This is a genomic window from Streptomyces sp. CB00316 (assembly GCF_001905595.1).
GTDB lineage: Bacteria > Actinomycetota > Actinomycetes > Streptomycetales > Streptomycetaceae > Streptomyces.
In genome coordinates this window covers 795,155-908,968 of record NZ_LIXI01000001.1, presented here as the reverse complement: position 1 = coordinate 908,968, position 113,814 = coordinate 795,155, and the positions used below count along the sequence as shown (strand labels likewise).

Annotated in this window: 93 protein-coding genes and 10 pseudogenes (2 of these 103 only partly in view); 61 read left to right on the top strand and 42 right to left on the bottom strand. The window is 72.0% G+C overall.

What is annotated here, in order from left to right; genetic code table 11:
* Positions 1-579, bottom strand: the 5' portion of a protein-coding gene (locus tag AMK21_RS04075) for a PspA/IM30 family protein (protein WP_018511919.1). 204 nt of this gene lie to the left of the window's left edge; the window shows 579 of its 783 coding nt (coding positions 1-579); it begins with the start codon at positions 577-579; the stop codon falls past the left edge of the window.
* Positions 580-878: 299 nt separating this feature from the next.
* Here AMK21_RS04075 and AMK21_RS04070 point away from each other — a divergent pair, with 299 nt between their 5' ends.
* The 3 genes and pseudogenes from AMK21_RS04070 to AMK21_RS04060 all read left to right on the top strand — a co-directional run.
* Positions 879-1,478, top strand: a complete 600-nt coding sequence (locus AMK21_RS04070; protein WP_018511918.1) for a DUF3043 domain-containing protein — start codon at positions 879-881, stop codon at positions 1,476-1,478.
* 170 nt (positions 1,479-1,648) lie between these two features.
* Positions 1,649-2,278 (top strand): class I SAM-dependent methyltransferase, encoded by a 630-nt coding sequence (locus tag AMK21_RS04065; protein WP_374194609.1) that lies wholly within the window; start codon positions 1,649-1,651, stop codon positions 2,276-2,278.
* A 55-nt stretch (positions 2,279-2,333) separates the two neighbouring features.
* A pseudogene (locus AMK21_RS04060) lies at positions 2,334-2,549 on the top strand (PDZ domain-containing protein); the annotation flags it as partial.
* Between the two features lie 57 nt (positions 2,550-2,606).
* Here AMK21_RS04060 and AMK21_RS04055 read toward each other — a convergent pair.
* Entirely contained in the window at positions 2,607-2,816 is a 210-nt protein-coding gene (locus AMK21_RS04055; RefSeq protein ID WP_003969611.1) for a hypothetical protein, read from the bottom strand.
* Between the two features lie 100 nt (positions 2,817-2,916).
* On the opposite strand from AMK21_RS04055, the gene AMK21_RS04050 reads away from it, so the two are divergent.
* The 4 genes and pseudogenes from AMK21_RS04050 (at position 2,917) to AMK21_RS35005 (ending at position 6,525) form a co-directional block, all read left to right on the top strand.
* Positions 2,917-4,119, top strand: a complete 1,203-nt coding sequence (locus tag AMK21_RS04050) for a bifunctional adenosylcobinamide kinase/adenosylcobinamide-phosphate guanylyltransferase (RefSeq protein ID WP_073874151.1) — start codon at positions 2,917-2,919, stop codon at positions 4,117-4,119.
* Between the two features lie 154 nt (positions 4,120-4,273).
* Positions 4,274-5,392, top strand: coding sequence for a nicotinate-nucleotide--dimethylbenzimidazole phosphoribosyltransferase (cobT, locus tag AMK21_RS04045; RefSeq protein ID WP_073874149.1), 1,119 nt, complete (start codon positions 4,274-4,276; stop codon positions 5,390-5,392).
* 32 nt (positions 5,393-5,424) lie between these two features.
* Positions 5,425-5,797: pseudogene (locus tag AMK21_RS04040) on the top strand (phosphatidylglycerol lysyltransferase domain-containing protein); the annotation flags it as partial.
* On the top strand, positions 5,794-6,525 hold the full coding sequence (locus AMK21_RS35005; protein WP_158070698.1) for a hypothetical protein: 732 nt from the start codon (positions 5,794-5,796) through the stop codon (positions 6,523-6,525). The pseudogene AMK21_RS04040 and the gene AMK21_RS35005, both read left to right, overlap by 4 nt.
* On the opposite strand, the gene AMK21_RS04030 is transcribed toward AMK21_RS35005, so the two are convergent.
* The gene (locus AMK21_RS04030; protein WP_073874147.1) at positions 6,465-7,229 is read right to left on the bottom strand and encodes a hypothetical protein; all 765 of its coding nucleotides are present in this window, start codon (positions 7,227-7,229) and stop codon (positions 6,465-6,467) included. The two genes, AMK21_RS35005 and AMK21_RS04030, sit on opposite strands and share 61 nt — an antisense overlap.
* A gap of 110 nt (positions 7,230-7,339) precedes the next feature.
* On the opposite strand from AMK21_RS04030, the gene AMK21_RS04025 reads away from it, so the two are divergent.
* The 8 genes from AMK21_RS04025 to AMK21_RS03990 all read left to right on the top strand — a co-directional run bounded on the left by AMK21_RS04025 (position 7,340) and on the right by AMK21_RS03990 (position 18,916).
* On the top strand, positions 7,340-8,122 hold the full coding sequence (locus AMK21_RS04025) for an adenosylcobinamide-GDP ribazoletransferase (RefSeq protein ID WP_073874145.1): 783 nt from the start codon (positions 7,340-7,342) through the stop codon (positions 8,120-8,122).
* A 206-nt stretch (positions 8,123-8,328) separates the two neighbouring features.
* Complete coding sequence (locus AMK21_RS04020; RefSeq protein ID WP_073874143.1) at positions 8,329-9,888, top strand: leucyl aminopeptidase; 1,560 nt, start codon at positions 8,329-8,331, stop codon at positions 9,886-9,888.
* 353 nt (positions 9,889-10,241) lie between these two features.
* Positions 10,242-11,630: a dihydrolipoyl dehydrogenase gene (gene lpdA, locus AMK21_RS04015; RefSeq protein ID WP_073874141.1), complete on the top strand. Its 1,389-nt coding sequence runs from the start codon at positions 10,242-10,244 to the stop codon at positions 11,628-11,630.
* Between the two features lie 62 nt (positions 11,631-11,692).
* Positions 11,693-13,531 carry a 2-oxoglutarate dehydrogenase, E2 component, dihydrolipoamide succinyltransferase gene (gene sucB, locus AMK21_RS04010; RefSeq protein ID WP_073874139.1) on the top strand — a complete coding sequence of 613 codons (1,839 nt, stop codon included), beginning with the start codon at positions 11,693-11,695 and terminating at the stop codon, positions 13,529-13,531.
* A 149-nt stretch (positions 13,532-13,680) separates the two neighbouring features.
* A complete protein-coding gene (locus tag AMK21_RS04005; RefSeq protein WP_073874137.1) occupies positions 13,681-14,304 on the top strand; it encodes a GntR family transcriptional regulator in 624 nt (207 codons plus the stop codon).
* Positions 14,305-14,570: 266 nt separating this feature from the next.
* Entirely contained in the window at positions 14,571-17,243 is a 2,673-nt protein-coding gene (gene aceE, locus AMK21_RS04000) for a pyruvate dehydrogenase (acetyl-transferring), homodimeric type (RefSeq protein WP_073874135.1), read from the top strand.
* A gap of 99 nt (positions 17,244-17,342) precedes the next feature.
* Positions 17,343-18,332, top strand: a complete 990-nt coding sequence (locus AMK21_RS03995) for a helix-turn-helix transcriptional regulator (protein WP_073874133.1) — start codon at positions 17,343-17,345, stop codon at positions 18,330-18,332.
* Between the two features lie 62 nt (positions 18,333-18,394).
* Positions 18,395-18,916, top strand: coding sequence for a DUF4240 domain-containing protein (locus AMK21_RS03990; RefSeq protein WP_073874131.1), 522 nt, complete (start codon positions 18,395-18,397; stop codon positions 18,914-18,916).
* Positions 18,917-18,927: 11 nt separating this feature from the next.
* Here the strand turns inward: AMK21_RS03990 and AMK21_RS03985 are convergent, their stop codons facing one another.
* Complete coding sequence (locus AMK21_RS03985; protein ID WP_073874294.1) at positions 18,928-19,479, bottom strand: GNAT family N-acetyltransferase; 552 nt, start codon at positions 19,477-19,479, stop codon at positions 18,928-18,930.
* A 96-nt stretch (positions 19,480-19,575) separates the two neighbouring features.
* Here AMK21_RS03985 and AMK21_RS03980 point away from each other — a divergent pair, with 96 nt between their 5' ends.
* Positions 19,576-20,475, top strand: coding sequence for a TIGR01777 family oxidoreductase (locus tag AMK21_RS03980; RefSeq protein ID WP_073874129.1), 900 nt, complete (start codon positions 19,576-19,578; stop codon positions 20,473-20,475).
* 172 nt (positions 20,476-20,647) lie between these two features.
* Positions 20,648-22,039 (top strand): FAD-dependent oxidoreductase, encoded by a 1,392-nt coding sequence (locus AMK21_RS03975; RefSeq protein ID WP_073874127.1) that lies wholly within the window; start codon positions 20,648-20,650, stop codon positions 22,037-22,039.
* Positions 22,040-22,076: 37 nt separating this feature from the next.
* On the opposite strand, the gene AMK21_RS03970 is transcribed toward AMK21_RS03975, so the two are convergent.
* A complete protein-coding gene (locus tag AMK21_RS03970; RefSeq protein ID WP_073874125.1) occupies positions 22,077-23,792 on the bottom strand; it encodes a regulator in 1,716 nt (571 codons plus the stop codon).
* A 302-nt stretch (positions 23,793-24,094) separates the two neighbouring features.
* Between AMK21_RS03970 and lipB the strand changes: the two genes are divergently transcribed.
* The 4 genes from lipB (at position 24,095) to AMK21_RS03950 (ending at position 27,269) form a co-directional block, all read left to right on the top strand.
* Positions 24,095-24,904, top strand: coding sequence for a lipoyl(octanoyl) transferase LipB (lipB, locus tag AMK21_RS03965; protein WP_073874123.1), 810 nt, complete (start codon positions 24,095-24,097; stop codon positions 24,902-24,904).
* Between the two features lie 182 nt (positions 24,905-25,086).
* Positions 25,087-26,064: a lipoyl synthase gene (gene lipA / locus AMK21_RS03960; RefSeq protein ID WP_073874121.1), complete on the top strand. Its 978-nt coding sequence runs from the start codon at positions 25,087-25,089 to the stop codon at positions 26,062-26,064.
* Between the two features lie 266 nt (positions 26,065-26,330).
* Positions 26,331-26,531, top strand: a complete 201-nt coding sequence (locus AMK21_RS03955; RefSeq protein WP_030564323.1) for a hypothetical protein — start codon at positions 26,331-26,333, stop codon at positions 26,529-26,531.
* Between the two features lie 30 nt (positions 26,532-26,561).
* Positions 26,562-27,269 carry a DUF4191 domain-containing protein gene (locus tag AMK21_RS03950; protein ID WP_030564325.1) on the top strand — a complete coding sequence of 236 codons (708 nt, stop codon included), beginning with the start codon at positions 26,562-26,564 and terminating at the stop codon, positions 27,267-27,269.
* A 121-nt stretch (positions 27,270-27,390) separates the two neighbouring features.
* On the opposite strand, the gene AMK21_RS03945 is transcribed toward AMK21_RS03950, so the two are convergent.
* Entirely contained in the window at positions 27,391-27,798 is a 408-nt protein-coding gene (locus AMK21_RS03945) for an RDD family protein (RefSeq protein ID WP_030564327.1), read from the bottom strand.
* A gap of 294 nt (positions 27,799-28,092) precedes the next feature.
* Between AMK21_RS03945 and glnA (AMK21_RS03940) the strand changes: the two genes are divergently transcribed.
* The gene (gene glnA / locus AMK21_RS03940) at positions 28,093-29,502 is read left to right on the top strand and encodes a type I glutamate--ammonia ligase (RefSeq protein WP_015608102.1); all 1,410 of its coding nucleotides are present in this window, start codon (positions 28,093-28,095) and stop codon (positions 29,500-29,502) included.
* 297 nt (positions 29,503-29,799) lie between these two features.
* Here glnA (AMK21_RS03940) and AMK21_RS03935 read toward each other — a convergent pair.
* Both AMK21_RS03935 and AMK21_RS03930 read right to left on the bottom strand, forming a co-directional pair.
* Positions 29,800-30,189, bottom strand: a pseudogene (locus tag AMK21_RS03935) (GNAT family N-acetyltransferase); the annotation flags it as partial.
* 54 nt (positions 30,190-30,243) lie between these two features.
* The gene (locus AMK21_RS03930) at positions 30,244-30,549 is read right to left on the bottom strand and encodes a hypothetical protein (RefSeq protein ID WP_073874292.1); all 306 of its coding nucleotides are present in this window, start codon (positions 30,547-30,549) and stop codon (positions 30,244-30,246) included.
* A gap of 119 nt (positions 30,550-30,668) precedes the next feature.
* Between AMK21_RS03930 and AMK21_RS03925 the strand changes: the two genes are divergently transcribed.
* On the top strand, positions 30,669-31,031 hold the full coding sequence (locus tag AMK21_RS03925) for an arsenate reductase family protein (protein ID WP_073874117.1): 363 nt from the start codon (positions 30,669-30,671) through the stop codon (positions 31,029-31,031).
* Between the two features lie 13 nt (positions 31,032-31,044).
* Here the strand turns inward: AMK21_RS03925 and AMK21_RS03920 are convergent.
* A pseudogene (locus tag AMK21_RS03920) lies at positions 31,045-31,543 on the bottom strand (carboxymuconolactone decarboxylase family protein).
* A gap of 47 nt (positions 31,544-31,590) precedes the next feature.
* On the opposite strand from AMK21_RS03920, the gene AMK21_RS03915 reads away from it, so the two are divergent.
* Positions 31,591-33,003, top strand: a complete 1,413-nt coding sequence (locus tag AMK21_RS03915; RefSeq protein ID WP_073874115.1) for a PLP-dependent aminotransferase family protein — start codon at positions 31,591-31,593, stop codon at positions 33,001-33,003.
* Positions 33,004-33,012: 9 nt separating this feature from the next.
* Here AMK21_RS03915 and AMK21_RS03910 read toward each other — a convergent pair whose 3' ends face one another.
* Positions 33,013-33,957, bottom strand: a complete 945-nt coding sequence (locus AMK21_RS03910) for a Gfo/Idh/MocA family protein (protein WP_073874114.1) — start codon at positions 33,955-33,957, stop codon at positions 33,013-33,015.
* A 252-nt stretch (positions 33,958-34,209) separates the two neighbouring features.
* Here AMK21_RS03910 and AMK21_RS03905 point away from each other — a divergent pair.
* The 7 genes and pseudogenes from AMK21_RS03905 to AMK21_RS03880 form a co-directional block, all read left to right on the top strand.
* Positions 34,210-34,901, top strand: a pseudogene (locus AMK21_RS03905) (hypothetical protein); the annotation flags it as partial.
* A pseudogene (locus AMK21_RS37025) lies at positions 34,893-34,946 on the top strand (hypothetical protein); the annotation flags it as partial. The pseudogenes AMK21_RS03905 and AMK21_RS37025, both read left to right, overlap by 9 nt.
* Before the next feature lie 231 nt (positions 34,947-35,177).
* The gene (gene glnII / locus AMK21_RS03900; RefSeq protein ID WP_073874286.1) at positions 35,178-36,212 is read left to right on the top strand and encodes a glutamine synthetase; all 1,035 of its coding nucleotides are present in this window, start codon (positions 35,178-35,180) and stop codon (positions 36,210-36,212) included.
* A gap of 397 nt (positions 36,213-36,609) precedes the next feature.
* Positions 36,610-37,194 (top strand): winged helix-turn-helix domain-containing protein, encoded by a 585-nt coding sequence (locus AMK21_RS03895; protein WP_073874112.1) that lies wholly within the window; start codon positions 36,610-36,612, stop codon positions 37,192-37,194.
* Between the two features lie 324 nt (positions 37,195-37,518).
* Positions 37,519-38,787 (top strand): sensor histidine kinase, encoded by a 1,269-nt coding sequence (locus tag AMK21_RS03890; protein WP_073874110.1) that lies wholly within the window; start codon positions 37,519-37,521, stop codon positions 38,785-38,787.
* Positions 38,772-39,419, top strand: a complete 648-nt coding sequence (locus AMK21_RS03885; protein ID WP_073874108.1) for a LuxR C-terminal-related transcriptional regulator — start codon at positions 38,772-38,774, stop codon at positions 39,417-39,419. The genes AMK21_RS03890 and AMK21_RS03885 overlap by 16 nt, the downstream gene beginning before the upstream one ends.
* Positions 39,420-39,576: 157 nt before the next feature.
* Entirely contained in the window at positions 39,577-41,169 is a 1,593-nt protein-coding gene (locus tag AMK21_RS03880) for a DUF1996 domain-containing protein (protein WP_073874106.1), read from the top strand.
* An 80-nt stretch (positions 41,170-41,249) separates the two neighbouring features.
* On the opposite strand, the gene AMK21_RS03875 is transcribed toward AMK21_RS03880, so the two are convergent.
* Positions 41,250-41,747, bottom strand: coding sequence for a hypothetical protein (locus AMK21_RS03875; RefSeq protein ID WP_079181056.1), 498 nt, complete (start codon positions 41,745-41,747; stop codon positions 41,250-41,252).
* Positions 41,748-41,774: 27 nt separating this feature from the next.
* Positions 41,775-42,542: a class I SAM-dependent methyltransferase gene (locus tag AMK21_RS03870; protein WP_073874104.1), complete on the bottom strand. Its 768-nt coding sequence runs from the start codon at positions 42,540-42,542 to the stop codon at positions 41,775-41,777.
* Positions 42,543-42,637: 95 nt separating this feature from the next.
* On the opposite strand from AMK21_RS03870, the pseudogene AMK21_RS03865 reads away from it, so the two are divergent.
* The 3 genes and pseudogenes from AMK21_RS03865 (at position 42,638) to AMK21_RS03855 (ending at position 45,394) form a co-directional block, all read left to right on the top strand.
* A pseudogene (locus tag AMK21_RS03865) lies at positions 42,638-43,544 on the top strand (metal-dependent hydrolase).
* 3 nt (positions 43,545-43,547) lie between these two features.
* Complete coding sequence (locus tag AMK21_RS03860; RefSeq protein ID WP_073874102.1) at positions 43,548-44,624, top strand: PDR/VanB family oxidoreductase; 1,077 nt, start codon at positions 43,548-43,550, stop codon at positions 44,622-44,624.
* Between the two features lie 35 nt (positions 44,625-44,659).
* Positions 44,660-45,394, top strand: coding sequence for a TetR/AcrR family transcriptional regulator (locus AMK21_RS03855; RefSeq protein WP_073874100.1), 735 nt, complete (start codon positions 44,660-44,662; stop codon positions 45,392-45,394).
* Here AMK21_RS03855 and AMK21_RS03850 read toward each other — a convergent pair.
* The 9 genes and pseudogenes from AMK21_RS03850 to AMK21_RS03810 all read right to left on the bottom strand — a co-directional run.
* Positions 45,391-45,747, bottom strand: a pseudogene (locus AMK21_RS03850) (DUF2470 domain-containing protein); the annotation flags it as partial. The gene AMK21_RS03855 and the pseudogene AMK21_RS03850 overlap by 4 nt on opposite strands.
* Before the next feature lie 31 nt (positions 45,748-45,778).
* A complete protein-coding gene (locus AMK21_RS03845) occupies positions 45,779-47,941 on the bottom strand; it encodes an ATP-binding protein (RefSeq protein WP_073874096.1) in 2,163 nt (720 codons plus the stop codon).
* 185 nt (positions 47,942-48,126) lie between these two features.
* Complete coding sequence (gene pulA, locus AMK21_RS03840; protein ID WP_073874094.1) at positions 48,127-53,454, bottom strand: pullulanase-type alpha-1,6-glucosidase; 5,328 nt, start codon at positions 53,452-53,454, stop codon at positions 48,127-48,129.
* A gap of 82 nt (positions 53,455-53,536) precedes the next feature.
* A complete protein-coding gene (locus AMK21_RS03835; RefSeq protein ID WP_073874092.1) occupies positions 53,537-55,273 on the bottom strand; it encodes a carbohydrate-binding module family 20 domain-containing protein in 1,737 nt (578 codons plus the stop codon).
* 435 nt (positions 55,274-55,708) lie between these two features.
* On the bottom strand, positions 55,709-56,770 hold the full coding sequence (locus tag AMK21_RS03830) for a LacI family DNA-binding transcriptional regulator (RefSeq protein ID WP_199863095.1): 1,062 nt from the start codon (positions 56,768-56,770) through the stop codon (positions 55,709-55,711).
* Complete coding sequence (locus tag AMK21_RS03825) at positions 56,755-58,431, bottom strand: glycoside hydrolase family 13 protein (protein ID WP_073874090.1); 1,677 nt, start codon at positions 58,429-58,431, stop codon at positions 56,755-56,757. The genes AMK21_RS03830 and AMK21_RS03825 overlap by 16 nt, the downstream gene beginning before the upstream one ends.
* Before the next feature lie 113 nt (positions 58,432-58,544).
* Positions 58,545-59,432 (bottom strand): sugar ABC transporter permease, encoded by an 888-nt coding sequence (locus tag AMK21_RS03820; RefSeq protein WP_073874088.1) that lies wholly within the window; start codon positions 59,430-59,432, stop codon positions 58,545-58,547.
* Complete coding sequence (locus AMK21_RS03815; protein ID WP_073874086.1) at positions 59,429-60,448, bottom strand: carbohydrate ABC transporter permease; 1,020 nt, start codon at positions 60,446-60,448, stop codon at positions 59,429-59,431. Before AMK21_RS03815 ends, AMK21_RS03820 begins: the two co-directional genes overlap by 4 nt.
* Before the next feature lie 19 nt (positions 60,449-60,467).
* Positions 60,468-61,739 (bottom strand): extracellular solute-binding protein, encoded by a 1,272-nt coding sequence (locus AMK21_RS03810; RefSeq protein ID WP_073874084.1) that lies wholly within the window; start codon positions 61,737-61,739, stop codon positions 60,468-60,470.
* 361 nt (positions 61,740-62,100) lie between these two features.
* Between AMK21_RS03810 and AMK21_RS03805 the strand changes: the two genes are divergently transcribed.
* Positions 62,101-63,156 carry a LacI family DNA-binding transcriptional regulator gene (locus AMK21_RS03805; protein WP_073874082.1) on the top strand — a complete coding sequence of 352 codons (1,056 nt, stop codon included), beginning with the start codon at positions 62,101-62,103 and terminating at the stop codon, positions 63,154-63,156.
* 76 nt (positions 63,157-63,232) lie between these two features.
* Positions 63,233-64,132 carry a phosphatase PAP2 family protein gene (locus tag AMK21_RS03800; RefSeq protein WP_234421816.1) on the top strand — a complete coding sequence of 300 codons (900 nt, stop codon included), beginning with the start codon at positions 63,233-63,235 and terminating at the stop codon, positions 64,130-64,132.
* Between the two features lie 162 nt (positions 64,133-64,294).
* Here the strand turns inward: AMK21_RS03800 and AMK21_RS03795 are convergent, their stop codons facing one another.
* A complete protein-coding gene (locus AMK21_RS03795; protein WP_073874078.1) occupies positions 64,295-67,291 on the bottom strand; it encodes a bifunctional [glutamine synthetase] adenylyltransferase/[glutamine synthetase]-adenylyl-L-tyrosine phosphorylase in 2,997 nt (998 codons plus the stop codon).
* 166 nt (positions 67,292-67,457) lie between these two features.
* Between AMK21_RS03795 and AMK21_RS03790 the strand changes: the two genes are divergently transcribed.
* Positions 67,458-67,979 (top strand): pyridoxamine 5'-phosphate oxidase family protein, encoded by a 522-nt coding sequence (locus AMK21_RS03790; protein WP_073874077.1) that lies wholly within the window; start codon positions 67,458-67,460, stop codon positions 67,977-67,979.
* Here AMK21_RS03790 and AMK21_RS03785 read toward each other — a convergent pair.
* Both AMK21_RS03785 and glnA (AMK21_RS03780) read right to left on the bottom strand, forming a co-directional pair.
* Positions 67,972-68,784 carry a putative protein N(5)-glutamine methyltransferase gene (locus tag AMK21_RS03785; RefSeq protein WP_073874075.1) on the bottom strand — a complete coding sequence of 271 codons (813 nt, stop codon included), beginning with the start codon at positions 68,782-68,784 and terminating at the stop codon, positions 67,972-67,974. The two genes, AMK21_RS03790 and AMK21_RS03785, sit on opposite strands and share 8 nt — an antisense overlap.
* A 502-nt stretch (positions 68,785-69,286) precedes the next feature.
* Positions 69,287-70,648 carry a type I glutamate--ammonia ligase gene (gene glnA / locus AMK21_RS03780; RefSeq protein ID WP_003969536.1) on the bottom strand — a complete coding sequence of 454 codons (1,362 nt, stop codon included), beginning with the start codon at positions 70,646-70,648 and terminating at the stop codon, positions 69,287-69,289.
* A gap of 243 nt (positions 70,649-70,891) precedes the next feature.
* Here glnA (AMK21_RS03780) and AMK21_RS03775 point away from each other — a divergent pair, with 243 nt between their 5' ends.
* The 6 genes from AMK21_RS03775 to AMK21_RS03750 all read left to right on the top strand — a co-directional run bounded on the left by AMK21_RS03775 (position 70,892) and on the right by AMK21_RS03750 (position 76,949).
* The gene (locus tag AMK21_RS03775) at positions 70,892-71,584 is read left to right on the top strand and encodes a DUF3105 domain-containing protein (protein WP_073874073.1); all 693 of its coding nucleotides are present in this window, start codon (positions 70,892-70,894) and stop codon (positions 71,582-71,584) included.
* 5 nt (positions 71,585-71,589) lie between these two features.
* A complete protein-coding gene (locus AMK21_RS03770; protein ID WP_073874280.1) occupies positions 71,590-72,294 on the top strand; it encodes a DUF305 domain-containing protein in 705 nt (234 codons plus the stop codon).
* A 170-nt stretch (positions 72,295-72,464) separates the two neighbouring features.
* Entirely contained in the window at positions 72,465-72,890 is a 426-nt protein-coding gene (locus tag AMK21_RS03765) for a CBS domain-containing protein (protein WP_073874071.1), read from the top strand.
* A gap of 86 nt (positions 72,891-72,976) precedes the next feature.
* On the top strand, positions 72,977-73,420 hold the full coding sequence (locus AMK21_RS03760) for a DUF6153 family protein (protein ID WP_073874069.1): 444 nt from the start codon (positions 72,977-72,979) through the stop codon (positions 73,418-73,420).
* An 85-nt stretch (positions 73,421-73,505) separates the two neighbouring features.
* Positions 73,506-75,080 carry a multicopper oxidase family protein gene (locus AMK21_RS03755; protein ID WP_073874068.1) on the top strand — a complete coding sequence of 525 codons (1,575 nt, stop codon included), beginning with the start codon at positions 73,506-73,508 and terminating at the stop codon, positions 75,078-75,080.
* A 114-nt stretch (positions 75,081-75,194) separates the two neighbouring features.
* Positions 75,195-76,949, top strand: a complete 1,755-nt coding sequence (locus AMK21_RS03750; RefSeq protein WP_073874066.1) for an NAD+ synthase — start codon at positions 75,195-75,197, stop codon at positions 76,947-76,949.
* A 44-nt stretch (positions 76,950-76,993) separates the two neighbouring features.
* Here the strand turns inward: AMK21_RS03750 and AMK21_RS03745 are convergent, their stop codons facing one another.
* The 3 genes and pseudogenes from AMK21_RS03745 to AMK21_RS03735 all read right to left on the bottom strand — a co-directional run.
* Positions 76,994-78,289, bottom strand: a complete 1,296-nt coding sequence (locus AMK21_RS03745) for an MFS transporter (protein WP_073874064.1) — start codon at positions 78,287-78,289, stop codon at positions 76,994-76,996.
* 176 nt (positions 78,290-78,465) lie between these two features.
* Entirely contained in the window at positions 78,466-79,491 is a 1,026-nt protein-coding gene (locus tag AMK21_RS03740) for an endonuclease/exonuclease/phosphatase family protein (protein ID WP_079181055.1), read from the bottom strand.
* 190 nt (positions 79,492-79,681) lie between these two features.
* Positions 79,682-80,046 (bottom strand): annotated as a pseudogene (locus AMK21_RS03735) (MFS transporter); the annotation flags it as partial.
* Positions 80,047-80,233: 187 nt separating this feature from the next.
* On the opposite strand from AMK21_RS03735, the gene panB reads away from it, so the two are divergent.
* From panB to AMK21_RS03720, 3 genes are all read left to right on the top strand, one after another.
* Entirely contained in the window at positions 80,234-81,115 is an 882-nt protein-coding gene (gene panB, locus AMK21_RS03730; RefSeq protein ID WP_073874063.1) for a 3-methyl-2-oxobutanoate hydroxymethyltransferase, read from the top strand.
* Between the two features lie 131 nt (positions 81,116-81,246).
* Positions 81,247-82,269 carry an ATP-binding cassette domain-containing protein gene (locus tag AMK21_RS03725; RefSeq protein ID WP_073874061.1) on the top strand — a complete coding sequence of 341 codons (1,023 nt, stop codon included), beginning with the start codon at positions 81,247-81,249 and terminating at the stop codon, positions 82,267-82,269.
* Positions 82,266-83,120 carry an ABC transporter permease gene (locus tag AMK21_RS03720; RefSeq protein ID WP_073874059.1) on the top strand — a complete coding sequence of 285 codons (855 nt, stop codon included), beginning with the start codon at positions 82,266-82,268 and terminating at the stop codon, positions 83,118-83,120. The genes AMK21_RS03725 and AMK21_RS03720 overlap by 4 nt, the downstream gene beginning before the upstream one ends.
* Before the next feature lie 44 nt (positions 83,121-83,164).
* On the opposite strand, the gene AMK21_RS03715 is transcribed toward AMK21_RS03720, so the two are convergent.
* A complete protein-coding gene (locus AMK21_RS03715) occupies positions 83,165-86,545 on the bottom strand; it encodes an AfsR/SARP family transcriptional regulator (protein ID WP_073874276.1) in 3,381 nt (1,126 codons plus the stop codon).
* 148 nt (positions 86,546-86,693) lie between these two features.
* Here AMK21_RS03715 and AMK21_RS03710 point away from each other — a divergent pair, with 148 nt between their 5' ends.
* Entirely contained in the window at positions 86,694-87,500 is an 807-nt protein-coding gene (locus AMK21_RS03710) for a site-2 protease family protein (protein WP_073874058.1), read from the top strand.
* Positions 87,501-87,514: 14 nt separating this feature from the next.
* Here the strand turns inward: AMK21_RS03710 and AMK21_RS03705 are convergent, their stop codons facing one another.
* The 3 genes from AMK21_RS03705 to npdG form a co-directional block, all read right to left on the bottom strand.
* Positions 87,515-88,612, bottom strand: coding sequence for an ABC transporter permease (locus AMK21_RS03705; protein ID WP_234421815.1), 1,098 nt, complete (start codon positions 88,610-88,612; stop codon positions 87,515-87,517).
* A gap of 160 nt (positions 88,613-88,772) precedes the next feature.
* A complete protein-coding gene (locus AMK21_RS03700) occupies positions 88,773-88,955 on the bottom strand; it encodes a hypothetical protein (protein ID WP_073874056.1) in 183 nt (60 codons plus the stop codon).
* Positions 88,956-89,060: 105 nt separating this feature from the next.
* Positions 89,061-89,771, bottom strand: coding sequence for an NADPH-dependent F420 reductase (gene npdG / locus AMK21_RS03695; protein WP_073874054.1), 711 nt, complete (start codon positions 89,769-89,771; stop codon positions 89,061-89,063).
* A 122-nt stretch (positions 89,772-89,893) separates the two neighbouring features.
* On the opposite strand from npdG, the gene AMK21_RS03690 reads away from it, so the two are divergent.
* Entirely contained in the window at positions 89,894-91,189 is a 1,296-nt protein-coding gene (locus tag AMK21_RS03690; RefSeq protein WP_073874053.1) for an MFS transporter, read from the top strand.
* Positions 91,190-91,336: 147 nt separating this feature from the next.
* Here the strand turns inward: AMK21_RS03690 and AMK21_RS03685 are convergent, their stop codons facing one another.
* A complete protein-coding gene (locus AMK21_RS03685; RefSeq protein ID WP_073874051.1) occupies positions 91,337-91,567 on the bottom strand; it encodes a hypothetical protein in 231 nt (76 codons plus the stop codon).
* Positions 91,568-91,625: 58 nt separating this feature from the next.
* Between AMK21_RS03685 and map the strand changes: the two genes are divergently transcribed.
* Together map and AMK21_RS03675 are read left to right on the top strand one after the other, a co-directional pair.
* Positions 91,626-92,483: a type I methionyl aminopeptidase gene (map, locus tag AMK21_RS03680; protein WP_073874049.1), complete on the top strand. Its 858-nt coding sequence runs from the start codon at positions 91,626-91,628 to the stop codon at positions 92,481-92,483.
* Positions 92,484-92,677: 194 nt separating this feature from the next.
* On the top strand, positions 92,678-93,343 hold the full coding sequence (locus AMK21_RS03675; protein ID WP_073874047.1) for a heme oxygenase (biliverdin-producing): 666 nt from the start codon (positions 92,678-92,680) through the stop codon (positions 93,341-93,343).
* Between the two features lie 32 nt (positions 93,344-93,375).
* Here AMK21_RS03675 and AMK21_RS03670 read toward each other — a convergent pair whose 3' ends face one another.
* Both AMK21_RS03670 and AMK21_RS03665 read right to left on the bottom strand, forming a co-directional pair.
* Positions 93,376-94,047, bottom strand: coding sequence for a PhzF family phenazine biosynthesis protein (locus tag AMK21_RS03670; protein WP_073874045.1), 672 nt, complete (start codon positions 94,045-94,047; stop codon positions 93,376-93,378).
* Positions 94,048-94,126: 79 nt separating this feature from the next.
* Positions 94,127-94,495: pseudogene (locus AMK21_RS03665) on the bottom strand (LPXTG cell wall anchor domain-containing protein); the annotation flags it as partial.
* A gap of 249 nt (positions 94,496-94,744) precedes the next feature.
* Between AMK21_RS03665 and AMK21_RS03660 the strand changes: the two are divergent.
* Complete coding sequence (locus AMK21_RS03660; protein ID WP_073874043.1) at positions 94,745-95,749, top strand: hypothetical protein; 1,005 nt, start codon at positions 94,745-94,747, stop codon at positions 95,747-95,749.
* Between the two features lie 69 nt (positions 95,750-95,818).
* On the opposite strand, the gene AMK21_RS03655 is transcribed toward AMK21_RS03660, so the two are convergent.
* Together AMK21_RS03655 and AMK21_RS03650 are read right to left on the bottom strand one after the other, a co-directional pair.
* Entirely contained in the window at positions 95,819-96,565 is a 747-nt protein-coding gene (locus AMK21_RS03655) for a bifunctional DNA primase/polymerase (RefSeq protein WP_073874041.1), read from the bottom strand.
* Positions 96,566-96,717: 152 nt separating this feature from the next.
* Positions 96,718-97,347: a TetR/AcrR family transcriptional regulator gene (locus tag AMK21_RS03650; protein WP_073874039.1), complete on the bottom strand. Its 630-nt coding sequence runs from the start codon at positions 97,345-97,347 to the stop codon at positions 96,718-96,720.
* A 157-nt stretch (positions 97,348-97,504) separates the two neighbouring features.
* Here AMK21_RS03650 and ddaH point away from each other — a divergent pair, with 157 nt between their 5' ends.
* The gene (ddaH, locus tag AMK21_RS03645; protein ID WP_374194606.1) at positions 97,505-98,371 is read left to right on the top strand and encodes a dimethylargininase; all 867 of its coding nucleotides are present in this window, start codon (positions 97,505-97,507) and stop codon (positions 98,369-98,371) included.
* 176 nt (positions 98,372-98,547) lie between these two features.
* Here ddaH and AMK21_RS03640 read toward each other — a convergent pair whose 3' ends face one another.
* A complete protein-coding gene (locus tag AMK21_RS03640) occupies positions 98,548-99,555 on the bottom strand; it encodes a small ribosomal subunit Rsm22 family protein (RefSeq protein WP_073874272.1) in 1,008 nt (335 codons plus the stop codon).
* Positions 99,556-99,801: 246 nt separating this feature from the next.
* Here AMK21_RS03640 and AMK21_RS03635 point away from each other — a divergent pair, with 246 nt between their 5' ends.
* Positions 99,802-101,121 (top strand): hypothetical protein, encoded by a 1,320-nt coding sequence (locus AMK21_RS03635; RefSeq protein ID WP_073874035.1) that lies wholly within the window; start codon positions 99,802-99,804, stop codon positions 101,119-101,121.
* A 38-nt stretch (positions 101,122-101,159) separates the two neighbouring features.
* On the opposite strand, the gene AMK21_RS03630 is transcribed toward AMK21_RS03635, so the two are convergent.
* Positions 101,160-102,575, bottom strand: coding sequence for a multidrug effflux MFS transporter (locus AMK21_RS03630; protein ID WP_073874033.1), 1,416 nt, complete (start codon positions 102,573-102,575; stop codon positions 101,160-101,162).
* Between the two features lie 89 nt (positions 102,576-102,664).
* On the opposite strand from AMK21_RS03630, the gene AMK21_RS03625 reads away from it, so the two are divergent.
* Positions 102,665-103,663, top strand: coding sequence for a Gfo/Idh/MocA family protein (locus AMK21_RS03625; RefSeq protein ID WP_073874270.1), 999 nt, complete (start codon positions 102,665-102,667; stop codon positions 103,661-103,663).
* Here the strand turns inward: AMK21_RS03625 and AMK21_RS03620 are convergent.
* The gene (locus AMK21_RS03620; protein ID WP_073874031.1) at positions 103,660-105,369 is read right to left on the bottom strand and encodes an alkaline phosphatase D family protein; all 1,710 of its coding nucleotides are present in this window, start codon (positions 105,367-105,369) and stop codon (positions 103,660-103,662) included. The two genes, AMK21_RS03625 and AMK21_RS03620, sit on opposite strands and share 4 nt — an antisense overlap.
* A 153-nt stretch (positions 105,370-105,522) precedes the next feature.
* Here AMK21_RS03620 and AMK21_RS03615 point away from each other — a divergent pair, with 153 nt between their 5' ends.
* From AMK21_RS03615 to AMK21_RS03605, 3 genes are all read left to right on the top strand, one after another.
* Positions 105,523-106,278: an SDR family oxidoreductase gene (locus AMK21_RS03615; protein ID WP_073874029.1), complete on the top strand. Its 756-nt coding sequence runs from the start codon at positions 105,523-105,525 to the stop codon at positions 106,276-106,278.
* A 163-nt stretch (positions 106,279-106,441) separates the two neighbouring features.
* Positions 106,442-106,921 carry a lamin tail domain-containing protein gene (locus tag AMK21_RS03610; protein WP_073874026.1) on the top strand — a complete coding sequence of 160 codons (480 nt, stop codon included), beginning with the start codon at positions 106,442-106,444 and terminating at the stop codon, positions 106,919-106,921.
* A 120-nt stretch (positions 106,922-107,041) separates the two neighbouring features.
* On the top strand, positions 107,042-107,902 hold the full coding sequence (locus AMK21_RS03605) for a PhzF family phenazine biosynthesis protein (protein WP_073874024.1): 861 nt from the start codon (positions 107,042-107,044) through the stop codon (positions 107,900-107,902).
* A 51-nt stretch (positions 107,903-107,953) separates the two neighbouring features.
* On the opposite strand, the gene AMK21_RS03600 is transcribed toward AMK21_RS03605, so the two are convergent.
* Positions 107,954-108,979, bottom strand: coding sequence for a hypothetical protein (locus AMK21_RS03600; RefSeq protein ID WP_073874022.1), 1,026 nt, complete (start codon positions 108,977-108,979; stop codon positions 107,954-107,956).
* Between the two features lie 67 nt (positions 108,980-109,046).
* Positions 109,047-109,685, bottom strand: coding sequence for a TetR/AcrR family transcriptional regulator (locus AMK21_RS03595; protein ID WP_199863094.1), 639 nt, complete (start codon positions 109,683-109,685; stop codon positions 109,047-109,049).
* A gap of 118 nt (positions 109,686-109,803) precedes the next feature.
* Here AMK21_RS03595 and AMK21_RS03590 point away from each other — a divergent pair, with 118 nt between their 5' ends.
* The 3 genes from AMK21_RS03590 to AMK21_RS03580 all read left to right on the top strand — a co-directional run bounded on the left by AMK21_RS03590 (position 109,804) and on the right by AMK21_RS03580 (position 113,041).
* On the top strand, positions 109,804-111,276 hold the full coding sequence (locus tag AMK21_RS03590) for an MFS transporter (RefSeq protein ID WP_073874020.1): 1,473 nt from the start codon (positions 109,804-109,806) through the stop codon (positions 111,274-111,276).
* An 84-nt stretch (positions 111,277-111,360) separates the two neighbouring features.
* On the top strand, positions 111,361-112,062 hold the full coding sequence (locus AMK21_RS03585; RefSeq protein ID WP_267893894.1) for a GNAT family N-acetyltransferase: 702 nt from the start codon (positions 111,361-111,363) through the stop codon (positions 112,060-112,062).
* Positions 112,063-112,138: 76 nt separating this feature from the next.
* Complete coding sequence (locus AMK21_RS03580) at positions 112,139-113,041, top strand: glycosyltransferase family 2 protein (protein WP_073874018.1); 903 nt, start codon at positions 112,139-112,141, stop codon at positions 113,039-113,041.
* An 18-nt stretch (positions 113,042-113,059) separates the two neighbouring features.
* Here AMK21_RS03580 and AMK21_RS03575 read toward each other — a convergent pair whose 3' ends face one another.
* Positions 113,060-113,536, bottom strand: coding sequence for a GNAT family N-acetyltransferase (locus AMK21_RS03575; RefSeq protein ID WP_073874016.1), 477 nt, complete (start codon positions 113,534-113,536; stop codon positions 113,060-113,062).
* Between the two features lie 143 nt (positions 113,537-113,679).
* Here AMK21_RS03575 and AMK21_RS03570 point away from each other — a divergent pair, with 143 nt between their 5' ends.
* Positions 113,680-113,814: the beginning of a hypothetical protein gene (locus AMK21_RS03570; protein ID WP_073874014.1), read on the top strand. Its footprint extends 273 nt past the window's final position; only the first 135 of its 408 coding nucleotides appear in the window; it begins with the start codon at positions 113,680-113,682; the stop codon falls past the right edge of the window.

Below are 113,814 nucleotides of genomic sequence, written 5' to 3'. Positions count from 1 at the left end.
CAGGGCGCCGGAGGCGAGCAGCTCGTCGATGGCGCCGGCCCGCGCCTGGAGCTGCTGCGTCTTGTCCTCGGCCCGCTGGATCGCCAGGCCGACATCGCCCATCTCCTCGGAGATGCCGGAGAAGGCCTCGCCGATCCGGGTCTGCGCCTGGGCCGCCGTGTAGGTCGCCTTGATGGTCTCCTTCTTGGTGCGGAAGGCATCGACCTTGGCCTGCAGCCGCTGGGCCGCCAGGGTGAGCTTCTCCTCCTCGCCCTGCAGCGTCGTGTGCTGCGTCTCCAGGTCGGTGACCTGCTGTTGGAGGGCGGCGCGCCGGGACAACGCCTCGCGCGCCAGGTCCTCACGGCCGAGCGCCAGCGCCTTGCGGCCCTGGTCCTCCAGCTTGGACGACTGGCCCTGCAGCTGGTTCAGCTGCAACTCCAGCCGCTTGCGGGACGTCGCGACGTCGGCGACGCCGCGGCGCACCTTCTGAAGCAGCTCCAGCTGCTTCTGGTACGAGTAATCCAGGGTCTCGCGCGGATCCTCGGCCCGGTCAAGGGCCTTGTTTGCCTTCGCGCGGAAAAGCATCCCCATACGCTTCATGACACCGCTCATGGGCTTCGCGCGCCCCCTTCTGACGGACTGAGCTCCAGCACTCCCGATAGAACCCACAGTACGGGCCCTGTCTCCATTACCGCACTGTTCGAGTCCCGATGTGCTCCTCCCCAAGGACGACTGAGCCCGGCCGATGCTCCCGCCCAGGGTGTAGGTGACGGTCAGGGAAACCGGCGGCAAACGCCCTTTCTGCCCCTGTCGGGGTGCTTACCAGGACGCCGTCCGTTGCCGGATCGTTCCCGCCCGCGTCGACGAGCCCGTATCCCGACCCCGTACCCTTGGGTTTTGTGTTCCGTAGCCGTGCGAAGACAGAGAAGGCCCCCACCGACAAGGTGACGGCGGACCTCTCCCAGCAGCCCCGCGACCCGCAGGCCCCCAAGGGCCGCCCCACCCCCAAGCGCAGCGAGGCCCAGACGCAGCGCCGCCGTGCCGCGTCCAGCGCGCCGACCGACCGCAAGGCGGCAGTGAAGCGCCAGCGCGAAGCGCGCCGGGCCGATCTGGCCCGGCAGCGTGAGGCGCTCGCGTCGGGCGACGAGCGCTACCTCCCCGTCCGCGACAAGGGCCCGGTGCGGCGCTTCGTCCGCGACTTCGTGGACTCGCGCTTCTGCATCGCCGAGTGGTTCCTGCCGCTCGCCGTGGTCATCCTGATCCTCAGCGTGATCCAGGTGCAGAACATCCAGAGCATCTCGCTGCTGCTCTGGATGGGTGTGATCATCCTGATCGTGATCGACTCGATCGGTCTGTCGATCCGCCTGAAGAAGCAGCTGCGGGAGCGTTTCCCGGACACCCCCAAGCGCGGAGCCGTCGCCTACGGTCTGATGCGCACGCTCCAGATGCGTCGTCTGCGGCTCCCGAAGCCGCAGGTCAAGCGCGGAGAGCGGCCCTGAGCACGGAGACCTCCGGCTCCACCGGTGTCTGTCCGGCCGGCCCGGACGGTGTGGCCGCTCCCGTGGGCGTACGTGACACCGTCCGCCAGGAGCTCGTCGCCAGGCAGCTGGACGAGCAGATAGCCGGGCGGTTCCCGGTCGGTCAGCGACTGCGCATCCTGGACGTCGGCATGGGCCGGGGCGTCCAGGCGCTGCGTCTCGCGCGGGCCGGTCACTCGGTGACCGGTCTGGAGTCGGACGCCGAGCTGCTGCGGGCGGCCCGCGAGGCCCTGGCGACCGAGCCCGAGGGCATCCGGGAGCGGGCCAAGCTGATCGAGGGGGACGGCCGGGAGACCGGTGTGCACTTCCTGCCCGGCAGCTTCGACGTGGTGCTCTGCCACGGCGTCCTGATGTACGTCGAGGAGCCCGACCCGATGCTGGCCGGGCTGGCCCGGATGCTGGCGCCGGGGGGCCTGCTCTCGCTGCTCGTACGGAACGCGGACGCCCTCGCGATGCGCCCAGGCCTCACCGGCGACTTCGGTGCGGCCCTGGAGGCCTTCGACTCGGCCACGTACACGAATGACCTCGGCCTCACCGTGCGTGCCGACCGGCTCGACGCGCTGCGGGCCACCCTGGCCGGGATCGCCGCCCCCCTGCACGCCTGGTACGGGATCCGGGTCTTCACCGACAACGTGGCCGACGGGACCGAGCTGCCCGCCGGGGAGCTGGAGCGGGTGCTGACCCTGGAGGACCGGGCCGGGCGGACCGACCCGTACCGGGGTATCGCGGCGCTGCTGCATCTGTGCGGAGTGCGCGGCTAGCGGGCGGTACGGGGTCGGGGGCCTCGTTCGGCCCATCAGTACAGGCACCCGAAAGGGGGTGGCCCTGGTGAGTGTGGAGCGGGGCGGGGCCGCGGACGAGGCAGGGCTGCGGGCCGGGGACATCATCACGAAGATCAGCGACACGGCCGTCACCACCATCACCTCGCTCTCCGAGGCCCTGGCGGGCGACAAGCCGGGCGACAAGGTGACCGTGACGTACACGCGGGACGGCGACAGCAGGACGGCCGAGGTCACGCTCGGGGAGATCTGAGACCCGCAGGGGGAAGGGGCGGTACGGGAGTTCCCGTACCGCCCCTTCCCGCAGCCCTCAAGCGCCGTCGGCCTGGAGGCTCATCGGGCCGTAGATCTTGGTCGAGTCCTCGAAGAGCGTCACCTGGGCGGCACCGCCCTCCAGGAGTTCCTTCCAGAACTCACCGATCCAGGACTCAGCGTCGCCCTGGGTGGTGAACTCCTCCGGCTGCAGCGCCGGCTCCGTCTCCGTACCGTCGGACTTCTCGAACCGCCACGTCCACGCCATGTCCGCCTCCTGGGTCGCGTTGCGCCCGACTCCCGGGTCAGTTGCTGCCCGAAGCCTAGCCGGGCGCGCACGTCGCGGGGGGACACGGGAGGATCAAGGTGTGGAACTGACTCTGCTCGGCACCGGAGCCCCCGACGGGCTGCCGCGCCCCTCCTGCCCCTGTGCGGCCTGTGCGACGGCCCGTGGCCCGTGGGCGCGCGCCGCGACCGCCCTGCTGATCGACGACGCGCTGCTGCTGGACCTGACCCCGGGAGCGGTGTTCGCCGCAGCCCGCGCGGGGCATTCGCTGGGCGCGGTGCGCCAGGTGCTGCTGACCCATCCGCACGACGGTCCCGCCGTGGAGCTGCCGCCCACCCTGCCGCCTGCCGGACGGGTGCCGGACGGCCAGGTACTGACGCTGATCAGCGGGCACCGGGTGCGGGCGGTGCCGACGGACGCGCCGGGGACCGGTTACGAGGTGAACTCCCCGGACGGCGAACGGCTGCTGTACCTGCCACCGGGGGCCGCGCCCGCCGGTCTCGACGGGCGGGCCGAGCGGCCGTACGACCTGGTCGTCTGCGATGTGATCGGGCGGCCCGACGCGGTGGCGCGGCTGCGGGCGGTCGGCGCGGTCGGCCCTGCCACCGAGGTGATCGCGGTCCACCTGGACCACGACGCCCCGCCGGCTGCGGCGCTGGAGCGGCTCCTCGCGGCGGCCGGGGCGCGGGCGGTGCCGGACGGGACGACGCTGGAGGTGGGCGAGTACCCGGTGGTGCCGGACGTGCCGCGCCGGGTGCTGGTGACGGGCGGCGCCCGGTCGGGGAAGTCGCTGGAGGCGGAGCGGCGGCTGGAGACGTTCCCCGAGGTGGTGTACGTGGCGACCGGCGGGCGGCGCGAAGGGGACCCGGAGTGGGCGGCCCGGGTGGGGCTGCACCGGGAGCGCAGGCCGGGCGCGTGGCGGACCGAGGAGACCTGTGAGGTCGCGCGTCTCCTGGGCGAGGACGGGCCGCCGCTGCTGGTGGACTGCCTGTCGCTGTGGCTGACCGACGCGATGGACCGGGTGGACGCCTGGGAGGACGTGCGGTGGCGGCACGGCGCGCAGGAGGCGTTGCGGGCGCGGGTCGCGGAGCTGGTGGCGGCGGTGCGCGGGACCCGGCGTCAGGTGGTGCTGGTGACCAACGAGGTGGGTGCGGGGGTGGTCCCGGCGACTGCGGCGGGGCGGCGGTTCCGGGACGAGCTGGGGCGGCTGAACGCGGCGGTGGCGGCCGAGTGCGAGGAGGTGCTGCTGGTGGTGGCGGGGCAGGCGGTGGTGTTGCGGGGGTGAGGGGGGCGGTCGGGGCGGTGGTGTCGCGGGGGTGAGGGAGCGTCAGTACGCGGGGCCCCGGCCCCCGCGGGCCGACCGGTACTGTTCCCGGCAGGGGCCCGCCGCCGGGTGCCCGGACCGGAATCCGACGTGACGACCCGCGAGGCAGACCTCCGTGAACCTGGACGACTTCTCCGACCTGATCGAACGCCCCGACGGGGGCGTACGGCGCGACGCCGAGGAACGGCGGGAGCGGCTGATCGTCCCGCCGGGGGCCCTGGGCCGGCTCGACGAGCTGGGCGAGTGGCTCAGCGCCGCGCAGCAGTCCGTACCGGTCAAGGCCGTCGCGCAGCCGCGCGTGGTGCTCTTCGCCGGTGACCACGGGGTGGCGGAGCTGGGCGTCTCGGGGCGTGCGGGGGGCACCACCCATGAGCTGGTGCGGGCTGCCCTCGACGGGGCGAGCCCGGTGGCGGTGCTGGCCCGGCGTTTCTCGGTGCCGGTGCGGATCGTGGACGCCGGGGTCGACTGCGACCCGGAGCTGCTGCCCGAGTCCGTCGTACGCCACCGGGTGCGGCGGGGATCGGGGCGCATCGACATCGAGGACGCGCTGAGTGCCGAGGAGGCCGAGCGGGCCGTCCGCCTGGGCATGGCCATCGCCGACGAGGAGGCGGACTCCGGCACCGATCTGGTGGTGCTCGGCGACCTGAGCGTCGGCGGGACCACGGCCGCGGCCACCCTCATCGCGGCGCTGTGCGGTACGGACGCGTCGGTGGTGACCGGGCGCGGCGGTGCGGGCATCGACGACCTGGCCTGGATGCGCAAGTGCGCCGCGATCCGGGACGCGCTGCGCCGGGCCCGGCCGGTGCTCGGTGACCAGCTGGAGCTGCTGGCCGCGGTGGGCGGGGCGGACCTGGCCGCGATGACGGGGTTCCTGCTCCAGTCGGCGGTCCGCCGGATGCCGGTGATCCTGGACGGGGTCGTCTCGGCGGCCTGTGCGCTGGTGGCGCAGCGGGCGGCGTTCCGGGCACCGGACTGGTGGCTGGCCGGGCAGGTCAGCGGGGAGCCCGCGCAGTCCAAGGCGCTGGACCGGATGGCGCTGACCCCGCTGCTGGACCACGGGGTCACGGTGGGCGAGGGCACGGGCGCGCTGCTGGCCCTGCCGCTGGTGCAGGCGGCGGCCGCGTTCGCCGCGGAGCTGCCGGAGCGTACGCCGGTGGCGGAGGAGGAGACCGCCTCCGAGGACGAGAACGAGGCTGGGGCCGATGCTGACGTGAAGGCACTCGACGCGACCTGAGCGGCCGGGGGGGCCGTGACCGGGAGGCGTAGAACGGCCTCATGGAGTTCATGGTCATCCGGCTCCTCCAGCGCTCCGGCGAGATCGGGATCACTCAGGTCTCGCTCAACTTCGCCATGTTCCGGTCCGTCTTCGAGAGGGGATCGCGGCTCGGCGCGGGACCGGTGCTGAGGCTGTGGCGTGCGCTGCTGAGCTTCTTCTCGCGCTGGTGGCAGATCGAGTCGCTGTACCGGGCCTCCGCCGAGTACCGACCGACCGATCTGGGAGCCACGTTTCATGTTGTTCGAGAAGAGCGCCGACCTCCTGGCGCGCATCTCCCTCGCGGCAGGCCGCGCCGAAGGGTTCCTGGAAGCGCCGGAGCTGCCGAAGTGGCTGCACCGCGCGCGTCTCGGCGCCCCTGGATGAGCCGCTTTCCGGCGCTGCGCCGGGCCGCTCGGCGGGAGTGGGGCCCGCTCTTCACCACCGTACGGGCGGGGCTCCACGACCGCGGCGTACGGGCGCTCGCGCTGACCCTGACGGCGGTGACGCTGACCGCGACCGTCCAACTGGTCCAGAACCAGGCGTGGGGCTACGGCCCCGTGCAGAACCTGGGGGCGGTGCGGGCCGAGGACCCGGTGTGGCTCGCTCTGCTGCGTACCCCGCTGTCCCTCTTCGTCCCCGCCCTCGACCTGCCGGTGTGGGGTGCGCTGGCGCAGATCCTGCTGGTGTTCGGCATCGCGGAGGTGTGCCTCGGGCGGTGGCGCACACTCGCGATCGCGTACGTCGCCACGCTGGCGGGGACCCTGTACGCCCGGGTCGGCATCGCGCTCGGCCCGGACGCGTTCCTGGGGCTGCCGGCCTCGGACGCGCAGGTGGTGGACACCGGGCCCTCGGCGGCGGTGGTGGGGCTCGCGGTGTACGTCTGCCACGCCTACCGGGCCTGGTTCACCGGGTCGCTGGTGGTCGTCGCGATGGTGGTGGAGGTCCTGGTCAAGGACAACCTGGCGGGCCGGGAGCATCTGGCCTCCATCGCCGCCGTCCTGGTGGTCTGTGCCGTACGGGAGTGGCTCGGGCGGCGGCCGGCGGACGGCGGTCAGGGCTTGCGGGCGGGTGGCAGGGGCACCCGGTCGGGGGCGCCGCCGATGAGGTCCTGAAACCTCCGGCGCGGCCCCGCCCACCGCACATCGTGGTGGTAGGCGCGCAGCACCGCCTTGGAGCGGGCCCGATGGCGGTTGCGGTAGAACCGCTTGGCCCACGGCGAGGTGGGGCGCGCCAGCCGGAGCGCGCCGATCAACGCGACGAACGGGACGAGGGTGCCGAGCACCGCCATCCGGGTCTTGCCCTTGAACAGCGCGATCAGGACGAAGCAGAAGTTGACCGCGTACGAGGTGATGACGCCGAACCTGCTCTGCTGCTCCTCGTCGGAGACGTCGTCCACCCCGAGCGGCGAGAAGCCTGCCAGGACCAGCACCACCAGCGAGGCCGTCAGCACGACCACCTCGACGCTCCGGCGGCCCTCCTCGGTCCAGTACACGTCGTCCAGATGCAGGATCAGCGCGAACTCGTCCAGCACCAGGCCGGCCCCGATCCCGAAGATCACCGCGAACAGGCCGGCGGCCACCCCGTGCCTGCCCACAGCCACCGCGCCGAAGCCTCCGACCACCGTCAGCACGACCCCGGGCACCACGTGGTGGATGTGGATCCCGCCCGGGGTGATGTCGCGGAACGGGCCCTTCCCCGCGCGGATCATCCGCGTGATCGTGCGGGTCACGGCGAAGGTCAGCACGAAGGCGGCCAGGGCCAGGAGCAGGGGGAGCTTGCCCGGCTCGGCGATGTTGGTGTGCCACCAGTTGCCCATGCCACCCGCTCCCGATGTGCTCAACCCGGCGGCTCCATCTGCTCCGCTCTGCGGCTTTTCTGACGTTTCCGCCAATCTATCCGTGCGCGGGAGCGGCTAACCTGCCCGCGGTGACCTCCCTGAACAGCCACGGCCTGCGTTTCGCCTTCGGCACCCTCACCGTGCTGCCCGTCCGCGTGACCCGCTGGGACCGCACGACCGCCAGGGCCGGGATGCTCTGCGCCCCGCTCGCCGGGCTCGTCGTAGGCCTGCTCGCCGCCGGGCTCGGCACGCTGTCGCTGCTGGCCGGCTCGGGGCCGCTGCTCGCGGCGGTCGCCTCCGTCGCGGTGCCCGCCGCCCTCACCCGGGGGCTGCATCTGGACGGCCTCGCCGACACGGCGGACGGCCTCGGCAGCGGGAAACCGGCCGGGGACGCGCTGCGGATCATGAAGCAGTCGGACATTGGGCCGTTCGGTGTCATCACCCTGCTCCTGGTCCTGCTGGCCCAGGTCGCCGTCCTCTTCGAGCTGTTCGGGGAGGGCTGGGCGCACGGCGCGCTCGGGGCCGTCGTCGCGGCCGTCGCCGCCCGGCTCGCGCTCACCCTGGCGTCCCGGCAGGGCGTCCCGGCGGCCCGGCCGGAGGGGCTCGGCGCGGTGGTGGCGGCCACGGTCCCGGTGGGGCGGGTGGCCGTCGTGGCGGCGGTGACGGTGGCGCTGTGCGCGGCGGCGGGCGCGGCCTTCGGCCCGTACGGGGCACTGCACCACGCCCTCGCGGTGCTGGGCGCCCTGGCCGCCGCCGAGCTCCTGCTGCGCCGCTGCGTGCGGCGGTTCGGCGGGGTGACCGGGGACGTGTTCGGCGGGGTGGCGGAGACGGCGGCTGCGGCCGCTCTGGTGGTGCTGGCGCTCGGCCCCTGAGCGCCGCACGCCCGGTCGGGAACCGGACCGCGTACGGCCAGAACCGACCGCCTTACCGGTCGGGAACGGCCCGCCGCCGTAACCCCCGGCGAACGGCGCGCGTAGGCTCGATCCCGGCACATCGCGGAGGCGTCTACGATGCGCCGGGCACGGTCGGCCCACCCCTCGACCGAACTCGAACTCAACGGAAGCGAGATTTCACCACCGTGACTGCTCTCACTCTCAGCACTGCCGGTGCGGCGACGCTGCGCGCCGACGCACTCGTCGTCGGCGTCGCGAAGGGCGCTGGATCCAAGTCGGGGAACCTGGTCCTCGCACCGGGCGCCGAGGCCGTGGACAAGGCGTTCGACGGAAAGCTCGCCACCGTTCTCGCGACCCTGGGGGCCGTGGGTGCCGAGGGCGAACTGACCAAGCTGCCCGCGCCGTCCGGCCTCAAGGTCCCGGTCGTCATCGCGGTCGGCCTCGGTCCGGTCCCGGACAAGGAGGACGCGTACGACGCGGAGGCGCTGCGGCGCGCCGCGGGTACCGCCGCCCGTGCGCTGTCCGGCTTCAAGAAGGCCGGCTTCGCGCTGCCCGCCGGCTCCGTCGAGGACGCCGCGGCCGTCGCCGAGGGCGCCCTGCTCGGCGCCTACGCCTTCACCGCCTACCAGGGCGGCGAGAACAAGCTCGCCCCCAAGGACGCCAAGTCCAATGACAACGGCCCGAAGCTCCCGCTCGCCGAGGTCGTCCTGGTCGGCGCCAAGCCGCGCGACAAGGCCTACAAGGCGGCCGTGGAGCGCGCGTCGGCCCTGGTCGAGGAGATCAACCGCGCCCGCGACCTGATCAACACCCCGCCCAACGACCTCTACCCCGAGTCCTTCGCCGCCGTGGCCACCGCCGCGGGCAAGGAGCACGGCATCAAGGTCCAGGTCCTGGACGAGAAGGCCCTGGTCAAGGGCGGCTTCGGCGGCATCCTCGGCGTCGGCCAGGGCTCCGCGAACGGCCCGCGCCTGGTGAAGCTCGCCTACACCCACCCGAAGGCGGCGAAGACCCTGGCCCTCGTCGGCAAGGGCATCACCTACGACTCGGGCGGCATCTCGCTCAAGCCGGCCGGCCACAACGAGACGATGAAGTGCGACATGAGCGGCGCCGCCGCCGTGTTCGCCGCCGTCGTCACGGCCGCCCGCCTCGGCCTGAAGGTCAACGTGACCGGCTGGCTGGCGCTCGCCGAGAACATGCCCTCCGGCAACGCCACCCGTCCCGGTGACGTGCTGCGCATGTACAGCGGCAAGACCGTCGAGGTCCTCAACACCGACGCCGAGGGCCGGCTCGTCCTGGGCGACGCGCTCACCCGCGCCTCGGAGGAGAAGCCCGACGCGATCGTCGACGTGGCGACCCTGACCGGCGCGATGGTGCTGGCGCTCGGCAACCGCACCTTCGGGATCATGGCCAACGACGACGCCTTCCGTACGTCGATCCACGAGATCGCCGAGGAGGTCGGCGAGGCATCCTGGCCGATGCCGCTCCCCGCCGACCTGCGCAAGGGCATGGACTCCCCCACCGCCGACATCGCCAACATGGGCGAGCGCATGGGCGGTGGCCTGGTGGCCGGTCTGTTCCTCAAGGAGTTCGTGGGCGAGGGCATCGCCTGGGCGCACCTTGACATCGCGGGCCCGGCCTTCCACGAGGGCGCCCCCTACGGCTACACGCCCAAGGGCGGCACCGGCTCCGCGGTCCGCACCCTGGTGCGCCTCGCCGAGCGCACCGCCGACGGCGACCTGGGCTGAGTGCCCGACGTGTACGGCCCCGGGCATAGGTCCGGGGCCGTACGTGTTGTCGCAGCGAAAGCGGCAAGACTCGTTTCAAAAGCGGCAAGGCTAGAGACGGGATTTCGCTCTCGACGAACATCGACGGAATCCGTAGGTATCTACGCAGCAGTAACCCTCCGGGACGGACGATCATCCGTCCCGGACCAGGGCCCCGCGTCCCGCCCACCGTCGACAAGTGCGAAGATGGGTTCTCGGCAGGACAGGGCCCCCACCACAGGGCCGAAGACAAAGCGGCCGAACACCAGCCGACCGGCCGGTCACACCCCAGCGACGGGGCCCGGCGTACGGCGCACATGCATGGAGGACGTGACGTGGCGAACGACGCCAGCACCGTTTTCGACCTAGTGATCCTCGGCGGTGGCAGTGGCGGTTACGCCGCGGCCCTGCGCGGAGCGCAGCTGGGCCTGGACGTCGCCCTGATCGAGAAGGGCAAGGTCGGCGGCACCTGCCTGCACAACGGCTGCATCCCCACGAAGGCGCTGCTGCACGCGGGCGAGGTCGCGGACCAGGCCCGCGAGTCGGCCCAGTTCGGCGTGAAGGCGACCTTCGAGGGCATCGACATGGAGGCCGTCAACAAGTACAAGGACGAGGTGATCTCGGGCCTGTACAAGGGTCTCCAGGGTCTCATCGCCTCGCGCAAGGTCCACTACATCGAGGGTGAGGGCAAGCTCTCCTCCCCCACCTCCGTGGACGTGAACGGCCAGCGCGTCCAGGGCCGCCACGTGCTGCTGGCGACCGGCTCCGTGCCGAAGTCGCTGCCGGGCCTGGAGATCGACGGCAACCGGATCATCTCCTCGGACCACGCGCTGAAGATGGACCGCGTCCCGAAGTCGGCGATCGTGCTGGGCGGCGGCGTCATCGGCGTCGAGTTCGCCTCGGCGTGGAAGTCCTTCGGCACCGAGATCACCATCGTCGAGGGCCTGAAGCACCTCGTCCCGGTCGAGGACGAGAACAGCTCGAAGCTTCTTGAGCGCGCGTTCCGCAAGCGCGGCATCAAGTTCAACCTCGGTACGTTCTTCGAGAAGGCCGAGTACACGCAGGACGGCGTCCGCGTCACCCTCGCCGACGGCAAGACCTTCGAGGCGGAGCTGCTGCTCGTCGCGATCGGCCGCGGCCCGGTCTCGCAGGGCCTCGGCTACGAGGAGCAGGGCGTCGCGATGGACCGCGGCTACGTCCTGGTCGACGAGTACATGCAGACCAACGTTCCGACGATCTCGGCCGTGGGCGACCTCGTGCCCACGCTCCAGCTCGCCCACGTCGGCTTCGCCGAGGGCATCCTGGTGGCGGAGCGTCTCGCCGGTCTCAAGACCGTGCCGATCGACTACGACGGCGTGCCGAAGGTGACGTACTGCCACCCCGAGGTCGCCTCCGTGGGTATCACCGAGGCCAAGGCCAAGGAGATCTACGGCGCGGACAAGGTCGTCGCCCTCAAGTACAACCTCGCGGGCAACGGCAAGAGCAAGATCCTGAAGACCGCGGGCGAGATCAAGCTCGTCCAGGTCAAGGACGGTGCCGTGGTCGGCGTCCACATGGTGGGCGACCGCATGGGCGAGCAGGTCGGCGAAGCCCAGCTGATCTACAACTGGGAGGCGCTGCCGTCCGAGGTCGCCCAGCTCATCCACGCCCACCCGACGCAGAACGAGGCGATGGGCGAGGCGCACCTGGCGCTGGCCGGCAAGCCCCTCCACTCGCACGACTGATCCCCCGGTCCCGGGCGCGACGACCGACCACTTCCGCATTTTCGTAAGGAGCAACTGAAACCATGTCGGTTTCCGTAACCCTTCCGGCGCTCGGCGAGAGCGTCACCGAGGGCACTGTCACCCGTTGGCTGAAGGCCGAGGGCGAGCGCGTCGAGGCCGACGAGCCGTTGCTCGAGGTCTCGACCGACAAGGTCGACACCGAGATCCCGGCCCCCGCGTCCGGTGTTCTGACCTCCATCAAGGTCGCCGAGGACGAGACCGTCGAGGTCGGCGCCGAGCTGGCCGTCATCGACGACGGCTCAGGCGCCCCGGCCGAGGCTCCGGCCCAGGCCGAGTCCACCGAGCCGGCCGCCACCCCGGCCCCGGCCGCCGAGGAGGCGCCCACCGCCCCGTCGACCGAGACCGAGGCTCCGGCCGAGGCCCCGACCGCCGAGGCGACCACCGGCGGTTCGTCCGCCGAGGGCACCGACGTCACCCTGCCGGCGCTCGGCGAGAGCGTCACCGAGGGCACCGTCACCCGCTGGCTGAAGGAGGTCGGCGAGGAGGTCGCGGAGGACGAGCCGCTGCTCGAGGTCTCCACGGACAAGGTCGACACCGAGATCCCCGCCCCGGTCGCCGGTGTGCTGCTGGAGATCGTGGTCGGCGAGGACGAGACCGCCGAGGTCGGCGCCAAGCTCGCCGTCATCGGTGCTCCGGGCGCCGCCCCGAAGCAGGAGGCCCCGAAGACCGAGGCGCCGAAGCAGGAGGAGGCTCCGAAGGCCGAGGCGCCGAAGCAGGAGGCCCCCGCGGCTCCCGTCCCGGCACCGGCAGCTCCGGCACCGGCAGCTGCTCCGGCACCGGCAGCTCCGGCTCCGGCCGCCCCGGCACCGGCCGCCCCGGCAGCCCCTGCGGCTCCGGCTCCCGCCGCCGCCCAGCCCGCCCCCGCCACCCCGGCACCGGCCGCCGCGCCCACCGGTGACGACGGCGCGTACGTCACGCCGCTGGTCCGCAAGCTCGCGTCCGAGAACAACGTGGACCTGAGCTCGGTCAAGGGCACCGGCGTCGGTGGCCGTATCCGCAAGCAGGACGTCGTCGCCGCCGCGGAGGCCGCCAAGGCCGCCGCCCCCGCTCCGGCACCCGCTGGGACTGCAGGAGGCCATGCCGCCGCCAAGGCCGCGCCGAAGCTGGAGGCCTCCCCGCTGCGCGGTCAGACGGTCAAGATGACCCGCATGCGCAAGGTCATCGGCGACAACATGATGAAGGCGCTGCACTCGCAGGCCCAGCTGACCTCGGTCGTCGAGGTCGACATCACCAAGCTGATGAAGCTGCGCAACCAGGCGAAGGCCTCCTTCGCCGCCCGTGAGGGCGTCAAGCTGTCCCCGATGCCGTTCTTCGTGAAGGCGGCGGCCCAGGCGCTGAAGGCCCACCCGGTCGTCAACGCCCGGATCAACGAGGGCGAAGGCACCATCACGTACTTCGACGCGGAGAACATCGGCATCGCCGTGGACGCGGAGAAGGGCCTGATGACCCCGGTCATCAAGGGTGCGGGCGACCTGAACATCGCCGGTATCTCGAAGAAGACCGCCGAGCTGGCCGGCAAGGCCCGCGGTGGCGGCCTGACGCCGGACGACATGTCCGGTGCCACCTTCACCATCAGCAACACCGGTTCGCGCGGTGCGCTGTTCGACACCGTCATCGTGCCGCCGAACCAGGCAGCCATCCTGGGCATCGGCGCCACGGTCCGCCGCCCGGTGGTCATCGACCACCCGGACCTCGGCGAGACCATCGCGGTGCGCGACATGACGTACCTCGCGCTCTCCTACGACCACCGCCTGGTGGACGGCGCGGACGCCGCCCGTTACCTGACGTCGGTCAAGGCGATCCTGGAGGCCGGTGAGTTCGAGGTCGAGCTCGGCCTCTGAACGCTCCGGCTGTAACCAGCCTCACCAGCGGCGCCCCCGTCCGGAACCCTTCCGGGCGGGGGCGCCGCCGTATTGTCTAAACAGCCCGGGAGGCCTACCGCCACCATGATGATGTAGGCAGCACCGGTCTGCCCCCGAAGGAGCACCCCATGACCCCGCCCGTCGTCCACTCGCTGCGCGAACAGATCCGCGAGCACATCGTGGAGGGGATCGTCAGCGGGCGCTGGAAGCCGGGTGAGCGGATCGTGGAGCGCCGCATCGCCACCGAGCTGGAGGTCAGCCAGACACCCGTACGCGAGGCGCTGCGCGAGCTGGAGACGCTCCGGCTGATCGAGTCGGCCCCCAACAAGGGCGTGAGGGTCCGCAACCTCACCGCGGCCGACCTGGAGGAGAGCTACCCGGTACGGGCCGGCCTGGAGCAGATCGCGGCGGAGCTGGCCGCCCCGCTGCTCGGCCAGGACTGCTCGGCGCTGGAGCCGCATGTGGCGGCCCTGTACGAGGCGGACCGGCTGGCCGACGGCGAGGCGCAGGTGCGGCACACGGTGGGCTTCCACCGGGAGATGGTCCGGGCCGCCGGGAACGCGGTCCTGCTGCACACCTGGGAGGGGCTCGGCATCGAGGTGTTCACGGCCCTCTCCATCCGCTGGCTGGGCACGGTGCAGAAGTCGTACGCGGAGGAGCACCAGGCGCTCATCGACGCGTTCCTCGCCGGGGACCCGCGGATCGGGGCCTTGGTGAAGGCCCATGTGCTGGGGTGTGCGCCGCGCGCGTAAGCCTTTGCGGCCGTCCGATCATCTGGCGCGTGACCTGCTCGTCCGTGCAGGTCAGCGCCCTTTTTGCGCGCTTTTTCGCGTCACTCCGTGCCCTGTTTCGAGGCACCCCATGCCACTTTTCTTCGTATCGAGAAGTTTTGCCTTCAATCCTTTGATCGATCATCGATCAGCGACTTACAGTTCACTCCGCGGGCCCACCGGCCCCATCGCCCTGTCCTGCCAGCCAGGGACTTCTCCACCCCCCTCCTCTCCGGAAGGCGGCGATCATGACCGACCCCGTAGGAAAGCTTCCGAGCGAGCTCGACCAGCTCCCGGACCGCGACCCCGAGGAGACCGCCGAATGGGCGGCCTCCCTGGACGCCGTCACCCAGGCCGCCGGCCCGCACCGCGCCGCGTACCTGATGCGCCGCTCGCTGCAGCACGCCGAGGGCGCCGGCCTCGCGCTGCCCAAGCTGCTGGAGACCGATTACGTCAACTCCATCCCGACCGCCGCCGAGCCCGCGTTCGACGGCGACCTGGAGATGGAGTCGAAGATCACGGCGTGGAACCGCTGGAACGCGGCCGCGATGGTGACCCGGGGCGCCCGGTACGGGGTCGGCGGCCACATCGCCACCTTCGCCTCGGCGGCCTGGCTCTACGAGACCGGCTTCAACCACTTCTTCCGCGGCAAGGAGGGGGACGGCTCCGGCGACCAGCTGTACATCCAGGGCCACGCCTCCCCCGGCATCTACGCCCGCGCCTTCCTCGACGGCCGGATCAGCGAGCAGCAGCTCGACAACTTCCGCCAGGAGTCCGGTGGCGAGGGCCTGCCCTCCTACCCGCACCCGCGGCGGCTGCCCTGGCTGTGGGAGTTCCCCACCGTGTCGATGGGCCTCGGCCCGCTCTCGGCCATCTACCAGGCGCGCTTCAACCGTTATCTGACCAACCGCTCCATCAAGGACACCTCCAACTCGCACGTCTGGGCCTTCCTGGGCGACGGCGAGATGGACGAGCCCGAGTCGACCGCCGCCCTCGCCCTCGCGGCCCGCGAGCAGCTCGACAACCTGACCTTCGTCATCAACTGCAACCTCCAACGCCTCGACGGCCCGGTCCGCGCCAACTTCCGCGTGGTCCAGGAGCTGGAGGCGCAGTTCCGCGGGGCCGGCTGGAACGTCGTCAAGACGCTCTGGGGCAACGCCTGGGACGAGCTGTTCCAGCTGGACACCACGGGCGCGCTGCTGCGCCGCCTGCGGGAGGTCCCGGACGCGCAGTTCCAGACGTACGCGACGCGCGACGTGGCCTACATCCGCGACCACTTCTTCGGCGCCGAGCCCGCCCTCGCCGAGCTGGCGAAGCTGCTCAGCGACGCGAAGATCGCCGAGTGTTTCTACACCTCGCGCGGCGGCCACGAAGCACGCAAGGTGTACGCGGCGTACAAGGCGGCCGTGGAGCACAAGGGCGCGCCGACCGTGATCCTGGCCCAGACGGTCAAGGGCTACACGCTCGGCAAGGGCTTCGAGTCCAAGAACGCCAACCACCAGATGAAGAAGCTGTCGATCGACGAGTTCAAGGGCATGCGCGAGCTGCTCGGCCTCCCGATCCCCGACAGCGCCTTCGCGGAAGGTCTCGTCCCCTACGGCCACCCGGGCGCCGACTCCCCCGAGGTCCGCTACCTCCAGGAGCGCCGCGCCGCCCTAGGGGGCCCCGCTCCCGCCCGCCGGATGCACGCCTCCGCTCCTCTGCCGCAGCCCGAGGAGCGCGCGTTCAAGGCCCTGTACAAGGGGTCCGGCAAGCAGGAGATGGCCACCACCATGGCGTTCGTCCGCCTGGTGAAGGACCTGATGCGGGACAAGGAGACCGGCAGACGCTGGGTGCCGATCGTCCCGGACGAGGCCCGTACCTTCGGTATGGAGTCCCTGTTCCCGTCCGCCGGCATCTACTCGCCCCTGGGCCAGACGTACGAGCCGGTCGACCGTGACCAGCTGATGTACTACAAGGAGGCCAAGGACGGCCAGATCCTCAACGAGGGGATCACCGAGGCCGGCGCCATGGCCGACTTCATCGCCGCCGCCACGTCGTACGCGACGCACGGCGAGACGATGATCCCGTTCTACATCTTCTACTCGATGTTCGGCTGGCAGCGGACCGGCGACCAGATGTGGCAGCTCGCCGACCAGCTCGGCAAGGGTTTCATCGTCGGCGCCACGGCGGGCCGTACGACCCTGACGGGTGAGGGCCTCCAGCACGCGGACGGCCACTCGCACCTGATCGCGGCCACCAACCCGGCCTCGCTCAACTACGACCCGGCGTTCGCCTACGAGGTCGCGGTGATCGTCAAGGACGGTCTGCGGCGGATGTACGGCCCCGATGCCGAGGACGTCTTCTACTACCTGACGGTCTACAACGAGCCGAAGCCCCAGCCCGCGATGCCCGAGGGCGTCGAGGAGGGCATCGTCAAGGGCCTGTACCGCTTCAAGGAGGGCGCGCCCGCGAAGGCGGACGCCCCGCGGCTTCAGCTGCTGGCCTCCGGTACGGCGATCCACTGGGCCCTGGAGGCCCAGGAGCTGCTGGCCGCCGACTGGGGTGTCACGGCCGACGTCTGGTCCGCCACCTCGTGGGGCGAGCTGCGCCGCGACGCGCTGGAGGCCGACGAGGCGCTGCTCCGCGGTGAGGTGCGGGTCCCGTACGTGACGCAGGCGCTCTCCGGTGCGCCGGGCCCGGTGCTCGCGGTCAGCGACTGGATGCGCCAGGTCCCGGACCAGATCAGCCAGTGGGTGGAGCAGGACTGGTCCTCGCTCGGCACGGACGGCTTCGGTCTCTCCGACACCCGCGCGGCGGCCCGTCGCCACTTCGGCGTCGACGCCCAGTCGATCGTGGTGGCGTCGCTGGCCCAGCTCGTCAAGCGCGACGAGGTCCCGGCCTCGGCGGTCAAGGAGGCCCGGGAGCGGTACGGCCTCTGAGCCGCCGGCCCGGCCTGCCCCCCGGCCACCGGGGCGAGCGCGTCCGACAACGCGTCCGCCCCGGCGGCCGGGGGTTTTCGCTGCCGCCACAATGGGCCCATGCGTGCTGCCCGGCTGATCAAGATGGTGCTGCTCCTGCAGTCCCGCCCCGCCATGACCGCCGCCGAGCTGGCGGCGGAGCTGGAGGTGTCGGAGCGTACGGTCACCCGCGACGCGCAGGCCCTCTCCGAGGCGGGCGTCCCGGTGTACGCGGAGCGCGGCCGGGCGGGCGGCTACCGGCTCATCGGCGGCTACCGCACCCGGCTGACCGGCCTCGCCCGCAACGAGGCGGAGGCGCTCTTCCTCTCCGGCCTGCCCTCCGCGCTGCGCGAGATGGGCCTGGAGGACGCGGCGTCGGCGGCCCGGCTCAAGGTGTCGGCCGCGCTGCTGCCCTCCGTACGCGACGCCTCGGCCTCCGCCGCCCAGCGCTTCCACCTGGACGCCCCGTCCTGGTACCACGAGCCGGAGCCCCCGGAACTGCTGCCGGCCGTCGCCGACGCCGTCTGGGACGACCGCCTGCTGCGCGCCCGCTACCGCAAGGGCGGCGGCCGCGAGAACGGACGCAACGGTACGGAGGTGGCGCGGGAGCTCGCTCCGTACGGCCTCGTCCTCAAGGCCGGGGTCTGGTACCTCTGCGCCAAGGTGGGGGGCGACTTCCGGGTCTACCGGATCGACCGGTTCACCTCGGTGGAGCCAACCGACGAACGCTTCGAGCGGGACGAGGCCTTCGACCTGCCAGCGTTCTGGGACGACCGGGCCGCCGAGTTCGCCCGGTCCCTCCTCCGTACCGAGGTGACCGTACGGGTGTCCGAGAGCGGTGCGCGGCAGCTCGCGTTCACCGGTGACCGGGCGGCCGCCGCCACGGCCCTCTCCGAGGCCCCTCCCGCCGGCCCGGACGGGTGGCGCACGGTCGTCCTGCCCGTGGAGTCACTGGATGTGGCATACAGCCAGCTCCTTTCGCTGGGTCCCGAGTTGGAGGTCGTGGCACCGGAGGATCTGCGGAGCCGGTTCGCCGAGGCGGTCGAACGCCTGAGTGATCTATATCGCTGAAAGGCTTCTTTTCGCCGTCTGGGCGTGCGAGGGGTCCCGGCAGGCTGGATGCTGGACCCGTGATGGACGAGACGGAATTCTGGGAGATCATCGACAGCAGCCGCGAGGCCGCCGAGGGCGACCCCGAGGAGCAGGCCGACCTGCTCGTGGAACGGCTGGTGCAGCTCGACCCCGATTCCGTGCTGGACTTCGCCCGGCACTTCGAGGCCCGCTACAACCGCGCCTACCGCTGGGACCTGTGGGGCGCGGCAGCCGTACTGCTCGGCGGGGCGAGCGACGACGCCTTCGACTACTTCCGGTGCTGGCTGATCGGCCAGGGCCGGGAGGTCTTCGAGGGCGCGCTGCACGACCCGGACGACCTGGCGGAGCTGCTGGAGGAGTTCGACGAGGAGATCGACGGGGACGGCGAGGAGCTGGGCTACGCGGCCGACGAGGCGTACGAGCAGCTCACAGGCGTGGTCGCACCCGATCTGGGCCTGCCGCCCCAGCCCACCGAGCCGCTGGGCTCCCCGGTCGACTTCGAGGACGACGAGGCACTGGGGGCCCGCTACCCGGAGCTCTGGGACCGCTTCGCACCGCGCTGAACCCTCACCGCTCAGGGCGCCAGCGAGCGGCCCATCAGGACGTCGTCGACATAGCGGCCGTGCAGGAAGAACTCCCCGCTCAGCACCCCTTCCACGGCGAAGCCCTCGGAGGCGTAGAGCGCCCGGGCGGGGGTGTTGTGCCCGAGCACCCGCAGCGTGATCCGCTCGGCCCCCTGACGCCGGGCCTCGGCGAACGCGGCGCGCAGCAGGGTCCGCCCGACCCCGGCCCCGCGCGCCCAGGCCGCCACGGCCAGGCCCTGTATCTGCCGCACATGGGCGTTGCAGGCGAGCGGGGTGGACGGGACCAGGCGTATGTACCCGGCGACGCTCGTCCCGCCGGAACCGGCCGAGGACTCGGCCCCGGCCTCCGTCGCGGCCTCGGCCACCAGGAAGTCCTCGGGCCGGTGCCGCTCGTCGAAGAAGGGGTCGTACGGAGGCCGGGGCCGTGGCACGACCGCGTGCAGCGTCGACCAGGTGGACCGGTCGAGCTCACCGAGGGCTTCCTCGTCGGCCGGCAGGGCGGGACGGACGGAGACGGAGCGGGGGGCGGTGGTTGCGGACATGACGTCACTGTCCCATGCCGGGTTCTTCGCCATCCATGGTGTTTTCCCCCGTATCCGCTGCCGTGTTTCCCCCGATCCGTGGGGCAGGATGGCACCATGCCGACCTCCCGTATCGCCGTCACTGGATCGTCCGGACTCATCGGAGCGGCGCTCGTGCGCTCGCTGCGCGCCGACGGGCACGAGGTGGCCCGCCTGGTGCGACGGCCCGCCAGGTCCGGTGACGAGGTGCAGTGGGACCCCCAGCGGGGTTACGTGGACGTGGCCGGGCTGGTGGGCTGCGACGCGGTCGTCCACCTCGCCGGGGCCGGGGTCGGCGACCACCGCTGGACCGACGACTACAAGCGGGAGATCCGCGACAGCCGGGTGCTCGGCACGGCCGCGATCGCCGAGGCCGTCGCCTCGCTCGACCGCCCGCCGCAGGTGCTCCTCTCCAGCTCGGCCATCGGCTACTACGGCGATACGGGAGACCGCGCCGTGGACGAGAGCGCGCCGCCCGGGGAGGGCTTCCTGCCTTCCGTCTGCGAGGAGTGGGAGGCGGCGACGGCCGCTGCCGAGGAACGGGGCATCCGGACGGTGCACGCCCGCACCGGACTGGTGGTGGCCCGCGAGGGCGGGGCATGGGGACGGCTGTTCCCCCTGTTCAAGGCGGGGCTCGGCGGGCGGATGGGCAACGGCCGCCAGTACTGGAGCTTCATCGCGCTGCACGACCATGTCGCCGCCCTGCGCCACATCGTGGACACCGAGTCGCTGTCCGGCCCGGTGAACCTGACCGGGCCCGACCCGGTCACCAACGCCGAGGTGACCGCCGCGATGGGCCGGGTGCTGCGCCGACCGACCCTGTTCACCGCCCCCGCGCCCGCGCTGCGGGTCGCGCTCGGGGAGTTCGCGGGCGATGTGCTGGGCAGCCAGCGGGTGATCCCCGGGCAGCTGCTGGACTCCGGCTTCTCGTTCGCGTTCCCCGGCATCGACGCGGCGATCCGGGCGGCGCTGCGTTGAGCGGCACGCTCACGGGGCGGCCAGGTGTGCGACCCCGTGCCCCGGTGCACCCGGCCACGCGCGTCTGACCCACTATCAGCCATCCTCCTACCCTCGGTGCGAACTCCGGCATTCCGGGGACCTGTTGGGGGCAAGAAGCCCCCACCAGTCGCACCGACTCGGGGAGGGCCTTGTGCGCAGCACGGCACACGACGCGGACGTGATCATCATCGGGGCCGGGATCGCCGGCCTCTCAGCGGCCCATCTGCTGACCGGCGCCGGAGTCGGCGTCAGTGTTCTGGAGGCGGCCTCCACCGTGGGCGGTCGGCTGGCCACCCAGGAGGTGGACGGGTTCCGTCTCGACCAGCTCGGCCCCCTGCTCTGCACCTCCTGGCCGGAGCTGACCGCCACCCCGGGGCTCGGCACCCCGGAGCTGCGGGAGTTCGCGCCCGGGGTGCTGGTGCACAGTGAGGGCCGCCGCCACCGCACCGGTGACATACGGAGCGCGAGGGGCGCACTCAGAGCCGTACGCGCCCGATCGAGCGCCCCCCAGGCATCGCCGGGCGGCTACGGGGGCCACCTGCGGATCGCGTCCCTCAGCGGCCTGGGCGCGAGGAGCTCAGCCCTCCGGAACACCGCAACCATGGCCGAGGCGATCGACCGGGCCCGGCTCGGCGCGGCGCTCTCCCGGCTGGCCGCCACCCCGACGGCCCGGCTCCTGGCCCGCCCCGAACGGACGGCGCTCGCCGCCCTGAGGGCGGGTCAGATGCCGGCCCGTACGGTGGACGGCGTCCTGCGTCCGCTGCTCTCCGCGCTGCTCGGCGATCCCGGCCTCACCACGTCGAGCCGGTACGCGGATCTGGCCCTGCGGGACTACGCGCGGGGCGGGCTCTGCGTCCCGGCGGGCGGTTCGGGGACGCTGCCGGACCTGCTGGCGGCCGCGCTGCCGCCCGGCACGGTACGGACCGGGGTGCATGTCACGGCCGCCGACATCACCACCGTACGCACCAAGGAGCACGGTGAACTGGGTTGCCGTTCCCTCTTGTTGGCCACCGGGGCGGGGGCCGCGGCCGAGCTGCTGCCCGGTCTGCGCGTGCCCGAGTTCCGCCCGGTGACGGTCCTTCACCACACCGCGCCCGCGCCGCCGCCGACCGGCAGGTCGCTGGTGCTGGACGGGGACCGGTCGGGTCCGGTGGCGTACACGGCGGTCATGAGCGAGGTCGACCCCTCACGCGCGCCGGAGGGCCGGGCGCTGGTCACGTCGACGGTGCTCGGAACACCGCCGCCGGACCTGGACCGTTCCGTACGGACGCATCTGGCGGCGCTGTACGGGATGCCGACGGGCGACTGGGAGCTGCTGGCCGCCCACCACGACCCGGAGGCCGTACCCGCGATGGAGGCCCCGCACGACCCGCGCCGGCCGGTGCGGGTCCTGGCGGGGCTGTACGTGTGCGGCGACCACCGGGACACCAGCTCGGTCCAGGGCGCGCTGCACTCGGGGCGCCGGGCGGCGGAGGCGATCCTGACGGACCTGGGAGTGGCTCCGGCGCATCCGGGGGGCGCCCGGCTGCCGGAAGCGGCGTAGCGGCGGGCACTCCCGTTCGAAGGCGCCCGTCCGGGGGTCAGCCCAGCGCCGCCACCCGGTCGCGGTATCCGCGTACGGGGGCGGCGTCCCGGTACGGCTCCAGGCTGCGCTCGAAGGCGCGTACGTACTCGACGGCCCGGACCGAGCGCATCTCGGAGGCCTGCTGGGCGGCCTCGGCGCCCAGCAGGCAGGCCTGTTCCAGCTCGCCGAGGCCCAGCCGGGCGGAGGCGAGGACCACCCGGCAGAACAGCCGGCTGCGGGCGTACGCCGGGGCGCGCAGCTGGAGTGAGCGCTCCGCGTGCTGGGCGGCGGCCCGGTACTGCTGGAGGTCGCGGTGGCAGTGGCCGAGCTCGTGGGCGAGCTGGGCCTCGCCGAAGGGGCGGGCCCACGCCGGCGCCTCGTCCCCCGGGCGCGCGGTCTCCAGGGCGTGCTCGGCCCGGGTCAGCGCGGCGGTGCAGGCCCGCGCCTCGCCGAGGATCCCGTGGCCGCGCGCCTCCACCGAGTGCAGCAGGGCCTGGACGAGGGGCGGGGCGGCGGAGCCGATGCCCTGCTGGGCGACGCGCGCGAGCTGCACGGCCTCCCTGCCGTGGCCGAGGTAGACGGCCTGGCGGCTCATGGTGATCAGGACGTACGCCCCGTAGCCGCGGTCCCCGGCGGCCTGGGCGAGCCGCAGGGCCTGGACGAAGTACCGCTGGGCCAGGCCGTGGGCGGCGATGTCGAAGGAGGTCCAGCCGGCCAGCCGGGTGAGGTCGGCGACCGCGGCGAAGAGGCGGCGCCCGGTGGCTTCGCCGTAACTTCCGCGGAGCATCGGCTCGGCCTCGTGCTCCAGGTACCGCACTAGGGCCTGGCGGGCGTGGCCGCCGCCGTAGGTGTGGTCGAGGGTGCGGAAGAGCTCGCCGACCGAGCGCAGCGCCGCTACGTCGCCGTTGCCGACCCGCAGGCCGGGCCCGCGCTCGGTCTGTCGCTGGCGCGGGACCGCGGGGAGCGCCTCCGTACCGGAAGAGGCTCCGGAGCCGGGCAGTCCGCCGGGCAGGGCCCCCGCCCCCGCTCCTGGCCGGGCCCTCCCGGACGGGTCCGCCTTCGGCTGGCCACCGGCCGGAACGGGGTGGCCGGTGGCGGGCCGGCCCGCCGGGCGTACGGGTCCGCCGGGGCGGGGCACGCCGCGGAGGTCGGTGCGCAGACCGCCGTCCGTACGGCCCGGGGCCGGCGTCTCCGTACGGCCGCCGGGTGTCGGGGACGCGCCGGCGGCCCCGGCACCTGCCCCGCGGTGCGGCGCGGGCGGCTGGGCCGCCCCGCCGTCGCGGGCCACCCAGTCGTCGGCGCGGCCGATCAGCCAGTCGCGGCTGGGGACGACGAGACCGGCCGGGGTGAAGGCGATCTTGCGCAGCTCGGTGTGCGTCCCCGCGTCCTTGCGCCACAGGCCGCTGACGATGTCGACGGCCTCGGCGGGGGTGGCCGCGAACTCCAGCCCCGCGTAGACGGGCGCGCAGGCGTCGAGGCCGAGGTCCTGGGCGGAGAGCCGCCGCCCGAGGCGCCGGGTGAAGACCTCGGCGATCAGGGCGGGGGTCGTGCCGCGCGGCTGCTGTCCCCGCAGCCAGCGGGTGACCGAGGTCTTGTCGTACCGCAGGTCCAGTCCGTGTTCGAGGCCGAGCTGATCTACCCGGCGGGCGAGGCCCGCGTGGGAGAACCCGGCTTCCGCGATGAGAGAGGCGAGGCGGCGGTTGGGCGTGCGCTGCGGGGGTCGTTCCGACATCAGCTGTACGGTCTCCTGCCTTCGGGGGCCGGGCAGCCCCTGGGGAACGGCGCGAATTTAGCGTCCGCCGGGGCGGTCGGAGACACCCTTTGCTCCACGTTCATCCGATCGTGTGAGGATTGTGGACAGAGCTGACAGAAGGGACCGGAGCCCCTTCACGTCGGGAAGCGCCTCCTCCACCTGCCGGTGGGCCGGCCGGGTGACGGTCGTACAGTGGATGCGGGCGCGATCAGTGCAGGGTGCCGTCATCCCGGGGGACACCCCTTCGGGCACACGGCGCCCGACGTAGGGAGGCATCTGTCGTGAGCGAGCTGCGGTTCGTCCGTCTGGGCTTCGGTGACGAGGCCGTCGAGTACACGGAGGCCTGGCAGAAGCAGCGCGAGGTGCACGCGGCCCGGTTCGAGGACCTGGTGCCGGACACCTGTCTGCTCCTGGAACACCCGCCCGTCTACACGGCGGGCCGTCGGACCGCCGACAGCGAGCGCCCGCTGGACGGCACCCCGGTCATCGATGTGGACCGGGGCGGGAAGATCACCTGGCACGGCCCGGGGCAGCTCGTCGGCTACCCGATCCAGAAGCTGCCGCGCCCGGTGGACGTCGTCGCGCACGTCCGCCGCCTGGAGGACGCGCTGATCCGTACGGCCGCCGACTTCGGGGTGGAGACCTCACGGGTCGAGGGCCGCAGCGGTGTCTGGGTGCTCGGCGACCCGGTCGAGGAGCGTCGTACGCTCGGCGGGCTCTCGCTGGACTTCGACCCCAGGCTCCAGGACGAGGAGTTCGACCCACGGCTGAACGGCCCGGAGTACGCCCCGTCCAACGCGGGCCAGCGCCGCGAGGACCGCAAGCTGGCCGCCATCGGGATCCGGGTCGCCAAGGGCGTCACGATGCACGGCTTCGCGCTCAACGTGAACCCGGACAACACCTGGTTCGACCGGATCGTGCCCTGCGGCATCCGCGACGCGGGGGTGACGTCCCTCTCGAACGAGCTGGGCCGGGAGATCACCATCGAGGAGGTGCTGCCGGTCGCCGAGAAGCACCTGCGGGACATCCTGGAGAACGCGGAGCTCGCGCCCCGCGTGATCGACCAGCCGAAGGCCGCGGCCCCGGCATAGCACCGGCGATCACCGGAAGGCAGTACCGGTCAGTAGCCCCGACCGCCGCCACCGGCCGGGGAACAGGCCCCGGCGGCCGCAGGTTGGCCAGGCGTAAGGCCGTTTGATTTACGGGCGTACCCTGGTGTTGGCCGAAGAATCCCATGCGAAAACCACGCAGCAGAAAGCAAAGGGGAGCCGGAGTGTCCGCTGTCGCACCCGACGGGCGCAAGATGCTGCGCCTGGAGGTCCGAAACAGCCAGACCCCCATCGAGCGCAAGCCCGAGTGGATCAAAACGCGGGCGAAGATGGGCCCCGAGTACAAGCAGCTGCAGAATCTCGTGAAGGGCGAGGGGCTGCACACGGTCTGCCAGGAGGCGGGCTGCCCCAACATCTTCGAGTGCTGGGAGGACCGCGAGGCCACCTTCCTCATCGGCGGCGACCAGTGCACGCGGCGCTGCGACTTCTGCCAGATCGACACGGGCAAGCCGCAGGCGCTGGACCGTGACGAGCCCCGCCGGGTCGGCGAGTCCGTCGTCAAGATGGACCTGAACTACGCCACCATCACCGGCGTCGCCCGCGACGACCTGGAGGACGGCGGAGCCTGGCTGTACGCCGAGACCGTCCGCCAGATCCACACGCTCACGGCGGAGCGGGAGGCGGGCGCGACCAAGGTCGAGCTGCTGATCCCCGACTTCAACGCCGAGCCCGAGCAGCTCGCCGAGGTCTTCTCCTCGCGCCCCGAGGTGCTCGCGCACAACGTGGAGACGGTGCCGCGCATCTTCAAGCGCATCCGCCCCGGCTTCCGCTACGAGCGGTCCCTGGAAGTCATCACGCGGGCCCGCGAGGCCGGCCTGGTGACCAAGTCGAACCTGATCCTCGGCATGGGCGAGACCCGCGAGGAAGTCAGCGAGGCGCTCCAGGACCTCTACGACGCGGGTTGCGAGCTCATCACGATTACGCAGTACCTGCGGCCCACCGTGCGCCACCACCCGGTGGAGCGCTGGGTGAAGCCGATGGAGTTCGTGGAGCTGAAGGACGAGGCCGACGCGATCGGCTACTCCGGCGTGATGTCGGGGCCGCTGGTGCGTTCCTCGTACCGCGCGGGCCGTCTCTTCCAGCAGGCGATGGAGGCCCGCGGTGCGGCCACCGGAAGCCTGCCGACCGCCCAGGCCGTGTGAATCCGCTCACCCGAGCTACCGAGCAGTAACCGCACGGCCGAGGGGGCCCGTGCGCTCCCCGCAGGTGAGGGACGCGTACGGGCCGCCTCGGCGTGCGGGGCGCCGGAATGAAGGGTTCATTGGTGTTTGACCCACCGGTCACGCACTGGTAACACCAAGCAGTGACCCTAGGTGCACGTGCAGCGGCAGCTCCCACGGCCGTCGCGTCACCGCTTCCCGTACTCAGTCCGCGCCCGGGTGGCGCATCCACTCCGAGGGGGAACACCATGCAGGCCGCACCGGTCCGCGCCCACGCCCTTCCGTCCGTCACCACCGCCCTGCGCGCCGTCGAGTCGCTGCTGCTGAGCAGCGGCCAGCGCACCGCTCGCCGCAACGCCTGGACGGCCGTCCTGGAGGACCGCCGCCGGGCCAAGGACCGGGTGGAGTCCCCGTACGTACCGGACGCGGTGGCCGACCACCGTTCCTAGGTCGCTTCCACGCCACGTAAACTTCTTTTCATGGCGAGGAAGGCAAAAACTGAAGGCGCGGACAGCGCCGAGAACGCAGGGCGGCTCAAGCAGATCGCCTTGACCTACAAGATGACCAGGCGGTCCGACAGCAAGATCGGGTTCATCGTCGCGGGCGTGGGAATCGCCACGTTCGGTGTCCTCCTCGGCATCGGCTTCGTGATCGGTCACCCGGTCTACCTGGGCATCCTGGGCTTCGTCCTGGCCGTCCTCGCGATGGCGATCATCTTCGGACGACGGGCCGAGCGAGCGGCCTTCGGGCAGATGGAGGGCCAGCCCGGTGCGGCGGCCGCCGTCCTGGACCGGATCGGACGCGGCTGGACCACGACCCCCGCCGTGGCGATGAACCGCAGCCAGGACGTCGTGCACCGCTCCGTCGGCAAGGCCGGCATCGTCCTGGTCGCCGAGGGCAACCCGAACCGGGTGAAGGGCCTCCTGGCGGCCGAGAAGAAGAAGATGGCCCGCATCGTGGTGGACGTCCCGGTCCACGACATCATCGTCGGCAACGGCGAGGGCCAGGTGCCCCTGAAGAAGGTCCGCACGAAGATGCTGAAGCTTCCCCGCGTCCTGACCGGCCCGCAGGTGACCACCACCAACGACCGGCTGCGTGCGATGGGCGACCTGATGAGCAACATGCCGCTGCCGAAGGGCCCGATGCCCAAGGGCATGCGGATGCCGCGCGGCGGAAAGATGCGCTGAGCGCCAGGCGCGACGTACACAGGACGGCCCCGGACCGAGGAATGGTCCGGGGCCGCTGCGTTTCTGCGGGTGTGCAGGGGTGGGGCTGCATCGGGTCTGTCATCGGGTGTGTACGGGTGGGCTACATCCGGACCTGTACGGCGCGGCCGAGGCGGTCGTGGAGGCCGCGCCCGTCGCGGTCCCAGACGAGGGCGGGAATGACGAGCAGAAGCAGGACGGTCCGGACGAGGACGCGACCGAAGCCGAGGCGGCCGCCGTCCTCGGAGACCACGCGCAGCCCCAGAAGGCGCTTGCCGGGGGTGCAGCCGATGGTGCCGACGGTGAGGGCGCTCATGAGGAGGAAGACGCCGAGCGCCCAGTTCCCCGCCGCCTGCTGGTCACCGCGAGCGAGCAGCCCGTATGCGATCACCATGCAGATCGACCAGTCGATGAAGACGGCCCCGAAACGGCGGCCGAGCGGGGCGATGGCCCCCGGCCCCTCCTCGGGCAGCCCGAGCCGCTTGCCGCGGTAGCCGAAGTCGGCACCCATCTCTTCCGCGGCCGCGCGGGGCCCCGAGAGCCACGATCCGATTGCTTGCCTGTTGTCCACCCGCCCACGGTACTGCGCCCAGGTTTGGGCCCGGCCGGGCGGGGCACGGAAAAAGCCGCGCGGAGACAGCCGCTGAGATGCCGCTCACCCTCGCCCCGGTTAACTTGGGCGAAACAAATGGGTCATGCTTGAGAAATCACGCCTGCCTATGGTCGGGTCCAGCGTGTGCCACCGCACTGGCCGCACCACGAGCTACAACCCCGTCCCTCCCGGGTCGGGAGTAGGAGGAGTTGGATGTTCCAGAACGCCGACGAAGTGCAGAAGTACGTGGCGGACAACGACGTCAAGTTCATCGATGTCCGGTTCTGCGACCTGCCCGGGGTGATGCAGCACTTCACGATCCCGGCAGCGACCTTCGACCCGGCCGAGGAACTCGCCTTCGACGGCTCGTCGATCCGCGGTTTCCAGGCGATCCACGAGTCGGACATGGCGCTGCGCGCCGACCTGTCGACGGCTCGGGTGGACCCCTTCCGCCGCGACAAGACCGTCAACATCAACTTCTTCATCCACGACCCGATCACGGGTGAGCAGTACAGCCGCGACCCGCGCAACATCGCCAAGAAGGCCGAGGCGTACCTCGCCTCGACCGGCTTCGCGGACACCGCGTACTTCGGCCCGGAGGCCGAGTTCTACGTCTTCGACAACGTCCGCTTCCAGACGTCGGCGAACGAGAGCTTCTACCACATCGACTCCGAGGCCGGCGCCTGGAACACCGGGTCGGAGGAGAACAACCGCGGCTACAAGGTCCGCTACAAGGGCGGCTACTTCCCGGTCCCGCCGGTGGACCACTTCGCCGACCTGCGTGCCGAGATCTCCCTGGAGCTGGACAAGAACGGCCTCCAGGTCGAGCGCCAGCACCACGAGGTCGGCACCGCCGGCCAGGCCGAGATCAACTACAAGTTCAACACGCTGCTCGCCGCGGCCGACGACCTGATGCTCTTCAAGTACATCGTGAAGAACGTCGCCTGGCGCAACGGCAAGACCGCGACCTTCATGCCGAAGCCGATCTTCGGCGACAACGGTTCGGGCATGCACGTCCACCAGTCGCTGTGGCAGGGCGGTACGCCGCTCTTCTACGACGAGCAGGGTTACGCGGGCCTGTCGGACATGGCGCGCTACTACATCGGCGGCATCCTGAAGCACGCCCCGTCGCTGCTGGCGTTCACCAACCCGACGGTGAACTCGTACCACCGCCTGGTCCCCGGCTTCGAGGCCCCGGTCAACATGGTGTACTCGCAGCGCAACCGCTCCGCCGCGATGCGCATCCCGATCACCGGCTCGAACCCGAAGGCCAAGCGCGTCGAGTTCCGCGCCCCGGACCCGTCCTCCAACCCGTACCTCGCGTTCTCCGCGCTGCTCATGGCGGGCCTGGACGGCGTCAAGAACAAGATCGAGCCGGCCGAGCCGATCGACAAGGACCTCTACGAGCTGGCTCCCGAGGAGCACGCCAACGTCCAGCAGGTCCCGACGTCCCTCCCGGCGGTGCTCGAGGCCCTGGAGGCGGACAACGAGTACCTCCAGGCGGGCGGCGTCTTCACGTCGGACCTGATCGAGACGTGGATCGACTACAAGCGCACGCACGAGATCGCCCCGATCCAGCTGCGCCCGCACCCGCACGAGTTCGAGCTGTACTTCGACATCTGAGCCGCGGGGCGTACCCACCTGCGCCTGATGCCTGAGGCACCGAGGGCCGCCACCTCCTTCCGGGAGTGGCGGCCCTCGCTCGTGCTGTCGGCCGCGCTGGGCCCCGGTCCAGGTGGGACCGGGCCTCCTGATGGACGGGAAGCATGTCCTCGGGTGCCGAGGCGGGGATGATGTCGTGCGGGAGCAGACGGACCGGATCCTCGCGCCATCGACCTGCCCTCACTCAGCCTCGGCCAGCAGATCACTTCGGCTGATTCCAGGCCCCGGGGGATCGGAAGCCGACTCGTCCTCAGCGCCTCAGCGCAGCGAAGGCCGCGCCCGGCCCGCCCAGCACTCGTCCGCCGTGATGCCCAGCAGGACCACGTCCTGGTAGGCGCCCGCGAAGAACTCGTGCTGGCGCAGGCGGCCCTCCTCCACGAAGCCGAGTCTGCGGTAGAGGGCGAGGAAGGCGTCGTTGAAGGCGTAGACCTCCACCTCGCACTTGTGGCTGCGCTGTTCGGCGAACATGTAGGTGAGGACCAGTTCGGTGGCCTCGGCCGCGTATCCCCGGCGGCGGTGTTCGCGGGTGACTTCGATGCCCGTACGGAAGCGGCCGGCCCTGGGGTCCGTCTCGCCCACCGACACCGCGCCGACGAAGGCGTGCTCGAAGCGGGTCTCGATGACCAGGTGGTACGCGGCGGAGCGTGCCGGTGCCCCCGGACCGTTCGGACCAGGGGCACCGATCGTCAGCGGAAGGTGGCGTCAGCGGCCGTAGCGGATCAGGGCGCGGACCATGCGGCACGTGGTGTCGGACGGCGGGTGCATGCCCAGACGCTCGGCGGTGGTCCGTATCTTGTGGTTTCCGGCGCTGGCCGGCTGGTAGACCCCGCTGTCGAGCAGGGCGATCGCCAGGCGCATGGCCTTGAGGCGGCGGTTGTGCGAGACGTACCACTCGCGGGGGCGGCCCGCGGGCAGCCGCTTCTTCGTCGGCGGGGCGGGCAGCGGCGGGTGGAAGGGCATCGGGAGCTGTCGGTCGAGCGGCTCGGTCGTGACTGCGGCAACGGCCATCGGCATCCTCCTGGCAGGGTGGTGGAACCCTCACGAACTCCCTCTATTTTACTGCCCCCCACTGACAATCACCCCTGGCCAGAGGCGTTTTCGGCAGTCCCTCGCGTAACCTTGGCCCCATGGAGATCTGGATCAATCCGGCCTGTTCCAAGTGTCGCGGCGCGCTCACCCTCCTCGACGCGGAGGGGGCCGACTACACCGTCCGGCGCTACCTGGAGGACGTACCCTCACCCGAGGAGATCCGGGCCGTCCTGGACCGGCTGGGCCTTGAGCCGTGGGACATCACGCGGACGCAAGACGCGGCGGCCAAGGAGCTCGGGCTCAAGGAGTGGCCGCGGGACGCCGGTTCGCGGGAGCGGTGGGTCACCGCTCTGTCCGAGCACCCCAAGCTGATCCAGCGGCCGATCATCACGGCCGACGACGGGACCGCCGTGGTGGGCCGGAGTGAGGAAGCCGTGCGGGACGCACTGGGGCGCCGGTAGCCGGCAGGGGGACTCAGCGTTCGTCCGCGCCCGCGCGCTTCGCCGTGGCGAGGGCGATGCGGTTCCAGGTGTTGATCGTGAGGATCAGGGCCAGGAGCTGGGCCAGCTCCTCGTCGTCGAAGTGGGCGGCCGCCTGGCCGTAGACCGTGTCCGGGACCCCGGCGTCCGCGAGCCGGGTGACCGCGTCGGTCAGGGCCAGGGCGGCCTGCTCCCGCTCCGTGAAGAAGTGGGGCGCCTCCTGCCAGACCGCCACCATGTGCAGCCGCTCCTCGCTCTCCCCCCGCCTTCCGCGCGTCCGTGGTGTGCATGTGGAGGCAGTACGCACAGCGGTTCAGGTGCGAGGAGCGGATCTGGACCAGTTCGACCAGCGTCGGGTCCAGGCCCTCGCGGGCCGCCGCGTCCAAGCCGATCACGGCGCGGAACACCTTCGGGGCGGCCTTCGCGAAATTGAGCCGAGCGGTGGGGGCGGGGGTGGCGGTGCGGTCGTTCGGCTTGATCTCCGTCGTCGTCATGGGTACGAATCTAGGGGCACAGGCGACCGGTTGCGGGGTTCATTCTGATGGCTGGATCATGGGTCAATTCCGCGGAGATCCTGGGCAGTGATCTGCCGCTGGAGCTCTCCGGTACGGGGAACCGCCGGGCCGTCCTGATGAGCGCCCTCCGCGAGGCCGTCCGCAGCGGTCGGCTCATCCCCGGCACCCGGCTGCCGCCCTACCGTTCCCTCGCCGCCGACCTCGGCATCGCCCGTAACACCGTCGCCGACGCCTACGCGGAGCTCGTCGCGGAGGGCTGGCTCGCCGCCCGCCAGGGCTCGGGCACCCGGGTCGCCGAGCGGGCCGCGCCCGTCACGCCGGCCCACCGCCCCCGCACCCCGGAGCGCCCCTCCCGCCCCGTCCACGACCTGGTCCAGGGGCAGCCGGACCCCGCCGCCTTCCCGCGCACCGCCTGGCTGGCCTCCGCGCGGCGGGCGCTCTCCACGGCCCCCAACGACGCGTTCGGGCCCGGTGATCCGCACGGGCGGCCCGAGCTGCGGCGGGCGCTGGCCGGCTATCTGGCCCGGGTACGCGGGGTGCGGACCTCGCCGGAGCGCATCGTCCTCTGTTCGGGCGCCGCGCACGGGCTGCGGCTGCTGGCGGAGGTGGTGGGCGGCCCGTGGGCGGCGGAGGCGTACGGGCTGCCGTTCCACCGCGGGCTGCTCGCCTCGCACGGCGTCGGCACCCGGCCGGTGGGCGTCGACCGGGACGGGGCCCGGGTCGGTGAACTGACCCGCCGCGACCGGGCCGTCCTCCTCACGCCCGCCCATCAGTTCCCCACCGGCGGGCCGCTGCGTCCCGCGCGGCGGGCGGCGGTCGTCGACTGGGCACGGTCCACGGGCGGGCTCGTCGTGGAGGACGACTACGACGGGGAGTTCCGCTACGACCGGCAGCCCGTGGGAGCCGTCCAAGGGCTCGACCCCGAGCATGTGGTGCTGCTGGGGTCGGTGAGCAAGAGCCTCTCCCCCGCCCTGCGGATCGGCTGGATGGTGCTGCCGGAGCGGCTGGTGGCGCCCGTCGTCGCGGTGAAGGGCGAGCGCGAGCAGTTCTCCAGCGCGACCGAGCAGCTGACGCTCGCGGACTTCGTCGACTCGGGCGCGTACGACCGTCATGTACGCCGGATGCGGCAGCGCCACCGGCGGCGCCGGGACCAGTTGGTGGCGGCCTTGGAGCAGCGGGCGCCGCACGTCCGGGTCACCGGGATCGCGGCGGGGCTGCACGCGGTGGTGGAGCTGCCGCCCGGCACCGAGCGGTCGGTGGTGCGGGCGGCGGCCTGGCAGGGGCTCGCGGTGGAGGGGCTCGACGACTACCGGCACCCGGGGGCGGAACAGGCGGACGGTGAGCGGGACGGGCTCGTCGTGGGCTACGCCACGCCTGCCGAACACGCCTACCCGGAGGCGCTGGAGGCCCTGTGCCGGGCCCTCCCGCCGCCGGGGTGAGCCGACCTGTTACCGGCCCGCCCGGCTCTCCGCCTGTGCCAGCAACTCCGTGAGACGGAGGCCGAAGCGGGCGTCGCAGGCGTGCGGCACCCCCGTACGTACCGCCTCGGCCAGCGCGTCCACCGCTCCTCGGAACGCCGCCTCCGCGCCGTCCCAGCCCGGGATCGAGACCGTGCCGTGCTCGCCCCGCAGCTCGATGTCCATGCCCGCCGCGGCCGGCGGGGCGCTCAGGCCGAGGGTCACCGTGCTGGAGGCTCCGGAGGTGTGGCGCAGGATCAGGTGGGTGGTGTCGGCGGGGCCGCGGGCGGCGGTCAGGTGCTCGACGTCCCCCAGCACCGGGATCAGCACCGAGAGCGCGTGCGGGCCGACGTCCCACAGGCCGCCCTTCTCGCGTCGCCAGGGCGAGTCGGCGTACTCGCTGGCCGAACCCTCGGCGTAGAGCGAGCCGAGCCACTGGGCGCGGGCGGTGAACCAGCCGTCCAGCGCCGCCTGTTCGGCGATCCACGCGGCGGTCTCGGGCGCGAAGCGGAGCGTGCAGAAGACCACCGAGGCCACCTCCGCCTTCGCCGCCGCCTCCGCGACCGTGCGGGCCCCCTCGACCGTCGTGGCGACCGGCTTGTCCATCAGGAGGTGGCAGCCCGCCTCCGCCGCCCGGACCGCGAGCGGCGCCTGGATGTCCGGCGGCAGCGCGAAGGCCACCGCGTCGCTCGCCTCCAGCAGCGCGTCGATCCCCGCCTCACCGGTGTACGCCCTGGCCCCGTGGGCAGTCGCGAGGGCCTCCGCCGCCTCGGCCCGGCGGCCCCACACCCCGCTCAGCTCGACGCCGGGGTGGGCGGCGAGCGCGGGGGCCTGGGTGTTGCGCGCCCAGGGGCCCGTGCCGAGGAGGCCGATGCGCAGGGGTGCGGTGGGGGTGGTGGTGCTGGTGGTGCTGGTGGTCTCGGCGGGTGTCTTCATGGGAGTCAGTGTGCCCGGTGTGCCGCAACGGTGAGGTGCCACCCGAATGCGGTGGCGAAGAACAGGCGGGCAGGGATACGTTTCCCGGGCCGGCCGCGGGACTTCGGCTGCGACTGCCGGGCCGTGCCTGTGAAGCGATGATTTCGTTGTTCGCGCCTCCATTCCCCGGCCGGCATCCGCAGTCCTCACCGGGGGAAGTCCATGAACACGCCGCCCGAGACCCTTGCCGATCTCGTCGCCGCCTAAGACGTCCTGCTCTTCGCGAATGCGGCGATCACCGCGACCGGACAGCGCGAGTTCCGTTCGGGCGCCGTCGACCAGCAACTGTCACTGGACTTCCTGCACACCTACGTCCGGGTCAATTACCGCCGTGTGTACGCCGCTTCTCTCGCCCTCGACATCAACGACCACAATGCCGCCCGCATCGTGCTCGGCCTCCTGGAGACCGCGGGTGAGGTGGGCGCCCAGGAGCGGCGCACCGAGGGCCGGCTGATCGCCGCGCGGCTGGCGCTGCTGGCTCCGCAGCGGGTCTACCGCCTCTTCGGCGAGGTGCGCCGGGCCGGGATCAACAACCGGCGTACCCGGGCGATCATGCGCGACTGGCTGGCGGCCCGGCCGGATCCGGGGCACACGCGGTGAAGTACCGGAGCGGGGTGAAGACCGCTGCCCGCCACATCCATCTGCGCCGCGCCGAGGGGGCCGGGGCGGCGGAGGTCGGGGCGTTCCTGTTCCGGCCGGGGAAGCTGCCGCGTTACGAGTACCCCCTGCTGGACGCATGGCGGCGCGCGCACTACGAGCAGGGGGCCGTGGCCGAGCTGCCGTTCACCGTCGTGGAGGGGTTCGCGGCCCGGCACGGGATGAAGCGGGAGGCGTCCCTGAAGCGGGCCGCGCCCCGGATGACCCGGCTGGAGCGGCTGCGCACCCTGGAGCAGCGGGTGGTCTCCGACGCGCTCGCCGCCGCGTTCGTGGTGCCGCACCCGGAGGACTACCGGCTGCTGCACGCCTCGCTGGTGGAGGACCTGTACGGGGAGGGGTGCGGCGGATCCGTGCCGCCGGGTTCTCGGAACTCCTCAAGGGCAACGTATGACGAGTCCCTGCGAGGCGCCCCTCTATCGCAGGAAACCTCGGTAACACGGGGTTCACACTCGGGCAACGGACGGGAAACCGCACCTTGTCAAGCTGCGCGGCATAGACCGCTGCACCCGCAAAGGATGGCGTCCGTGACGTTCAAGGCTGAGTACATCTGGATAGACGGCACCGAGCCGACCGCCAAGCTTCGCTCCAAGACGAAGATCATGGACGGCACGCCGTCGGGCGAGGTGGCGGATCTTCCGATCTGGGGGTTCGACGGTTCCAGCACCAACCAGGCCGAGGGCCACGCCTCCGACCGGGTGCTGAAGCCCGTCTTCACCTGTCCGGACCCGATCCGCGGCGGCGACGACCTCCTCGTGCTGTGCGAGGTCTTCAACATCGACATGACGCCGCACGAGTCCAACACCCGGGCCGCGCTCCGTCCGGTCGCCGAGCAGTTCGCGGGCCAGGCCCCGATCTTCGGCATCGAGCAGGAGTACACCTTCTTCGACGGCCACCGGCCGCTCGGCTTCCCCGAGGGCGGCTTCCCGGCCGCGCAGGGCGGCTACTACTGCGGGGTCGGCGCGGACGAGATCTTCGGCCGCGAGATCGTGGAGAAGCACCTCGACAACTGCCTGGCCGCCGGGCTCGGGATCTCCGGCATCAACGCCGAGGTCATGCCGGGTCAGTGGGAGTTCCAGGTGGGCCCGCTCTCCCCGCTGGAGGTCTCCGACCAGCTGTGGGTGGCCCGTTGGCTGCTCTACCGCACCGCCGAGGACTTCAACGTCTCCGCTACGCTGGACCCGAAGCCGGTCAAGGGCGACTGGAACGGCGCGGGCGCGCACACCAACTTCTCCACCAAGGCCATGCGCGAGGGCTACGAGGCGATCATCACCGCGTGCGAGTCGCTGGGTGAGGGCTCCAAGCCGCTGGACCACGTGAAGAACTACGGCGCGGGCATCGACGACCGGCTCACCGGTCTGCACGAGACCGCCCCGTGGAACGAGTACAGCTACGGCGTCTCCAACCGCGGCGCCTCGGTCCGTATCCCCTGGCAGGTCGAGCAGGACCAGAAGGGGTACATCGAGGACCGCCGTCCCAACGCCAACGTCGACCCGTACGTCGTCACGCGGCTCATCGTCGACACCTGCTGCACCGCGCTGGAGAAGGCCGACCAGGCCTGATCCCGACGCCACGGATATCCCAGGGGCCCGCCGGTTCACCGGCGGGCCCCTTCCCCGTGCGTTCCCCACTCGTTCGACACGTGCGGAAGGAAATGTGAGCGCGATGGAGCGCAGGTGAGGAAGGTAACGCCGAGAGGCCGTATCGACGGGTGAGAGGATTCTGACGCATTGCCGCAGTGTCTGCTTCAATGGAGCCATGGTCGGCTTCCAGTACATCGCGTCGGGTCGCGGCGACCTTGAGCCGTTCTGGCCTTCCCGTCAGCACCATGATTTCGACCGGGTGTGTTGCCGCGCGTGGAACGCGCAGGCCCTCTGAAGCCGCTCACCCCGGCCTTCGGTCCGCGCGCACGACCAAGTCCGTCCTCGACGACTCCTCGCGCGAAAGAGCTGACCCTCCATGGCGAACACCCGTACTCTCTCCGCCGCTTCCGCTGTCGCCGCGGCATCGCCGGCGCCCGCTGCGGCCGACCCCACCGCCCGCTCCCTCTCGCCCGACGGGCACCGTCTGCGCGCCGTCGACCGTGACGAGGTCGCCCGGCTCTCCGATGTGGCCCACTTCCTGCCGCCGGGCGCGACCTGGCTGCCCGCCCCCCAGCACGCGCTTCCCGCCCTGCCGGGCCGGCCGCCGATGATCGGTTACCTGGTGCTCGTGCCGGCCGACCAGCAGCCGGCGCCGGAGCCGGCCGAGGAGGCGGCGTCGCCGGGGCCGGTCCGGATCGACTCGACGCGGCGTACGGCCTCCGTCGACGGGGTCACCCTCGACCTCACGTACCTGGAGTTCGAGCTGCTGGCCCACCTGGTGGCGCACCCGCACCGGGTGCACACCCGCGACCAGCTGGTGACGACGGTGTGGGGGTACGGGCACGTGGGCGACGGGCGCACCGTCGACGTCCATGTCGCCCGGCTGCGCCGCAAGCTCGGTGCGGAGCACCGGCGTTCGATCCAGACGGTCCGCCGGGTGGGGTACAAGTACACGCCCTGATCGGTCCGTTGCACTCTCGGCGGCCCCGGGCCACGGTCTCCTGCCGTGGCCCGGGGCCGTCCCTGCGGGTCACACCAGCAGGACCGTTTCTCGACCGTGCCGGTGGCGAAGTCCGTGCGTCGGAACGCTTCGAATCCAGGGACCGGGGCCCGCCCGCCCCAGCCGTCGACCCCCCGTTCGCGAGGGGCCGGCACAAGGTCCTGGGGTGGTGCTGGCTACACCTCCGGGTGGGTGGCGTACCGGCTGCCGCTCCGGGGCGGGCGGGGGCGAGACTTGCGGCACGACGGGGGCCGGCTCGGGCCCCGTGAGAGGAGAGGGATCACGATGAACGCACGCGCGACACGGATACGGCAGCCGATGCTGGCGGCGGGACGAGGACTGGTCCTGTCGGTCTACGGACTGGCGGTCTCCATGACCCTGTCCGTCCTCGCGGTGCTCTCGATCACCTTCATCCTGCTGGGCATCGGGGTCTTCACCACCCCGGTCGTACTGGAGGCGGTGCGGCGACACGCCAACCAGCGGCGGTTGTGGGCGGCCGACTGGTGCGGCGTACGGATACCGGTGCCGTACCGCCCGTTCCCGCCGGATCTGCGCAGGGGCGTCACCGGGCAGGTGGAGCGGACCACGCTGCTGCTGAAGGACCCGGCGACCTGGCGGGACCTCCAGTGGCTGCTGGTGGACATGACGGCCGGGACCGTGCTGGCCGTGGTGGCCGCGGGGCTGATGATCTACCCGATCGAGTCGGTGGTGCTGGCGGCGGGGCTGTGGCGGGTCTTCCAGGACGACCCGTACTGGTACGGGTTCGTGCCGGTGAGCAGCCAGCTCACGGGGCTGGTCGCCCTGGCGCTCGGCATCGCGCTCTTCCACCTCGGCCTGCGGGCCGCCGAGCCGGTGCTGCGGGCGCACTTCCTGCTGGCCCGCACCCTGCTGGCGCCGACGCCCGAGCAGACACTGGCGCAGCGGGTGGACCGGCTCACCGAGACGCGGCACGAGGCGGTGGACACCGCCGCTTCCGAGCTGCGGCGCATCGAGCGGGACCTGCACGACGGGGCACAGGCGCGGCTGGTCGCGATGGGAATGAACCTGGGCACGATCGAGGCGCTCATCGAGAAGGATCCGGCGCAGGCGAAGAAGCTGCTGGCGACGGCCCGGGAGTCCTCGGCGGAGGCGCTGACCGAGCTGCGTGACCTGGTCCGGGGCATCCACCCGCCGGTCCTCGCCGAACGGGGCCTCGGCGACGCGGTCAGGGCGCTGGCCCTACGGCTGCCGGTGGCCACGGAGGTGACGGTTGAGCTGCCGGGGCGGGCGGAGGCGTCGGTGGAGTCGGCGGCGTACTTCGCGGTGAGCGAGGCCCTGACCAATGCGGTGAAGCACGCCGGCGGCGACCGGATCTGGGTGGACCTGCACCACGGCGACGGGATGCTCCGGATCTCCGTGACGGACAACGGCGGGGGCGGTGCGCGGATCGGATCAGGCTCCGGACTGAGCGGAATCGAACGGCGACTCGGTACATTCGACGGCGTCCTGGCCGTCAGCAGCCCTGCGGGCGGCCCCACCATGGTCACCATGGAGCTGCCTTGCGCGTTGTCCTAGCCGAAGACCTCTTCCTGCTGCGCGACGGACTGGTGCGCATGCTGGAGGCGTACGGGTTCGAGATCGCCGCCGCCGTGGAGACCGGGCCCGAACTGAGCAAGGCCCTGGCCGATTCGGAGCCGGACATCGCGGTCGTCGACGTCCGGCTCCCGCCGTCCCACACGGACGAGGGTCTGCAGTGCGCCCTGGCCGCCCGGCGGGCGCGGCCGGGGCTGCCGGTGCTGGTGCTCTCCCAGCACGTGGAGCAGTTGTACGCCCGGGAGTTGCTGGCCGACGGCAACGGGGGCATCGGCTATCTGCTGAAGGACCGGGTCTTCGACGCCGACCAGTTCATCGACGCCGTACGGCGGGTGGCGGCGGGCGGCACGGCGATGGACCCGCAGGTGATCTCCCAGCTCCTGTCCCGCCGTTCGCAGGACAAGCCGATGGGTGGCCTCACGCCGCGCGAGCGGGAGGTGATGGAGCTGGTGGCCCAGGGCCGGTCCAACACGGCGATCGCCGCCCAGCTGGTGATCACGGAGCGGGCGATCGCCAAGCACACCTCGAACATCTTCGGGAAGCTCGGCCTGCCGCCCTCGGACGACGACAACCGCCGTGTGCTGGCGGTGCTGGCCTATCTGGACCACGGCTGAGCGCCGAATCCTGCCGTATTGACCTCCTGTGCACAGCAGTTGGGCATTCGGGCCGCTTTTCGGCTGGAGCTTCGCACGAATCGGCCGGGGGGCTGAACAGGGCGCAGGGGCCGCGCGTATGGGACGTCACGCTTCTCCCTCGAAGCAGAGGAGTCCCATGCGACGCACAGCACGTACACCCCGTACGTCCCGCAAGAAACGCTCAAGCCTGGCCAACCGGGCCATAGCCGCCTCCGCCGCCCTGATCCTGGGCGGGGGCGGGCTGGTGGCGGTCAATGTCTACGCCTCCGCGGGGGAAGGGCCGTCCGGATCGCCGCCCACCACCCGGGCCCAGAACACGGGCCGCCAGATGTCCACCATCGACTGCCCCGATGCCGGTAACGAACTGCCCGACGTGCCCGAGCAGGCCCGCCCCGAGGTCGACCGCGAACTCGCCGCGATGGATACCCAGATCACCGATGCCTACCGGCAGTTCGCCGACCGGAAGGAGCAGATATCCCGGGATCCCGGGCTCGCCGAGAACGCCGTGCTCGGCCCGTTGCGGAACAAGCGGACGGCGAGTCTCGACCGCATCGCCATTGCCATCAGCCGCGTCGGAGAGCGGCCCGCGGGGATCGAAGGTCTCGCCGGGTGCAGCCTGCGCGCCGACGACAGCGCCTCCGGCAACCCCGGGGGCGCGACGGGTGACGGCGGTAACGGCGACACTGGCGGTAACGGCGACGGCGGCCAGGACGACGGCCAGGGGCAGGACCAGGGCCAGAACCAAGGCCAGGGCGACGACCAGGGCCAAGGCGATGACCAAGGCCAGGGCGATGACCAGGGCAACGGTCAGGACCCGGGTCAGGGTCAGGGCGGTCAGGGCGGCAACGGGCCCGAGCAGTCCGATTTTGTCGACATCCAGTCCGTCCAGCCCAATGTCCAGCGCCCCCGACAGCGCCGCGGCGCCTCCCGCGGCACCTTCATCACGGACTGCGGCCGTAACGAGAACGGGAAGTTCAACCCGGACAACGTCATCGTCGCGCCCGGCGTGAGCAACGGCGCGCACCACATGCACGATTACATCGGCAACCAGGCCAACGACGCCTTCGCCGGCGACGACGACCTGGCGAACGGCGCCACCACCTGCCGCAACCAGGGCGACCGGTCGACCTACTACTGGCCCGTACTGCGCCTGCAGAACGGGCAGGACGAGGCCGACGTGGACGCCGACGGCGGGGGCAAGGACCAGAACGTCGGCGAGATCCAGACGCCGTCCCAGGTGACCCTGAAGTTCGTCGGCTCCCCCGTCAGCAGGGTCACGGCCATGCCGCGCTTCCTGCGGATCATCACCGGGGACGCCAAGGCGTTCACCAACGGCGACGCCAACGCCAACGCCTCCTGGAGCTGCACCGGCTTCGAGGACCGCCAGCTGAAGGACAAGTACCCGATCTGCCCCGAGGGCAGTCAGGTGGTCCGTACGTTCGCCTTCCAGAACTGCTGGGACGGGCAGAACACCGACAGCGCCAACCACCGCACCCATGTGGCGTTCGCGCAGGCCGACGGGCGTTGCCCGAACGGGTTCCGGGCGGTTCCGCAGCTCGTCCAGCGGATCGTGTACGACGTGCCGCCGGGGCCGGGGTTCGCCGTCGACTCCTTCCCCGAGCAGCTGCACAAGCCGATCACCGACCACGGCGACTTCATCAACGTCTTCGACAAGCAGCTGATGAAGAAGATGGTGCGGTGCATCAACGACGGGCGCAGGTGCCGCTGATACGACGCCGAGGGGGCCGGTGCCGGTGATTCGGCACCGGCACCGGCCCCCGTGACGCCCGTCCCCCTCGACCTGCGCGGTCAGCTCCCGTGGTGACCGGAGTGCCCTCCCTCGTTCCCCCCATCACCGCTCTCCCCCGAGCGGTGCGGCGAGGCGGTCTCCACCGTCCCCCCGAGCCGGCCGCGCAGCGCCGCGACCACCTTCGCGTCACCGACGGCGACCCAGCGCCGGCCGACGAGGTACGAACCGCCGTAGTCCTTGGCCTCGTTGATCCACTCGCGCTGGCCGCGGTCGGTCGCGAAGGTGGTCAGCACGTAACGCCCGGTCGGGGTCTTGCAGTTGGCCTGCCGCAGCTCCTGGGCGTCGGTCTGTACGTTGGGTTCGCAGCCGGCCCTCTCGGCCAGCTGCTCCAGGGTTCCCGTCGCGGTCGGCGGTGCCGAGGGACGGTCGTTCCCGGCGCCGTCGGCCGCGTTCTGTTTCCCGTCCGCGCCGCACCCGCTCAGCAGCAGCAGCGCTGCCAGGAGGGTGCCCGCGGCCCGGGGGCCGGCTCCGCATCGCCGTTCCGGTTCTGTCGCCATCGGCCCATCCTGCACCCAAAACCGGTCTCAGGTACGGGCGACGGCCAGGCTCGTCACATAGGACTCCCGGACCGTCCCGCCGGGGAAGGCGGCGGCCAGCAGCGCGCGTTCCCGCTCCAGGACCGCCGCGGCCACCGCCCGGTCCGCAACGAGGAAGATGGAGTGGCTGGCGAGGTTGGCGAGGTGGACGTCGAGCGTCACCTCACGGCTCCACTCCACCTGCCGGGTACGGAAGTCGGCCCCGGCGGGGAGCTCGGCCCGGAGCCTGGCGTCGGCGTCGTACGCCGCCACGTGCTGGTCCGTCTGCCCCTCGCCGAAGGTGTCCAGCACCCGCCGCTTCTGGTCCCCGATCCACGCCACGCGCGCGTCGGGGTCGTTCCACCACAGGGCGAGCGCCCCGCCGGGCCGCAGGACGCGGCGCGCCTCGGGGACCGAGCGGGCGGGGTCGGTCCAGTGCCAGGACTGGGCGTACGTGATCAGGTCCAGCGATCCGGTCCGCAGCGGCAGCCGGTTGCCGTCACCCCGGACCACGGGCACGTGCGGCAGCCCCCGGCGGAGCTGCGCGGCCATCCCACCGCCCGGCTCCACCGCCACCGCCCGGGCGCCCCGGCCGTCCAGCAGGGCGGTGGAGATACCCGTGCCGGCCCCGACGTCCGCGACCCGGGCTCCGGCCAGCGGGCGGCCGGACAGCTCCTCGATCGCGTCCAGCAGGGCGGGCGGGTAGGAGGGCCGGCTGGCGGCGTAGGAAGCGGCCACCGCGTCGAACGAGCGGGCACGGACCGAGTTCGTCGTCATCCCCCCATCATGGCCCCGTGCTCTCACGCGCGGCGGGACGGGAAATCCGTGCACGCCTCTGGTCCCCCCCGGGTACCCGTCAGTACATTGACACCATGTCTAACACGCAGCCAGCGGCGGTCGCGTCGGAGCGGACACCGCTCAAGGCCCGCAAGGTCTCCTTCGCCTGGGAGAAGACCCCCCCTGCACTGGGTGCCGGGCGACCCGTTCACCACGCACACCATCAACGTGCTCCATCTGCTGCTCCCGGCCGGGGAGCGGTGGTTCATCCATGTGTACCGGCAGATCCTCCCCTACATCCATGACGAGCGACTCCGCGAGGACGTCATCGGGTTCATCGGCCAGGAGGCCGTGCACTCGCAGGCCCATGACGACGTGCTGCCGCGTCTGCGGGAGCTGGGCCTGGACCCGACCCCGTACACCGCGCAGGTCGACTAATTCTTCGAGAAGCTGCTCGGGGACCGGACGCTGCCGCCGGGGCGGCCGTCGCGGTGGTGGCTGATGGAGCGGATGGCGATGATCGCGGCCATCGAGCCCTACACCGCCTTCCTCGGGGACTGGATCCTCAACGCCGAGGCGCTGGACCGCAAGGGCGCCGATCCGACCATGCTGGACCTGCTGCGCTGGCACGGCGCGGAGGAGGTGGAGCACCGGTCGGTGGCGTTCGAGGTGTTCATGCATGTCGACGGCGGCTACCGCCGGCGGGTGCGGACCTGGGCGGCGGCCTTCTCGGCGCTGGTCTTCCTCTGGCAGCGCGGGACCCGGTTCTTCATGGAGAACGACCCGAGCCTGCTGGACGGCAAGGCCACGTTCAAGGCGTTCCACGCCAGCGGCAAGCAGGGGACGCTGCCCAGCACGGGGGCGATCCTGCGGTCCGTACCCAGCTACCTCAGCCGGTCGTACCACCCCTCCCAGGAGGGCAGCACGGCCCAGGCCGTCGACTACCTCGCCCACTCGCCCGCGGCGCTCGCCGCCGAGGCCCGCACGACGGGAACGTCCTGACCCATGGCCCTGCCCCGTCCGCGCACCGTCGTCCTGGTCGCCGGTACCGCCCTGCTCACCCGGCGGGCGTTGCGCCGCCGGATCGCCCGGTCCCCGCTGTGGCCGCTGCCCGCCCTGACGAAGCCCGTCTCCGGGCACTCGCATCGGCAGCCGACGACCCTTCGGCGGCTGCTGATCACCGAGCGGGTCCCCGTCGCCGAGGGGGTCGTACAACTACGGCTGGAGGGAACCGCGTTGCCGCACTGGCAGCCGGGCGCCCACCTCGACCTCGTACTGCCTTCCGGGCTCGTGCGGCAGTACTCGCTCTGCGGTGATCCGGACGCCCCCGGTACGTACACGGTCGCGACCCGGCTGGTGGAGGACGGGCGGGGCGGGTCCCGGGAGGTGCACGAGCGGCTCCAGGAGGGCGTGGAGATCGAGGCGCGCGGTCCACGCAACCGGTTCCCGCTGGTGGAGGCGGAGGCGTATGTCTTCGTCGCGGGCGGGATCGGGATCACACCGATCCTGCCGATGCTGCGCTCGCTGGCCGCGCGGGGGGCGAACTGGCGACTGCTGTACGGGGGCCGGTCGCGGGCCTCGATGCCGTTCCTGGACGAGATCGAGAAGCTCGGTGCCGAGGGGGGCCGGGTCGCCGTGGTCGCCCAGGACGAGGCAGGGCACCCGGACGCCGTCGCCGCGTTGGCCGGCATCGCCGCGGGCACAGCCGTCTACTGCTGCGGGCCCGAGTCCTTGATGGACGCCGTCACCGCCGCGCTCCCCGAGGGCTGCACCCTGCACCTGGAGCGGTTCTCCGCGGCAACGGCCGACGCGGCGGGCTCCGGCGCCTTCGAGGTGGAGCTGCACCGCAGCGGCCGGACCGTGCGGGTCGCGGCCGGACAGTCGGTGCTGGCAGCCGTCCGCGAGGAGCTGCCCCATGTCTCGTACTCCTGCGAGCAGGGCTTCTGCGGGACGTGCCAACAGCGCGTCCTGGGAGGCGAGATCGACCACCGGGACGAGTTGCTGACCGACGACGAGCGCGGCGACTCGATGCTCATCTGCGTCTCGCGCTGCCGGAGCGGGCGGCTGGTGCTGGACCTGTAGAAGCCACACAGCCGCACCCCGGTTAGGCTGTCCGGATGACGACCGGGGCACGGCGCAGGATGGGCGTCGAGGAGCGCAGGCAGCAACTGATCGGCGTCGCGCTGGACTTGTTCAGCCGGCGCTCCCCCGAGGATGTGTCGATCGACGAGGTCGCCGCCGCGGCGGGCATCTCACGGCCGCTGGTCTACCACTACTTCCCGGGGAAGCAGAGCCTGTACGAGGCGGCGCTGCGGCGGGCGGCCGACGAGCTGGCCGACCGGTTCATGGAGCCGCTCGAAGGGCCCCTGGGGGCAAGGCTGTTGCGGGTGATGGGGCGGTTCTTCGACTTCGTCGACGAGCACGGTCCCGGCTTCTCGGCGCTGATGCGCGGCGGCCCGGCCGTCGGTTCGTCCACGGCCAACGCCATGATCGACGGGGTGCGGCAGGCCGCGTACGAGCAGATCATCACGCACCTGGGGGTGGAAGACCCGCCCGCTCGGTTGGAGTTGGTGGTCCGCTCCTGGGTCTCGCTCGCCGAGTCGACCGCGCTGATCTGGCTGGACGGGCGGCGGATCCCGCGCCAGGAGCTCGAGGTCCAGCTGGTGCACGACTTCGCCGCGCTCGCCGCCGTCAGCGCCGCGTACGACCAGGAGATGGCGGGCATCGTACTGCGGGTGCTCTCCCAGGAGCCGGTGGAGGGCCCGTTCGGGGACCTGCTGGGCCGGCTCTCCGCGCTCGCCCCCGCCGTACCGGCCGTCCCGGCGCCGCGGCTGCCGCGCGAAAACCCCTAGGCCGGCAACGCCCCCAGGCTGGCAGGCAGTTGCGGGACGCGGCGGGCGGCGGCCAGGAGGGCGTGGATCTGCGGGCCCGCCTGGTCGATGTCGGTCACGGGCTTGGGGAAGGGCAGCCGTACGTCGCGGTGGGTGCGCGGGTATTCGAGGCGCAGCGTCACGCCGTAGCGGTCCATCGCCAGCGCCCCCGCCCGCACCGTCCCCCGCTCCGGGCGGGGGCGGACGAGGCGCAGCAGCAGGGGCACGAGCTCGCTGTGGCCGTCGACCAGGTGCGTCAGCATGCCCGCCTCACAGGCGGCGACCGGGTCGGTCTCGGTCTGCTCCAGCTCTTCGAGGGTGGTGAACGTACGGCCTCCGTCCCTCCGCATCACTCCCCCGGGCCCCTCAGAGCCGGAGCCCGCTCTGCAGCGCCGCTGCGAGGCCGACCTCCGCGTTGTCCGCCTGGCCCCGTTCGAAGGCGCGCTGGTACGCCTCGTCGCCCACCGCCGCCCGGGCCTGGAGCTCGCAGGCCTCGCGGACCGGGCCCAGTTCCGGCGTACCGCGCTGGGGGTGGCCGACCATCCGCCAGTACGCGTGCCCGGTGCCGTACACCCGGGCGGCCTGGGCCCCCGCGCCCTGGGCGGCGATGGCGGCGGCCAGGATGTCCAGACCCAGCGCGATGCCGAAGCTGTCGCGGAGCCGGTGCTTGCCCGCGAGCATGGCCCGGGCGTGGGCGGCGGAGGCCTCCGGGCGGCCCTGGAGCAGGGCGATCAGGGCGAGCTGGTAGTCGGCGTAGGAGCGGGTCCAGTATTCGCCGCCCCGCTCGCAGGACCGGCGCAGCGCGGCGGCGGCGCGGCCGGACTCGGCGAGCCGGCCCAGGGCGGTGAGCGCGAAGACGGTGATGAGGCGGCAGCGCAGCCGGTGGGCGGACTCGAGGGGGGCGGGGTCCCCATCGGGGCCGGGGGCGGCGGACTCGCGGGCGGTGGCCCGTTGTTCCGCGGGACCCCCGTCCGGAGGGACCGTCTCCGTCATCCGCAGCACCCGTTCCGCCGCCTCCAGCGCTGCCGCGGGCTCGCCGTTCATCAGCTGGGTGAGGCCGGAGAGGTAGGTGGCGCCGAGCATGCCCTCGTCGTCGTGGTCGTACAGCGCGATGGCCGTGCAGAGCGCCCCGTACTTCTCGGCGGTCGCGAAGTCGCCCTGGAGCAGGGCCGCGACACCCAGCACCCACTGGAGCCGGGTCCGGCGCGGGCCCTCCACCGGGCCCGCGTCCAGGGTTTTTTGGGCGTAGCTGCGGGCCTCCGACAGATGGCCGCAGCAGGCCCAGAAGAAGCCGACCCGGCCCGCCATCTCCTGGGCACCCGCCACGTCGTGGGCGAGCAGGTGGTCCAGGGCCGCGCAGAGGTCCAGGTGGGTGTCGGCGACCTTGTGGTACCAGGAGATCTGGTCGGGGCCGGTCCAGCCGTCGTGGGCGCGGCGGGCGAGGCCGAGGAAGCTGGCGGCGTGCCGGTCGGCGGCGGCCCGCTCCTCGCCGAGTTCGCCGAGCCACATACGGCCGTACTCGCGCAGGGTGTCGAGCATCCGGTAGCGGGTGCCGTCGCGCTGGACGACGGACTGGGCGACGAGCCCTTGCAGCGCGCGGTCCACCCCGTCCGGGGTGAGCGGCCCCCCGGTGCAGACCTCGCGGGCGGTCTCCTCGTCGAAGTCCGTACGCAGCAGGGTGAGCCGGGCCCACAGGAGCCGCTCCAGCGGGGTGCAGAGCTCGTGGCTCCACCCGATCGTCGCGCGCAGGGTGCGGTGGCGACGGGGCCAGAGGGAGTCGTCGGCGAGGAGGTCGAGGCGGGAGGCGGCGAGGCCCTCGGCGTCGACCGGGGCGTCGAAGCGGGTCCCGATGCGGGTGGCGAGCTGGGCCACGGTGTGGCGGCCGATGCCCGCGGCGGCCAGTTCGATGGCGAGCGGGATGCCTTCGAGCCGGCGGCAGATGTCGGCGGCGGCCGCCCGGTCGCCCGGCGCGTCGAGCCTCGCCCGGGGGTCGCCCGCGCGCAGCCGGTCCTCGAAGAGCTGGAGCGCGTCGGGGGCACCGTCCACCGGGAGCGGCTGGATCCGCACGGCGTGCTCGCCCCGGGTCCCCAGCGGCTGCCTGCTGGTGACCAGGACGGTCAGGCCGGGCGAGGTGGTGAGCAGCTCGGCCAGCAGGTGGGAGCAGGGGGCCCGCAGGTGTTCGGCGGAGTCCAGGACGAGCAGAAGGCGCTTGTCGCTGAGCCATTCGCAGAGCGCCTCGACGGGCATCCGCAGGGTGTGGTCCGCCAGTCCGACCGCGTCGGAGACGGTAGGGAGCAGGAGAGCGTCGTCGTAGAGCGGGGAGAGGTCGGCCCACCATGCGCCGTCCGGGTAGCGGTCGGCGGCCTCGCGGGCGGCCCGGACGGCGAGCCGGGTCTTGCCGACACCGCCGGGCCCGATCAGAGTGGTCATCCGCCGCGTGGCCAACGCGGTCTCCAGCCGGGCCAGTTCGGCCCGCCTCCCGACGAAGCTGCTCGTCTCCTCGGGAAGGAATCCCACCTTGGTCATCATCACCGTCCGGCACGCTGGGGCAGAGGGCGCCGGTGAGCCGGCCGCCCCGGGGCGGGGCGCCTGCCGCACGGACCGGGCCGGTCCCGCCTCCCGGCGGAGGGAGGCGGGACCGGCCCGGTGGTGGACCAGGACGGCTGTCGCGGCTCCATCGCCGACGTCTGCCGTCACCGTAGTGCCGATGGGTGTCAGCGCAGGACGAAGACCGCCGCCGTGCGTCCCGGTACGGTGAAACTGGCTGATTTCCCGTCGTACCTGGCTCGTTTGACCGTAAGATCCGCACCCCTGGCCTGGACCGGGTGCAGGGCGTACGTCTTCCCCGCCGGTGCGGCGAGCCGCTGGGTGGCGGTGTCCGGGGTGGCGTTGAGGACGACGGCGAGCTTGCCCAGGCGCATGGTGATCACGCCGGGGGTCTCGTCCTTGCCGGAGAGCGGGAAGGACAGGGCGGACTGCACCTGACCGGCGGTGGAGAGCGAGAACTCCTTCTCGGTGCTGCGGATGGTGAGCAGGTCGCGGTAGGCGGCCGAGGCCCCGTCGATCTGGGCGCAGTCGGGGGCGATCGTGGCGGAGGCCGTCAGCAGCGGCTTCGCGTGCGACCACTTGTCCTGGTTGTCGGCGGCGGGCGGCAGTCCCCGGCCGAAGCCGTTGCCGTCGCGGCAGTCCCAGTGCAGGGCGTTGAACCAGTCGCCGCTGTCGTAGGAGTTGCGGTCCAGCGACTTGGAGCGCAGCAGGTCGGTTCCCGCCTGGGAGAGCGAGGGGCCCTGCGACAGGACGGAGGCGGCCATGGCCACCACCTGGGCCCTGGCCCGGCTCTCGGCCGTGGTGCCTGCCGGGAGCTTGAAGGCGAGGGTGTCGAAGAGCGTCTCGTTGTCGTGGGCGTCGGAGTAGGCCAGCGCGTCGCCGGGGACGGCCGCGTATCCGGCGGGCGCCCCGTTGTAGTCGACGTCCGAACCCTTGACCGTACGGCCGGAGGTGTCGGTGAAGGTGTAGTCGGCGAGGTTGCCGGAGAGCCCGACCTTGATCAGGTCCTGGTAGTGCAGCAGCCGGGCCTTCTGTTCGGCGCGGGTGCCGTTGGCGGGGGAGGAATTGGGGTCGGTGTAGAGACCGGTGGCGAAACCCTGGACGCCGGGGTCCTCGTCGAAGGGGCCGCCGCCGCGCACGGCGTCACGGGCCCGGTCGGAGAAGGTCGCGATGCCGGTGCCGGCCATGTTCTTCTGGGTGGCCTGGACGAAGCGGGCGTCATCCGCGATCTCGCCGAAGTTCCAGCCCTCCCCGTACAGGATGATCTTCTTCCCGTCGACGCCGTCCTTGGCGAGCGTGAGCGCGTCGAGCGCCTCGCGGACCGCGAGGACGTTCTCCTTGGGATGGTGGCCCATCAGGTCGAAGCGGAAGCCGTCGACCTTGTACTCCTTCGCCCAGGTGACGATCGAGTCGACGACCAGCTTGCCCATCATGGTGTTCTCGGGAGCGGTGTTGGCGCAGCAGGTGGAGGTGGCGACGGTGCCGTCCTCCAGGAGCCGCTGGTAGTAGCCCGGCACGATCCGGTCGAGGACGGACTTGTCGTCCTGGCCTGAGGCGACGGTGTGGTTGTAGACGACGTCCATGACCGTGCGCAGCCCGGCCTGGTTGAGGCCCTGGACCATCTGCCGGAACTCGACGGTGCGCTTGGTGCCGTCGGGATCGGAGGCGTACGAGCCCTCGGGGACGGTGTAGTGGAAGGGGTCGTAGCCCCAGTTGAAGCCGTCCTTGGCGGCGGCCTTGGAGACGCAGGCCTGCTGCTCCTCGGAGTCGGGGGCGTAGACGTGCAGGTCGCAGGCGGGCTCGGCCTGGTCCTTCTTCTTCTCCGGGACGGTCCCGATGTCGAAGACGGGCAGCAGGTGGATGTAGCTGGTGCCGGAGTCGGCGAGCTTCTTCAGGTGCCGCATGCCCTTGGAGCGGGTGTCGGTGAAGGCCAGGTACTCACCCGGGTGCTCCGCCGTGCGGTCCGTGATCGAGAAGTCCCGGACGTGGAGCTCCTGGATCTGGGCGTCCCGCAGCGGGGTGGCGGCGGGCTTCTTCAGGCCGGACCAGCCGCGCGGCGCCAGCTTCGGGTCGGTGAGGTCGACGACGAGGCTGCGGGCGGAGTCGGCGGTCAGGGCGGTGGAGTAGGGGTCGGTGACCTTGTTGGTGACCAGCTTCTGGACGGTGGGCGCCCAGACGGTGACGGCGTACCGGTAGGGCTTGCCCCGCCAGCCCTTGCTTCCGGTGACCGACCAGACGCCGGTGCGGTCGTCGCGCTTCATCGCATGCGTACGGCCGTCGAGTTCGAGGGCGACGGCCTGGGCGGTCGGGGCCCAGACGGAGAGCGTGGGCGTGGCGCCGCGGAAGACCGGACCGAGCGACGCGGAGGCGGCCTTCGTCCCGTACAGGTCGTCCAGGATGCCCGCCGTCTGTACGCCGGTGGCCGCGAGCAGTGCGCCGTTGGCCGCGCGCTGGGTCGCGATGAGCTGTCCGCGCAGGGACTCGGCGACGCGGTCCCGGTCGCGGGGGTCGACGGTGAAGGCCGGATAGTCCTTCAGGTGCGGGAACCTGGCCTTCTGCGCGTCACTGAGCGCGCCCGCACCGAGCCGCAGCCACTGGCCCTCGTCGGAGAGCGCCCCGTCCACGACCGAGATGCCGCCCTTCTTCGCGTACACGAGCTGCTGGCTGGTGGCGTCGGTCGTCTTCACCTTCCAGACGACGGTGTTCGCGTCGATCCACTGCGCCTCGGCCTTGGTGAGGTCAGGGGCCGCGCCCCCGCCGACCTGCGGGAGGAGGTAGCCGGGTTTGCCGCCGAGCATCCAGACCTCGTGGCCGTACGTCGCGAGGTCGAGGGACTGGTCGCTGGGGAGGTCCTTCTCGTCCCCCTTGTGCAGGATGTAGCTGAGCGAGGTGGCCCCGTCGACGAGCGGCACCTCGAAGGTGACCCCGTACGCGTCCTTCCTGACCGGCATCAGCGGCTTGGCCCAGTCGGTGGGCTCCTTGGCGCCGGTCCAGGTGTGCAGCCCCCAGCCGTCGTAATCGCCGTCGGGGCGGTGGTAGTTGAGGACCGCCTTCGCCGTGTCCTGCGGCGGCGCCTCGGGCGCTTCGACCGCCTGCTCGTCCTTGCCCTGCTCGATCCAGACCTGCCCGGTCACGCCGAGGTCGATGGTGCGCTGCGGACCATCGGCCGTGCCGTTCTTCTCGACGGTGTAAGGGACCGAGCTCGCGCCCTCCTCCAGGTCGATCCAGGCGAACGCACCGTACGCGTCCCGCCCGATGAACTCGGCGGTCTTGTCACCGGACGTGAGCTGCCAGCCCTCGTAGTCGCCGTCGGCGCGCTGGTAGTGGACCACGGCCCGGTCGCGCTCGACGGCGACGGGCTTCGGCGTCGGCGGGGTCTGCCCGGCGGTGGTGGCGGCGAGAGCGCTGGATGTGTGGCCCGCCCGGTCGACGACAACGGCCTTGTAGCGCAAAGGTGTTCCGGCCTTCACGGTTCCGTCGAGGTACTGGGTGACCTTGTACGGGGCGTGATCGGCCGAACCGAGCGTCTGCCACTCGCCGTTGCCCACCTGGGCGGCGAACACGACCCGGTTGAGCCGGCCGCCGTCCACGTCGGCGGTGATCTCGACGGTGCCGGTGGCGCCGGCGGCCGGGGCCTTCAGGACGATCGCGGGCTTGGCGGCCGGGTGGCCCAGCGGCTTCTCCGCCCGCAGCACGATGCTGGAGAGGGCGGGCACGGTGACGGTGACCCTCTTGTCCGCACCGCTGCGGACCGCGCCGGAACCGCCGTACAGCGTCCGGAAGTCGACCCCGGCCGACTCGGTGGTCAGCTGGACCTTCTTCGGGGTGGCCGCGTTGTTGGAGGCGACGAGGTACTCGTTGGGCCGCTCGGCGTCGATGCGCGAGGTGGCGTACACCGAGCCGGCTGCCCCTTCGACGACCAGCTCACTCTGCACCCCGTCCCGCAGGGCCGGGTGCTCCTTGGTGAGCTTGGCGAGCCGGGCGATGGAGCGGTAGACCGGGTGCTCGGTGTCGTACGCGTCCGAGGCATGGGTGCGGTCGGTGCCGAGCTGGTCGTCGTCCAGGTAGTCGGCGGTCTTCGAGGCGAAGAGGGTCTGGCGGGAGTCCTTGTCGCCGCCCGCGCCGGTGAAGCCCTGCTCGTCGCCGTAGTAGATCACCGGGTTGCCACGGCCGAGGAACATCAGCTCGTTGGCGAGGCGGGCCCGCTTGAGGAGCTCGGCGTCATCGGCCTTGGGGTTGTCCTGCTTGAGGAAGGTCCCGATGCGGCCCATGTCGTGGTTGCCGAGGAAGGTGACCTGCTCGTAGGCGTTGGCCTTGTCCGTGGTGTAGCGGTAGTCGTTGCCGTACACCGAGGCGAGCCGGTCGGCCGGGGCGCCCTGGGAGGCGAACTGCCGGGCGGCCTCCTGGAAGGGGAAGTCCAGCGTCGAGTCCAGGCGGCCCCGCGTGACGTACGGCGAGGTGATCGCCGGGTCGGCGGAGTAGACCTCCCCGAACATGAAGAAGTCGTCCCGGCCCCGCTTGGCCGCGTAGGCGTCCAGCGCGGTGGCCCACTGGGTCCAGAAGTCCAGGTCGACGTGTTTGACGGTGTCGATGCGGAACCCGTCGATGTCGAAGTCGCGGACCCACTTCTCGTAGATCTTCTGCATGCCCTTCACGACCTCGGGACGCTCGGTCCACAGGTCGTCGAGGCCGGAGAAGTCTCCGTACTCGTTGGACTCGCCGGCCCAGGTCGAGTCGCCCCGGTTGTGGTACATCGTGGGGTCGTCGAGCCAGGACGGGACCTTCCTGCCGGTGTCCGGCGTCTGCACGGGGATGTACGGGAAGGAGTCCTCGTCCACCTTCTCGATGCCGTCCCGGTCGTCGAAGGGGCGGCCGTCCTTGTCGAGGTAGGGGAAGGCGCCCTTGGGCTTGTAGCCGTAGGCCTTCTCCGCGTAGTCGACGGTGTCGGCGGTGTGGTTGGTGATGACGTCGAAGAAGACCTTCATGCCCTTGGCGTGGGCCTTGTCGATCAGCTTCTCCAGGTCGGCGTTGGAGCCGAAGTGCGGGTCGACCTGGGTGAAGTCGGTGATCCAGTAGCCGTGGTAGCCGGCCGAGGCGTCCTTGCCGGTGCCCTGGACGGGCCGGTTCTTGAAGATCGGGGCGAGCCAGATCGCGGTGGTGCCGAGGCCCTTGATGTAGTCGAGCTTCTGGGTGAGGCCCTTGAGGTCGCCGCCCTGGTAGAACCCCTTGTCGGTGGGGTCGAAGCCGTGCTCCAGGCGTGAGCCCTTCAGCCCGCCGCGGTCGTTGGCGGTGCTGCCGTTGGCGAACCGGTCCGGCAGCACGAAGTAGAACTGCTCACGCGTGAGGTCGTGCCGGGCCGGCTCCTTGGCCAGCTTGGCGTCGGAGGGCGGTGCGGGTGGTCTGGGCGACGCGGCGGCGGTGGCCGCCGGGACGACGGGCAGCAGCGCCACGCAGAGCGCGGCGACGACCCCTCGTCTGAGGGTGGTTCGGGACACGTGAGGGTGCTCCTCGGCTGGTGTCAGGAGGGTTGACCGTGGGCCGGAGGCAGCGCGCCTCCGGCCCACGGGGAGATACGGGTCAGCTGCGCCAGACGTCGGCGGTCAGCGTGACCTTTCCGGAGGTCGGGACCGTGGCGGTGCGGTTGGCGCCGCTCTCCCAGGTGACGTTGCCGTTGGCGTCCTTGCGGACGTACTTGTACGCGAAGGACGTCCCGGCGGGCAGGCTCACGTCCAGCTTCCAGACGGGGTAGGTGGCCGGGTCGAGCTTCAGGGCGTTCGCCGGGTTCCAGTTGCCGAGGGCGGCCTGGTCACCGGTGACGTAGATGTTCTGGCCCAGCTGGGTGGTGGCGTTGACGCCGAAGGAGGCGCCGGACTGGCCGTTGCCGGGGTCGGGGCTCGGGGTCGGACCGCCGCCGCCGGAGCACGTACGGGCATTCGCGTGCAGGGCCACGGCCGTACCGGCGCCGAGCGTGGCGGTGAACTGGCCGGAACCGTTGACGCTCACTCCGCGGCCGGACTGCACGTCGCAGTAGTCCCCGGCCGGCAGCGAGGTCTGGAAGGTCCGGGTGAGCGAGGAACCCTCGTGGTTGATGGCCACGTACGCCTTGGTGCCCCGGCCGAAGGCGATCTGGTCGCCGCCGTTGTCCCACCAGTTGGTGACGGCCTGGCCGCGTGCGGCGTTGCGGAGGCCGACCATGGAGGAGACCTCGCGCCAGTCGTGCTGGCACTTCCAGCCGTCGGCGTAGCAGGCGTTCACCTGGCCGCCGTTGGGGGGCCCGGCGTCGTAGTTGCTGAACTCGTAGCCGGAGTGGACGTCCGGGGAGCCGTAGGGCCAGGCCAGCAGGAAGACGTTGGCGAGCGTGTAGGCGGAGCCGTTCTTGTAGTTGAGGGTCTCGCCGTTGCGCTCCGTGTCGTGGTTGTCGACGAAGACGGCGGACTTGCCGGACTCCATGAAGCCCCAGCTCTCGCCGAAGTTCTTCAGGTTGGCGAGGTTCTCGTTGAGGAAGACCTGCTTGAGGCTACGGGCGTACCGGAACTCCTGGACGTCCCCGGTGCCGAGGTACTCGGAGGGCGAGACGGCCTCACCGGCTCCGTAGATCGCCTCCTGCTTCCAGTAGACGTTCGGGTTGGTCAGCCGGGACTTGATGTTGGCGAGGTCGGCGGCGGGGATGTGCTTGGCCGCGTCGATCCGGAAGCCGTCGACACCGAGGGAGAGCAGGTCGTTGAGGTAGCCGGCGATCTTTCCGCGTACGTGGTCCTCGCCGGTGTCCAGGTCGGCGAGGCCGACCAGTTCGCAGTTCTGGACGTTGGCGCGGTCGTTGTAGTTGGTGATCGGGGACTGGCAGTGGTTCAGGTCGTTGACCGAGTAGAGCCCCGGGTAGTCGTACTTGGTGTACGAGGAGCCGCCGGTGCCGGTGCCGCTGCCGGCCGCCATGTGGTTGATGACGGTGTCCGCGACGACCTTGACGCCCGCCGAGTGACACGTGTTGACCATGGCGGAGAAGGCGGCCCGGTCTCCGAGGCGACCGGCGATCTTGTAGCTGACGGGCTGGTACGACGTCCACCACTGACCGCCCTGGATGTGCTCCTGAGGCGGCGAGACCTGGACGTAGCCGTAGCCCGCCGGACCGAGAGTGTCCGTGCAGGCCTTGGCTATGGAGGCGAACTTCCACTCGAACAGCACGGCGGTGACGTCCTTGTCGCCCGGAGCGGCGGCCTGCGCGGGGGACGCGGTGCCGAATCCGGTGGGGATGACAAGGGCGGCAGCGGCGCCGGCCACGAGGGCGAGCGCGGCAGACAGCGGTCTGCGTGCCATGTCTTTCCTCCTGCGGGGGTGGGGGAAACGCGGGTGACGGTGCAGCCTCAGCCGGCAACGCGCCATGCCCTCAAGGCTCCTGAAGGTTCTTGCTGCAAGAATGCAAACCTTGCCGCGGACCAGACCGTACGAGGCCGCCAGGCACCGGTCAACCCTTTGGACACGCCCCGCTCACATCCACGAAACAAGCCATTTTTCTTCGCGATTTCTTGCTGCAAGACCTTTCGCAAGATATTGCGGGCCTGTTACGTTTCATCTGACTCCGGTCCGGTCGGCCGAGGGTTCCAGGTGCCGCCTCGCGGTGCCCGGACTCCACGCGCCCGGCCGGCCGGGCCGGTCACGACAAGGAGAGGCACCCGGAGTCGCAAGAACTCCCCGCCGGCCCTTCCTGGGCCGACTCCTGGTGCCTCTCCTGTACGTGTCTTCCGGGCCTCGTCAGCCCCCCGCTCGCACCGCCGCGGTCGAACCCCGTACGACCAGCTCCGGCTGGAAGACGTACTCGGTGCGCTGCACCGGGCTTCCGCCGATCTCCTCCAGCAGCGCGCCCACCGCGGCCGCCGCCATCGCCTGCACGGGCTGGCGCACGGTCGTCAGCGGTGGGTCGGTGAACGCGATGAGCTGCGAGTCGTCGAAGCCCACGACCGAGACGTCACGCGGTACGTCGATTCCTCTCCCACGGGCGGCGCGGACGACGCCCAGGGCCATCAGGTCACTGCCGCAGACGATGCCGGTGCACCCCGCGTCCAGCAGGGCGCCCGCCGCCACCTGGCCGCCCTCGACGCTGAACAGGGTGGAGCAGACGAGCCCTTCGGCCTCCGCCCGGTCCATGCCGAGCAGCGAGATGGCCGCTTCCACGAACCCGTCCCTCTTGCGCCGCGACGGCACGTACCGCTGCGGGCCGATGGCCAGGCCGATCCGGCGGTGGCCGAGGTCGGCGAGGTGGCCCACGGCCATGCGTACGGCAGCGTTGTCATCGGGCGAGACGAAGGGGGCGCTGATGCGCTCGTTGTAGCCGTTGATCAGGACGAACGGCACACCGCGCTCGGTGAGCGCGGCGTACCGTGCCGGGTCGGCCGAGGTGTCGGCGTGCAGCCCGGAGAGGAAGACGATGCCGCCGACGCCCCGCTCCACGAGCTGCTCGACCAGCTCGTCCTCGGTCGCGCCGCCCGGGAGCTGGGTGCAGAGCACGGGCGTGTACCCGTGCCCGGCCAGCACCTGCTCGACGGACTGCGCGAACGCCGGGAAGATCGGGTTGGTGAGTTCGGGCGTCACCAGTCCGATCAGTCCGGCGCTGCGCTGCCGCAGCCGTACGGGCCGCTCGTAGCCCAGGATGTCGAGCGCCGCGAGCACCCGCTGACGCGTGGTGTCCGCGACGCCCTGCTTCCCGTTCAGGACCCGGCTGACCGTCGCCTCGCTGACCGCCGCCTGGCCGGCGATGTCGGAGAGCCGGGGCGCGGCCGTGGTCCTGGGTGCGGGCAGTGTCACACCGTCCACCACACCGTGCTGTCGGCGGGAAGTACGGCCTCGGCGCCGTCCACGGTGACCGGGGAGCTGGCGAGCAGAACCCGGCCGCGGGCGGTGATACGGACCGGTGCGCCGGTGGTGTTGACGGTGCACACGAAGCCGGGGCGGGCGAGGAGGAGGACGCCCTCGGGGCCGTCCAGCCACTCCACGTCCGTGCCCGCGCCGAGGCCCGGGTGCTCGCGGCGGGCGGCGAGCGCGGCCCGGTACAGCTCCAGCGTGGAGCCCTCCACGCCGGTCTGCGCCTCCACGGAGAGCTCGCCCCAGCCGACGGGCTGCGGGAGCCAGCTGCCGCCTTCGCCGAACCCGTACGACGTACCCTCGCGGGTCCACGGGATCGGGACGCGGCAGCCGTCGCGGAAGCCGTCCTGGCCCTCGGCGCGGAAGAACGAGGGGTCCTGGCGGGCCTCGTCGGGCAGGTCGGTGACGTCGGGCAGGCCGAGCTCCTCGCCCTGGTAGACGTAGGCGGAGCCGGGCAGGGCGAGCATCAGGAGGGTGGCGGCGCGGGCCCGGCGCAGGCCGAGTTCGCGGTCGCCGGGGGTACGGATCTGGGTGCCCAGGCCCGCCGGGTTGGCGAAGCGGGTGGCGTGCCGGGTGACGTCGTGGTTGGACAGCACCCAGGTGGTGGGGGCGCCGACCGGGCGCATCGCGTCGAGCGAGAGGTCGATGACCTCGCGGAGCTCCGCGGCGTCCCAGGCGGTCCCGAGGTACTGGAAGTTGAAGGCCTGGTGCATCTCGTCGGGGCGCACGTAGTTGGCGGTGCGCTCGACGGTGGGGGTCCACGCCTCGGCGACGGCGATCCGCTCGCCGGGGTATTCGTCGAGGATGGTGCGCCAGCTGCGGTAGATCGCGTGCACGCCGTCCTGGTCGAAGAAGGGCATGACGTCGTTGCCGAGCAGCTTGAGCTGGTCGTGGGCGCCGAGGTCGGGCAGGCCCTCCGCCTTGACGAGGCCGTGGGCGACGTCGACCCGGAAGCCGTCGACGCCCATGTCGAGCCAGAAGCGCAGGATGGAGCGGAACTCGTCGGCGACGGCCGGGTGCTCCCAGTTGAAGTCGGGCTGCTCGGGGGCGAAGAGGTGGAGGTACCAGTCGCCGGGAGTGCCGTCCGGGTTGACCGTACGGGTCCAGGCGGGGCCGCCGAAGATGGACTCCCAGTCGTTGGGCGGGAGTTCGCCGTCGGTGCCCTTGCCAGGGCGGAAGTGGTAGCGCTCGCGCAGGGCGGAGCCGGGGCCCTCGGCCAGGGCGCGCTTGAACCACTCGTGCTGGTCGGAGGAGTGGTTGGGGACCAGGTCGACGATGATGCGCAGGCCCAGGCCGTGCGCCTCGCGGATCAGGGCGTCGGCGTCCAGCAGGGTGCCGAACATCGGGTCGATGGCCCGGTAGTCGGCGACGTCGTACCCGGCGTCGGCCTGCGGGGACGCGTAGAAGGGGGAGAGCCACACCGCGTCGACACCGAGGTCCCGCAGGTAGGGCAGGCGGGCGGTGACGCCGGCGAGGTCGCCCATGCCGTCGCCGTTGCCGTCGGCGAAGCTCCGTGGATAGACCTGGTAGATCACCGCGTCCTGCCACCAGCCGGTGCGGTGGCCCGGGGCGTCGTCGGACGTGCCGGTGGAGGGGGCAGCGAGGTGCTGGGTCATGTCGTCCCTGGGGTGTCTGGGTGGGGAGCGGCGCCGGTGGCCGGGTCGGGGTTTCCGGCGCCGCCGTGACGAATGCGGTGGTGCGTGCGGGTGCTGGCGTCCAGGAGGGTCTCTCAGCCCTTGACCGCTCCGGCGGACATGCCGGTGACCAGGTGCTTCTGCGCGAACAGGAACACCAGGGCGGCCGGGATGGCGATGAGCACGGAGGCCGCCGTCATGGGGCCCCACTGGGCGCCGTACTGGTTGACGAACTTCTGGAGTCCGCCGGCGAGCGTCAGGTTCTCGTCACCGACCAGGAAGGCGGAGGCGTACGCCACTTCGCCCCAGGCCGTGATGAAGGAGTAGAACGCGGTGACCGCCAGGCCCGGCTTGGCCAGCGGCAGGATGAGGCGCCAGAAGGTGCCGAACGGGGTGAGGCCGTCGACCTCGCCCGACTCGTCGATCTCGCGCGGAATGGTGTCGAAGAAGCCCTTCATCATCCAGGCGCAGAACGGCACCGAGATGGTGAGGTAGGTGATGACGAGACCCGCGGGCTGGTTGAGCAGGCCCAGGTTGGCCATGATGTTGTAGATCGGCACGATGAGGACGGCGACCGGGAACATCTGGGTGATCAGCAGCGTCCACATCAGCCCGCGCTTGCCGGGAAAGCGGAAGCGGCTGACGGCGTAGCCCGTGGTGGCGGCGACGAAGACACCGATGACGGTGGAGAGCCCGGCGATGATCGCGGAGTTGGCGAACCAGTTGAGGAACTCGGTGTCGCGGATCAGGTTCGTGTAGTTGACGAACGTCGTCTCGCGGAAGAAGTCCGTGGTGGTCGCGTACTTGGCGGGCTTGAGCGAGGTCAGCAGGACCCACAGCACCGGGAAGACGGCGATCACCGAGGCGATGATCAGGGTGAGGTGCAGCGCGACGGAGGCGAGCCGGGAGCGCTCGCCGCGGAGCCGGACCTTGCGCACGGCGTGACGGGCGGGGGCGTCGGTGGCGGAGGTGACGGTGCTCACCAGTTGTCTCCCTGGGTGCGCAGGACTCGCCGGTAGACCACGGCGAAGAGCATCAGGAGTACGAGGATCAGCACACCCCAGGTGGAGGACTGCGCGAAGTCGCGCGGGCTGATCTCGAAGGAGAACTTGTACGCCTGGGTGACGAGGATCTGGGTGGCTTCACCGGGTCCGCCGCGGGTGAGCAGGAAGATCACCGGGAACATGTTGAAGGTCCAGATGGTGGAGAGCAGGATCACCGTGGTGGACACCGGGCGCAGGCCGGGCAGCGTGATGTGGCGGAACCGCTGCCAGGCGGTGGCCCCGTCCATCTCGGCGGCCTCGTACTGCTCCGAGGGGATGGACTGCAACCCGCCGAGCAGGGCGACCATCATGAACGGGATGCCGAGCCAGACGTTGACGGCGATGACCGCGAACTTGGCCCAGGTCGGGTCGTTCAGCCACGGGACGCCGTCGATGCCGGCGCCGCCGAGGATCTTGTTGAGCAGTCCGCGCTCCTCGTTGTAGAGGAAGCGCCAGGCGAAGACCGAGACGAAGCCGGGGATGGCCCAGGGCAGGATCAGGGCCATGCGGTAGGCGGAGCGGCCGGCGATACGGCGGTTGAGGATGTTGGCGAGGCCCATGCCGAGCGCGAACGTGATGCTCACGCAGGAGACCGTCCACACCAGCGTCCAGCCGAGCGTGCCGAGGAACTGCGAACCGGTCAGCGCGTCGATGTAGTTGTCGGCACCGACGAACTTGTAGGTGGCGGGCAGTTCGTTGACGCCGATGGTGCGTGCGACGTTGCGCTCGTCGGCGTCGGTCATCGACAGGTAGATCCCGCGCAGCAGCGGGTAGCCGATGATCACGCTGATCACGACGACGACCGGGGCGACCATGGTCCAGGCGTACCAGTGGGTCGACAGACCGCGCCGGATACGGCCGGCGGCCGGTGGTGGGGTGCCAGTACCGCGGCTCCGGCCGCGGGCGACGTCATCGCCCGCGGCCTTCACCACCGACTGGCTGGTGTGGACAGCCATCAGTCGGCCAACCTTCCTGTTACTTCCAGTCCTTCAGGAGCTTGCGGTACTCGTCGCCGGTGGCCTTGGCGGCCTTCTCCGGCGTGGTCTGGCCGGTGAGGACCTTGGTGTACTCGATGCCGAGCGGGGCGAAGAGGCTGCCGCCCTCGGGGATCCAGGGGCGCTCGACGGCGGTCTCGACGACCGGCTTGAAGAAGCCGACGATCTCGCTGTTGACGGCTTCCTTCTTGGCGTACGCGGAGGTGCGCGTCGGCAGGAGGTTCAGCTCACCGGCGGTGGTGGCCTGGGACTCCACGGACGTCATGTACTCGACGAAGGCGTAGGAGGCTTCCAGGTTCTTCGAACCGGCGTAGACGGCGAGGTTGTGACCGCCCTGCGGAGCGCCGTGGGCGGCCGAGCCGGCCGGGACCGTGGCGATGCCCAGGTTGTCCTTGTCCGTGAACTCCTTGCCGGTCAGCGTGTCGGCGACGGCCCAGGGGCCGTTGATCATCATCGCGACGTCGCCGTTCTTGAACGCCTGCATCATGTTCTCCCAGCCGTCCGAGGCATCCGTCTTCGCGGTGCCGTCCTCGACCAGGGCCTTGACCGCCTTGAACGCCTTGACGCCCTCGGGCTTGTCCACGGTGACGGTCTTGGACTCGGCGTCGACCAGGTCGCCGCCCTCGCCGTAGAGGAAGGAGAGGAAGAAGTACGGGTCGTCGCCGCGCAGGTAGAGACCGGTCTTGCCGGTCTTGTCCTTGATCTTCTTGGCGGAGGCCTTCAGCTCGTCCAGGTTGGTGGGCGGCTCGACGCCCGCCTTCTCCATCAGCTTCTTGTTGTAGAAGATGCCCATGGAGTCGATGACCTGCGGGACGGCGTAGGTCTTGTCCTCGAACTTGGTGGACGCGACGGCCTGCGGCAGGAAGTCGTCCTGGTTCTTCAGGGCGGCGGTGCCGTCCAGCGGAGCCAGGTAGCCGAGGGAGGCGAAGTCCGGCGTCCAGGCGACCTCGGAGCGGATCACGTCAGGCGCGGAGCTGCCGGCCTGGGCCGCGTTCTTGAACTTGTTCTGCGCGTCACCGAAGGGGACGCTGACGTACTTGACCTTGACCTTCGGGTGCTTCTTCTCGAAGCCTTCGGCCAGCTTCTTGAAGACCTTGTCCTCGCTGCCGACGCTCGAGGTGTCCCACCAGGTCACGGTGCCGGAGAGCTCACCCGAGCTCTTGCTGCCGCCGGTCTCGTCGCCGCTGCCGCAGGCGGTCGCCGCGAGCGCCAGGGCCGCGACCAGGGCGGTGGCCGTTATGCCACGTCGCATCTGAACTCCTTCAACTGCCGTACCGCTCCGTCGCGGCGCCGGGTCGACGTGAACGTAACAAGGATGAAAGGCCACCGAAAGACCTTGCGGAAGATTTCTGCAAGCCCTGTTGATCGTTACATTCGCGTGTCCTCAAGGTTGCCGTCAAGCCCCTTGACGGGAACGGTGGAACCCTGGCAGGGGCAGGCCACGTACGGCATCTCCGCAGTGCGACGATCCGACCGCAGCCCGCAGTGAGGGGCCGCAAGAGATTGCAAGACCTTGCCGGGGCGCGGGGCTCAGCCCATGCCGGCACGGGGGTGCAGGCGCCCGGCCGACACACAGTGGGCAATCCGACACCGGCCCGGTACAGTCCACTGACATGACCGCACGGCTTGCCGATATCGCAACTCAGGCGGGGGTCAGCGAAGCGACGGTCAGCCGAGTCCTGAACGGCAAGCCGGGGGTCGCGGCGACCACCCGCGAATCCGTCCTCGCGGCGCTCGACGTCCTGGGCTACGAACGCCCCGTACGGCTGCGCCGGCGCAGCGCGGGCCTGGTGGGACTGATCACCCCCGAGCTGGAGAACCCGATCTTCCCGGCGCTGGCCCAGGTCATCGGCCAGGCGCTCACCCGGCAGGGGTACACACCGGTCCTCGCCACCCAGACCCCCGGCGGCTCCACCGAGGACGAACTCACCGAAATGCTGGTGGACCGGGGCGTCTCGGGCATCATCTTCGTCTCCGGACTGCACGCCGACACCTCGGCCGACATGCAGCGCTACGAACAACTGCGCGGCCAGGGGGTCCCCTTCGTCCTGGTCAACGGCTTCTCCGCCAAGGTGCAGGCCCCCTTCATCTCCCCCGACGACCGGGCGGCGATGCGGCTGGCGGTGACGCACCTGGTGGCGCTCGGCCACACCCGGATCGGCCTCGCGGTCGGCCCCAAGCGCTTCGTGCCCGTGCTCCGCAAGATCGAGGGCTTCCACGCCACGATGCAGGAGCAGCTGGGCCTCACGCCGGACGCGGTGGAGAAGTTGATCCAGCACTCCCTGTACACGCTGGAGGGCGGCCAGGCCGCCGCCTCCGCCCTGATGGAGCGCGGCTGCACGGCGGTCGTCTGCGCGAGCGACATGATGGCGCTCGGGGCGATCCGTGCGGCCCGCAGACTGTCGAAGGAAGTCCCCCGGGACCTCTCCGTGGTCGGCTACGACGACTCGCCCCTCATAGCGTTCACCGATCCGCCGCTGACCACCATCCGGCAGCCCGTGACGGCGATGGGCCAGGCCGCGGTGCGCACGCTGTTGGAGGAGATCGGCGGAACCCCGGCCCCGCACAGCGAGTTCGTCTTCATGCCCGAGCTGGTGGTCCGCGGCACGACGGCCTCCGGCCCCGGCACGGGACCCGTAGGTGGCGCAGGGTTCCCCCCTCGTCCTTGAGGTGCAGAACATGCGACCGGAACCCGACCGGAGGATGATCGGGGGCAGGGGAATCTCTATGGAAGACTCTCTGCCTATGGGTGAAACGGACGTGACAGCACAGGAGGACGGGAAGACCGGCTGGTCGGACCGGCTCCGCTCCCTGCGATCGCCCGGCCGCCCCCGGCTCTGGTTCGAGATCCTGCTCATCGCGGTCAGTTACTGGCTGTACTCGCTCGTGCGCAACGCCGTACCGGAGCAGAAGGCCCAGGCGCTGAGCAACGCGGACTGGATCTGGTCGGCGGAGAAGGCCCTGGGCCTCGCCTTCGAGGAAACGGTCAATCACGCGGCCAATTCCGTGACATGGCTGATCGTGTCGATGAACTACTACTACGCGACCCTGCACTTCGTCGTGACCATCGGCGTCCTCGTCTGGCTCTTCCGCCGCCACCCGGGCCGGTACGCGGCCACCCGGCTCGTCCTCTTCGCGACGACGGGCGTGGCCCTGCTCGGCTACTACCTCTACCCGCTGGCGCCACCGCGTCTGATGAGCGGCACGAACTTCATCGACACCGTGCTCGTGCACGAGACCTGGGGCTCGATGGCCTCGGGCAACTTCAAGAACATGTCGAACCAGTACGCGGCGATGCCGTCGATGCACATCGGCTGGTCCCTCTGGTGCGGCCTGACGATATTCGCCCTGGCCTCGGCGCCCTGGGCCCGCATCCTGGGCCTGCTCTACCCGACGCTCACCCTGGTCGTCATCGTGGCCACCGCCAACCACTTCTGGCTGGACGCGGTGGGCGGCATGATCTGCCTCGCCTTCGGCTACACGGTCTCCCGCGCCTGGTACGGCTCGCTGCCGCAGCACCTGCCGAAGTGGGTGCCGTCGAAACAGGGCGCCCGGCTGACGGGGGTGCGGGCGGCGGCACGGCTGCCACGGCCGGCCGCGGAGCCGGAGCCCGAGCCGGAGACGGCCGGGGCGCGAAGAGCGTAGGCACCACAGGAACGCGGGCGGACACGGTGTCCACCCGCATCGCTGTTTCTCCGCCTCGGCCGCGGTGCGCGATCCGCCCGCCCGCGACCGTGAGCCGGACCGGGGCGGGGTCGGCGGCAGCGCACCGAGCGGGGCCCGGGGCGGCGCCCCGCGAGGACGCCCCTAGACCACCGCCCCGTAGAACCGCTCCTCCACCACCGCCCGAGCCCTCCGTGTGATCCGCCGGTAGTCGTCCAACATGTCCCCGACGTGCCCCGGCTCGTACCCCAGGTACCGCCCCACCGCGGTCATCTCCCGAGGGTCCGAAGGGAACATGTCCCCCGGCCGCCCCCGCACCAGCATCACCGCGTTCCGCACCCGCGTGGCCAGCACCCACGCCTCGTCCAGCATCTGCGCGTCCTCACCCGGGATGAGCCCCGCCGCACACGCCGCCGCCAGCGCCTCGCGCGTACGCGTCGTCCGCAGCCCCGGCTCCGCCCAGCCGTGCTGCATCTGCATCAGCTGGACGGTCCACTCGACGTCGCTCAGCCCGCCCCGCCCCAGCTTCGCGTGGAGCGTGGGGTCCGCGCCGCGCGGCATCCGCTCGGACTCCATCCGGGCCTTGAGCCGGCGGATCTCGCGTACGGCGTCCTCACCGAGCCCTTCCATCGGATACCGCAACGGGTCCACCAGCTCGATGAAATCGCGCCCCAACTCCTCATCGCCCGCCATGTGTCCGGCCCGCAGCAGCGCCTGGCTCTCCCAGACCAGCGACCAGCGCCGGTAGTACGCCTCGTACGACTTCAACGTCCGCACCAGGGGCCCGGTCCTGCCCTCGGGCCGCAGATCAGCATCGATCAGCAACGGCGGATCGGCGGTCGGCAGCTGAAGAAGCCTCCGCATCTCCCCCACGACCGCGTTCGCCGCCCGGGCCGCCTCCTCGTCGCTCACCCCCTCCCGCGGCCGGTGCACGAAGAGGACGTCGGCGTCGGAGCCGTAACTCAGCTCGTGCCCGCCGAAGCGACCCATGCCGATGACGGCGAACCGGGTCGGCAGGGTGTCGCCCCACTGTTCGCGTACGGCGGCCCGCAGCGCGCCCGCGATGGTGGCGGCGTTGAGGTCGGTGACGGCGGAGCCGACCCGGTCGACGAGGGCCCCGTGGTCCTGCTCCGCCGGGCTGTCCTCGGTGCCGTACGAGCCGATGATGTCGGCGGCCGTCGTACGGAACAGCTCCCGCCGCCGCACTCCGCGCACCACCGCGACCGCCGACTCCGCGCCCCCCGCACGCCCCACCGCGGCCAGCACCTCCTGCTCCAGGTGCTCGCGGGTGCGGGGCGTGAGCCCCTCCGGGTCGCCCAGGATCGCCACCGCCTCCGGGGCCCGCAGCAGCAGGTCGGGGGCGAGGCGGCCGGCGGAGAGGACCCGGGCGAGGTTCTCCGCCGCCGCCCCCTCGTCGCGCAGGAGCCGCAGGTACCACGGGGTCTTGCCGAGCGCGTCGGACACCTTGCGGAAGCCGAGGAGCCCGGCGTCCGGGTCGGCGGAGTCCGCGAACCAGCCGAGCAGCACCGGCAGCAGGGTGCGCTGGATCGCCGCCTTGCGGGAGACCCCGGAGGAGAGGGCCTCCAGGTGGCGCAGGGCCGCGCCGGGGTCGGCGTACCCGAGGGCCTCCAGCCGGATCGCGGCCGCCTTGGCGCTGAGCCGGGACTCGGCGGGGGCCAGCTGGGCGACGGCGTCCAGCAGCGGCCGGTAGAAGATCTTCTCGTGCAGCCGCCGGACGACGGAGGCGTGCCGCCGCCACGCCTTGTCGAGCTCGGCGACCGGGTCGGTCCGCATCCCGAGCGACCGCCCGAGCCGCCGCAGGCCCGGCTCGTCCTCGGGGACCAGGTGGGTGCGGCGCAGCCGGTAGAGCTGGATGCGGTGCTCCATGGAGCGCAGGAAGCGGTACGCCTCGTCGAGCTGGGCGGCGTCCGCGCGCCCCACGTACCCGCCCTCGGCGAGCGCCCGCAGGGCCTCCAGCGTGGTCCCGCTGTGGAGCGAGGCGTCGCTGCGCCCGTGCACCAACTGCAGGAGCTGTACGGCGAACTCGACGTCCCGGAGCCCGCCGGGCCCGAGCTTCAGCTCGCGGTCTATCCGGTCGGCGGGGATGTTGTCGACGACGCGGCGGCGCATCTTCTGCACGTCGGGGACGAAGTTCTCCCGGTCGGCGGCCTGCCAGACGAGCGGGGACACGGCATCGACGTAATCCTGGCCGAGCTCCGGGTCACCGGCGACCGCGCGCGCCTTCAGCAGCGCCTGGAACTCCCAGGTCTTCGCCCACCGCTGGTAGTAGGCGAGGTGCGAGGTGAGGGTGCGCACGAGGGGCCCGTTGCGGCCCTCGGGGCGGAGGTTGGCGTCGACCGGCCAGATGGTGCCCTCGGGGGTGTTGTCGGAGCAGATCCGCATCATGTGGGCGGCCAGCCGGGTGGCGGCCTGCATGGCCTTGTTCTCGTCGACCCCGTCGCGCGCCTCGCCGACGAAGATCACGTCGACGTCGGAGACGTAGTTCAGCTCGTGCCCGCCGCACTTGCCCATCGCGACGACGGCGAGCCGGCACTGCGCCGCGTCCTCGGGGGCCGCCGTGCGGGCGATGGCGAGGGCGGCGCGGAGGGTGGCGGTGGCGAGGTCGGCCAGTTCGGCGGCGGTCTGGGCGAGGTCGGTGGTCCCGCAGACGTCGCGGGCGGCCAGGGTGAGCATGCACCGGCGGTAGGCGACGCGCAGCGAGTCCGGGTCGACGGCCTCGGCGAGCCCGCGCTCGAACTCGGCGACGCCCGGGTGCAGGTCGATCGCCTCGTACGTGACGAGCGCCTGCCAGTCGCGCGGGTGCCGGGCCAGGTGGTCGCCGAGCGCCTCGGACGCGCCGAGGACCCCGAGGAGCCGGTCGCGCAGGGGCTTGGCGGTGACGAGGGTGTCCAGCAGCATCTGCCGCTCGCCCTCCTCCTCGGCCTCCACGAGCCGGACGAGGCCGCGCAGGGCCAGATCGGGGTCGGCGGTGGCGCCGAGCGCCTCCAGGAGGACGGGATCGGAGCGTACGGAGGCGAGGTCGTCCAGCTCCAGGAGCTGCTCGGCGGCGGACGGGTCGGTGAATCCGTGCCGCAGCAGCCTGGTGAACGTACTGCTCCTGCGCCCCGGCACCGTCGTCATTGCTCGCTCTCCTGCCGCCCGAACCGATCCGCGTAGCCGCACGCCGCCCCTTCGCCGCGTCACAGCTCCCCGAGCCTAGTCCTGTGCCGACGAATTCGGGGCGGAGGCGGAGTCCACCCACCGGGTAAAGCACCTGACAGCACCCCTGACGCCCTGCGGAGGAACCATGGCCACCACCGAGCAGCCACCGGCCACCGAGCTGGACGCCCGCTACAGCAGCGAGGGCGCGACGGCCCGCCCCTGGCCGGAGGTGGCGGCCCTGCTGGGCGCGGCCCCGCTGTACTGGCTCTCCACGGTCCGCCCCGACGGCCGCCCCCATGTCACTCCGCTCATCGGCGTCTGGTGGGAGGGCGCCCTGCACTTCTGTACGGGCCCGGCGGAGCGCAAGGCGCGCAACCTCGCGGCCAACGCCGAGGTGGTCCTGACGACGGGGGCCAACGCCCTCGACTCGGGCTTCGACGTGGTGGTCGAGGGCCTGGCGGACCGGGTGACGGACCACGGCCGGCTGACCGCTCTGGCCCGGGAGTGGGAGGCGAAGTACGGCAGCGACTGGCACTTCGACGTCGAGGACGGCAGCTTCGTCCAGCCGGAGGCGGGCCACGCGCATGTGTTCGCGGTCCACCCCCGTACGGTGTTCGGCTTCGGCAAGGGGGAGCCGTACAGCCAGACGCGTTACCGCTTCAGGTGATGCACGTGGTCCGCCCGGCGGTCCCGATGACGACGGTGGCGTACAGCTCCTCGCAGACCACCACGCGCGGGACCAGCCCGGCGGCGCGGAGCACCTGTACCGCCGCGTCCCGCTGCCGCTCACTGGCCTCCACCAGCAGGCTGCCTCCGGGGGCGAGCCATCCGGGGGCCTCGGCGGCGACCCGGCGCATGACGTCGAGGCCGTCGCCGCCGCCGTCGAGGGCGACCCGGGGTTCGTGGACGCGGGCCTCGGCGGGGAGCAGCTCGACATCGGCGGTCGGCACGTACGGCACGTTGGCCAGCAGCACGTCGACGCGGCCGCGCAGGGCGGCGGGAAGGGGGTCGAACAGGTCGCCCTCGTAGACCTGCCCGAGGTCACCGATGTTGCGCCGGGCGCAGCGTACGGCGGCGGGTTCGACGTCGCAGGCGTGCAGGTCGACCCGGCCCGGGGTGGTGGACGCCTCGGTGGCGAGGGCGACGCCGAGCGCTCCGGAGCCGCAGCAGAGGTCGACGACGACGGCCCGCTCCGGGGCGAGGGCGGCGGCCTGTGCCACGAGGAACTCGGTACGCCGGCGGGGCACGAAGACCCCGGCGTCCACGGCGAGACGCCGGCCGCAGAACTCGGCCCAGCCCAGGACGTGTTCGAGCGGAAGCCCGGCGACGCGGTGCTCGACGAGCGAGGACAGATGGCCCGGGGACGCGGCGGCCTCATGGAGAAGAAGGGCCTCGTCCTCGGCGAAGACACATCCGGCGCGGCGCAGGGCGGCGACGGTGGCGGGAAGAGAACTCACGGGGTGAACCGACATGCGGGCGAACGCCTTTCGGGGAATCCGATGGGCGCTCCGCGATCGGTCCGTACCGTCCGGCCCTGCTATGCCGGTCGTGTGACGCGATCGTGCGAGGTGAGCACCCAGCCTGCTCCAGCGGTAATGGGTCTCACCTCCCCGGTCCGTCCCCGTACCGGCGCACGGGGGGTCGTAACACTACAACAGCCCGCGCCACGTGGGCGCGGGCTGTCGTTCGGCCGTCTACAGGCCGACGCTGTCGCGCAGCTTGGCCGGCGCCAGGAAACCGCCCCATCGGCACTCGGCCGCGCGTCACCGAGACCACCGCCGGCATCCGCATCGAGGCGGACCTCCCCGCAGAGCTGACGGAGACGGAGCACGCGGCCGTCCTCGCCGCTCTGGCCGCGGCCGACCACTTCGGGCACACCCGCACCCACCCGCGGATGAGCCCTCCAAGGCCCTCCCGCTCAAGCGCGTTGGGGAGCCCCTCGACCCACCCCTATGACAGCGGCAGGACCAGCCCCTACAGCACCGGCAGCAGGTTCTTCAGCTCGAAGGCCGTGACCTCGCTGCGGTACTCCTCCCACTCCTGCTTCTTGTTGCGGAGGAAGAAGTCGAAGACGTGCTCGCCCAGGGTTTCGGCGACCAGTTCGCTCTTCTCCATCAGGGAGATCGCCTCGCCCAGGTTCTGCGGGAGCGGTTCGATGCCCATCGCTCGGCGTTCCGCGTCGGAGAGGGCCCAGACGTCGTCGTCGGCGCCGGCCGGGAGCTCGTAGCCCTCCTCGATGCCCTTGAGGCCTGCGGCGAGCAGGACCGCGTAGGTGAGGTACGGGTTGGCGCCGGAGTCGATGGAGCGGACCTCTACGCGGGCCGAGCCGGTCTTGCCCGGCTTGTACATCGGGACGCGGATGAGGGCGGAGCGGTTGTTGTGGCCCCAGCAGATGTACGAGGGGGCCTCGCCGCCCGCGCCGGCCGCTCGGGACGAGCCGCCCCAGATGCGCTTGTAGGAGTTGACCCACTGGTTGGTGACGGCCGAGATCTCCGCCGCGTGCGTCAGCAGGCCCGCGATGAACGAGCGGCCGACCTTGGAGAGCTGGTACTCCGCGCCCGACTCGTAGAACGCGTTGCGGTCGCCCTCGAAGAGGGAGAGGTGGGTGTGCATGCCCGAACCCGGGTACTCCGAGAAGGGCTTGGGCATGAACGTGGCCTGCACGCCCTGCTCCAGCGCCACCTGCTTCATCACCAGACGGAACGTCATGATGTTGTCCGCCGTGGAGAGCGCGTCCGCGTACCGCAGGTCGATCTCCTGCTGGCCGGGGGCGCCCTCGTGGTGGCTGAACTCGACCGAGATGCCCATCGATTCGAGCATGGTGATCGCCTGGCGGCGGAAGTCCATGCCCACGTTCTGCGGGGTGTGGTCGAAGTAGCCCGAGCTGTCCGCCGGGGTCGGGCGGGTGCCGTCGACCGGCTTGTTCTTCAGGAGGAAGAACTCGATCTCGGGGTGGGTGTAGAAGGTGAAGCCGAGGTCGGAGGTCTTGGCGAGGATGCGCTTCAGTACGTAGCGCGGGTCCGCGAAGGACGGGGAGCCGTCCGGCATCAGGATGTCGCAGAACATCCGCGCGGTGCCGGGGGCCTCCGCACGCCAGGGCAGGATCTGGAAGGTGCCCGGGTCCGGCTTGGCGATCATGTCCGATTCGTACACACGGGCGAAGCCCTCGATCGCCGAGCCGTCGAAGCCGATGCCTTCGTCGAAGGCCTGCTCCAGCTCGGCCGGGGCCACGGCGACGGACTTGAGGAACCCGAGGACGTCGGTGAACCACAGCCGCACGAAGCGGATGTCGCGCTCCTCAAGGGTCCTGAGGACGAATTCCTGCTGCTTGTCCATTGCCACATCCTTGCAGTTCAGACGGTCCGTGCACCACCGCCCGGGGTAGGGGGACACTTCAGTATCGCGACCCGGGATTTCCCCCAGATTACGCACACGGTGTGAGAGAGAGCACTCGGCCACCCACTACGATCGGCGACCGTGGCGTACGGGGGCCGCGGCGGCTCTCCCGCCCAGCCGCGCGCACCGTTTCACCGGACCGGCCTTCCCCCCTCCCACCCCTTCGCAGAAGGACTCGACGCCATGAGTTTCGGCCCCAGCGATCCCCTGTACGCCACCCCGCCCCAGCAGCCCTCCGACGGTGCCCGCTCCACCCGTAACCGGGCCATCGCCATGGGGCTCAGCGCCGCCGTCGTGGCCGGTCTGGCCGTCTTCGGTACGTACATGGTGCTGAAGAGCTCCGAGGCCGAGGAGAACCGGGCCGACAGCTCCTCCGCCCAGGACGGCAAGCAGCCCGGCGGTGACGGCAGCGGTACCGGCGGGGCCATCGCGGGGCTCAAGTCCTGGAACGCCGCCGAGCTCGGGCGCGATCACACCGCCGGGGACGTCGACTATCCGATGACGCCTCCCGTCGGCGGCGACCACAACCCGTCCTGGCTCGACTGCGACGGCGACGTATACGAAAAGGCCGTCCCCGACGTCAACGCGGTGCACTCCCTGGAACACGGCGCGGTCTGGGTCACCTACAACACCGAGGCCGCCGACGCCGACGTCACCAAGCTCGCCGAGCGGGTCCGGAACACCCCGTTCACCCTCATGAGCCCGTACGCGGAACAGGAAGGCGCCATCGTGCTCAGCGCCTGGGGCAAGCAGGTCACCGTGGACAGCGCCGAGGACCGGCGCGTGGACCAGTTCCTCGCGCAGTACGTCCAGGGGCCGCAGACCCCCGAACCCGGCGCCCCCTGCACCGGCGGGTCGGCCGCGGTGCCGCAGTGACCGCCATGGCCGCAGGAGGGACCGGCGGCGACGCCGGGAGCGACGGGCGGAGCGGGACGCGTCGTGTGCGGTGGGTCGCCGGGGGTGCCGTGGTTCTCGCCCTGGTCTTCGCCGGGGCCGCCACCTTCGCCTCCGCGCGTGGGGGCGGGGGTAACGGTGTTCCGGCCGTCGATTCCGCCGATGCCGGGTTCGCCCGGGACATGGCCGTCCACCACCAGCAGGCCGTGGAGATGTCCTTCATCGTCCGCGACCGTACGGACGACGAGGACGTACGCCGTCTCGCCTACGACATCGCCAACACCCAGGCCAACCAGCGCGGCATGCTGCTCGGCTGGCTCGATCTGTGGGAGCTGCCCAAGGTCGCCCCGGATGGGGAGAGGCCCATGGCGTGGATGGAGGGTGGAGGAGGGCACGGTGATCATGCGGCCGGGGTCGGGGCCGGCAGTGGCGTCGGACTCATGCCGGGGATGGCCACCAAGGACGAGCTACGGCGGCTGGGGACGCGGCGCGGTGCGGAGGCCGAGGTCCTCTTCCTCCAGTTGATGACCGATCACCACAAGGGCGGCGTCTCCATGGCCGAGGCGTGTGCGTCGCTGTGTTCCGTTCCGGTGGAGAAGCGGCTCGCCCGAGGCATGGTCGAAGGTCAGCGGTCGGAGCTGGGGCTCATGCGCGACCTGCTGGCCGCGCGTGGGGCGAAGCCCCGCACCTGAGCGAAGCCCCGTACCCGAGCGGGGCCCATGTCAGCCGTGCGTCAGCCCCCGGCCCCGTATCAGCCCACCCGAACGGGTGATTGCGGTCGCGCGGCCCGGGCGCGCCGATGACGATGGGTTGCGCTCGGGGCCGCACGGCAGTGCCATCGGCACGCAGGAGGAAATCCCCCATGACGACCGCCAAAGACATCATGCACAGCGGGGCCCGCTGGATCCCCGCCCACGAGACCCTCGACCGCGCGGCGCAGCTGATGCGTGAGCACAACGTGGGCGCGCTGCCCGTCTCCGCCAACGGTGACTCGGACCGGATGGTCGGCATCATCACCGACCGGGACATCGTCGTCGGCTGTGTGGCCAAGGGCCACGACCCGTCGAAGGTGACCGCGGGCGACCTCGCCCAGGGCACGCCGCGCTGGATCGACGCGGCTGCGGACGTGAACGCGGTCCTGGAGGAGATGCAGAACCACCGCATCCGTCGGCTCCCCGTCGTCGAGAACAAGAAGCTCGTCGGCATGATCAGTGAGGCCGATCTCGCGCAGCACCTCACGGAGGAGCAGATCGCGGGCTGGGCGGAGAAGGTCTACTCGCGCAGCTGAGAAGCCAGAGCCGTTGAGTGGCCCGGTGTCCCCAGGGGTGCCGGGCCACTGTTCGCCCTCATACCCACCGGGGGTAGGGTGACGGCATGGCGAGCACGGTCGGCGGAGTCCGGAGCGGGAGTGGGAGCGTGATGTGCGGGCAGCTCCTGCTGCTCGCCGCGCTGCTCTTCGGCATCGTCACCATGCATACCGTCGGGCATCCGGCCGCTGAGCACGTCCCCTCGCCCTCGGTGCCCGTGGCCATGTCCGACGCCATGCCCGTTGCCGTGGCCGAGACCGCCTCCGATGCCGTGCATCCCTCGCACCGCTCCCCCGAACACTCCCCTATGAGCGGCATGGATCCGCTCTCCGTCTGCCTCGCCGTTCTCGGCGTCTGGGGGCTCGCCCTCGTCGGTGCCTGGCTGCTCGGGCCGCGCACGGACGGGCGGCCCCTCGGTACGCCGGTGGGTGCGGGGCTCCTGCGGGCGCCGCGGCCGAATCCGCCGCCCCCGATATCGGTGCTCGCCAGCGTTTCGGTGCTGCGCATTTAGGAGTGGGCGTTCGCCTCCGCCCTTCCCCCTGATCCGGACTCCCCCTGATCCGGACCGACCAGCAGTTCCCAGAGGTGTATTCAGCATGCCCACGCAACCCACCCGACGCGCCGTGCTCGGCGCCGCTCTCGCCGTCGCCGGCACGGGAGCCCTCGCCGCCTGCTCCGACGGCGGCGGCCACGGCGCGGCCCACGCCCCCGGCGGCGCCGAGGACTCCGGCACGTACGTCTCCCCCGGCGGCAAGGAGGTGGCGGCGGCCGAGAAGGCGCGCGGCTCCGGTCCCGTACGCAAGGTCTCCCTCACCGCCACCCGCACCCGGCTCGACCTGGGCGGCGGCACCACCGTCGCCTCCTGGGCGTACGGGGACCGGCTGCCCGGGCGTGAGGTGCGGGTGAGCGCCGGGGACACCCTCGATCTCACTCTGGCCAACCACCTGCCGCAGCCCACCTCGATGCACTGGCACGGGCTCGCCCTGCGCAACGACATGGACGGCGTCCCCGGGCTCACCCAGCGGGCCATCGCGCCGGGGGGCGACTTCCGGTACCGGTTCGCGGTGCCACACCCGGGGACGTACTGGTTCCACCCGCACTCCGGCGTCCAGCAGGACCGGGGGCTGTACGCGCCGCTGATCGTGGAGGACCCGAAGGAGCCGTTGGCGTACGACAAGGAGTGGGTCGTCGTCCTCGACGACTGGGTCGACGGGGTGGCGGGGTCGACGCCCGATGCCGTGCTGAAGGAACTCTCCGGGGGGATGAGCGGCGGCGGGATGGACCATGGCGCGCACACCGTGTCGGGGGCCGAGGAGGACGATCCGGACGGTGGAGGGCCCTCGCGGATGACGATGGGCGCCCGTAGTGAGGTGCTCGGTGGGGACGCGGGTGATGTCGCCTATCCGTACTACCTGGTCAACGGGCGGGTGCCGGACGATCCGGAGACGTTCCGGGCGCGGGCAGGTGACCGTGTCCGGCTGCGGATCATCAACGCCGGCGGCGACACCGCCTTCCGGGTCGCGCTCGGTGGGCACCGGCTGACCGTCACCCACACCGACGGCTTCCCCGTCCGGCACGCCACGGGGGACGCGCTGCTGCTGGGGATGGGCGAGCGGTACGACGTCCTCGTCACCGCCGGGGACGGGGTCTTCCCGCTCGTCGCTTTGGCGGAGGGCAAGAAGGCGGCCGCCCTCGCCGTGCTGCGGACCGGGGGCGGTGCGGCGCCCGCCGCCTCCGTACGGCCCGAGGAGTTGGACGGGAAGCTCGTCGAGGCGGGGCGGCTGGTGCCGGACCCGTCGGTGGCCCTGGCCGGCCGTGCGCCGGACCGGACCATCCGGATGCGGCTCACCGGTGGGATGGCCGACTACGACTGGGCCTTCGACGGGCAGCCGTACACCGCGGGACAGCGGCGGCCGGTGGAGGCCGGGGAGCGTGTGCGGGTCGTCTTCGACAACGGGACGGCCATGTGGCATCCGCTGCATCTGCACGGACACACGTTCGCGCTGGGCGGGAACGCCGCCGGGGCCCGCAAGGACACCGCGATCGTCCTTCCGCACCGGTCGCTGACCGTGGAGTTCGACGCCGACAACCCGGGGCTGTGGATGGTCCACTGCCACAACGTCTACCACGCGGAGGCGGGGATGATGACGGTCCTCGGGTACCGGGGCTAGGGCCTCAGCGGGTCGGGGCCGACAGCTGGTCCTACCTGCGGTTTCGGGTGGCCCGGGCAGATTTTGCCCGGGCCACCGGGATATCGCGTCAGAAAGACGATTACACTGAGCCGCGTGCCTCAACTACGCCTCGCACTGAATCAGATCGACTCGACCGTCGGCGACCTCGCCGGGAACTCCGAGGCGATCGTCCACTGGACCCGGCACGCCGCCGAGCAGGGCGCCCACCTCGTGGCGTTCCCCGAGATGGTGCTGACCGGATACCCCGTCGAGGACCTGGCCCTGCGGTCGTCCTTCGTCGAGGCCTCGCGGGAGGCGCTGCGCGCGCTCGCCGCCCGGCTCGACGCGGAGGGCTTCGGCGAGCTGCCGGTCGTCGTCGGCTACCTGGACCGCTCCGAGTACGCCGCCGCGCGGTACGGGCAGCCCGCCGGGTCCCCGCGCAACGCGGCGGCCGTGCTGCACCGCGGCGGGATCGCGCTCAACTTCGCCAAGCACCACCTGCCGAACTACGGCGTGTTCGACGAGTTCCGGTACTTCGTGCCGGGCGACTCGATGCCCGTCGTTCGGGTCCACGGCATCGATGTGGCCCTCGCGATCTGCGAGGACCTCTGGCAGGACGGCGGGCGCGTCCCGGCCGCCCGGTCCGCCGGGGCCGGGCTGCTGCTCTCGATCAACGCCTCGCCGTACGAGCGGGACAAGGACGACACCCGGCTCGACCTGGTCCGCAAGCGGGCCCGGGAGGCCGGCTGCACGACCGCGTACCTCGCGATGATCGGCGGGCAGGACGAGCTGGTCTTCGACGGCGACTCGATCGTCGTCGACAAGGAGGGCGAGGTCATCGCCCGTGCCCCGCAGTTCTCCGAGGGCAGCGTGATCCTCGATCTGGAACTGCCCGCCGCCGAGGCCGTCGTGCCCTCGGGAGTGGTGGACGACGGGCTGCGCATCGACCATGTGGTGCTGTCCGACCGGCCCGTGGCCGCGTACGAGCCCGAGCTCGCGGGCGGGTACGCGGAGCGGCTGGACGACGACGAGGAGATCTACTCGGCGCTGGTGGTCGGGCTCCGTGCGTACGCTGCGAAGAACGGTTTCAGCAGTGTGCTGCTCGGGCTCTCCGGCGGGATCGACTCGGCGCTCTGCGCGGCCATCGCGTGCGACGCGCTCGGCGCGGAGAACGTGTACGGCGTCTCCATGCCGTCGAAGTACTCCTCGGACCACTCCAAGGGCGACGCGGCGGAGCTGGCCCGGCGGACCGGGCTCAACTTCCGTACGGTGCCGATCGCCCCGATGTTCGACGCGTACATGGAGTCGCTCGACCTCACCGGGCTCGCCGAGGAGAACCTCCAGGCGCGGCTGCGCGGTACGACGCTGATGGCCATCTCCAACCAGGAGGGGCAGATCGTGCTGGCGCCCGGCAACAAGTCGGAGCTGGCGGTCGGTTACTCCACGCTGTACGGGGACGCGGTCGGCGCGTACGGGCCGATCAAGGACGTGTACAAGTCGTCGGTGTTCCGGCTGGCGAAGTGGCGCAACCGGGCCGCCGAGGAGCGCGGGCAGACCCCGCCGATCCCCGAGGCCTCGATCACCAAGCCGCCGAGCGCGGAGCTGCGGCCGGGCCAGGTCGACACGGACTCGCTGCCGGACTACGACGTGCTCGACGCGATCCTGGAGCTGTACGTGGACCGGGATCAGGGCATGGACGCGATCGTGGCGGCCGGGTTCGATGCGGAGCTGGTGGCCAAGACGTTGCGGATGGTGGATACCGCGGAGTACAAGCGGCGGCAGTATCCGCCGGGGACGAAGATCTCGCCCAAGGGGTTCGGGAAGGACCGGCGGTTGCCGATCACGAACCGCTGGCGCGAGTCGTCCTAGCGGGGTCGGCGGTCACCGGGGGCGTCCGGTGGCCGCCTTCGTCCTCAAACGCCGGACGGGCTGGAATGGCCCGACGGGCCCGGGGTCGACGTGGCCGCGGGCCCGCCCGGGGTAGCGGTTCCGTCCTGAAAAGCCGGACGGGCTGGAGAGGGCGCCGGGCGGGCATGATTGGCTGCCACCACCCGCGAGGCCCTCCCCGGTCCCCGGTCCAGGAAGCCCGCCGCCGCCGCTATCGCCAGGCCGATCACCGCCAGCACCGCACCCACGAACGCCGGGGACGTCCAGCCCCAGCCGGCCGCGATCGCCACGCCGCCCAGCCATGCGCCGCCCGCGTTGGCCAGGTTGAAGGCCGAGTGGTTGGAGGCGGAGGCCAGGGTCGGGGCGTCCTTCGCCTTGTTCATGACCAGCATCTGGAGCGGGGTCGTCGTCATGAACCCGACGCCGCCCAGGAGCATGACCATCACCAGCGCCGCCCAGTGCACCTGCACCGTGAACGGGAACGCCACCAGGATCACCGCGAGGGCGCCGAGCGAGCCGTACAGGGTCGGGCGCAGTGCCCGGTCCGTGAGGGGGCCCGCGGCCAGGGCGCCCAGGGTCATCCCGATGCCGAAGAGGGCGAGGACGACGGTGACCGAGGATTCGCCGAAGCCCATCGCCTTCGTGGTCATCGCCGAGAGGTACGAGTACACCGCGAAGACCCCGGCGAAGCCGAAGACGGCGGTGAGCAGGCCGAGGAGCACCTGGCGGTTGCCGAGGGCGCGGAGTTCGCGGCGTACGTCCTGGTGGGCCTCGACCGGGATGGTGGGCACCAGGCGGGCGAGGGCCGCCACCGCGGTGAGGCCGATCACGGCGACGACCAGGAAGGTGGCGCGCCAGCCGAGGTGCTGGCCCAGCAGCGTGGCGGCGGGTACGCCGACGATGTTGGCGACCGTCAGGCCGAGGAACATCGTCGCCACCGCCCGCGCCTGGCGGCCCTCGGCGACCAGCCGGGCGGCGACGACCGCGCCGACGCCGAAGAACGCGCCGTGCGGGAGTCCGGCGAGGACGCGGCCCGCGAGGAGCCAGCCGAAGTCGGGGGCGAGCGCCGAAGCCAGGTTGCCGACGGTGAACAGCGCCATCAGGAGCAGCAGCATCTTCTTGCGCGGGACGCGGGAGCCGAGGCCGGTGAGCAGCGGCGCGCCGAGGACGACGCCGATCGCGTACGCCGATACGAGGTATCCGGCGGTCGGCACGGAGGTTCCGAGGTCGTCCGCCACGTTGGGCAGCAGGCCCATCATGACGAACTCGGTCGTGCCTATGCCGAAGGCGCTCACGGCCAGGGCGAGCAGGGCCAGGGGCATGGGGGAGAGACCTTTCGCGATCACACGGGGACAGGGGCCGGGAAGAGGCAGAACAGAGAGCCGTCGCCTCGGCATCCACGCCGGGCGACGGCTCGCTCTTCTTTATGTATGCGACTGGAACAAATTGTCGCAGACGTTTTATGCCGGGAGGTGAACGGCCGGTTGCCTGATCCCTGTCACAGCTCCACGCGGGCCGCGATCGGCAGGTGGTCGCTGTCGGTCGCCGCCAGGGTCCACGAGGACTTCGGCTCCACGCCCTTGACCATGATCTGGTCGATCCGGGCCATCGGGAACGACGCGGGCCAGCTGAAGCCGAAGCCGTCGCCCGCCGCGCCCTGGGTGGAGCGCATCTGGGAGGTGACCGCGTTCAGGGACCGGTCGTTCATCGTGCCGTTGAGGTCGCCGAGCAGGACGACGCGCTCGACCGGTTCGTCGGCGATGGCCTCGCCGAGGGCGTCGGCGCTGTTGTCGCGCTGGGTGGCGGTGAAGCCCGCGTGCAGCTTCACCCGGACCGACGGCAGGTGGGCCACGTACACCGCGACCTCGCCCTGCGGGGCCTTGACCGTGGAGCGCATGGCCCGGGTCCAGCCCATCTTGATGTCGACCGGCCTGGTGTTGCTGAGCGGGTACTTGCTCCACAGCCCGACGGTGCCCTGGACCGAGTGGTACGGGTAGCGGGCGGCCAGCGACTTCTCGTACGTGGGCACCTGCCCGCCCGGCAACTCCTGGAGGGCCACGACGTCGGCGCCGGAGCCCGCGACCTGCTGGGCGGTGCCCGCGGGGTCGGGGTTGCCCGCGTTGACGTTGTGGGTGGCGACGGTGAGGTCGCCGCCGGTGCCGGACTTGTCGGTGATCAAGCCGCCGAAGATGTTGAGCCAGATCACCGCCGGGAGCAGCAGGGCGATCAGCGCGGTGGCGGAGCGCCGCAGCAGGGCCAGGAGCAGCAGGAAGGGGATGAAGAGCGCTATCCAGGGCAGGAACGTCTCGACGAGGCTGCCTAGGTTGCCTACCCGGTTGGGGATCTGCGCGTGGACGACCATCACGAGGGTCAGCACCACCGCGCAGAGGGCCAGCACGATCCCGCGCCGCCAGATTCCCCGGTCCCGGGCCGCTCTCTTCAGGAGGCTCCGGAAGCGGGATTCGTCGGGCTGCGGCCGTTCCGCGCTGCCGTTGCCCGTGTCCGCCCCGTACGCCTGCACCATCGCGTCGTCCTCACTGCCTTGCCGTACACATCGCCGCGCCCCTCGACCCTAGGTGATGGGTGGCGTCTTTCCCGCCGTCGACGTCCCTCCGTCGGCGGCGGCTCTCCGTCAACAGGACGAGCCGAACGGGACGGGAGGTTCCGGTTCGGGCCCGGCAGGTGGGCGCTTGTGACAGAACGATCACACTCGGTCCGCCGGTGATCGGGCCGATCGCGAGGCCGAGGCCCACGCTGCCGGCCCGGATGCCCATGGCCTTGGGCTGTTCGTCGCGCTCGAAGACGTTCATCAGGACGGCGAGGGTGGCGGACATCACGAAGGCCGCGCCGAAGCCCACCAGGGCGCGCCAGGTGGTGAGTACGCCGGGCGAGGCGGACATGGCGGCCAGCGCGGAGCCGATGCCGTAGACGTCCGGCGAGGACGAGCGTGCAGGAGTTGATCGCCCACTCCAGCTCGCTCCGGGTGGCGCCGATGCCGGAGGGCACGGTGCTGGCGATCGTCTTGACCGCGACGTTCCAGATCGAGTCGTCCAGCACCACGGATGAGCAGGCTGAACATGACATGGGTCGACCCTGACGCCGTTTCGCTACGAGACCGTCTCGTATGGTCAAAGCTCTGCCCAACGGGAGCCGGCCGACCGGCGTCGTGCGGGCCCACTTCCCGTTTGCCCGGGCGGGATGCCACCATGGAAGGGATCCGGGGACGCCGTCAGGGCGCCTCGAGATGACGAAGGAGTTCACCGGCCATGTCGCTTTCGGCTGCACAGAACGAGTCCTCCCCCTCAGGTGCCGCCCCCGACAGCAGCAAGGCGCTGTACGGAGGCAAGTCCACCCGCCGCATCACGATCCACGACATCGCCGCCGCCACCGAGCGCGGCGAGAAGTGGCCCATGCTCACCGCCTACGACGCGATGACCGCGTCCGTCTTCGACGAGGCCGGCATCCCGGTCATGCTCGTCGGCGACTCGATGGGCAACGTCCATCTCGGCTACGAGACCACCGTGCCCGTCACGATGGACGAGATCGCCATCCTCTCCGCCGCCGTCGTACGGGGCACCAAGCGCGCCCTCATCGTGGCGGACCTGCCCTTCGGCTCGTACCAGGAAGGCCCGGTCCAGGCGCTGCGCAACGCAACGCGGCTGATCAAGGAGTCGGGCGTCGGCGCGGTCAAGCTGGAGGGCGGCGAGCGGTCCCTGGAGCAGATCCGGCTGCTGGTCGAGGCCGGCATCCCGGTCATGGCCCACATCGGCCTGACCCCGCAGTCCGTCAACGCCATGGGCTACCGGGTGCAGGGCCGCGGCGACGAGGCGGCCCACCAGCTGCTGCGCGACGCCAAGGCGGTCCAGGACGCGGGCGCGTTCGCCGTGGTGCTGGAGCTGGTGCCCGAGGAGCTGGCCACCCAGGTCACCCAGACGCTGCACATCCCGACCGTCGGCATCGGCGCCGGAGCCGGAACGGACGCGCAGGTGCTCGTCTACACCGACATGGTCGGGCTGACCGGCGGCAAGGTCCCGCGCTTCACCAAGCAGTACGCGAACCTGCGCCAGGTCCTCGGTGACGCGGCGAAGGAGTTCGCCGAGGAGGTCGTGGGCGGGACGTTCCCCGCGCCGGAGCACACCTTCCACTGATCCACCCGGTTCTCCATCGACCATTTCCCGCGCCAACCGACAGCCCGCCGACATCCCCCATCGGCGGGCTGTCGCCTGCCCTGGGAGGCTGTCGGCCGGTTGTCGGTGAGCTGTCGGTCGGTCCTGGTCCCATGGTGGACATGGAACGAATCGACAAGAACCCCATGAGCGGCCGGAACGCCGTCGAGGTGCGGGGGCTGGTCAAGCACTACGGCGAGACCAAGGCTCTGGACGGCGTCGACCTCGATGTCCGCGCGGGCACGGTGCTCGGTGTGCTCGGCCCCAACGGCGCCGGCAAGACCACCCTCGTACGCTGCCTGTCCACCCTGATCGTCCCCGACGCCGGGCGCGCCCTCGTCGCGGGCTACGACGTGGTGCGCCAACCCCGCCAGCTGCGCCGCACCATCGGTCTGACCGGGCAGTACGCCTCGGTCGACGAGAAGCTCTCCGGCTGGGAGAACCTCTACATGATCGGGCGGCTGCTCGATCTGCCCCGCAAGCGGGCTCGGGCCCGGGCCGGTGAACTCCTGGAGCGGTTCTCGCTCACCGAGGCCGGCAGGCGGGCCGCCATGGAGTACAGCGGCGGCATGCGGCGGCGGCTCGACCTGGCCGCCTCGATGATCGGCAGCCCGGCAGTCCTCTACCTGGACGAGCCGACGACCGGGCTCGACCCCCGGACCCGCAACGAGGTCTGGGACGAGGTGCGGCGGATGGTCGCGGAGGGCACCACCGTGCTGCTGACCACGCAGTACATGGAGGAGGCCGAGCAGCTCGCCGAGGAGCTGACGGTGATCGACCGAGGGAAGATCATCGCCCGCGGCGGGGTCGACGAGCTGAAGGCGAAGGTCGGCGGCCGCACCCTGCAGATCCGGCCCTCGGACCCGGCCGGACTGGCCGCGATGGCCCAGGCGATCCGGGAGGCCGGACTCGACGGGATCGCCGGGGCGCAGGCCGTGCCGGACGAGGGACTGCTCCACGTGCCCATCCTCAGCGACGAGCAACTGACCGCCGTCATCGGCCTGCTGGGCGTACGGGGCTTCGCCCTGGCCCATGTCGCGACCGCCCTGCCCAGCCTGGACGAGGTGTTCCTCGCGATCACCGGGGACAAGGCCGCCACCCTCGCCGACGCCGCTCCCCAGGAGGTCGCCGCATGAGCAACACCATCACACTGACGCCCGCGCCCGCCGACCCCGTACCGACGAAGGCCGCGGTGGCCGACGAGGGCCGGATCGGACTGCGGGCCAACCTCCGGCACATCGGGGCCCTGGCGCGGCGCAATCTGCTCCAGATCAAGAAGGACCCGGAGTCGATGTTCGACGTCCTTCTGATGCCGGTCATCTTCACGCTGCTGTTCGTGTACGTCTTCGGCGGCTCGGTCGGCGCCAGCCTCGGCGGCGACCGGCAGGACTACCTGAACTACCTGATCCCGGGGCTGATGGCGATGATGGGCATGAACATCGCCATGGCCGTCGGGACCGGCGTCAACGACGACTTCCGCAAGGGCGTCATGGACCGGTTCCGTACGATGCCGATCGCCCGCTCCTCGGTGCTCATCGCCAAGATCGTGGTCGAGCTGGGCCGGATGATGGTCGCCATCCTCATCCTGCTCGCGATGGGCTTCGCCCTCGGGATGACCCTGGGGACGTCCGTGCTCGGCCTCCTCGCGGCGGTCGCGCTGTCGGCGGTGTTCGGCTCCGCCATCATGTGGATCTTCATGCTGCTCGGGCTGTCCGTGAAGACGGCCCAGGCGGTCCAGGGGATGGGAATGCTGGTGCTGATGCCTCTCCAGTTCGGCTCCTCGATCTTCGCGCCGACCCGGACCATGCCGGGCTGGCTCCAGGCGTTCACCGACCACAACCCGCTGTCGAACCTCGCGGACGCGGTGCGCGGGCTGATGATGGGCGGCCCGGTCGCCGCCTCGGTCTGGTGGACGCTCGCCTGGGCCGCGGCCATCACCCTGGTGACGGCTCCGCTGGCGGTCTCCAGGTTCCGCAAGAAGACCTGAACGGGGCGGAGGAGGGGCCGACCGGTGCGCCTCGTCGCGCGTCGTCACGGCGCGGGCGCCTGCCGGTACGCCTCCGCCAGGGCGGTGGCCTCGTCGAGCGTGAGGCCGCCGCCCTCCTCGTACGCCCGGACGTACGCCGCCTCGTCGAGGTGGACCCGGGCGGCCTCCTCGGCCTCGGTCAGGGTGCGGCGCTCGATCGTCGTCGGCACGTGCCCTCCAGGCAGCAGCGCCGCTTGGAGGCCCAGCAGCCGGGCGGCGTCCGCGCAGGCCCCGGCCCCGCCCGCGGGGGTGAGCCCGGCCAGGGCGCGGGCGATCGCCACCAGGTGGGCCGAGGGCATCTGCGGGGCGATCATCATCGACAGCCGTTCCCGCGAACACCTCAGCGCCGTCAGCGCGTTGCCCAGGGCGGAGGCGTACCCGCCCTCCAGGTTGTCCAGCCAGGCCAGCACCCCGAAGACGAACCCGTCGAAGACGGCCACATCGCCGAAGGTGAGGCGCGCGCGGATCATGTCCACCTGTTCGCGGGCCTCCGCCGGCCGGCCCTGCGCGCCGAGGACGAAGGCCAGGTGCATCCGGGCGATCGCGGCGGACTCGGGGTTCGGGGGCCGTCCTCCTTCGCACACCTCCCGCAGCGCGGCCTCGGCCTCCGCCAGCCGGCCCAGCTCGGCGAGCGGCCCGGCGTACCGGGCGCGCAACAGCGCCACCTGGGAGCTGGCGCCGATCTTCCGCGCGTACTCCACGGCGGCGGCGTAGTCGTCCAGGGCCTCGGGGAAGTGACCGGTCCGTTCGTTGGCCTCGCCCCGGGACGCCAGCGCCTCGGCCGTGCCCCAGTCGTCGTCGAGCCGGGTGAAGATCTCCAGGCTCTCCTCGGCGTCGGCGCGTGCCAGGTCCGCGTGGCCGGAGTGACCGGCCAGGAAGTTGGCTCGCAGCTGGAGGGCGGCCGCCAGCTCCCACTCGTAGCCGTAGGCCCGGGAGGCCCGGACCGTCTCGTCGAGCGCCTCGCGCGTCCGGTCCATGTCCCCGGTGAACATGATCGCGTACATCCAGAACGTACCGGGCATGCGGCAGGTCTGCGGCTGCCCCGGCCGGTAGGCGTCCGCGATGATCCACAGCCGCTCCTGCCCCGCGGCGTCCGACCACGCGGAGATCGCGTCGTCCACGCTGGCCACCTGGATCAGGGCAGACCCGCGCCGTGCCTCCGAAAGCTGGTCGTCGTCCATCGGCGGCGGCCGGTCGATGGCCGACTCCGGCAGCGAGGGAGTACGGACGTCGGGCCGGGCGAACGGGTCGGGGCCGAGCGAGGAGGCGGCCTCGGCCCACTGGCGGGCGTCCGAGCGCAGGTCGCGCAGCATCCAGTACCAGGACAGCGAGAGCACCATGCACAGCGCCTCGTGCTCGTCGCGGGCGGCGACGGCGTGGCGGAACGCGGTGCGCAGGTTCTCGTACTCGCGGCGGATGACCGCGATGGCCGCGCGCTGCCCCGCCCCGCGCATGGCCGGCCCGGTCGTACGGGCCAGCTCCCGGTAGTGGACGAGGTGGCGTCGCTCCACCGCCGCCCGCTCCCCGGCCTCCACGAGGCGTTCGGCGACGTACTCGCCGACCGTCTCCAGGAGCCGGTAGCGCATCTCCGCGTCCTCCCCGGGCGCGGCGACGACGAGGGACTTGTCGACCAGCGAGCCGAGCAGCGCGGCCACGTCGAGACTGTCGACGGCGGGGCCGCCCGGTCCGGCGGGCAGGGCGCAGACCTCCTCGGCGGCAGCGAGGGAGCAGCCGCCGGCGAAGACGGCGAGGCGGCGCAGGACGGCCCGTTCGGCCGTATCCAGCAGCTCCCAGGACCAGTCGACGACCGCGCGCAGGGTCTGCTGGCGGGGCAGCACGGTCCGGCTGCCGTTGGTGAGCAGCCGGAAACGGTCGTCCAGGCGGTCCGCGATCTGGCGCGGTGTGAGCATCCGCAGCCGGGCGGCGGCCAGTTCGATGGCGAGCGGCAGCCCGTCGAGCCGTCGGCAGATCTCGGCGCAGGCGGCGGCGGTGGCCTCGTCGGCGTCGGTACGGAAGCCGGGCCGGGCGGCGGCTCCGCGCTCGGCGAGGAGGCGCAGCGCCATCGGGTCGGGCAGCGGTTCGACGGGGCGCACGAACTCGCCCGGTACGCCGAGGGGTTCGCGGCTGGTCGCCAGGACGGTGAGCTGCGGGCAGTGGGTGAGCAGGTGGTCGGTGAGGGCTGCCGCCGCCCCGACGACGTGCTCGCAGTTGTCCAGGAGCAGCAGCATCCGGCGCGGGGCGCAGTGCTCGGTGAGGCGTACGAGGGGGTCGTCGCCGGTGCGGTCAGCGGCGCGCAGCTCCTCGGCGCCGGCCCCGCGCAGCACGGTCTCCCGGGCGCCGAGCGCGCTGAGCACGGCCTCGGGGACGGCGTCCGGGTCGTCCACGGGGGCCAGCTCCGCCAGCCAGACCCCGTCGGGCCAGGCGTCGGTGACGGTCTCCGCCGTCTCCTGCGACAGCCGCGTCTTGCCCGCACCGCCGGGGCCGAGGAGGGTGACGAGCCGGGTGCGGGTGAGGTCCTCGCGCAGGGTCGCGATGTCGCCGTCGCGGCCGACGAAGCTGGTGAGCCGGGCGCGGAGGTTGCCGGGGGCGGGCGGGTGCGGCCTGCGGACAGCGGGCGGCTCCAGGAGTTCCGGTGCGGCCGGTTGCGGGTGGCTCGGTCCGGCCGGTTCCTGGTGGAGTAGTTCTCCGTACAGACCGCGCAGTTCGGGGCCCGGGTCGGTGCCGAGTCGGTCGGAGAGTACGGTGCGGACCCCCTCGTACGCCGCCAGCGCCTCGGCCGTGCGCCCGGCGTCCCGAAGGGCCCTGATGCGCAGGGCCTGGAGCGGTTCGTCGAGCGGGTGGGCGGCGCAGAGCGCGGCCAGCTCCCACAGGGCCTCGTCCGCCCGCCCGAGGACGCGCAGCGCCTCCAGCCGGGCCCGCCGGGCGGCGAGCCTGCGGGACTCCAGGCGGGAGGCGGGCGCCGCACGGTCGGGCAGGTCGTCGAGCGGCGGCCCGCCCCAGAGCGCCAGGGCCTCGTCCAGGACGGTGACGGCTTTGACCGGGTCGCCCTGCTCCAGGACCCGGCTCCCCTCCCCGGCCAGCCGCTCGAACCGGTGCAGGTCCACGGCGTCCGGCTCGGCGGCCAGCCGGTAGCCGCTCTCCACCGACTCGACGGCACTCCGTCCCAGCGCCCGCCGCAGCCGCCCGACCAGTGCCTGGAGCGCGCCGGCCGCGTCGGCGGGCGGGTCACCGTCCCACACCTCGCCCACCAGGACCCCGGCCGGGACGGTCCGCCCGGGGTGCAGTGCGAGGACGGTGAGCAGGGCGCGCAGCCGCGCCCCGCCGAGGGCGACGGCCGTACCGTCGTCGCGGAGTGCCCGGGTGGTGCCGAGGATGCAGTAGCGCACGGGCCCATTGTCCGCGACGGACGCGGTCACGGTGTTGACCGGGGGGAACTCCTGCCCGGGTCCTCGTCGTTCCCGCCGTGTCGGCGGACGTGTCGGCGTACGTACGATGTCGCCGCCGTTCCACCCCAGCACCAGGAGTTGTGTGCCGATGACCACCGCAGCCACCCGCGCGGACCGGAGGATCAGCCCGGTCTTCCTCGGGATCGCCGCCGTCACCGCCGTCGCGGGCTGGGCCGTGTGGGCCGGCTTCGGGGGCGCCACAGGATTCGCGGTCTTCCTTTTCGTCACCGGGGCGTGGGTCGTCTCGCTCTGCCTCCACGAGTACGCCCACGCCCGCACCGCACTGCACAGTGGTGATACATCGATCGGCGCGAAAGGGTATCTGACGCTCAATCCGCTTGCCTATACGCACGCCTTGCTCAGCATCGTGCTGCCCGTCCTCTTCGTCGTCATGGGCGGGATCGGCCTGCCCGGCGGTGCCGTCTACATCGAGCGGGCCCGGATCCACGGGCGGTGGAAGCACAGTCTGATCTCCGCGGCGGGCCCGCTGACGAACGTGGCGTTCGCCATCGTCTGTACGGCCCCGTTCTGGCTGGACGCGCTGGACGGGGTCCCGGTCGCCTTCCGGTACGCGCTGGCGTTCCTGGCGATGCTCCAGGTGACGGCGGCCATCCTGAACTCCCTGCCGATCCCGGGGCTGGACGGCTACGGGGTGATCGAGCCCTGGCTGCCGTACAGGATCCGGCGCCAGGTCGAGCCGATCGCGCCGTTCGGGCTCATCGCGGTCTTCGCGGTCCTGTGGATCCCCGGGGTGAACATCGTGTTCTTCGACGGGATCGACGCGTTGCTGGGCGTCCTGGGCGTCGATGACCTCCAGCGGTACTGCGGGTACGACCTCTACCGCTTCTGGAAGGCGTTCTTCGGCGAGCAGAACCCGGTGTGCGCGGTGGGGTGAGCGCGCGGCCGTCCTCACACCGGGGCGGTCACGCGCTTCGGGCGGGGGCCCCGCCGCCGCCCGTCGCGCAGGGCGGCGGCGAGGATCGCCACGACGACCCCGCCGAAGGCCCAGGCGCCGAGGATCCACAGGGCGCCGGTGGTGGCGTTGCCGTCGAAGTAGACGGTGTTGCGGACCACCGTCGTACCGGCCCCCGGAGGCAGCGCCTGGCCGATCGCGCTCCAGAACGGCGGCAGCAGCGAGGACGGGTACACGCCGCCGGAGCTGGGGTTGCCCAGGATCGTGAAGATCAGGATGGTGAGGCCCAGGCCGACCGTCCCCGCCACCGACTGGAGGGCGACGCCCACGGCGCCGGAGGCGAAGACCACCAGGGTCCCGATGCCGACCAGCTCCCAGAAGGCGCCCGGCAGGCAGTCCAGCACCGGGCCCACGATGATCGCGCCGCCGATGCCCGAGACGAAGCCGTACGGGAGCATCGCCGTCAGCCGGACCAGGGTGCGGCGCAGGGTGGGCTTCTTGGAGCCGGCCGCCATGTTCAGGGCCGAGGCGGCGAGGTAGCCGCCGATGGTCCAGCTGAGGACGAGGTAGAAGGACGACAGGCCCCGCGAGTCGCCTGCCGAGGGCGCGCGGAGGTCGGTCACGACGATCGTGCGGTTCTGCGCCCGCGCGACCTCCTGGAGGATCTCCGTGGCCGCCGTGGAGGCCGACGGGCCGCCCGCCGAGGCGACGAGCAGGGTGTCGGTGCGGCCGGCCGGGTCCACGACGAGGGCGGCGTCGGTGCGCCGGTCCAGCAGCCGCGCCCGTGCCTCGGCGCGGGTCGCGACGGGGGTGACGTGGAGGGGGTCGCCGGGGAGCGCGTCGAGCCGGGCCACCAGGTCGCGTTCGACGGCGGGCGGGGCGACCAGCGTGATCGGGACCTGGCGCGGCTCGGGTGCGTGGAAGGCGCCCATGTAGGAGAGCGCGAAGCCCAGTTGGAGCAGGAGCACCCCGAGCATGACGAGCGCGGACCGGGTGGAGACGGCGTCGCGCACCTCCCCCAGGATGCCCCGGTCCCCGTCGCCCCTCCGTGCGGTCGATCCGGATCCGTACCCGTCGTCCCTCGCGTCTGCCACGCGGTCCTCCCTCGTCGGCCTCGGCACGGCCGTGGCGAGGCCGTCACATGGTCGGCCCCGGGCGGTGTCCGGGCTTCGGGGCGCGCCCGCGAGGGCGGGCCCTCGACCCGAACGGCCCAGGGCCCACGAGGGGTGTGACGGGGAAGTGCGGCGGGGAGGATCAGCGGGCGTCGGCAGCCGCCTCCATGCGCTGCTTGCGCACGTAGAACCACACCATGTTCGACGAGAGCCCCGCGATCAGCACCCAGATGATCCCGAGCAGGCTGCCCTGGACGAAGGAGACCACGGCCGCCGTGACGGCGAGGACGCAGACGACGAGGGCGTAGAGAGCGAGGCGGGGCATGGGGGGCGGCTCCTGTCGGGGAACGGTCGCGGTCCCGTCCAGTGTCCCCCATGCCCCGTTGTGCCCCGCCTCGGGCCCGGGCCCTCGGATCGGGGAGGGGACGGGTCAGACGTCGGTGGTGCGCAGTCCGGCGTGGGCCTTGTAGCGGCGGTTGACCGAGATCAGGTTCGCCACCAGCGACTCGACCTGGTGGGCGTTGCGCAGCCGGCCCGCGAAGATGCCGCGCATCCCGGGGATGCGGCCCGCCAGCGCCTGCACGATGTCCGTGTCGGCCCGCGCCTCGCCCAGGACCAGGACGTCGGTGTCGATCTCCTCGATGGACTCGTCCTGGAGCAGCACCGCCGAGAGGTGGTGGAAGGCGGCGGTGACCCGGGAGTCCGGCAGCAGGGCGGCGGCCTGCTCGGCGGCGCTGCCCTCCTCCGGCTTGAGGGCGTAGGCGCCCTTCTTGTCGAAGCCGAGCGGGTTGACGCAGTCGATGACGAGCTTGCCCGCCAGTTCCTCGCGCAGGGACTCCAGGGTCTTGGCGTGGCCGTCCCACGGCACGGCGACGATCACGATGTCGCTGCGCCGGGCGCATTCCGCGTTGTCCGTGCCCTCGATGCCGTGCCCGAGCTCGGCGGCCGCATCGGCGGCGCGTCCGGCGTCCCGGGAGCCGAGGGTGACCCGCTGTCCGGCGCGGGCGAGCCGGTAGGCGAGGCCGCGCCCCTGTGGGCCGGTCCCGCCGAGTACGCCGACGCTCAGGGCGGAGACGTCGGGGAGGTCCCAGGGGTCCTTGGCGGGGGGCTTGGGCGCGCTGCCGTTGTCCTGTGTGGTCATGGGCCGACCCTACTGCCAGGTAGGGCCAGGAATCCCGCCCGGAGGCCCGATCTCCCCCACGGTACGGCCGGCGGGGAAATCGGTTTGCCCGGAGCGGCCCGCAGTACCGATCATGGCCCCTCGTGACCGAAGCGCCCCCTGCCTCCCCTCCCCCGTCGCGGCTCCGCGCCCTGCTGCCGGACCTCTCGCCGTGGCGTTCCTCGCCCGACTTCCGGCTGCTCTGGATCCAGGGACTGATCACGTACTTCGGCAGCTTCATGGCTCTCATCGCGCTGCCGCTCCAGATCAAGCACCTCACCGGCTCACCGCTCGCGGTCGGGGCGATGGGGGCGGTGGAGCTGGTGCCGCTGGTGGTCTTCGGGCTGTACGGCGGGGCGCTCGCGGACGCCGTGGACCGGCGCCGGGTCATCCTGCTCACCGAGGCGGGGCTCGGCGTGCTCGCCGCGATCCTGCTGGTGAACGCGCTGCTCCCGGAGCCGCTGCTGTGGCCGCTGTACGTGGTGGCCGGCGGGGTAGCCGCACTGGCCGGGCTCCAGCGGCCCGCGCTGGACTCCCTGATGGCCCGGATCGTGCCGCACGCCCAGCAGACGGCGGCGGCCGCCCTGAACTCGCTGCGCTGGCAGATCGGGGCGATCGCGGGCCCGGCGCTGGCCGGTCTGGTGGTGGCGTACGCCGGTCACGGCACGGCGTACGCGGTGACGGTGTGCACGTTCGCCGCCTCGGTCCTGCTCTGCCTGCGGCTCTCCCCCGCGCCGCCCGCCGGGGACGCGGCGAAGCCGTCGCTGCGCGGCATCGTGGAGGGGGCCCGGTACGCCTGGAGCCGGCCGGTGCTGCTGGGGACGTACGCGATCGACCTGGCGGCGATGTTCTTCGCCTTCCCGAACACCATCTTCCCGTTCCTGGCGGACGAGCTGGACGCGGAGTGGTCGCTGGGGCTGATGTACGCGGCGGGCTCGGTGGGCTCGCTGGCGCTGGGACTGACGAGCGGCTGGACGTCCCGGGTGCGGCGGCACGGGCTGTTCGTGGTGTTCGGGGCGGCGGTCTGGGGGCTGGCGATCGCCGCTGCGGGCTCGTTCTCCAACGTGTGGGTGGTGCTGGTCTGCCTGGGCGTGGCGGGGGCGGGCGACATGCTGAGCGGGCTGGGGCGCTCGACCATCTGGAACCAGACGATTCCTCAGGAGCTGCGGGGCCGGCTGGCGGGCATCGAGGTGCTCTCGTACAGCGTGGGGCCGCAGCTGGGGCAGGTGCGGGCCGGGGCGATGGCGGGGTGGACCGGGACCCGGTCGGCGATCTGGACGGGCGGGGTGGCGTGCGTGGCGTCGGTCGTGCTGCTGACGGCGGCGCTGCCGAAGCTGGTCCGGTACGACTCGGAGACGGATGAGGACGCGGTGCGGAGGCGGGGGGCGGGGGCGGGGTGAGGCGGGGCCCGGGCCGGGTGGCCCGGGCCTCCGGGGCTCCGCCCCGTACCCCGCTCCTCGAACGCCGGAAGGGCTGGAAAGACGTCCTGAAGCGCCGGACGGGCTGGAGGGCGCCGCCTCGCGCGCCGGCGAGGCTGAAGGATCTGCTCAGTCGCCGGGCGGGGTGGCACGGTCCCCGTCGTGCCACTTGGGGTCCGTGTCCCATTCCAGGTTCCGGTCGCGGGCCGTGTCCATCGCGTGCTGGGCCGCCTCGCGGGAGGTGTAGGGGCCGAACCGGTTCTGGGCAGGGCACTCCGGGCCCTCCTCGACCTTCTTGTGCTCCAGGCAGTAGTACCATTCGCCCGGTTTGCCGACCGTGCGCTTCTTGAACAGGGCCATCGACGGCTCCTTTCCTCCCTGCCATGGTGCCCCGGGGGCGCTGGTTAGACTCGCTGGCATGTCTGGCCAGTCGCTTCTCGTACCAGGGGAGATCACTCCCGTCCGTTCCGTACCCGGAAACATCCGGCGCCCCGAGTACGTGGGGAAGCCGGCCCCGGCGCCGTACACCGGCCCGGAAATCCAGGACGCCGACACCGTGGAGCGGATGCGGATCGCGGGCCGCATCGCCGCGCAGGCGATGGAGGAGGCCGCCAAGCACATCGCCCCGGGCGTGACCACGGACGAGCTGGACCGGGTCGCGCACGAGTTCATGATCGACCACGGCGCGTACCCCTCCACCCTCGGCTACCGGGGCTTCCCGAAGTCGCTGTGCAGCTCGCTCAACGAGGTCATCTGCCACGGCATCCCCGACTCCACCGTGCTGCGCGACGGAGACATCGTGAACCTGGATGTCACCGCGTACATCAACGGGGTGCACGGCGACAACAACGCCACCTACCTCTGCGGTGACGTGGACGAGGAGTCGCGGCTGCTCGTCGAGCGCACCCGGGAGTCGCTGAACCGGGCCATCAAGGCGGTCCGGCCGGGGCGCCAGATCAACGTCATCGGCCGGGTCATCGAGTCGTACGCGAAGCGGTTCGGGTACGGGGTGGTGCGCGACTTCACCGGGCACGGGATCAACTCCTCGTTCCACTCCGGTCTGATCATTCCGCACTACGACAGCCCGCACGCGACCACCGTGATGCAGCCCGGAATGACGTTCACCATCGAGCCGATGCTGACGCTGGGCACCCACGAGTACGACATGTGGGAGGACGGCTGGACCGTGGTGACGAAGGACCGCAAGCGGACCGCGCAGTTCGAGCACACGCTGGTGGTCACGGAGACCGGTGCGGAGATCCTCACCCTGCCGTAATCACCCGAAAATCCCTTGACCGCCCACCGCGGGCCCTCAGGGCGTATTTTTACCGACAAGCAGTCGGGAACCAATTGACTTAGGTAAACCTAAGTAGGAGGATCGGCATACCGGCACGCGCCGTCGCGGCGGTCGCCTGCCGACTTCCGTCCGTTTCCGGACTTCCCGTCCCCCTCGGTCCCCGGAGGCCCGCCTTGGACGCAACCGCCACCGCCACCCCCTTCTCGACTCTCATCCGCACCGCGTCGCACGAACAGCACACCGAGGCCGAGACCTCGACCTTCATGGGCGACCTGCTCGGCGGGCGGCTGGGTGTCGACGCGTACACGCGCTACACCGAGCAGCTGTGGTTCGTCTACCGGGCGCTGGAGGAGGGCGCGGAGGCCTTGCGGAACGACCCGGTCGCCGGGCCCTTCATCCAGCCCGAGCTGATGCGCTCCACCGAGCTGGAGCGCGACCTGGCGCACCTGCGCGGGGAGAACTGGCGCGACGGCCTGGAGCCGCTGCCGGCGACCGCCGCGTACGCCGCCCGGGTGACCGAGTGCGCGCGCACCTGGCCCGCCGGTTACATAGCGCACCACTACACCCGTTACCTCGGCGACCTCTCGGGCGGCCAGATCATCCGCGACAGGGCGGAGAAGGCCTGGGGCTTCGAGCGCAAGGGCGACGGCGTGCGGTTCTACGTCTTCGAGGAGATCACCAACCCGGCCGCCTTCAAGCGGGCCTACCGCGAGCTGCTGGACGCGGTGAACGCCGACGACCTGGAGAAGCAGCGGATCGTCGAGGAGTGCAAGCGCGCCTTCGCGCTCAACACCGCGGTCTTCCGGGAGCTGGGCGAGGTGTTCCCGCTCAGCGCGTAGCCCCTGCCCTACAGCGTGCGGCCGTCCAGGGGTCAGCCCCGGGCGGCCATCAGGACGCGGCCCCCTACCTCCACCGTGCCGTCCGGCGCGGGTGCTGTGAGGATCTGGGAGCCGCGTCCTTGTGTGATGTTCAGGGCCCGGCCGAGGTGTGCGCTGAGCAGCAGGGCCGCCGCGCCCGTCGCCTCGTCCTCGACGGTGCCCTCCCCGCGCCTCGGGAAGGCCCGCGCGCGCACGCGCCCGGCGGCCTCGTCCTCCCAGGCCCAGGCGTAGAGCCAGCCCTCCCCGGGAGGCGGTCCCGGGAGCGCCTCCACCTCGTCCGCAGTGGCGTACTGCTGGAACGTGCGCGGCGGGGCCCACTCCGGGCGGGCGGTGATCCAGGTGAACTCCCCGTCCTGGCGGGCGAACACGTCCCCGACGGCCAGTTCCAGGACCTCCAGGTCCAGCAGCCAGGCGGCGCCGACCAGCGGGTGCCCGGCGAACGGCAGCCGGAGGCCGGGGGTGTGGATGTCCACCCGGCCGCGCTCCGGGTCGTCGACGAACACGGTCTCGCTGAAGCCCAGTTGTCGGGCCAGCTCCTGCCGGGATGCCTCGTCGGGGTGGCTGCGTCCGTCGCGTACGACGCCGAGGGCGTTGCCGTGGCGTCCGTCGGGTCCGCAGAACACCCGCAGGACGTCGATGCCCCGGGGTACGTCGTAGTGGTTCACGTGCGCATTCAAGCATCACGCGGGGAACGACCGCGGGGCCGCACCGGCAGGCACGGCCCCGCGGGTGGTGCGGAGTCGATCAGACGGTGGCCTCACGGCGACGGCGCGCCGCGACCACGAGGCCGGCACCGGCCGCCACGACAAGGCCGGAGGCGCCGATCAGCGCGCCCGTCGGGACGTCGGAGCCGGTGGCGGCCAGGGCGCCGGAGCCGCCGACCGAACCGCCGGTGGTGGAGCCGCCGGTGGTCCAACCGCCTACCGCGCCGCCACCGGTGGAGGAGCCGCCCGCGGTGGAACCGCCGGTGGAGCCCGAGCCGCCCGTGGAAACGGAGCCGCCCGACGGACCGCCCGTCGAGCCGTCCGGGGGCGGCGTGGCGTCCTTGTCGAGCGAGACGGCGGCGTTCAGGGCGTCCAGCTCATCGCCCTTCTTGTACATGCCGCTGAAGGCCGTCGACGGGCGGCGGATCGGCCCAGTACCGGTCGCGCCGGAAGGGGTAGGTGGGCAGCGGAACCCGGTGCTGGTCCGCGTCGAGCGCGGCACGTTCCAGCGGCACACCACGCGACCACAGCCGCCCGCCGGGGCGCCGTGTCACGGTGTGGGCGCTGAATCCGGACCGCGCCCGCACACCGTTCGCCGCCCCGGTAGGGTTTCGACGGTCAGTGCGGGCGACGGATGCGGAAGGCGCAGAAGCAACGGATGACGAGAGTCCCTAGGGTGAGTCGGCTGACGGCGGCGCTCGCCACGGCGACGGTGCTGTGCGTGACCGCGAGCGGCTGTGTGACGGTGCACGGCGAGCTGGAAGTGCTGCCGGGGGCGACGGAGTCCGAGGCCGCCCAGGCCCTGACGGACTTCATCACCGCCTACAACGCGGCGGACAAGGCCTACGATCCGGCGCTGGACGCGGACCGGGTGACGGGGTCGCTCGGGGCGATCAACCAGGCCGGGCTGAAGGCGCGGCAGACGTACAACCCCGGCGGCAACAAGGCGCACAAGCCGCTGGAGTTGACGGACGCCACCTACGTCATCCCGAAGAAGGCGGGCTGGCCGCGCTGGTTCCTGGCGGACACCGACTCCAACCGGGACGAGGACGGCGGGAAGCTTGACACCCGCTGGCTGGTCGTGTTCGTACGCAGTGGCCCCGGCGCGCTGTGGAAGGCGTCCTATCTCGGGGTCGTCCCGCCGTCCCAGGTGCCGGAGTTCACCCGGGACAAGGACGGGCTCGCCACGCCGGTGGAGCCGCAGAGCGGTGAACTGACCGTTTCTCCGGCCGACTTGAGTATCGCGTACACCGAGTACCTGCAGAAGGGCACCCCGGACGTCTTCGCCCCGAGCACGGCGACCTCGCAGTGGCGCGAGACGCGCCGCACGACCCGACGGGCCGGGTTCTCGTACCAGTACGTCGACCAGCCGCTCTCCGGCGGCACGTTCGGGCCGCTCGGGCTGCGCACCGAGGACGGCGGGGCGCTGGTCTTCTTCAGCAGCAAGCACTTCGAGCGTCAGGTCACGGCGAAGGGGCTGAGGCCGGAGGTCAACGCGGATGTGAAGGCGCTGATGACCGGCGAGGTCACCAACAGCCTCACCAAGGAGCGGATCTCCAGCCAGCTGGTCCATGTGCCCGCGCGTGGGCAGAGCTCCGACTCCGGCGGCCGGGTCCGGCTGCTGAACCGGCTGCCGGGTCTGGTCGCGGCGAAGGGCGAGTAGGAGGGGGAGGGCCCGCATCCCGGGCCCTCCCCCCTCGTAACAGCTCAACGACTCAACGAACTCGACGGCTCAACGGCTCAACGGCCAGGCGATCGAGTCGTGGTCCAGCTCGCTCTGCTCGGCACTGCCCGCATAGCGCGCGCAGGCGTCGGTGAGCGTCTCCAGCAGGGTCAGCGGGTCGGGCAGCTCGTGCTCGGAGCCGCGCACCCAGTGGACGTCGAGCTCACCGGGAAGCCGGGCGGGCGGCAGCAGGACGTAGCTGCCGCGGCAGTGCCAGCGCAGGCCCGGGTGGGCGTCCATGGTCTCGGGGTGGCAGTCCAGCTCGCAGGGCCACCACTCGTCCTCGTCCTCGGGGGTGCCGCGGGTGGCGGTGAAGAAGAGCATCCGGTCCTCGCCGGACTGGGCGACCGGGCCGACATCGATGCCCGCCGCGAGCAGACGCTCCAGGGCGCTGCGGCCGGCGGTGAGCGGGACGTCCAGCACGTCGTGGACCATGCCGGTCGCGGTGATGAAGTTGGCCAGCGGCTGGCTGCGGGCCCAGCGCTCGACCTGGGCGCGGTCGGTGGTCGACTGCGTCTGCCAGGCGAAGGAGATGGGGTGCCGGGCGGGGGTGGGACAGCCGATGCGTTCGCAGGAACATCGGTATCCGAGGGGGTGGGCGGCGGGGGCGATGGGCATGCCCGCGTCGGCGACCGCCAGGAGCATCGCCACTCGGGCCGTCTCCTCGGCTTCGGCCCCCGGTGATTTGGGACGTCGCCGCAGCCACTGGGAGATCCTGCTCTCTGTGCCGCGGAAACGGCCGGAATCGGCGCCCATCTATCCCCTCACCTCAGCATTTCACCTCAGCGTTGCCTCTCCATCGTCGCACCATCTGGCGGTTGGGGTGGCCAGAGTTCACCAGTGGGGCCGTGCACCACTGCACCGAGTGAGCACCATCACGCCCGATGTCGCCACATAACGGATAAGGATCAAGAGCGAGGGGTCAGTCCGCCGAGGGCGTAGTCGACGATCGTGTCGGCGTACGCATGGGTGAGCGGGAGGGTCCTGAGCAGCCAGCGGTGGGTGAGTGGCGCGATCAGGAGCTCCAGGGCGATCCGCGGATCGGCGTCGGGGCGGAGCTGCCCGGCCTCCTGGGCGGCCCGCAGCCGTGTGACATACAACGCGAGCTGCGGGTCGAGCAGCTTCCCGACGAATTCGGCGCCCAGTTTCGCGTCGACGATGCCCTCGGCGGTCAGCGCCCGGGTGGGGGCCTCCATCAGCGGGTCGTTCAGCTCGTCGACGGTGGCCCGGAGGACGAGCTTGAGGTCGGCGGCCAGGTCCCCGGTGTCGGGGATGCCGTACTCGGCGCCGCCCGCCTGCGGGCCCGCCTCCTCGGCGGCCCGGGCGGCCAGGTCCAGGAAGGCCTCCATCAGGACGGCCGCCTTGGAAGGCCACCAGCGGTAGATCGTCTGCTTGCCGACCCCGGCACGGGCGGCGATACCCTCGATCGTCGTACGCCGGTAGCCGCTCTCGCCGACGAGGGCCAGGGCGGCGTCGTAGATGGCCCGGCGGGAGCGGTCGCTGCGGCGGCTGGAGACGGGTGCCTTATGGGGTGCCATACGGCCAATCTAACGCCGGACAAGCCGGAACGTATCGTCTTGCACGGATCCCGTACGTGGGCGGCCGGACGATGGCCGCGGTAGGACGATCGGGTGAACCACCCGATCGGCCTGCGGATCCAGCCCGCACGGCGCACCATGGGCTCACGCGCAGACCATGCGCATCCCACCGTTCCGCGGCCCGGCCGCCGTTCGCGAGGAGCCCCAGTTGAACCGTGACGCCACCCCTCGTCGCTACCTGATGTGCGCCCCGACGCACTTCCGGGTCACCTACTCCATCAACCCGTGGATGGACCCGTCCAAACCCGTCGACCTGCCGCTGGCCCAGACCCAGTGGGAGGACCTGCGCGACCGTTACCGTGCCCTCGGCCACACCGTCGAGCTGCTCACCCCCCGCCCGGAGCTGCCGGACATGGTCTTCGCGGCCAACGGCGCCACGGTGATCGGCGGGCGGGTGCTCGGCGCCCTGTTCGCCTACCGGGAGCGGTTCGAGGAGGCCGAGGCCCACCGCGAGTGGTTCCGGGAGCACGGCTTCACCGACATCCGGGAGCCGGACCACGTCAACGAGGGCGAGGGGGACTTCGCGGTCACCGCCTCCTACCTCCTGGCCGGGCGCGGCTTCCGCTCCAGCCCGCTCTCGCACGACGAGGCCCAGGAGTTCTTCGGGCTGCCGGTCATCGGCCTAGATCTGGTGGACCCGCGCTACTACCACCTGGACACCGCGCTGTGCGTGCTGGACGCGGCGGCGGACGAGATCATGTACTACCCGGACGCCTTCTCCCCCGGCAGCCGGGCCGTGCTGCGCCGGCTCTTCCCGGACGCGCTGCTCGCCCAGGAGGCGGACGCGGCGGCGTTCGGCCTCAACTCGGTCAGCGACGGCCACCACGTCCTGCTGCCCCAGGCGGCGACGGGGCTGCTCGACCCGCTGCGGGACCGGGGCTTCGAGCCGGTCCCGATGGACCTGGGTGAGCTGCTCAAGGGCGGCGGCAGCGTGAAGTGCTGCACACAGGAGCTGCGGGGGTAGGCGCGAGCGCCCCGAGGGGCCTTCCAGCCGCGAATGGACGCCGTGATTCCGCAGAGGAACGATTCAGTGGAGGAACGGCGTCCGTTTTCTTCTGCCCGTGCCGACCGGATCCAGCGCGCCGCCCCGGGGCTGAGGGAGGAGGACGCGGGGGTCGGCCTGAGTCGGCTGGTTCCGCGTCACCACCCGGCTCGGGCCGTGCCCTCCGGCGGCCAGGGGTCGCCCCAGGCGATGCCCCGGGCCGCCCGGTACAGCTCGCCGTGGCGCTTGGTGACCGTGGAGCGGGACAGGCCCTCGTCGCGGGTGCAGAGCTCCAGCAGGACCTGGCCCTTGCGGAGCTGCGGCTTGCGGGTGATCCGGGCGGGCGCCGGGGTGGCGGGGAAGCGGGTGGCGACGACGTAAGCGAACTTCTCGTCCTCGTGGCTGAGCGAGCCGCCCTTGACCTGCCGGTGCAGCGAGGAGCGGCTGACCCGGGCCGAGAAGTGGCACCAGTCCGCGCCGGGGGTGATCGGGCAGGTGCCGCTGTGCGGGCAGGGGGCGGCGATCCGCAGCCCGGCGACGATCAGCCGGTCCCGGGCCTCGACGATCCGGTCGTACCCGTCGGGGGTGCCGGGCTCCACGATCACCACGGCCTGCCCGGCCGCGGCGGCCGCGTCGACCAGCTCGGTCCTGGCCTCGGTGGTGAGCTCCTTGAGTACATAGCTGACGGTGACCAGGTCCGCCGGTGCCAGCTCCAGCGCCGCGCCGATCCGGGCCCGCTCCCAGCGGGCCTCCCGCAGGGACGGCACCCCGGACGCCTCGGCCAGTTCCCGGCCGAGGGCGAGGGCGGGCTCGGCCCAGTCCAGGACGGTCGTCGCCGCACCCTCCCAGGCCCCGGCCACCGCCCAGCTCGCCGCTCCCGTGCCGCCGCCGACGTCGGTGTGGGTGGCCGGCGCCCAGTCGGGCGCGGCCTCGACCAGGGCGTCGAGGGCGGACCGTACGGCTTCGAAGGTGGCGGGCATCCGGTACGCGGCGTACGCGACGACGTCGGAGCGGTCCCGCAGGATCGGGGCGTTGGTCGGGGTCTCCCCGCGGTAGCTGGCGATCAGCCGGTCGACGGCCTGCGCGGCCTGCTTCGGCGGCAGCCCGTCGAGCAGCCCGGCCAGGGCCGCGCGCAGGGACTGGGCGGTGGGGAGGGTGACGTTCACCGACGAATTGTAGGCGGAGGGGGAACCCTCGGGCGCATTCCGCTTGGTCCGGGCAGGGTGGGGTACGGGCCCCTGCGGCGGGTCCGGGTAACCGGTCCGGAACAGGTTTTCCGCGAACTCCACGCGGTCAGAAGGTGGTTGCTACGCTGGCCCGCGCGAGATCGGGACGAGGTACGAGGCTCGCAGCACCGAGCGCTCGGCACGCAGCGCACAGGACGAGATCAGGTTCGGTCCACCGGGGGAGCCATGAGACAGAAGGTCGTGCGGCTGGCCCTGGTCGGCGGGGTGGTCTTCCTCGCCCTGCTCCTCCTCCTGGCGACCTGCGGCGGCAGCCCGGACGGCCAGGGCGGTCAAGGCGCCTCCCCCGCCCCGGCGAAGCGGGTCATGCCGAGCGCGGGGCCGGTCACCCGGCTCACCGTCCCGCCGCAGTACGCCACCGACCGGGGCTGGGAGATCATCGGCTCCTCCCCCGAGGTCGCCGTCTCCCACGCGACGGGCCGCCTCGCCTACCTGGAGCGGTCCGACGGCAACCGCTACCGGCTGCGCACCGTCGACACCGCCACCGGGAAGCTGGGCTGGCGGGGCCAGGCCTGGCGGCCGCCGGACCCGCTGCACTACCCGAGGCTCGCCACGGTCACCGCGGGCGACCGGCAGTACTTCGTGACGTGGTCGTACGGGAAGGTAGGCGACGGGCTGACACCGGCGTCCACCTTCGTCTCCTTCGACGTGTACGGCGTGACGGACGGCGCCCGGCAACGGATCGAGGTGCCGTGGTCCGGCGCCCCGAACGTCGACACGAACGGCCCGGAGATCGTGATCAGCGACGGCCAGGCCAACAGCACGCTGGTCGACCCGGTCACGGGCACGGTCTCCGAACTGAGCGCGGACGAGCTGAAGTACCCCGAGGGCTGCCCGGCCTGCAAACAGCTCACCGAGGTGTACGGGCAGACCGCCGCGGGGCTGCTCGTCGGTGGGGCACGGGAGTTCTGGGTGCGCGGCGGCTGGTTCAGCCGGAACGTGGCGCCCAGGGGCACCGACCGGGGCAGTGGCGTGGTGACGTCGGTGGCCGCGGACCGGGTGCTGGCGAAGTGGGCCCTGGCGAAGAAGGCCAAGCGGGCGGCCACCCATGAGCTGTGGACGGTGCACGACACGGTGACCGGCAGGCCGCTGGTCTCGGTGGAGTGCCACCGGCCCGCCATAAAGCCGGGGCGCTACCCGCAGGCGGTCCTCTCCCCCTCGGGCGACCACCTGATCGCCGGGAACCTGGCCTTCGACCTGGAGGCGGGCCAGGGCCACTGCTTCGAGGAGGACGACGGCTCCAGCCATCTGGCGCTGGCCTCGGTGACGGACGACGGGATCGCGTACGGGGCCGAGAACGCGCGCGACGCCTCGGAGGCGCTCTCCGGGGGCGGGCTGCCCGTCGCGGTGGACCTCGCGGACTGGACGATCGAGCAGCTGTCGCGCAACGCCCGGCTGCCGGGGCTGGAGACGACGGGTGTCGGGGTGTTCCGCTGGACGGACCGGCAGGAGCGGACGCGTCTGATCGGGTATCCGCGTACCGACTGATCGGGCGTCCGCTTACCGACCGACCTGTTGGAACGGGGCTAGAGAGTGCTCTGTCCCGCCCGCTGCCACGGCCGGCACAGCCCGAGGAAGCAGCCCACCGCCGCCACCGCGCACACCACCTGCACGACCGCCATCGGGACGGCCGTGTCCTCCCCCGCGATACCGACCAGCGGCGAGGCGATCGCGCCGATCAGGAACGAGGACGTGCCGAGCAGCGCGGAGGCCGAGCCCGCCGCGTGCTTGGTGCGCATCAGGGCCTGGGCGTTGGTGTTGGGCATCGCCACACCCATCGCCGACATCAGCACGAAGAGTCCGGCCGCGATCGGCACGAGCCCGACCTCGCCGAACACGCCCGTGGTCATGAGCAGCAGCGCCACGGCCGCCAGCACGATGACGGCGAGGCCGAAGCCGAGCACCTTGTCCAGGCTGATCCGGCCCACCAGCAGCTTGCCGTTGATCTGGCCGACCGCGATCAGCCCGATCGAGTTGAGGCCGAACAGCAGGCTGAAGGTCTGCGGGGAGGCTCCGTAGATCTCCTGCACGACGAAGGGGGACGCGGAGATGTAGGCGAACAGGACGGCGAAGGCGAGCCCACCGGTGATCATGTAGCCGGTGAAGACCCGGTCCGCGAGCAGCCCGCGCATCGTGCGCAGGGCCTCGCCGACCCCGCCGGTGTGGCGGCTGCCGGGTGGCAGGGTCTCGTGCAGCCACTTCCAGACGACGAGCGTGAGCACGATCCCGACGCCGGTCAGCACGACGAAGATGCCGCGCCAGTCGGTGAAGCGCATCACCTGGCCCCCGATCAGCGGGGCGATGATCGGGGCGGCGCCGGAGATCAGCATCAGGGTGGAGAAGAAGCGGGCCATCTCCACGCCGTCGTAGAGGTCGCGCACCACCGCCCGGGCGATCACGATGCCCGCGGCGCCCGCGAGCCCCTGGAGGAGGCGGAAGCCGATGAGGAGTTGGGCGGAGGGGGCGAGGGCGCAGATCGCGGTGGCGATGACGTAGACGACCATGCCGAGGAGCAGCGGCCTGCGGCGGCCCCAGCGGTCGCTCATCGGTCCGACGACGAGCTGGCCGAGCGCCATCCCTGCCAGGCACGCGGTCAGTGTGAGCTGGATGGTGGCGGCGGGGGCGCCGAGGGAGTCGGTGACCGCGGGGAGCGCCGGGAGGTACATGTCCATGGAGAGCGGCGGCAGGGCGGTGAGCCCGCCGAGGACCATGGTGACCAGGAACCCGGTGCGCCGGGCCGCCTTGACGGCGGGGCCGGTGAGGGCGCCTGCCTCAGGAGCCGCCGGGAGACCGGCGGGGGCGGTGACCTGCGGGGCGCCCGGGTCGACGGAGAGGGCACCGGCGTCTCCGTGCGGGGTGAGCGGCGCGCTGTCGGTTCCGGGACCGGTCCCGGAGGTCGGTAGGTGTTCTCGCTGGGCCCGGCTGCCGCCGCTGTCCGGCATTCTCGTCTCCACATCGTTGAATCCGCATCTATGCTCTCAGCTCGGCCGGAGTGGTCGATACCTTTTTCGGGCTGGTTGGGGTGGCGGGCATGATCAGGACGGTGCGCTGGGGTGTTCTGGCGACGGGCGGCATAGCCGCGACCTTCACGGCGGACGTACAGGCGCTGCCGGGCGCCGAGGTGGTGGCGGTCGCCTCGCGTACGGAGGCCTCGGCGCGGGCCTTCGCCGAGCGCCACGGGATCGCCCGGGCCTACGGGAGCTGGGCGGAGCTGGTCGCCGACGACGCGGTGGACGTGGTGTACGTGGCCACCCCGCACTCGGCGCACCACGCGGCGGCCGCGCTCGCGCTGAGGGCCGGGAAGCATGTGCTGTGCGAGAAGGCGTTCACGCTCAACAGCCGGGAGGCGAAGGAGCTGGTGGCCCTCGCCCGGGACCGCGGCCTCTTCCTCATGGAGGCCATGTGGACCTATCTCAACCCGGTGGTCCGCCGACTGACGGAGCTGGTGCGGGACGGGGCGATCGGTGAGATCCGCACCGTGCAGGCGGACTTCGGCTTCGCCGGCGACCTCGCCCCCGGCCACCGGCTGCGCGACCCGGACCTGGGCGGCGGGGCGCTGCTGGACCTGGGCGTCTACCCGGTCTCCTTCGCCCACCTGCTGCTGGGCGAGCCGGACCGGATCCAGGCCGACGCGCTGCTCTCCCCCGAGGGCGTCGACCTGAACACGGGGATGCTGCTGGGCTGGGAGTCGGGCGCCACCGCGCTGCTCTCCTGCTCGATCGTCGGCCACCACCCGACGGCGGCCACCGTCATCGGCACGGCCGGGCGGATCGACCTGCCGCGCGACTTCTTCCACCCGGACCACTTCGTGCTGCACCGGTCCGGCAAGGACCCGGAGACGGTCGCCTCGGGGCCCGGGCCAAAGGGCCTGTCCGGCATGCAGTACGAGGCGGCCGAGGTGATGCGCGCGGTCCGGGCGGGTGAGACGGAGTCCCCCCTCGTACCGCTGGAGGGGTCGCTCGCGGTGATGCGGACGCTCGACGCGGTACGGGACCGCATCGGCGTCCGCTACCCGGCGGACACCCCCTAGACCGGTGTCAGCCCCGGGTTCCCCGCCTCGGTGACGAAGGAGCCCGCCGTGGAGACCGGCGCCCCGGGGGTCGTGACGGCCGACACCGTACGGAAGTCGGCGCGCGCCTCCTTCGCGGTGAGGGTGACGACCGCGTAGCCGCGCCGCCCGTCGTAGTGCTTCATGTGCGGGTTGGCGCGGGTCTGGTTCTCCCAGTTGGCGGGCCGCTCAGCGCCGTCCTTGCCGCTGGAGACGGAGGTGGTGACGATCTCCGTGCCGACGGTCCGGGACGCGGGGTCGTCGAAGTCCTTCTTCAGGTCGAAGGCGTACGAGACGTGGACGTCACCGGTGAGGACCATCAGGTTCTCGACCCCGGCCGACTCGGCACCGGCGAGCACCCGCTGCCGGGAGGCCGGGTAGCCGTCCCAGGCGTCCATGGAGAGCTTGTAGGCGGCGGTGGGCACGTCCCGCCGCCGGGCGAACGTGACCTGCTGGGGCACGACGTTCCAGGTGGCGTCCGAGGCGCGCCAGCCGTCGATCAGCCAGCGTTCCTGGGCGGCCCCGGTCATCGTCCGCGCGGGGTCCTCGGACTCGGGGCCGGGGGTGCGCCAGCCGTCCCCGTACGCCTGGTCGCTGCGGTACTGGCGGGTGTCGAGGATGTCGAACTGGGCGAGCCGTCCGAAGGTGAGGCGGCGGTGGAGCCGCATGTCGGGGCCGGTGGGGCGCTGCGGGGCGCGCAGGGGCTGGTTCTCCCAGTACGCGCGGTACGCGGAGGCCCGGCGCAGCAGGAACTCCTCGGGGGGCACGTCGTTCTCGGGGATCTCGCCCGCGTAGTTGTTCTCTGTCTCGTGGTCGTCCCAGGTGACGACGAAGGGGTGGGCGGCGTGGGCGGCTCGCAGGTCCGGGTCGGACTTGTAGAGGGCGTAGCGCAGCCGGTAGTCCTCCAGGGTGACCGTCTCGCGGTTGTAGTGGGCCGGGAGGCGGCGGTCGGTGTAGTTGCGGGCGCCGCCGGTGGCGGTGACGGCGTACTCGTAGAGGTAGTCCCCGAGGTGGAAGACCACGTCGACGTCCTCGGCGGCGAGGTGGCGGTGGGCGGTGAAGTACCCGTCGTGGTACGCCTGGCAGGAGACTGCGGCCAGGGTGAGGGAGCTGTTGCGGGTCCCGGCGGCGGGCGCGGTGCGGGTGCGGCCGACAGGGCTGGTCCAGCTGCCGGTGCGGAAGCGGTAGTGGTAGACGCGGCCGGAGTCGAGGCCCTGGACGTCGGCGCGGACGCTGTGGGCGAACTCCGCGTGGGCGGTGACCGATCCGCGCCGCGCGATGCGGCGGAAGCCCTCGTCGTGGGCGAGCTCCCAGGTCACCTCGACGCGGCCGGCGGGGAGGCCGCCGGCGGGCTCGTAGGGGCGGGGCGCGAGCCGGGTCCAGATGAGGACGGAGCCGGGGAGCGGGTCGCCGGAGGCGACGCCGAGGGTGAAGGGGTTCTCGGTGATCCTGCGGGCGTCCAGCTCGGCGGCGCTCGCCGTGCCTGCGGCGGGCAGGTTCATCGCGAAGGCGAGCGCGGCCACGGCTCCCGCCCCGGTGAGCAGACGGCGGCGGTCCAGGCCGCCCGGCCGGGATAACCGGGTGGTGGCGGTGGAGAGTTCGGCGGGTCGGTCACCCTCGGCTGATCGAACGTTCTGCGTGGATCGGACACCCTGGCCGGGCGCCGTGGAGGTCGGTGCGACTGTCATATGCCCCTCGCTTGCCGGATGCTGCCGGATGCTGTCGGAATCCAGCGCACCGACGGCGCACGACGCGCCGTTGTCGCGTGCACAACATCCGCATGGCGGGTCGATGAGCACCGCGTGCCCTGTGCACCGACCTCTCCCGTACGCTGCCGGGCCATGAACACTGATCGACGAGTCGCTGTGGTCACGGGAGCCGGATCGGGCATCGGGCGGGCCGTCGCGCTCGCCCTCGCGGGCGCGGGGTGGTCGCTCGCGCTGGCGGGGCGGCGGGCGGAACCGCTGGCGGAGACGGCCGCGGCGGCCGGAGCCCCGGACGCGCTGTGCGTCACCACGGACGTGACCGACGAGAACGAGGTCGGCGCGCTCTTCGCCGCCGTACGGGAGCGCTTCGGCCGGCTGGACCTGCTGTTCAACAACGCGGGCACGTTCGGCCCCGGCGGCGTGCCGCTGGAAGACCTCACCGCGGCGGACTGGCGGGCCGTGGTGGACGTGAACCTGACGGGGGCGTTCCTCTGCGCGCAGGCGGCGTACCGGCTGATGAAGGAGCAGGACCCGCGGGGCGGCCGGATCATCAACAACGGCTCGATCTCCGCCCACGCGCCGCGCCCGCACTCGGTCGCCTACACGGCGACCAAGCACGCGATCACCGGGCTGACGAAGTCGCTGTCGCTGGACGGGCGCCCGTACCGGATCGCCTGCGGTCAGATCGACATCGGCAACGCGGCGACCGAGATGACCGAGCGGATGCAGACCGGCATCCTCCAGGCGAACGGCGAACTGGCCGTGGAGCCGGTGATGGCGGCGGCCGATGTGGCGCGGACCGTGGTGCACATGGCGGAGCTGCCGCTGGAGGCGAACATCCCGTTCCTGACGGTGGTGGCGACGAACATGCCGTACGTGGGACGAGGCTGAGGAGCACCGCCGGATGACGCTTCGGACGTGATCATTCCTTTCCGAACTTGGCTTCAGCCGACCGACTTTGACGATTTTCCCACTCCCGGATGAGGAAGCGCGCATTGACCGTATGATCGCATCTCGTTACACCTTCACCGGAACGACACAGAAGGAACACCGCATGCGCATACGCACCGCTGCGCCGATCGCCCTGGCCGCCGCCACCGCCCTGGCCGGCTCGCTCCTCGCCACGGCAGCACCGGCCTCGGCGGCCGCCCACCAGGGCGGGCTGCACTTCGGCATCATCCAGTACGACGGTCCCGGCAAGGACGACCGGTCGCAGAAGTCGCTCAACGCCGAGTGGGTGAACATCCACAACAACGGCAAGAAGAAGGTCCAGCTCAAGGGCTACAAGGTGAAGGACAACACCGGCTACACCTACACCTTCGGCAGCTACACGATCGGTGCGGGCAAGACCGTCAAGGTCCGCACCGGCAAGGGCAAGGACGTCGCGGGCACCGTGCACTGGAACCGGGGCTCGTACGTGTGGAACAACACCGGCGACAAGGCCCGGCTGATCAAGCCGAGTGGCAAGCTCCAGGACTCCTGCTCCTGGGGGAAGTCGACCGCGGCGAACAAGGGCATCAAGAACTGCCACTGACCGGTCGCCGCACCGGTCGTCGTGCTGATGGGGGCTGCCGCGGTGCGGGGGGGCTGCGGCAGCCGTACGGCGAGGAGCCGGGCGGGAATGCCGTGAGCGGCGACAGGGTTGGACTGCTCCATGACACCTGATCACGGCCACCGCCCCGAGGTCCTTCGCTACACCGCCTTCTCCGCCGACCCCGAGGGCGGAAACCCCGCAGGGGTCGTCCTGGACGCGTCGGGGCTGGACGAGGAGCGGATGCTCGCCGTCGCGGCGGAGCTGGGCTACAGCGAGACGGCGTTCCTCACGGAGCGGACCGGCGAAGGCGCTTACACGATCCGCTACTTCAGCCCCAGGGCCGAGGTGCCGTTCTGCGGCCACGCCACGGTCGCCACCGCCGTCGCGCTGGCCGAGCGGGACGGACCGGGCGCGCTGGAGTTCGCCACGGCCGCAGGCCAGGTGCCGGTCACCGTCGTCCGGGAGGGCGGCGAGCTGCGAGCCACCCTGACCAGCGTGGTCCCGCACGTCACGGAGATCGGCGCCGCGGACCTCACGGAGGCACTGGCGGCCCTGAACTGGCCGGCCACCGATCTCGACGCCGCCCTGCCACCCCGGATCGCCTACGCGGGCGCCCGCCACCTGGTGGTGGCCGCCGCGACCCGTGAGCGGCTCGCGGACCTCGCGTACGACTTCGTCCGGCTGGAGGCGCTGATGCGCCGGCTCGACCTGACGACCCTGCAACTGGTGTGGCGCGAGGCGCCGGAGGTCTTCCACGTCCGGGACCCGTTCCCGGTGGGCGGGGTGGTCGAGGACCCGGCGACCGGCGCCGCGGCGGCCGCGTTCGGCGCGTACGTACGCGAGCTGGGGCTCGTCCCGGAGGCCGCCGTCCTGACCCTGCACCAGGGCGTGGACATGGGCCGCCCCGGCACCCTCACGGTGGAGCTGCGCGCCGGGGACGACCGGGTGCGGGTCGCCGGGAGTGGGGCACGGATCGGCTAGGGCGTCCGGCGGATCAGGGCCGGATAGGCCCTGCCCCCCCGGGAGGATGGGTCAGCCGGTGAGCTCCTTGACCGGGGAGACGTGGGCGAACCAGCGCTCCGTCTCCTCCGGTCCGAAGGGGCGTTCCAGGATGACGTCACCGCGCATGCCCGGGAAGAAGCGGCCCGCGGGCCAGGACCGCCGGTAGGACGGCTCGTCCAGCACCAGCAGGCGTACGCCGTCGACCACGGGGATGTCCGCCGGGGCCCCCTCGTTCCAGAGCCGGCCGCCGTCCGGGGCGGTCAGGTCGAAGGCGCCCACGGTGTCCACCTGCCCCGGGGTCTCCCGGCAGACGGCGACCTCCTGCGGCGAGGGTGCGTGGCCCGCCACATGGCCGCCGCCTATGAGCGCGTCGGCGAGCAGGGTGTGCAGCTGGAAGTTGTCGCCGATGCCGAAGAACCGCAGGGCGTAGCCGGTGCCGCTGGGCCGGTGGAGGGCGACGAGCGGTTCGTCGTCCAGCACCTGGAGGGCGTGGCCGAGGGACCTGAACTGCCGTCCGGACGCCTGTTCCACGGCGGTGAGCAGCCGCAGCAGCTCGTCCCGGTCGCCGCCGGCCCCGGCGCGTACGGCCCGGTGGTTCAGCAGGGCGACGGCCGCCATCTCCCACTGGGGCAGCGTCCACCAGCCGACCGCCGCGTCGGACCCCGCCCTCCCGGCGATCTCCTCGCCCGGCTCACCGGCGTCCGGCGCGGGAAACGGACCGCCGCCGGTCGCCGCCCACGCCTCGGCGAAGGCAGCGGCCGCCTCAAGTGCCGCCCGCAGCCCGGCCCGTACGCCCGGGGCGCAGCGCTCGGCGTCCGCGCCGCGCTCCACGCAGGCCCCGACGAGGACGGCGACGACGGCACGGGGGCCCGGCGGGACCTGCTCCAGTACGGCGGCGAGGCGCGGCCCGCCGTCCAGCAGCTCGGCCTCCTTGGCCTGCCCGAAGGTCTCCTGCAGCCGGACGAACGCCTTGCCGGACCGTTTCGCGTCCTGGGCCACCACCGCGGCCTCGAAGTCCGCGACCGCTCCCCCGAACCCGGCCTTGCTGAATATCATTCCAGCACCTTATCGACGCCCCTCCGGGCACCGTGAAGCCGGTCGCCGACCGGGGCTTCCGCGGCCCTCACCGAACGAAGACCCCGGCCCGGGCGGCGGCGGCCGCAGCGTCGGCGGCACGGTCGGCGGCGGCCTCGTCCAGGGGGGCACCGCTGGCCAGCAGCCGGTAGTACAGCGGCGCCGAGACGGCAGCGACCACCTCGCCCGGATCCGTCCCCGCGGGCAGCTCGCCGCGCGCGACGGCCGCCTCGACACAGCCCGACCACTCCCCGATGCGTACCGCGTAGAAGCGGTGGAGGGCCTCGGCGGCCCGCGGATCGCAGGTGGCGGCCGCGATGACGGCCGCGAAGAGAGCCCCCTGACGGGGATCGGTCAGCGTCCGGACGACGAGGCGGGCGTTGGCCCGGAGATCCTCGGCCAGCGATCCGGTGTCGGTGCGCGGCAGGGACTGCTCCGCCATGTCCGTGAGCAGGTCGGCGACCAGCCCGGCGGGGGTGGACCAGCGGCGGTAGACGGTCGTCTTGCCGACCCCGGCGCGACGGGCGACGTCGGCCAGGTCGAGCCGGTCGAAGCCGTCCCGGGCCAGCGCGTCACCGGCCGCGCGCAACACGGCTTCCCGCACCCGGGCGGTGCGGCCGCCGGGGCGCACGGTGCCCGGTTCGCCCCCGTCGACGACCATGTCGCCGTCGGCACCTTCAGACGCCATAACGGTTCTCCAGTTCCATTAATGCCTCTCCTCCTGCTACCGTGACGCCACCCTAACGGAACCACAGAACCGTTAGAGCCTCATGTCCTCTGCCCCGCTTCAGGAAGGCGCCCTTGCCATGTCCGTACCCGTACCGGCACCTGACGCCGCTCCGCCCTCTGTCCCCTCCTCCCCCCCTGCCGCCTCCGGCCCTCGCATGACGAGCCGCCAGAGACTCGTGCTGGCCCTGTTGCTCGGCTCCCAGTTCATGATCGCGGTGGACTTCTCGATCCTGAACGTGGCGCTGCCCGTCGTCGGGGAAGGGCTCGGCTTCTCCCTCGCCCACCTCCAGTGGATCGCCACGTCCTTCGCGCTCGCCGCCGCCGGGTTCACCCTGCTCTTCGGCCGCGTCGCCGACCTCGTCGGCCGTAAGAACCTGTTCGTCGGCGGCATGGTCGTCCTCGGTCTCTCGTCCGCGCTCGGCGGTCTCGCGACCTCGCCCGAGGTGCTGCTGACCGCCCGGGTGCTGCAAGGGCTGGCCACCGCGGCCGTCACCCCGGCCGGGCTCGCGCTGCTGACCACCGCGTTCGGTGAAGGGCCGCTGCGGGAGCGGGCGCTGGGGCTCAACGGGGCCCTGATGTCAGCCGGGTTCACCGCCGGGGCGATCCTCGGGGGCCTCCTGACCGACCTGCTCTCCTGGCGCTGGGCCTTCTTCGTCAACGTACCGGTCGCGGCCCTGGTCGTGATCCTCGCCCCGTCCGCGATCACCGACAGCCGGCCGGAGCGGCGCCCGAAGCTGGACGTGCCGGGCGCGGTCACCGTCACCGGCGGGTTGCTGCTGCTCGTCCTCGGTCTCACCCGGGCCGGCGAGACCGGCTGGACCGCCCCCGCCACGCTGGCCTCGCTCGCAGCCGGGACCGTACTTTTGGTCGCCTTCGTCCGCATCGAGCAGCGGGCGGCGGCCCCGCTCGTCCCGATGCACATCCTGAAGCGGCGCAGCGTCGTATGGGGCAACGCGGCCGGGCTGATCGCCTTCGCCACCGAGACCTCGCTGGTCTTCCTGCTGACCCTCTACCTCCAGGAGATCCTCGGCTACTCCCCGCTCGCCACCGGCCTCGCCTTCGGCGTCCTCGGCATCGGCACGGTCGTGGGCGGTGTGCTCGGCGGACGGGCGGTGGGCCGGTTCGGCAACCGGCGCGCGATCGTGACCGGCGGGGTCGTCCAGGCCGCCGCCACCCTCTCGCTGGTGGCACTCGGCACCTCCGGCGCCTGGATCTGGCTGCTGCTGGCGGCCACCTTCATCGGTGGCGTGGGCAACATGCTGATGATCGTCGGCTTCATGGTCACGGCCACCTCGGGGCTGCCGGACGAGGAGCAGGGCCGGGCCACCGGGCTGGCGACGATGACCCAGCAGGTCGGCATCGCCCTCGGCATCCCGGTGATGAGCGCGGTGGTCACGGCCTGGACGGGGGGCCTGACCGGGCCGGAGGCGGTGCTGTCCGGCGTCTCGGCGGCCGTGCTCGTCAACGCGGCGCTGGTCCTGGCGGGCGCCCTGCTCGCGGGCCACTTCCTGGCGGTACGGGACCAGGGCGGGGCGCAGGGCAAGGAGTGAGGCGCCGACGGTGAGGGGTACCAGGGCACAGGGCACGCTCGTGGCCGACGGGCGGAACCGGCCCGATCGCGGGAGGATGCGGACATGGCCGCCCCCGCGCCTGATCCCCAGCCCGGCCCCGGCACCGGACCCGTACGCGACACCAGCCCCGGCACCGCCCCGGACGCGGACGCCCGGCCGGGCACCGACGCGGACGCCCCGCCCGGCCCCGGTCCGCTGACCGTCCCGAGCATGTCCGCGGGCCCGGAATTCGTCCTGCGCCCCTGGGAGATGAGCGACCTGCCCCTGATCCGCGAGGCCGCGCAGGACCCGTACATCCCCCTCATCACGACGGTCCCGTCGCGCTACTCGGACAAGGCCGCCGAGGAGTTCGTCCGCAGGCAGTGGGACCGGGCTGCCAGGGGTGCCGGGTACCCGTTCGCCATCGTCCGCTCCCGGGACCGGCGCCCGGTGGGCGCCATCGGGCTCTGGCTGCACGACCTGCCGGAGGGCCGGGCGTCGATCGGGTACTGGATGGTCGCCTCCGGGCGCGGCCAGGGCGTCACCCGCGCCGCGTTGCGTACGGTGACGGGATGGGCCCTGCGTGACCTCGGTGTCCCCCGTCTCCAGCTCTTCATCGAGCCGTGGAACACCGCGTCCGCCCGGATCGCCGTGGACGTCGGCTACCGGCACGAGGGCCTGCTGCGCGGCTGGCAGCAGGTGGGCGACGAGCGCCGGGACATGGCCGTGTACGGACTCCTGAACAGCTACGGGCCGGTGGATGGCCAGGCGGTAACCACGCACTGAACACCGAGGCGTTACGATCGCGGGCACCGCTGCCGACCAGCAGCCGCACGGCAGCCGAGCTCCAGGAGTACCGAACTTGTCCGCACCACGCATCGGCGTATCCATCGTGACCATGGGGGACCGCCCGCAGGCGGTCGAGGCGCTGCTGGCGTCGGTCGCCATGCAGGACGTCCGGCCCACCCGGCTCGTGATCATCGGCAACGGGACGGAGCTCCCGGACTACACCTCCACCCCCGGCCTGGAGGGCCTCGACGGCGGGGTGACCACCATCGAGCTGCCGGAGAACCTGGGCTGCCCGGGCGGCCGGAACGAGGGGCTGCGCAGGCTCGCCGAGATCGGTGACGTGGACGTGGTCATCGAGCTGGACGACGACGGCCTCCTGGTCGGCAAGGACGTCTTCCGCCGGGTCCGGGACCACTTCGCCGCCGACGACCGGCTCGGCATCGTCGGCTTCCGGATCGCCGACGAGCACGGCGAGACCCAGCGCCGCCACGTGCCGCGGCTGCGGGCCGGTGACCCGATGCGGGGCGGCCCGGTGACGGCCTTCCTCGGCGGCGGCCACGCGTTCTCCATGAAGATGCTGGCGCAGACGGGTCCGTGGCCCGCGGAGTTCTTCTTCACCCACGAGGAGACGGACCTCGCCTGGCGGGCGCTGGACGCCGGCTGGAAGGTGGAGTACGACCCCGAGCTGCTGCTCCAGCACCCGAAGACGAGCCCGGCCCGGCACGCGGTCTACTACCGGATGACGGCCCGCAACCGCGTCTGGCTCGCCCGCCGCAACCTGCCCCTCCCCCTGGTCCCGGCCTACCTGGGCACCTGGACCCTGCTCACCCTGGCCCGCACCCGCGACGCCCAAGGCCTGCGCGCCTGGGCGGGCGGCTTCGCGGAGGGCGTGCGCACCCCGTGCGGCGAGCGGCGGCCGATGCGCTGGTCGACGGTGTGGCGGATGACGCGGCTGGGCCGCCCGCCGGTCATCTGACCTGCTGCCGCGCCGGGCTCACGGGCTCCATCGGTAGAGGACGTCCGGCTCGCCCTCCTCGTTACGGCTGCCGTCGTCGAACGCGACGGCGGTGAAGCCGTGCCGCTCGTAGAAGGCTCGGGCGGCGGCGTTGCGCTGGAACACGTACAGCTTCAGCGACCCGCCCGCGGCCTCCCGCACCTCGGCCAGCAGTCGGCTCCCGATCCCGTGCCGCAGCGCGTCGGGCCGCAAATAGAGGTGGTCGAGTTCGTCGTCCCCGGCGAGCACGGCGAACCCGAGCAGCTCACCCCCCGCTCCCTCGGCCACCCGGACCGCGGTGCTGGTGGGCAGCACGACATGGGTGATCCACGCGAGGGTGTCCTCGTCGCTGTGGACCCGGGGCAGATAGGGCATGGCGGCGGCGCGGGACGCCAGGAAGACCCCGGTGACGGCCTCCGCGTCCTGGGGCGTGGCCGGGCGTATCCGTACGTCGTACGCGTTTTCCGTCACTCGCATCACTCCTGGTCTCAGAGCCGCTCTGTCCTCGCCCGTACGGCTGGGGAACAATGGCCGCGGGCAGCAGATCACGCGAAGGGGCCGGGGCGCAGGTGAAATACCGTGCGCCGGGGGCCGAGGGGCACAGGGGGAGGTAGATCGCGATGCACTGGATCTGGTGGATTCTGATCCTTTTCTGGACCGGTGGCTTCGCCTGGGCGGCCGACACCGCCCGCACCGCCCTGCGCAACCGGCACGAGCGGAAGCTGGAACTGCTGGAGGCGGCGAGGCAGGAGCGC

Coding starts and splice junctions, on each gene's coding strand:
- AMK21_RS03945 (WP_030564327.1), bottom strand. CDS start 27,798: ATGGGTGCCGACTTCGGCTACCGCGGCAAGCGGCTCGGGCTGCCCGAG.
- AMK21_RS03620 (WP_073874031.1), bottom strand. CDS start 105,369: ATGACAGTCGCACCGACCTCCACGGCGCCCGGCCAGGGTGTCCGATCC.
- AMK21_RS03655 (WP_073874041.1), bottom strand. CDS start 96,565: ATGGGCGCCGATTCCGGCCGTTTCCGCGGCACAGAGAGCAGGATCTCC.
- AMK21_RS03795 (WP_073874078.1), bottom strand. CDS start 67,291: ATGACGACGGTGCCGGGGCGCAGGAGCAGTACGTTCACCAGGCTGCTG.
- AMK21_RS03845 (WP_073874096.1), bottom strand. CDS start 47,941: ATGATGACCAAGGTGGGATTCCTTCCCGAGGAGACGAGCAGCTTCGTC.
- AMK21_RS03585 (WP_267893894.1), top strand. CDS start 111,361: ATGGCCGCCCCCGCGCCTGATCCCCAGCCCGGCCCCGGCACCGGACCC.
- AMK21_RS03710 (WP_073874058.1), top strand. CDS start 86,694: ATGACCACCGCAGCCACCCGCGCGGACCGGAGGATCAGCCCGGTCTTC.
- AMK21_RS03600 (WP_073874022.1), bottom strand. CDS start 108,979: ATGATATTCAGCAAGGCCGGGTTCGGGGGAGCGGTCGCGGACTTCGAG.
- AMK21_RS03915 (WP_073874115.1), top strand. CDS start 31,591: ATGGCTGGATCATGGGTCAATTCCGCGGAGATCCTGGGCAGTGATCTG.
- AMK21_RS03625 (WP_073874270.1), top strand. CDS start 102,665: ATGATCAGGACGGTGCGCTGGGGTGTTCTGGCGACGGGCGGCATAGCC.
- AMK21_RS03700 (WP_073874056.1), bottom strand. CDS start 88,955: ATGCCCCGCCTCGCTCTCTACGCCCTCGTCGTCTGCGTCCTCGCCGTC.
- ddaH (WP_374194606.1), top strand. CDS start 97,505: ATGCGCATCCCACCGTTCCGCGGCCCGGCCGCCGTTCGCGAGGAGCCC.
- AMK21_RS03880 (WP_073874106.1), top strand. CDS start 39,577: ATGCGACGCACAGCACGTACACCCCGTACGTCCCGCAAGAAACGCTCA.
- AMK21_RS03630 (WP_073874033.1), bottom strand. CDS start 102,575: ATGCCGGACAGCGGCGGCAGCCGGGCCCAGCGAGAACACCTACCGACC.
- AMK21_RS04065 (WP_374194609.1), top strand. CDS start 1,649: ATGGGCCGGGGCGTCCAGGCGCTGCGTCTCGCGCGGGCCGGTCACTCG.
- npdG (WP_073874054.1), bottom strand. CDS start 89,771: ATGACCACACAGGACAACGGCAGCGCGCCCAAGCCCCCCGCCAAGGAC.
- AMK21_RS03785 (WP_073874075.1), bottom strand. CDS start 68,784: ATGTCGGTTCACCCCGTGAGTTCTCTTCCCGCCACCGTCGCCGCCCTG.
- AMK21_RS03575 (WP_073874016.1), bottom strand. CDS start 113,536: ATGCGAGTGACGGAAAACGCGTACGACGTACGGATACGCCCGGCCACG.
- AMK21_RS03990 (WP_073874131.1), top strand. CDS start 18,395: ATGGACGAGACGGAATTCTGGGAGATCATCGACAGCAGCCGCGAGGCC.
- AMK21_RS03650 (WP_073874039.1), bottom strand. CDS start 97,347: ATGGCACCCCATAAGGCACCCGTCTCCAGCCGCCGCAGCGACCGCTCC.
- AMK21_RS03745 (WP_073874064.1), bottom strand. CDS start 78,289: ATGCCCCTGGCCCTGCTCGCCCTGGCCGTGAGCGCCTTCGGCATAGGC.
- AMK21_RS03610 (WP_073874026.1), top strand. CDS start 106,442: ATGCGCATACGCACCGCTGCGCCGATCGCCCTGGCCGCCGCCACCGCC.
- map (WP_073874049.1), top strand. CDS start 91,626: ATGTCTGGCCAGTCGCTTCTCGTACCAGGGGAGATCACTCCCGTCCGT.
- AMK21_RS03825 (WP_073874090.1), bottom strand. CDS start 58,431: ATGACCCAGCACCTCGCTGCCCCCTCCACCGGCACGTCCGACGACGCC.
- AMK21_RS03980 (WP_073874129.1), top strand. CDS start 19,576: ATGCCGACCTCCCGTATCGCCGTCACTGGATCGTCCGGACTCATCGGA.
- aceE (WP_073874135.1), top strand. CDS start 14,571: ATGACCGACCCCGTAGGAAAGCTTCCGAGCGAGCTCGACCAGCTCCCG.
- AMK21_RS03950 (WP_030564325.1), top strand. CDS start 26,562: ATGGCGAGGAAGGCAAAAACTGAAGGCGCGGACAGCGCCGAGAACGCA.
- AMK21_RS04030 (WP_073874147.1), bottom strand. CDS start 7,229: ATGGGCAACTGGTGGCACACCAACATCGCCGAGCCGGGCAAGCTCCCC.
- AMK21_RS03590 (WP_073874020.1), top strand. CDS start 109,804: ATGTCCGTACCCGTACCGGCACCTGACGCCGCTCCGCCCTCTGTCCCC.
- AMK21_RS03815 (WP_073874086.1), bottom strand. CDS start 60,448: ATGGCTGTCCACACCAGCCAGTCGGTGGTGAAGGCCGCGGGCGATGAC.
- AMK21_RS03635 (WP_073874035.1), top strand. CDS start 99,802: ATGAGACAGAAGGTCGTGCGGCTGGCCCTGGTCGGCGGGGTGGTCTTC.
- glnA (WP_015608102.1), top strand. CDS start 28,093: ATGTTCCAGAACGCCGACGAAGTGCAGAAGTACGTGGCGGACAACGAC.
- AMK21_RS03740 (WP_079181055.1), bottom strand. CDS start 79,491: ATGGTGCAGGCGTACGGGGCGGACACGGGCAACGGCAGCGCGGAACGG.
- AMK21_RS03755 (WP_073874068.1), top strand. CDS start 73,506: ATGCCCACGCAACCCACCCGACGCGCCGTGCTCGGCGCCGCTCTCGCC.
- AMK21_RS03955 (WP_030564323.1), top strand. CDS start 26,331: ATGCAGGCCGCACCGGTCCGCGCCCACGCCCTTCCGTCCGTCACCACC.
- AMK21_RS03860 (WP_073874102.1), top strand. CDS start 43,548: ATGGCCCTGCCCCGTCCGCGCACCGTCGTCCTGGTCGCCGGTACCGCC.
- AMK21_RS03970 (WP_073874125.1), bottom strand. CDS start 23,792: ATGTCGGAACGACCCCCGCAGCGCACGCCCAACCGCCGCCTCGCCTCT.
- AMK21_RS03810 (WP_073874084.1), bottom strand. CDS start 61,739: ATGCGACGTGGCATAACGGCCACCGCCCTGGTCGCGGCCCTGGCGCTC.
- AMK21_RS03800 (WP_234421816.1), top strand. CDS start 63,233: ATGGGTGAAACGGACGTGACAGCACAGGAGGACGGGAAGACCGGCTGG.
- glnA (WP_003969536.1), bottom strand. CDS start 70,648: ATGGACAAGCAGCAGGAATTCGTCCTCAGGACCCTTGAGGAGCGCGAC.
- AMK21_RS03870 (WP_073874104.1), bottom strand. CDS start 42,542: ATGACGACGAACTCGGTCCGTGCCCGCTCGTTCGACGCGGTGGCCGCT.
- AMK21_RS03995 (WP_073874133.1), top strand. CDS start 17,343: ATGCGTGCTGCCCGGCTGATCAAGATGGTGCTGCTCCTGCAGTCCCGC.
- AMK21_RS03875 (WP_079181056.1), bottom strand. CDS start 41,747: ATGGCGACAGAACCGGAACGGCGATGCGGAGCCGGCCCCCGGGCCGCG.
- panB (WP_073874063.1), top strand. CDS start 80,234: ATGTCGCTTTCGGCTGCACAGAACGAGTCCTCCCCCTCAGGTGCCGCC.
- sucB (WP_073874139.1), top strand. CDS start 11,693: ATGTCGGTTTCCGTAACCCTTCCGGCGCTCGGCGAGAGCGTCACCGAG.
- AMK21_RS03660 (WP_073874043.1), top strand. CDS start 94,745: ATGACGAGAGTCCCTAGGGTGAGTCGGCTGACGGCGGCGCTCGCCACG.
- AMK21_RS03985 (WP_073874294.1), bottom strand. CDS start 19,479: ATGTCCGCAACCACCGCCCCCCGCTCCGTCTCCGTCCGTCCCGCCCTG.
- AMK21_RS03855 (WP_073874100.1), top strand. CDS start 44,660: ATGACGACCGGGGCACGGCGCAGGATGGGCGTCGAGGAGCGCAGGCAG.
- AMK21_RS03685 (WP_073874051.1), bottom strand. CDS start 91,567: ATGGCCCTGTTCAAGAAGCGCACGGTCGGCAAACCGGGCGAATGGTAC.
- AMK21_RS03725 (WP_073874061.1), top strand. CDS start 81,247: ATGGTGGACATGGAACGAATCGACAAGAACCCCATGAGCGGCCGGAAC.
- AMK21_RS03775 (WP_073874073.1), top strand. CDS start 70,892: ATGAGTTTCGGCCCCAGCGATCCCCTGTACGCCACCCCGCCCCAGCAG.
- AMK21_RS03615 (WP_073874029.1), top strand. CDS start 105,523: ATGAACACTGATCGACGAGTCGCTGTGGTCACGGGAGCCGGATCGGGC.
- AMK21_RS04055 (WP_003969611.1), bottom strand. CDS start 2,816: ATGGCGTGGACGTGGCGGTTCGAGAAGTCCGACGGTACGGAGACGGAG.
- AMK21_RS03835 (WP_073874092.1), bottom strand. CDS start 55,273: ATGGCACGCAGACCGCTGTCTGCCGCGCTCGCCCTCGTGGCCGGCGCC.
- AMK21_RS03605 (WP_073874024.1), top strand. CDS start 107,042: ATGACACCTGATCACGGCCACCGCCCCGAGGTCCTTCGCTACACCGCC.
- AMK21_RS03910 (WP_073874114.1), bottom strand. CDS start 33,957: ATGAAGACACCCGCCGAGACCACCAGCACCACCAGCACCACCACCCCC.
- AMK21_RS03720 (WP_073874059.1), top strand. CDS start 82,266: ATGAGCAACACCATCACACTGACGCCCGCGCCCGCCGACCCCGTACCG.
- AMK21_RS03760 (WP_073874069.1), top strand. CDS start 72,977: ATGGCGAGCACGGTCGGCGGAGTCCGGAGCGGGAGTGGGAGCGTGATG.
- AMK21_RS03930 (WP_073874292.1), bottom strand. CDS start 30,549: ATGGCCGTTGCCGCAGTCACGACCGAGCCGCTCGACCGACAGCTCCCG.
- AMK21_RS04005 (WP_073874137.1), top strand. CDS start 13,681: ATGACCCCGCCCGTCGTCCACTCGCTGCGCGAACAGATCCGCGAGCAC.
- AMK21_RS03765 (WP_073874071.1), top strand. CDS start 72,465: ATGACGACCGCCAAAGACATCATGCACAGCGGGGCCCGCTGGATCCCC.
- AMK21_RS35005 (WP_158070698.1), top strand. CDS start 5,794: ATGAGCCGCTTTCCGGCGCTGCGCCGGGCCGCTCGGCGGGAGTGGGGC.
- AMK21_RS03895 (WP_073874112.1), top strand. CDS start 36,610: ATGGCGAACACCCGTACTCTCTCCGCCGCTTCCGCTGTCGCCGCGGCA.
- AMK21_RS03770 (WP_073874280.1), top strand. CDS start 71,590: ATGGCCGCAGGAGGGACCGGCGGCGACGCCGGGAGCGACGGGCGGAGC.
- AMK21_RS03790 (WP_073874077.1), top strand. CDS start 67,458: ATGGCCACCACCGAGCAGCCACCGGCCACCGAGCTGGACGCCCGCTAC.
- AMK21_RS03595 (WP_199863094.1), bottom strand. CDS start 109,685: ATGGCGTCTGAAGGTGCCGACGGCGACATGGTCGTCGACGGGGGCGAA.
- AMK21_RS03925 (WP_073874117.1), top strand. CDS start 30,669: ATGGAGATCTGGATCAATCCGGCCTGTTCCAAGTGTCGCGGCGCGCTC.
- AMK21_RS03890 (WP_073874110.1), top strand. CDS start 37,519: ATGAACGCACGCGCGACACGGATACGGCAGCCGATGCTGGCGGCGGGA.
- AMK21_RS03805 (WP_073874082.1), top strand. CDS start 62,101: ATGACCGCACGGCTTGCCGATATCGCAACTCAGGCGGGGGTCAGCGAA.